Here is a 115,343-nt window from a genome sequence, read left to right on the forward strand (position 1 = left end):
TTCTGAAAAGTACATTTGAGATTCATTCTAAAATGCAGATCCATGAAGTTCAGCATGCTCCAAAATCGGCTGGTTCGGGATTATTGACCACTGTCATTATCCAGATTATCTTAGTGGATATGGTATTTTCTTTAGATTCTATTTTAACGGCTGTAGGATTGGTAGACAATGTGGTGCTTATGATTATTGCTGTTATTATTTCTATAGCGATTATGATGATGTTTGCCGGACCGATCTCCAGAATTATCAATAAACACCCTAGTCTGCAAATGCTGGCTTTGTCTTTCCTTGTGGTGATCGGAGTGATGTTGGTTGCAGAAGGAATTCATCAGCATATCAGTAAGAATATTATTTATTCGTGTTTGGCATTCAGTTTATTGGTTGAGTTATTGAATATCAACTTCAGAAACAAGCAGAAAAAAGCTTTAAAACTGAATCCTGATCTGAAGGACAATCTTGATATTGAAGAATAAGAATAATTATAAAAAAAGCCTTCTTAAAAGAAGGCTTTTTATTTTATAATGAAATTATATAATTAATAATTTCCAGGCTTCCTCAATCCTGTTTTCTAATAACAGTTTCTGAGCATTCTGATGGATATGTTCATCAGCATGGAAATTATTTCCAGGTAATTCTTCTACATTAGCTAACATTCCCAAATCATTTCCTGTGAATACTTTACTGTATTTAATAGCATCCGGAAGAAGATCAAATCCGATTCCTTTGGTAACCAACGGTTTTGGAACTTCAAAAAGATTATCTGCATTATTTCTCGAATACCAATTTCCGCCTAAACGGGCCACCATATCCAGTTTTTTCTGATCCGGAACTCCCTGCTCATTCAGATATTCTTCCCTGATATGGATCTTCTGAACTTCACAGATGATAAGGTTTCCGGCACCTCCCTGATCTCCCAAAGATTTTACCTCCAGAACTTTGCACTCAAAGTTGACGGGGCATTCGGCAATCAGTTTTGGTTTCACCAGATCAGCATCTTTCATCGTTAATCCGGATTTGATGAATTCATTCACTCCGGTTTCATATTCTGTAGAGGCTAAAGAAATCTGCTGTACAATAGGAAAATTAACGGTTCCTATCACTACTTCAGGAACTTCTAAAACATTTTCCAAGGTATGTTTCGTGGTATTATCCCGAACTCTTCTCGATGGTGAGAAGATCAAAACGGGCGGAACCGTACTGAACATATTGAAGAAACTGAATGGAGATAGATTACTATTTCCGTTTTTATCTATGGTAGAAGCTAAAGCAATAGGACGTGGCGCAATAGCGGTTTGCATGATCGTTTGCAGCTGTACCGGTGATATTTCAGATGGAATTACTGTTTTCATTAAATCGCAGGAATAATTTTGCCGGAAACTTCACCGAAACCAACTCTCACTCCATCTTTTTCAGCCCATGCTTTCATGGTCACTGTATCATTGTCATTGATGAACTTTCTTTCTTCTCCGTTGCTCAGTTGTAGAGGATGTTGTCCTCTCCAGGTCAACTCGAGCATAGAACCGAAAGATTTAGGGTCACTTCCTGAAATCGTACCACTTGCATACAGATCACCTACTTCTACGTTACAGCCGTTTACGGTGTGATGAGCCAATTGCTGGGTCATATTCCAGTACATGTGCTTATAATTGCTTTCGCAGATGAGGTTTTGTTCTCCGTTTTCCGGTTGAATATATACTTCAAGGTTGATATCGTAGTTTTTATCTCCTTCGAATTTTAAATAGTCCAATACTTCAGGATCCTGCACAGGAGAAGCCGTTCTGAATGGTTCTAATGCTTCAAGGGTAACAACCCAAGGGGAAATAGATGAACCGAAATTCTTCGCCAAGAAGGGACCAAGCGGAACATATTCCCAAGACTGGATATCTCTTGCAGACCAGTCATTGAAAACCACCATTCCGAAAATAGCATCTTCAGCGTCTTTTGTAGAAATGCTTTCGCCCATTTCAGTATTCTTATTGATGATGAAAGCCATTTCCAGCTCAAAATCCAGCTGTTTGCATGGCCCGAAAACAGGTTTGTCCGCATCAGCAGGTTTCATCTGGCCTTTCGGACGATTGATCTCTGTTCCTGAAACTACAATGGAAGAAGCTCTCCCGTGATATCCTACAGGTAAATGTTTCCAGTTCGGTAACAAAGCATTCGCAGGATCGCGGAACATTTTGCCCACATTGGTTGCATGTTCAATGCTGCTGTAAAAATCCGTATAATTCGGAATGTGAACTGGCATCATCATTTTTACCTTGTCAAGGTCATAGAATGCTTCTTCAATGGTCTTTTGATCTTTAGACAATATGGAGCCTTCTAAAAGCAATTGTTGTATTTTGGAACGTACTGCATTGGTCACCGGTTTACCCAGTTCAATAAATTCGTTCAAAGTGTAGGCTTCAAAAACATTATCGTCAAGCCCTTCAATATCTTCGAAATACCCAAGATCATACAACGTCGCAAGATCAATAACCTGATCTCCGATTCTAGTACAACACCCGATGTATTCTTTATTAAAAACTGCTACTCCAAAAGGAATATTATGTATAGAAAAATCCGATTGGGAGGAATACTCTACAAATGATTTCATATAATTTGAATTAAATGCGAATCAGAATATATTCTGAGTTCAAGGTTGATTATTTTTTTGAAAAAGAGGCCTCATCAATCCATCTTGCTTTGGTATTGACATCAATAAGATAAAGAATATTATCCTGTTTGGTCAACAATAAGGTTTTGGTAACCGGAATGGGAACTTTTTTATTTTCAAGCATATCTGCTCTTAAGGAAATAATGTTCTTTTTTCTGATAATATCGCCGGTGAAAACATTGGAACTGGTTTCTCCTGTCGCCTTATCATCAAAAACTTCCACATATGTAGCCTGCTTTCCTTTAATGATAATAAAATCCCTTTCTGTATGGTCTTCCGCATCTTTGATGTAAACAAACTTTTTGTTGTCAATGCTTACACTTTCAAGATGTTGATTGATTCCTTTTCTTTCTTCAAGTCGGGTAAGAACTGCATTAATTGAGCCGTATTGTGCCTTTATAGCCAATGTTGCTCCAAAAAATAAAATTCCAATGAAAATTTTTCTCATATGCATGTGTTTTATAAAAAAGTTTTGTCAAGACTTTTCATCCTGACAAAACTCACTACTAATATTTAAAATTAAAGATTTCCTCTTCTTTCCTGTTCTCTTTCCAATGCTTCGAACAATGCTTTGAAGTTACCTGCACCAAAGCTTTGTGCACCATGTCTTTCAATGATTTCAAAGAAAAGAGTAGGACGGTCTTCTACAGGCTTGGTAAAAATCTGTAATAAGTATCCTTCTTCATCATGATCAATAAGTATACCTAAGTCCTGAAGTTTTTTAAGATCTTCATCAATATGGCCCACTCTTTCAGGAACCATTTCGTAATAAGCCTCTGGTGGAGCGGATAAAAACTCTACACCACGTTTTTTAAGTTCAGTTACCGTATGGATGATATCTTTTGTTGCCACAGCAATATGCTGAACCCCTTCACCTTCATAGAAATCAAGGTATTCTTCTACCTGGGATTTCTTCTTACCTTCAGCAGGCTCGTTGATAGGGAATTTGGCATATCCGTTTCCATTAGACATTACTTTAGACATCAATGCAGAATATTCTGTGTTGATCTGCTTGTCATCAAAAGAAAGGATGTTAACGAATCCCATTACTTTTTCATACCACTCTACGGTTGGGATCATTCTGTTCCAGTCTACGTTTCCTACGCAGTGGTCTACATATAATAACCCTGTTTCTTCAGGATTATAATCGCTTTCCCATTTTTCATATCCAGGCATGAAAGGACCGGTGTAGTTTTTTCTTTCTACAAACATGTGAACAGTTTCACCGTAAGTATAGATTCCGGACATTCTTACTTCACCATTCTCGTCAGTTAACGTTACGGGCTCAAGGTAAGGTTTTCCGCCTCTTTTTGTAGTCTCTTCAAAAGCCTTATATGCGTCATCTACCCAAAGTGCCAAAATTTTTACTCCATCACCGTGTTTTTTTACGTGTTCGCTGATTGGTGAGTCTGATTTAAGACCTGTTGTAAGAACCAGTCTTATTTTTCCTTGTTGAAGAACATAAGATGCACGGTCTCTTACTCCTGTTTCAGGACCTGCATATGCTAAAGACTGAAAACCGAAAGCGGTTTTGTAAAAGTGGGCAGCCTGTTTAGCATTTCCTACATAAAACTCAATGTAATCTGTACCGTTGATTGGTAAAAAATTCTCTGCTTGAGCAATTTTTTCGGCAAATGTAAGTGTTGACATATTTTCTTTTTACTTTTATTTTATGGGTATGCAAATTACGAAAATATTGGCAATGGGAAAAACGGAAACAGGAATTAGTTAGAGATGCTTAACGGAAACTTAAAGAAAAGTTCATTTAAGTATGCTTAAGTTTATTGTATTGGAATGAAGACGTATAAATTTGTAATCACAAAAACAAATGAATAAAAAAATATTTCGAAACAAGAAAGCTGTAGTACCTTACTACAGCTTTCATTTTTTATGATTCAATCTTCCGGCATCAGGATTATAGTTATCCCATATTTTCCATACATTATCTATTTTCCGAATGAAGTAAATCTGGGTATTCAGTTGATTCACAAAATGTTCTTCACCAGTTTCTCCTACTTTAAACAGAAGATTCCAGAATTCCTGGGATTCTAATATTTTCTTTTCAGGCTCGTCTGTCACAATATGAATGTCGAATACTTCGTAATTGGAACGGTTGTTTTTCGTTACCAGTTTAAAATCTCTTTCGCAGAGCTCTTTGCTGAAATGGGTTGCTCTTTCCAGGAAAGGGGAATCTTTAAAAACAAGATCTTTGAAAATCTCAGGGTGATGTTCCGGAAACTGCTTATAAAATTCAAAAACAGTAGCACAATAATCGTATACGATTTTGGTTAAAAAAGCATGGTCGTCCTGCTCATTGTCCAGACGGTTTTCCTTATTGGATTGTATGTAAGCATTTAAGTCTTTATATCCTAAGAAAATACAGATTTTGTCAAGAGTTTTCAGGAATCTAAGATCATTGTGGGTTTTATCCTGGTAATCATTTTCAAAAAAGCGTTGCAGGGTGACATGCGAAATAGTATTTCCAATTTCAAATTTTTTTCCTCCCTTCAGTTCTTCGGCTTCGGATAATTCTTCTTTTATGATTTCGGAAAGAATAATGTAATGGCTTCTTTTCCATTCGCTAACATTTCCTAATACAGAATTTTTCACTTTAGGATGCCGCACGACTTCTTCCCTTATAGCATTATAAATGGTTTTCAATTTGTGAGTTTTTTAGATGGGTTTGAACAAATATATTGCCAAAACCTTAGCTTTTTATGTTTTTCTATATGTTTTATACAGTAATTTTTTTTTAATGGAAAAAATAATTTAATAAAACGGGCAAATTTAACGTAAATTTTTCAATGTTTAAATCTTTCATGTGCTGCCTTTTCCAACATTTCCCTATCGTCGGGATGTGCAATGCTGATCAGCTCCTGAGCTCTTTGACGCAGGCTTTTTCCATACAGGTAAGCGGTTCCGTATTCTGTAACCACGTAATGAATGTGTCCTCTTGTGGTAACCACCCCGGCTCCTTGTTTAAGGAACGGAACAATTCTGGAAACTCCTTTCTTCGTTCTTGCTGTAATGGCAATGATAGGCTTTCCTTCTTCGCTTAAAGCGGCTCCTCTCATAAAATCCATCTGCCCTCCGATTCCGCTGTATTGTAATGTTCCAATGGAATCTGCACAAACCTGTCCGGTAAGGTCAATTTCAATAGCTGAATTGATTGCCACCATTTTCTTATTCCGCATGATATTGATTGGGAAGTTAACATCACTTACATCTTTGAAAGCAAATACTGTGTTATCATCCACATAATCATACAATTTCCTGGTACCGAAACAGAAGCTTGTAATGGTTTTGTTATCATTGTAGCCTTTATACTTATTGTTGATCACATCATTCTGGATCAGATCAATTACTCCGTCACTCAACATTTCTGTGTGAACCCCCAGGTCTTTGTGATTGTTCAAACATTTCAGAACAGCATCCGGAATGGTTCCTATTCCCATCTGGAGTGTTGATCGGTCTTCGATGAGCTCTGCAACATTCTTCCCAACCAGCATTTCTTCCGGGCCTACTTTTGATCCGTAATCTACTGTTGGAAGTTCTTCTTCATGCCATACTAATTTGTGAATTCTGCTTACGTGGATCATTCCGTCACCATGAGTTCTCGGCATTCTCGGATTTACTATAGCAACAACTATTTTAGCAGTATCCACTGCAGCTCTGGCAACATCTACTGAAGTTCCCAATGTACAGAAACCATGTTTGTCTGGTGGCGAAACCGTAACCAGTGCCACATCCAGTGGTAAAATATTCTTTCTGAATAAAATCGGGATTTCGCTTAAAAATACAGGAACAAAATCTCCTCTTTCTGAATTGACGGCGTCACGAACAGGAGTAGAAACAAATAAGGAATTAATAAAAAAGCTGTCTTTATATTCCGGTTTTGCAATTTCTACATTTCCTTGCTGCGTGATGGATACCATTTCCACATTCTTGAGACGGTGAGACTGTCTTGCAAGCTCATCAATCAGGTAGTTCGGAGTACACGCGCTTCCATGAAAGAAAATGCGGTTTCCGCTTTTTACAGTATATATGGCTTCCTCTGCACTAATATAATCGTACATATTGAATATTTTTTTTTGAAATGGGATGATGTAATGAAATTATTCCTGCGAACGATCTTCCATTGTTTTATCGTTTTCTTCTAACCATGAAGTTTTATAGGATGGATCCTCCACTTTTAATGCCTCTTCCGTGATTTTTAAAGGACGGAAAGGGTCAACCATTACGGCATATTCCTCTGTGAATTTTTTACCGATACTTCTTTCCATTGCACCAGGATGAGGTCCATGAACAATTCCTCCGGGGTGTAGCGTGAAATCCATTAAATCGATATGATTACGGCTCATGAAATCTCCTTCCGTATAAAATAAAACTTCATCAGAATCAATATTCGAATGGTTGTAAGGAGCAGGGATAGCCATCGGGTGATAGTCATACATTCTTGCACAGAACGAGCACACCACGAAATTGTGTCCTTCAAAGTTCTGGTGAACCGGAGGCGGTTGGTGAATTCTTCCCGTGATCGGCTCAAAATTCTTGATATTGAATTTATAGGGGTAAAAATAACCGTCCCAGCCTACCACGTCAAATGGATGTGTTGCGTAGATGAAATCCGTGATCTGGTTTTCTTTTTTTACTTTAATTAAAAATTCTCCTTTTTCATCTTTCGGTTCTACAAAAGTAGGAGCCACGATATCTCTTTCGCAGAACGGAGAATGTTCCAATAACTGTCCGAATTCGTTTCTGTATCTTTTCGGAGTGTAGATCGGAGAGTGGCTTTCCAATACGAAAAATACAGTGTCATCAGATTTGAGTTCAACCTGATAAATGGTTCCTCTTGGAATGATCAGATAATCACCAACGAAAAATTCTAAGTCACCCACAAAAGTTTTCAAAACCCCGCTTCCCTGATGAACAAATAAAAGCTCATCACATTCCGCATTTTTATAGAAATAATCCATCGATTTTCTTGGCTTGGCCAATCCCATTTTCAGATCATTGTTCATCAAAAGGATTTTTCGGCTGTCCATGAAATCATCTTCAGGAGCAACATCCATTCCCTTGAACATTCTCGGTGTGATGTTTTTCTCAACAGCAATCTTTGGTGTAACATCTTTTGCAGGTCCGATGGATTTTATCTGGGTAGGACGGTGGATATGATACAGCAAAGAAGAAATACCATGAAAACCTTCCGTTCCGAAAAGCTGCTCATAGTAAAATTGATCTTCCGGAGACTTAAAAATCGTATGTCTTTTTTGTGGGATATTTCCCGATTGATGATATCTCATTTTACTTTTAATGTAGTTTCTCAAATTTAATAATTTTTCATGAATTCATTTTAACAACATTTGTCATGTTGTTTTGTAGTTCTAAAAATAATTGTTAGCTTTGTCTAACAATTTTAATTTCATGACACGAATATTATTTTCTATTGTCTTATTATCATCTTACTGCTTCTCACAGGAAGCAGACAGTTTGCAGCAGGATCATAACAAAAATGACTCTTTGATCCTTTCCAAAAAGGAAATGAAGGCTAAACTGATAGATGATGTAGTGATTACCGGAACCATAAAACCGATAAGCAAATCGAAAAGTCCGGTGGCAGTAGAAATTTATAGTCAGAAATTTTTTCAGAAAAATCCTACACCAAGCATTTTTGAAGCGATTGCGATGGTGAATGGGGTGAAACCTCAACTTAACTGTTCGGTTTGTAATACGGGAGATATTCACATTAATGGATTGGAAGGACCCTATACGATGATTTTAATTGATGGAATGCCGATTGTAAGTTCGCTTTCCACAGTCTATGGTTTAAGCGGAATTCCTAATAGTTTAATAGACAGGATTGAAGTGGTAAAAGGACCGGCTTCGTCTCTTTATGGTTCTGAAGCGATGGGAGGTGTGATTAATATAATCACCAAAAACGCTTTAACGGCTCCTCAATTAAGTGTTGATGTTATGACAAGTACCTGGAGTGAGAATAATGTGGATTTGTCAACAAAATTTAATCTTGGAAAAAATGTTGCATCACTATTAAGCTTGAATTATTTTAATTTCAGTAAAAGGTTTGATCAGAATAAAGATAATTTCACGGATGCAGCATTACAAAACAGGGTTTCTGTTTTTAATAAATGGAATTTTCAAAGAAAGGAAAACAGACAGGCTAGTTTTGCCTTACGATATTTATACGAAGACCGGTTTGGTGGAGAAATGCAGTGGAATAAATCTTATCGTGGAAGCAATGAAGTCTATGGTGAGAGTATTTATACGAACAGGGTAGAAGCTTTTGGGGTGTATCAGTGGCCCATCAAAGAACAGGTAATTACCCAGCTTTCTTATAATTATCACAATCAGGATTCTTTTTACGGATCCAATCCTTTTGATGCATTGCAGAAAGTGGCATTTGTGCAAACCTATTGGGACAAAAAGTTGGGTAATCATGATATGATCTTGGGATTGACTTTCAAAAAAACTTTTTATGATGATAACACTCCGGGAACCTTATCAGCAGACGGAATCACCAATCAGCCGATGAAATCTCCTATCTGGGGAGCTTTTATACAGGATCAGTGGGAAATTGATCCTAAAAACACACTATTGTTGGGATATAGATATGATTATGATAAAATCCATCATTCCGTACATTCACCGAGATTCGCATGGAAATTTTCTCCCGATCCTTATCATACTTTACGATTCAATTTCGGAACGGGATTCAGGGTGGTGAATTTATTTACCGAGGATCATGCGGCATTGACGGGTTCGCGTGAGGTGGTGATTAAATCCAATCTAAAACCAGAAAAATCCATCAACGGAAACCTGAATTATGTCTGGAAAATTCCTGCAGGAGACCGTCTGATCAACTTGGATGCTTCGGCATTTTATACCTATTTCAGTAATAAGATTGTAGGGGATTTTGATACCGAACCGGATAAAATTATTTATGATAATCTTCATGGATATGGAATTTCAAGGGGCGCTTCAGTGAATGTAGATTACAGTTTCGGCTTTCCTTTAAGTATTAATGTAGGAGTTACTTATCTTGATGTATATCAGAAACTGGATGGGGAGAATGAAAAATCCCAACAGTTGCATGCCCCGAAATGGAGTGGAACCTATAATCTGTCCTATAAGTTCCCAAGCAATGTAACTGTTGACTTTACAGGTCAGTTTTACGGACCGATGCGATTGCCTGTTTTACCGAATGATTACCGTCCGGAATATTCACCGTTTTATTCTCTGGCTAATATTCAGGTTTCGAAGAGTTTTAAGTCAGGTTTTGAAGTCTACTGCGGAATTAAGAACCTGTTCAACTTCACGCCTAAAGATCCTTTGATGCGACCGTTTGATCCATTTGATCAATATGTAGATGATCCGGTGAATAATCCGAACCATTATACTTTTGATACTACGTACGGGTATGCACCTATGCAGAAGATCAGAGGATTTCTCGGAATAAAATATATTTTAAAATGAAAGTGATTATCCATATAGTTTTAATGTTAGTGCCCTGTTTTTATCTTTCACAGGTAAAAACAGGTACTTTTTCTGAACTTGAAGCCCGGCAGAAAGAACATGCAAAGCCTGTTGTTATTCATCTTTATACGGATTGGTGTTCGGTTTGTAAAATTGAATCTTTTACCATGAATAAGGATGAAGAATTGGTGAGAATGATGAATGAAAATGTTTATTTCATCAACTTTGAAGCAGAAAAAACGAAAGAAAAAATCCATTTTCAGGGACAGGAGTTTGATTATATACCCAATGGGAATTCAGGAATTCATGAATTGGCTTTGGCATTATCCAAAAATAAAAACCAGCCTGTTTATCCTTTATGGATTTTCCTGGATAAAAACCAAAATCTGTTGTATTATCATGAAGGACTGCTTAAACCCGAAAAATTTAAGCAGAAACTTAGGGAAATAATTCGCTGAAAGTAAAAATTATTTCAATAGCACGGCAATAATTGCTAAAATGGCGGGTAATGCCTGGACGAAGAATATTTTCTTGGTAGCAGAAATAGCTCCATAAATTCCTGCCACTGCTACACAACCCAAGAAAAATAAGGCAATATTGGTTTGCCATTTCGGATCCTCAATAAAAAAGGACCAGATGAGGCCGGCTGCAAGAAACCCGTTGTACAATCCCTGATTGGCAGCTAATCCTTTTGTAGGTTTGAACATTTCCGGAGGCAGCGCTGATTTGAACACTTCTTTTCCTTTGGTTTCCCAGGCAAACATTTCCATCCAAAGAATATAAAGGTGTTCCAGTGCTACAACAGCGATCAGAATTTTGGCAACAATTTCCATGATTTATTGTTTTTTGTCATTGTAAAACTAAAAAAATAAAGTTAAGTTTGAGTACTTAATTACAAAAATGGATACATTCAAAGCACATTTAGACAAATTTATTACGGTAAATGATGAAGAATATGCTTCTATCCTTTCTTTTTTCCAGGTGCGGGAAGTCAAGAAGAAACAGAATCTGATGCTTGATGGTGATGTATGCAAGAATATGTATTTTGTGGTAAAAGGATGTCTCCGGAAATTTTTCACTAATGAAAAAGGAGTAGAGCGGACTACTGAATTTGCTATAGAGAACTGGTGGATCACCGATACTTTTGCATACGAAAGACAGATCAAATCAGATTTTTGCATTCAGGCTGTTGAAAAATCTTCTATCTTGGTGATTGATCTTCAGTCGCAGGAATTGCTGCTCAAGAAACATCCTGTGATGGAACGCTATTTCAGGATGATCTATCAAAGAGCGTATGCTTCTTCTGAGCGCAGGATCCGTTATTTGTATGAAATGTCACGAGAAGAGCTTTATGTACATTTCAGTACTCAATACCCTTGGTTTATTCAAAGAATTCCACAATATCTTATTGCTTCTTTTTTAGGTTTTACACCGGAATATCTCAGTGAAATCCGGGCAAAATTGCGTTCTTAAACCAGTTTAAGATTTTTGATGTTTTTAAATAGGAACTTTGTATCAGAATTTAAAAACAGTCATATTATGAGCGCAAGAGTAAATATCGCGACAACAGATTCAGCAGCTTACAAAGCAATGATGGGATTGGAAGGTTATCTTCAGAACATTTCTTTAAACCCTATTCAGAAAGAACTGATTAAGATCAGAGCATCACAGATCAACGGATGTGCTTTCTGTCTGGATATGCATACGAAAGATGCCATCAAATACGGTGAAACTCCACAAAGAATTTATCTTTTAAACGCTTGGAGAGAGGCAGCAGAGCTTTATACGGAAGAAGAGCAAACGCTTTTGGCGATGACGGAAGAAATTACTTTAATTAACCAAAAAGGGTTAACAGAAGAAACGTATTACAAAGCAAAACAGCTTTTTGATGAAAACATCATCGCACAGATTATCATGGCTATTGTGACCATCAATGCCTGGAACAGAATTGCGATCAGTACACATATGCCGATTATGAAGTAGTTTTTTCAGAATAAAGTTATTTAAAAAAGTCCTCCAATTTTTGAAGGACTTTTTATGTACTAGTGGTTTTTTCTTTTGAAAGGTCCTTGTGGAGCAATAATTTCAAGATTGGTTCCATCCGGATCACGGAAGTAGGTAACTGCCGTTCCGAAGCCGGATTGTAAGCCGTCTTCTTCCTGGAATGTTATAGGTTCGCCTTCCGGTTCAATACCGATTTCTTTTAATCTTTCCATAGCAGCATTGATATCATCCACTTCAAAACAAAGATGCATAGCACTGATCTGGTTGTTGCTGTAAGAAGCCTGTTCAGATTCAGGGATTACATATTCCAGGATATCTATATTGAGATTATCCAGATGAAGATTGGCATATTTAATCTTGGTATCGTTCAGACCTTGAGTTTTTGCCATTCTTGGTCCTCCTATTTCATCGATATTGGAAACTTTTGTTCCTGTTAAAGCCTCATAAAAGGCAATGGATTTTTCGAGGTTTTTAACGGTGATCCCTACGTGATTGGCACGCGTGAATCCTTTTATAGTGTTTTCCATTTTATGACTATTTTATTTTTATGGCTTGCAATTCAGCTGCAAAACATTTGCATTCAAAGGTTGCTCTATTTTCCGTTCCAGTTTTTTGTCGTTTAATATCACATAAACTTCCATAGAGCCTGTTCCGACATGTAAGGACAAGATATGCCCTCCGTAAGCATTAAACTTTTCATCGGTGGCAACTCCGTGAACATGAATGGACGGACCTTTTTTATTCCAGGCTATGGAACCTGTCAGGTTACCCATTTCCACCTTATTGAATGTTTTTGGATTGAACTTTTTAGCTGTAAAATCATAAAATCCAAAAGTAACTTCTTGGGCAAAGCCAATTCCTGTGAAACTGGCAGAAGGAATGTTTTCGGCTTTTGCAAGATTTTCAAGGTTTTCTATTACATCATCTCCCTGTCTGAGAACCATGAGATAACCCGTAGGAGTTTTTGTATAGCGGCAAATATCTTTTTTCTGTGCTGAAAAAGTATTCACATTTAAAACCACCAATAGAATACTGAAAATTTTTAATAAGTTCATGCCGGTATATTTTGTATGATGAATGAAAGTTTTGCACCAAAATCTGCAGCTATAATGATTTTTAGGTTAAATTTCCTGTAAAGCCGTATTGATGAAGCTTACTTCTTCCTGAGAAAGGTCAAAAGACATCGCCTTCGCATTTTCAATAGCTTGCTGTGCATTTCTGGCTCCCGCTAAAACTACTGTGATAGCCGGCTGTAATGTTGTCCATCGCAATACCAATTGTGATAAAGTAGCTCCTTTTTCCTGTGCAATTGGCTCTATTTTTTCTAAGAATTTCTGAACCTTGCTGAGATCGAACTGGGAAAAATACCCGTTTCGGTGATCGTTGTCCTTTAATTTGTTCTCTTTAAAATATTTACCTGTTAAAAGACCTCTTTCCATTGGGCTGTACACGATAATCCCTGAATTGTTTTCCAAAGAATAAGGAACAAGGTCATTTTCAATGGAACGGTTCAGCATACTGTAAGAAACCTGGTTGCTTGCTATTTTCAGGGTGGCATTGGCTTCTTTCATTTGTTCCACACTGTAATTGCTTACTCCGGCCGCACGGATTTTCCCTTGCTGGATCAATACTTCTAAAGCTTCCATTGTTTCACTGATCGGAGTTGTGCTGTCCGGCCAATGAAGTTGTAAAAGATCAATATAATCGGTTCCCAGTCTTTGCAGGCTGTCTTCCACTTCTTTGATTACGTTTTCTTTGGAAGCATATTTATACACCGGAAGTTTTTTGCCGTTATCTTCTGCATCGAAGAAAAATTCTCCTTTTCCGTTATTGCTTCCGTCCCAAACCAAACCGAATTTTGTTAATAACTGAATATTAGAGCGGTCTCTTCCTTTGATTGCTTCCCCGATCATTTCTTCACTAAGTCCAAAACCATAAAAAGGTGCTGTATCAATAGAAGTTACGCCGTTGTCCAAAGATGCATGGATTGAATCTATAGAATCCTGTCTTTCATTTCCACCCCACATATTTCCACCGATGGCGAACGCTCCGTGGGTTATCACTGAAAGTTCCAGATCGGTGTTTCCTAATTTTCTATATTCCATTTTTTGTATATATGATTTTTTTTGAGATTATTGATTAAGTTCTTTTGCAATAGCTTCACCCACGCTTTTTGCAGATTGAGGGTTCTGTCCTGTGATCACTCTTTGATCCGTAACTACATGATTCTGCCACAGTCCTGATTTTTCAAATTGGGCTCCTCTTTCCTTTAATTTGTCTTCCAAAAGGAATGGAACAACGTTGGTCAACTTCACTTCAGCTTCTTCCTCATTGGTAAAAGCATTGATCTTCTTGCCGTCTACCAAGTATTTTCCGTTGCTCAGTTTAATGTTTACCAATCCGGCAGGACCATGACAAACACCTGCTACAATTCCACCATTTTCATAAATTTTGGAAGCGATTCCTGCTAATTCAGTGTTGTCAGCGAAGTCCCACATTGCACCATGACCTCCTGCATAAAAAATAGCTGAATAATCGGAAGGATTTACCTGGGAAGGCTGTAAAGAATTGTCAATTTTGGTTTTGTACTCTTTATTCTCCCAGAATTCTTTGTTTACGGGATCATTTAAGTCAAATCCGTCAACAGGAGGAGTTCCGCCTTTCGGACTTACAAAATCAATTTCGTAGCCCGCTTTGTGAAGAACTTCCCAGGGATGAGAAACTTCTCCTAAATAATATCCTGTATCTTCTCCGGTATTTCCTTTTTTGTCATGACTGGTTACGACAAATAAAATTTTCTTTTTCATTGTAATAGATTTTTTGTTTTGTGACTGGAATAAGCCTATTGTCAATAAGCTCATGAATACAAACATTAATTTTTTCATATGGTTAGATAATATGAGTGGTATAAATCTGTGGTTTTTCCTGTAATTTTTCATCGATCAGAGCTCCGAAAGCCTGGATATAAGGTTGTTGGTTATGCAAAGCCAATCCGTCTTCACTTTTCCAGATTTCATAGAAAACAAACTGGTTTTTGTCTTCAATTCCCTGGTGAAGGCTGTATAGTTCACATGCTTCTTCTTTTCTGGTTTCTGTCACCATATTCTGAAGCGTTTCAAGTACTTCCGCTCTGTGCTCTTCTTTTGCTTTGATGATGGCCGTAAGATAAATTTTCATAGGTTAAATATATTGTTCAATAGATTGATGTTGAGGTTTCCAATTCAGTTCTGTTCTGGCTTTATCAGCGTTACATAAGCTGTTGGATGCAAATCCGAAGTATCCTCCTGCAGGACCGAATTTGTTAACAGCTTCCTGAACAGTTACGGACTGTGCAGGTAGAAGTTCATATCGTTCACTGATTCTTTCTGCTAAATTCTTTATTGTTGAAGAACCGTTTTCCGCATAATAGAGAGAACCTGCTTTTGCCTTCTCCAATGCAAGCACATAAAGATCTGCAAGATCTTCAATATGTACATTTGACCAAATATTTTCTCCTTTTCCGAAGTAGGCCCCAAATCCTTTTTCTTTTGAAAAATTGATCAAAGCAGGAACCTGAATACTGTCTTTTTTAATTCCCAAACCTTCTCCATACACCATCGTAGGAACAATAACGATGCTTCTTACATTTTTTCTGGCAGATTGAAGAATATGCTGATTGATCAATACTCTGGAAGCCATTTCCAACCTCGGTTGTAAAGGAATATCTTCCGTGAATACAAAATCATTTTTTTCTCCGTTTTCCTTACCTCCAAAGATGGCTGAGCCGGAAGTGAAAATAAATGTTTTCCCGCTTCCTTCCAATGCTTTAACGATACTGTCCGCAACATAAGCATCATCCGCGGAATCTGCATTATGGATAATAGCATCCGCATTGGAAATAGCAGATTGTAATACCTCTTCATCATGAATATTTCCTACAATCGTTTCAATTCCTGCAGCTTCGAGTTCTTTGGCTTGAACGTCGTTTCGGATCAACCCAATTACCGTATAATTTTTATCCAGTAATTTCTTAGCTACGGTTCCGCCGATGTATCCGGTGATTCCCGTAATCAATATCCTTTTCATCAGGTTACACCAATTGTGGTTTCAATTCTTTTTCGAAAATATTTTCAAGATGTTCTCTGTATAATTTCATATCACGTTCAACGTTGGCGTTCTTTTCCACATCATGAAAGTGGAAGCTTTCCATCTTTTCCAAAGAAACAAAAGCATTCATTCTATGGAATCCAAATAATGGTCCATTATCTACACTTGTTTCGTTAAAAAATTCTCCCGGAAGGGTAAAAGCGGTTGCAGGAGCATTCCAGCTCGTAGTTACCATATATTTTCTTCCACCAAGCATTCCTCCGGTTCCGTAATTGATCTGCGGGTTTTCAGGCTTTCTTCCGTCACTCATATAAATTCCTTTTGCATGTCCGGCTGTGAAAACTTCATCAATGTATTTTTTCAGACCATTCGGAAGCTGGAACCACCAGATCGGCGTGTGATAGATGATGTAATCTGCCCAAACGAATTTCTGAACCTCTTCATCTTTATCGTAATTTCCGTCCACATTGGTGATCTTTACCTCTACATTTTCAAACTTTTGTAAAACCTCTAATGTGTTTTCTGTAATTGTTTTGTTATATCTTCCTCCGGAATGTCCGAAATTTTGTCCACCGTTGATTATTAATACTTTTTTCATTGTTTTGATTTGTTTAAATTTTACAATGCAAAATTAGTTTCGATTTTTGTATAATAAAAATAATATAAATTATACCTTTGTATCAGAATTATAATAATTAGAGGTATGGTTAATTTAGAATGGTACCGAACTTTCAAAGCAATTTATAAAACAGGGACATTAACGGGGGCTGCAGATTCTTTGTTTATTTCGCAACCGGGTGTAAGCTTACATTTGAGTTCTTTGGAAGCGTATGTAGGGTATAAATTATTTGATAGGACTGGAAGGAAAATGATTCCGACCGAGAGAGGGAAAGTTTTATTCAATGCAGTTTCCGAACCGCTGACGAAGCTGGAAGAAGTGGAAAAGAATTTTCAGAAATCCACGGAAAAGCATACCCCGACGATCAGCGTGGGAATGTGCTTTGAGACATTTCAGACCACTTTGGAGCAATACGTATCTACATTGCCGTTTAATCTGATCATCTGTTTCGGAGAATATCCGGAAATGCTGGATCAATTGGATAAAGGTATACTGGACCTTATTATCACTCCTAAAAAAGGTATTTCTCCCAATATCAATCATGAAGCTTTTTCATCGGAGCAGATTATTTTGGTAGGAGGTAAAGATGTTGATGTGGACAGTTTCAATGAAACATTAAAAAACAAAGGCATCGAACATGCGGAAGAATGGCTGAAACAGGAAAAATGGTACGGAACAACCGGAGATATGGAACATCTTTTCCAGTTTTGGATCATGAATTTCGGGCATAAACCGAATTTCCGCCCGAATTATATTGTTCCGAATTTAAATTCCATCATCCGTTGTCTGAAAGGCGGAACCGGATTGGCTGTAGTTCCTGATTTTTTATGCCGAAATGAAATTGAAAGCGGAGAGATCAAGCTCATTTGGGAAGGAGAGAGAAAATTGGAAAATACCTTGTATTTCGGATGCAGGAAGAATACCAATTACCCTTCGGAGATCGACCATATCAAGGGATTATTCAGACAGGTGATGAGCTAGAACAATCATGTCCTTCATTTGTTTTCCGTTTTCATAGATAGGAGACGGATAGTTTTCTATAAAGAAATTTGTACGGACTGCTTTTTTAATGAAACCATTCCTTTCATAAAATCTGATCTGCTGAAACCCGGTGTCTGAAGTTCCTACTAATAAAGAGGAGTAGTGATTTTGTAAAGCAATTTCTTTGGCTTTATTGATTAAAATACTTCCGATTCCCTGGTTACGATAACTTTCAATCACAGCAATGTTTTTGATCTCCAGTTCTGTATCACTGTTTTTATGCAAAGCCATTACTGCAATGTCTTCCGTTCCATCCTTTACAATATGAATAGTACTATTGAGTATATATTTATTGATAGCTTCTACTGTTTCATCTGCCAGTAAAAGTAATTGATACGGAATTTCGGAATCAGAATTAAGCGTAGAGAAAGTAAATTTTTCCATTATAAACTCATGTGAATAAGAGGGTAATCTTTCCCGGAACCATCTTTTTCTGATCTTCCTATAGGCCTGAAACCTAGTTTTTCATAAAAGCCGATCGCCTGGGAATTTTGTTCATTTACATTTACTTTTGTCAGTCCCGTTTTATCTTTCATGAACTGATATAACTTTTTGCCGTATCCTTTTCCCCGTGAATCATTATGAATGAAAAGCATTTCCAGATTTCCTTCTGCAACGGAAGCAAAACCTTTTGCTTCGTCATTTTTGACAATCAAAAATACTTCCAGATGGGGTAAATAATCTTTAGGATCACTTTTTTAAAATAATTGAAGTCTTCTTCTTTCAGGAAATCATGGGTGGCTTTTACGGAAGATTCCCATATTTCCATGATTCTGGGATAATCTTTGGGCTGTGCTAATCTGATTTGGTGTGGCATTTTTTAGAATTTAATACAAAAATAAACTATTCTAAAATTTTACAGAGTCTATGGTTTTAGATATAAAATTTCAATTTTTTGTCGCAAATTTGTTTCACTTTATATTAAAAAATTAAAATAAGGAATTATGCAAAAGAAAACATACACGGGTCAGCCGGTGATAACATTAAATAACGGAGTGGATATTCCGGCACTGGGTTTTGGAGTTTGGCAGATGGAAGATATGAAGGAGTGTGAGAATGCAGTGATCAAAGCTATTCAGACGGGATACAGAATGATTGATACGGCTTCTATTTATCTTAACGAGACAGCGGTTGGAGAGGGAGTGAAAAATAGTGGAGTAAGCAGAGATGAGTTATTCATCACATCAAAACTATGGGTTCAGGATCATGGGTATGAAAAGGCGAAAAGTGCATTTCAGAGAACATTGGACAGACTACAGATGGATTATCTGGATATGTATCTTATTCACTGGCCTTTCGGGGATTTCTTAGGTGCCTGGAAAGCGTTGGAGGAGTTATATCATGAAGGAAAAATAAAAGCGATCGGGGTATGTAATTTTACAGTGGAAAAACTAGAAGAATTAAAAGCTAATTCCAGTGTCTTGCCTGTGATCAACCAGATTGAGCTGCATCCGGTTTTCCAGCAAAAAGAACTTCAGGTGTATGACAGAGAGAATAATATTGTCACCCAACCTTGGAGTCCGCTTGGAAACGGAAATGCAGAGCTTTTAAATAATTCAGAATTAAAGAAAATCGCTGAAAAATATCATAAAACAGTAGCTCAGGTCATTTTAAGATGGCATTTGCAGGAAGGATTCTGTGTAATTCCTAAGTCTGTTACGCCTTCCAGAATTGAAGAGAATTTCAATGTTTTTGATTTTGAGCTGACTGAAGATGAAATGAATGTAGTTCGTTCCCTGGATACGGGAAAAAGGTTGTTTTTTGATCCGAAAGATCCGGCTTGGGAAGAAAAAATGCTGAGATCTGTGGCAGATATTTAGTTATATTCTCTCGCAGATTAAGCTGATTTGGCGGATGATTGTTTTTTTAATTTTAAAAATATTCAAAATAATATGCGTGATCTGCTTAATCTGCAATACCAATTTATAAACAAAATATGACTGCAGAACAATTCATAGAAAAACTTTCCACCTTCATCAATGAAAAAGAATTCGATAAGGTGGAGAAATATTTTAAAGGAAACGATGGTGTTACAAAATCCTTCGGAGTGAAGTTTGGAGATGTTTTTAACACAGCTAAAGAATTTTCCGCCATGCCTTTGGATGAGGTCAATAAATTATTGGACAGTGATTTCTATGAAGTGAGAATGGGAGCGGTAAGTATCATGGATTTTCAGGCAGGAAATAAAAAGACTTCGGCAGAAAAGAAAAAAGAACTTTTCAATTTATATATTCTTCGTCATGACTGTCTGAATAACTGGGATTTTGTAGACAGGGCAGCAAGAAATATTGTCGGAGAATATTTAATCGATAAACCGAGAGATATTTTATATGAATTGGCAATATCTGAAAGTCCGTGGGAAAGAAGAACCGCCATTGTAAGTACCCATGCTTTTATCAGGAAAAATGATATAGAAGATACTTTCAAGATTGCTGAAATGCTGGTTCATGATTCTAATGAATTAGTGAATAAAGCTGTTGGAAGCTGGATAAGAGAAGCTGGGAAAAAAGATCAGAAAAGGTTGTTTGATTTTTTGGATCGCTATATGAAAACAATGCCTGCAACTACTTTTTCCTATGCTACAGAAAAACTGGATGCGGAGAAAAAGAAACATTATAAAGAACAGAGGAAGCGGTAATTGCTTCCTTTTTTTGTCAACTTTAAATAAGAAATTATATGTTTTGGCCGGATACGATTAGTAAAAGATTAGGAGTAAAATATCCCATCATTCAGGCTCCGATGTTTGGAGTAAGCACACCGCAAATGGCTTCTGCTGCTGCAAAAGCTGATGCTCTGGGTTCTTTGGCTTTGGCAGATCTTTCTGCAGATAAGTCAGTTGAGCTGATCAGAGAAATTAAAAAGCTTACGAATAAGCCATTTGCAGTTAATATCTTTGTTCATGACATTCCTGAAATCACAGATTCTTTACAGGAGAAATATATTCGCACAAAACTGTTCATAGAACGATTGGCAAAAGAAAATAGCATTGAGGTGAATCTTCCCAAATTGGAAGAGATAAAAGTAAACGGTTATCACGATCAAATTGATGCCATTATTGAGGAAAATTGTAAAATCGTGAGTTTTACTTTCGGAAATCTGGATGCTCAAACGATCCTGAAATTAAAAGAAAATGGAGTAGTGCTTATCGGGACCTGTACTTCTGTTGAAGAGGCTTTGATACTGGAAAAATCAGGAATCGATATGATCTGTGTGCAGGGAATTGAAGCAGGAGGACACCGAGGAGCTTTTAATGCAGAAAATATTCCTCAAATTGGAGGTTTGTCTTTGTTTTTTCAGGTTTATGACCATGTAAAAGTCCCATTGATTTATGCAGGCGGGATTTATAATTCCAAAACGTTGAAGGCTTCAAAAGATTTGGGAGCGCAGGGCTTTCAGGTAGGAAGTATGTTATTGGCTTCTCAGGAAAGTGCTTTACAGCCATATGAAAAGGAAAGACTAAAAAATGTGAGTGAAAATGATATTGTTTTGACGAGAAGTTTCTCGGGACGTTATGCAAGAGGAATTAAAAATAAATACATCGAAACTCTTGACAACTCAGATTATATTTTACCTTATCCTTATCAGAATAAACTGACGAATGAATTAAGAAGAGTTGCTAAAACTTTAAATAATACTGATTTTGTAGGCATTTGGGCGGGACAATCGATTCATGATTATAGCGAGCTTTCTACGGAGGACATTTTGAGAAAGCTTATTGAAGATTGTGAAATAGATAATCTTTGACGAAGAATTATTTAAATGCTAATGATCATAAGTTGGCAAAGATTTTAAATCTTTGCGTTTCATAAAAAGAAAAGCTGCCTCAATTTGAAACAGCTTTTTATTTGTCTTGAGATTCTTCACTCCACTTCGTTTCGTTCAGAATGACAACGCGTATAAGTTTTATTTTGTTAAGTCTAACCCTCCGAAGTTTCCGGAACTCATCATTAAATAAACTCCTTGAGTTTTATCTAAAGTATTCCAATATGCATGAAGTTCTTCTGCATTCGTGAAAACCCTCAGGTTATCATTTTTGAATTTTTCTTTAATCAGCTCAGGAGAGATAGGTTCCATCCTTTTGATCTTTAAAGCATCTTCCGAATAGAAAACAACGGCTTCATCCAATCCGTCCATTGCGTGATCATATTGCTCTAAGAAAACCGGGTTTAAGCTTGAATAAGTATGAAGCTCAAGGAAGCCATATTTCTTTTCATTGTTGAACTGTTCCTGAAAAGCTTTTACAGTAGCTTTTACCTTACTCGGAGCATGAGCAAAATCTTTGTAAAGAATCCCTTTGTCTTCTCTTTCTACTTTTTCAAGACGTTTGGAAGCTCCTTTAAAGCTCATGATCGCTTCGTAGAAATCCTCATCCATAATTCCCAATTGCTGGCAGATGTGTCTTGCTCCTTCCATGTTCAATAGATTGTGAGCCCCAAAAACAGAAAGCGGAACATCTCCCATTTCGGTTTTCAGATATACTTTTCCGTTATTGATTTCATATTCCGGAGTTTTGTAAGGGATTTTCCGGAAATAATTTTCCGCATCTTCCACTACTTTTACCACTTCCGGATCTTCCTCATTATATACTAAAACTCCTCCCGGAGTGATGCTCGCTACAAATCTTCTGAACTGCTCCAAATAGTCATCAAACGTTTTGAAGACATTGATGTGGTCCCATGCAATTCCGCTCATTAAAGCAATATTCGGCTGGTACAGCAAAAACTTGGAACGCAGGTCAATAGGAGAGGAAAGATATTCATCCCCTTCCAATACCATAAAGTCATTATCCTGAGTAAGCTTTACCATACAATCGAAGCCTTCCAGCTGTGCACCTACCATAAAATCCACATCCTTCTGATGAAAATTCAACACATGCAGGATCATGGAAGTAATAGTTGTTTTTCCGTGAGAACCGGCAATTACCACACGGGTTTTATTTTTCGATTGTTCGTAAAGAAATTCCGGATACGAATATATTTTCAAGCCCAGTTCTTTTGCTCTTGCCAGCTCAGGATTATCTTGATGGGCATGCATTCCAAGAATAACAGCGTCAATATCAGAAGTGATTTTTTCTGGGAACCAGCCCATTTCCTGGGGCAGAATTCCCTTATTTTCCAGTCTTGACCTGGAAGGTTCAAAGATAGCATCATCTGAACCGGTCACCTGATATCCTTTATCTTTTAATGCAATCGCAAGATTATGCATGGCGCTTCCGCCAATAGCAATGAAGTGGGTTTTCAACTTATTTACTGTTTTTTAACATTGTTATTAATGATCTCCTGGAAAGCATTCATAATATTGCTCCAGTTAGTTGTATAATTCGGCATGATCAAACTTGCATCTGTTTTACTGCCTTCGTTAGGACCTTTTTTAACATTAATAGAAGTTGTAATATTATCATACAATTTCTTTCGGTCTTCCTGTATACGTCTAAAATTGTTTTGAGAAAGTGTTTTATCAAGTTTTTTTAAGTCTTCGCTTGAAATCTTAAAATCCTGTTTAAACTTTTTTCCCTGTCCCTCAAAAGAATAGTGGGCATTGTTGTCTTTGATCAGCAAATTCTCATATATCGGAGCAAAGCCTCCGCTTCTGGAATAGCTTATATCAAAATCCGAATATACTTTTTGACTGTTACACGAAACTAATATTATGATTGCGAATAAGATCCCTATTATTCTTTTCATATTATCTTTACTTTAATTATCTGAATCCTTTTGTTCTAATTTTTTAGCTTTAAGTTCTTCATCATAATTGTGTAGTAGGTTGAAATCTTCAGTCTGCTCTATGGCAGTCATGATTTTCAATAAAATTTCATGTGCGTTTTCATTGTCATAATCTATCTCAAGAGGAGCTTTAAATTCCATGGTAGGTTTTACGCCTGTAACCTTCACACGAAGCCCTTTTTTGTCAAACGCTCTTCGGAATCCGTTGATTTTGATAGGAATTACGATAGGGCGCTGATTTTTGACCAATTTGGCAGTTCCTCTTCTTCCTTGCGCAAAAGCTGAAGTAGTACCTTGAGGGAAAGTTGCTACCCAGCCGTTGTCTAAGGCTTTCATAATATTATCTACCTCGCTCATATCCACCATTCTGTTGACGTTTTTACCTTCAGCTCTCCAGGTTCTTTTTACCGTTACGGCACCTGCAATTTTGAAGATTTTTGGAAGAATACCCTTATTCATGGTTTCTTCGGCGGCAACATAATAGAAATCTATTTTAGGATTAAGCAGATAGATCGGGTTTTTAATTGTATTTAAATATCCGTTATTGACAGCACAGAATGCATGATACATAGCTGCAACATCTGCAAAATAGGTTTGATGGTTGGAAACAAACAATACGTTTGAATCAGGAAGATCCACCAGGTGTTCTGTACCGGTTATTTTCAATTTATTAAAGCCGTTGAACCTTCTGTAAGATATAATTCCTAAAATAAAAATAACTAACCTTTTTAAAAAGTAAGGTGTTCCGAATGCATCGGTGAAAATATTTTTCTTCGCCATCTCTCAATTAAACACGGTACTGCAAAGTTACATATTTTTCAGCAACTGGCTGAATTCGCTCAATATCATTGCTGTGGCTCCCCAAATAATATACCCATTGAAATTAATGACAGGGACTTCATGTCCTCCTGCACTGGGTAAAGCCATGATTTCAGGCTTGTCGGGAAGGCTTAAAAAAGAAGTAACCGGGAACTCTATGGTTTCTACCGCTTCAGTTTGTTGCAAAACGAAAAGAGGGTTCTTTTTAGTATATGAAATATACGGGTATACATAAAAATTACTTGGAGGAATATAGATAGGAGACATTTCCCGGATAATTCGTACATAATGTTTATCTATTCCTATTTCCTCCGAGGTTTCCCGAATGGCGGTCTCAGCAAAATCCTGGTCCATTTCTTCACGTTTTCCACCGGGAAGAGATATCTGTCCGCTATGTCTGTCGTGCTCGTTTTCCGTCCTCTGGATCAAAGGGAAGTACCATTCATTGTTCTTTAAATACATTAAGATATTTACCGCTGCAAATTTTGGATTTCTTGCTAAAACTTCGTTATAAGTGAAGACAGGACGATATGGAGGAGAGAAGACCCCATGTGCGTTTTCTCCGGGTAATTCCGCACTTTTAATTTTTCTTAATAAATCTTTTCCAAAATTTTCCATACTTCAAATTTAGGAATATAAATTTAAGAAATGAACAGGGATTACTATTAATTAATCCTTACTGTGTTCCTGTATTTGAGTGATTCGTCTTTAGACTTGAGCTTTAACGGAAAACACTTAAACTGTACCTAAAAACCGTGATTTTTTAATTGTACCAGATTTATGTGTTTTCTCAAGTCTTTTAACAGCGTACCTTTACAAAAAAATTAATACCATGTTTATCTCGAAATGGAGTGTATATCCACTTTTATTTTTTACCCGCAAAATCACAGTCGATGATTTGGAGAATCAAGAGCGATAATAAGATGTTATTGTCTCAATACCCCGATAATCTTCTTTTCCAATTTTCTTCAAATCTGTAATGGTAGATCATGAGAGTGAAGTACAACATTTTCAAGAGAAATTGTTAAACGCAAATGATGAAAAAATTATTTAGAAAAACGCAAATGATGAAATTTTACTCCTTAAGCTTGTGTTATTTTTATCTTCTTGTCCGTTCTGCATTACGGACAGGAGGATAAAATATCAATGCTGAACAGGAGATTCCTAAAAAGGAAACGAATAATGAACAGCCCAGAATTAAATAATCAAATCAAAAATTCCAAACCGAAAGGCTTGGAATTTTTTAAATAAATAAGATATATATGTCAGTCAATGATATGATTTTCAATAGCATACTTTACTACTCCTACGGAATTTTTGACATTTAATTTTAAAAGAATGCGTTTGCGGTGTGTTTCCACGGTATTGATACTAATGAAAAGCTTTTCAGAAATATCCTTACTGCTGAGACCGTCACAGATAAGCTTCAATATTTCCATCTCCCGTTTGGTGAGAGGATCTTTGATGTGGACTTTGTGCTGATCCTGATCATTATGGATAAAATTAATCATTCTGTTCTTAGCATGGTCACAGATATAGATTTCGTTGAGCTGTAAAGCCTGTATGGATTTTAAAAATTCATCATAGCTGCTGTTTTTATCCAGATAGCTTTTGATTCCTTTGTTGAAAAGCCTTCTAATGTCTATGACATCATAATTATTTCCGATGATAATGATTTTTATGTTTTTATTTTTTTGTGTGATGTTTTCCACATATTTGCAAATATCAGTAAGAATCCACATGTTTGAGCTGATCATGAGAAATTCCGGCGGGTCTTCGCTCATAAGTATGGAGAGCGCCTGAGGACAATTGCAAATTTGAATACTGGAGAAAATTTCACTCTGTTCGAGAAGTTTTGATAAACCTTCTGTATACAACAGAGGCTCATCAAAAATAGTTAATCTTGGTTTCATCATGGTTTAGTTTTTTTTGCTTATATAAAAATATAAAAAAAACTTGATATTTGGATAATATATTTAAAAATATGTTACTTTCTTTATATATATCTTCATTGTTTGAAGTATTTTTTTTGATTATTTATTAAATAATTCTCTTATTGTGGATTTTTAATATGTCTTATTAGAGTTATTTATAATAATGTTCAGTGTATCAATGTATTTCTATTGATTGATGTATAATTAAATTGTTGCTGCAGTAGGGATGTGTTTTACAGGGAAATTGACTGAATTGGCAATGAAACAAAATTCGCTGGCTTTATGATGAAGCTCATTGGCTTTTTTAACCATTGATTCTTCAGTAACAATGACTATAGGATGTAGGGTGACTTCTTTAAAATAACCGCTTCCGTTTTCTTTCTCGGCCATAATCCCTGTTGCATGATCAATATATTCTGTAACGATGATGCCTTCTTCGGAGCAAAAATGGAGATACCATAGCATGTGGCAGGAGGAAAGTGAAGCCAAAAGCATTTCTTCAGGGTTATATTTTGTTTGATCACCACGGAATGCAGGGTCTGAAGAGCCTTCAATAATTGCTTTGTTTTCTATGGAAATAGTATGGCTTCTTTCATAATTGCGATAACCGCTGGTTCCTGTTCCTTTGTTGCCTGTCCATTGAATGGTTGCTTTGTAGTGATGTTCTTTCATTTTTAGCTGTTTTAATGATCCTGGATTTATGATGTTAATTTAAATAAAAAACCTCTGGAAAACCAGAGGTTGTATTTTGCTAATTAGAATATCCTATCAATTCTTCTTTTTTCGAATTATAGATCCTGTATTCTAAATATTTAAAAGAATCCCTTGGGATGATGGTTACCCACTTTTTGTATTTCATAAACCATTTCATCTGGATGCTTTTAATCCCCTTAGTAAGATAAGCTTCCACAAATGGATGCACATGCAGATATAATTTTCCTGTTTCTTTCTGCATGATGTTTCTGATGGTTTCTCCCATTCTTTCCACAATCACAATCGGAGCTACGATTTCTCCGTCTTTGTTCGGGTTTTCTTCTTTGGTTTCGATCTGTTTTTCCGGACGGTTTCTCTGTCTGGTAATCTGTATCAGTCCGAATTTGCTCGGAGGTAAAATCTTGTGGCGTGCTTTGTCACGCTTCATTTCTTCTTTCAGATGTTCATACAAATCTTTTCTGTGATCTGGGTTGGGCATATCAATAAAATCGATCACGATAATTCCTCCCATATCACGGAGACGCAATTGCCTTGCGATTTCTGTGGCTGCCATTTTGTTGACTTTTAAGGCGTGTTCCTTATTGGCAGTATTTCCGGTAGTAATATTATTCCCGGAATTGACGTCGACGACGTGGAGAGCTTCTGTATGTTCAATTACGAGGTAAGCTCCTTTTGAACTTGGAATGTTGACGTGTTTTCCAAAACTTTGTTTAAGCTGCTTTTCAACATTGTAATATTCCAGAAGTGGAATGTGTGAGTCGTAAAACTGGACAATATTTTTTCTTTCAGGGGCAATGATTTCCAGGTAATTTTTCATTTCCCGGACCATTTGCTCATCGTCGCAGATAATGCTTACAAAATCCTGGTTGAAATTGTCTCTTAAAATAGCGGAGGCTTTGTCTTCTTCGCTTAAAACTTTAGCCGGAACCTTATTTCTTTGAATGTTTTTGAAGGTGGTTTCCCATTTTTCGATCAGCTGGTTCATATCGTTATGAAGATCAGCTACCTTTTTTCCTTCGGCTACGGTTCTGATAATAACACCGAATCCTTCAGGTTTGATACTTTCAATAAGGGTTCTTAATCTTTCTTTTTCCTCAGAGCTTCTGATTTTTTTAGAAATGGAAACCTTATTATCAAAAGGGATGAGAACCAAAAAACGTCCTGTTAAGGAAAGCTGTGTGGAAATCCTCGGACCTTTGGTGGAAATAGGTTCTTTAGTGATTTGGAGCAGGACAAGATCATCTTTGGCGATTACCTTTTCTACTGTCCCGTTTTTGTCAATTTCAGGCTGTATTTCAAAGTTTTTTAAGCTTGAAGTGCTTTGCTTCTTAGAAATGGTATCTTTTAAAAACTTTTTGTAGGTAAGATATTGTGGGCCGAGATCCTGATAATGCAGAAAAGCATCTTTATCATAGCCAATATTTACGAAGGCGGCATTAAGATTAGGCGCCAGTTTTTTTACCCTTCCTATAAACAAATCTCCAACTATAAAATCACTTTTGTCTTCTTCCTCATGAAGTTCACATAGTCTTCCGTCTTCCAGCAATGCAATCTTTGTATATACATCTTCATGCGAAACTATTAGTTCTTTCTTCATTTTGTTATAAGATAAAATTGTTAAGATGGTAGGAAATAGACATAGGTTTTTCTCAAATGAATCAGTTTTCAATTTAAGGATTACTAAGGAAAACTGCAAATACTATATGGAAAAATAATGAAAAACCCTTTATTTCTATTATCTTAATAGTTGCAAAAACAAAAATATAGTCGGCGAACTTTAAAAAACTAAAATCACCAACTATATTATTATATTGTAGATCTCAAGAAAAAGAGATTATTTTTTCTTATGTCTGTTTGCTCTTCTTCTTTTCTTTCTTTTGTGAGTTGCAACCTTGTGTCTTTTTCTTTTCTTTCCGCTTGGCATAATTTTAATTTTTTAGTAACTAGTTAATATTCAGTTAATGTTGTTATTTTACTGCAACTTTGGTTTTTACTTTCTCAACAAAAGATTTTGAAGGTTTGAAAGCAGGAATATTGTGTGCAGGGATTTCAATTGCAGTGTTTTTAGAAATATTTCTTCCCGTTTTAGCAGCTCTTGTCTTAATAATGAAAGAACCAAAACCTCTTAGATAAACATTATCTCCATTGTACATAGAAGTTCTGATCTCCTGCATAAAAGCTTCTACAACTTTCTGTGTTTCATTCTTTTCGGTTCCCAACTTATTTGAGATGGTGTTTACCAATTCTGCCTTTGTCATTTCCTTTTTTAATTTTAAATTTTAGGTGTGCAAATTTACTTAAAAAAATTGAATACTAGCAAATTAGTGGCAAAATATTTTTTGGTAAATGATTGAAGTTTTTATGTTTACTCTATATGAACGGTGTCTTAAGTGACATTTACATGCTGGAATTATAGTAGCCGTTTTCTACACAAAAGCGGATGAGATGAAGCTTTGTTTTAAGACCAAGCTTTTCCGTAAGTCGGTTAATGTAAGTATCAATGGTCCTGGTGCTTAGGTTGAGTTTTTCCCCGATTTCCTTATTGCTGAAACCTTCATAACAGAATTTCATCAGCTGTATTTCGGTAGGGGATAATTCTTCCTGGCTTTTTTTCTGCCGCTCCATATATTCCTGAACAGCAAGGGGCTGTTGTTCCCATTCTTTGGTGTAAGATTCGTAGTCAAACGTATCGGAGGTTACCTTTCCTTTGATGATATCTTTAATAATATTGCTTTTTTTCTCGCAATAATATAAGTTCGGGATTTTAGCAAGAATTTCGGCCATATCTTCCTGATATGTTCCGGAATAGGTAATGATAGGTGTTTCGTTATTGTTTTTCCGGATATATTTTATGGCTTCTATTCCGCTTAATACTGGCATGAACAGTTCTACGACGAATACGTCTTCCTGCCTTCTGTAAATCCTGTTCACAAGCTCATGGCCGTTATTACAGTCATTAAGAAGCATATAGAACGGATTTTCCAGGAGCGTCTTGATCATGATTTTTTTAAAATAAAAATCACTGTCTGCGATGGAAAATCGTACAGTATTAGTTAAGAGTTTATTCATTTTAATATCGATTTGGTGGCTGATATTTAAAATTCAGAGGCCTAATTTATGAAAAACTTATGAAAGTGAAAATTAATCTTAAATTAATTAATCGTTTAAGGCTTTTATACTAAAAAAATATAATTTTTGTGCATAAATTTTTTTTTCATAATTTCACGGTCCAAACAAATCACAAAATATGTCTTCGAATAGGGAGAAAAAATTAAACCAATCAGACGTCAGGATAGGCATCTGGAAGTTTGCCTTATCCTTTATCGTTCTATCAGCAGTTTCTTTCTGCTGTGTTTTTTTCTTTTTCAAGAGCTATGATGCCCAAAGAGAGGGAATCAGCAGAGAAGCGGATGCTTATAAAGAACTGCTCACTCGCAGTGATCTTTTACGAACTCATGTAGATAGTATCTATTATAGAATGAACCAGCTTGATATCAACAAGGTGGATAATGAGATTATTCTCAGAAACTATATAATGGATAACGTTATAGATGCCAAAAATATTATGGGCAAAGACAGTGTAGATAATTTTAAACATTATGCTGTCCTGATGAAACAAATAGAGCCTATGCTTAACTTAAAGACACAGATCAATAAAGTAGCATATAGAAAACAGATGGTCCTTAGAGATCTGGAAGAATGTATGGGCAAAGTAGGAAGAGCGAACAGTGAATTGAGAGAAGATCCTACCAGAAAATTTTCAGGAGGAAGAAGACGAAGATAAAAACACAAAGTATGCAAGGACACATTACATTATCTAAAAAAGAAAAGCATTATCAGTTCTTTTACTTAATATTAATGCTTTTGGCAGCACTTATATTTTTAGGGATTATTTTTCTGAAAGGATATAAATCGCCGTTTTCCGATGAAGATATTGTTTCTATCCGTTATCTGGAACAGAAAGCTAAATTCGATCAACAGCAAAAATTTACCCGACGTTTGCAGGACAGTACATTTGCACAAATAGGAAAACTGACAGATGAAGTGCCACAACCATTTGTTGAAAACAATATTATGTACGGAATCAATGATATTGCCAACTACTATCAGAGTAATGAAGTTGTGGATATCAGAAAAGATGCCTATCCGCAGATTGCCAAATTTTATAAGATGTACTTCGAAGACAAGAAAATTATTTCAACGACAACGGAAGACATAAAAGAATTTGAAAAACAAGTGGAAGAATGCCGTATAGGATTCAAGGATAAGCAGAACCAGCTTTTCCAGCGGGAAACCGCCCTGAAAGCACGAAGCCAGTAAATACACACCCAACATCACCACAAAACACAAAACATACATCACAATTATTAACTATGAATTATTTTCAAAAAAACAAAAAGAACATTATCATTGGTGTCATAGCAACCTTGCTCATTGCAGCGCTTGTTGCATTGTGGCTTCAGAAAAAAGTGATCCATTCCGCAGATGATATTGTAGGCGTAGTTTATCCGTCTTCATTGGCTGTAAGAGATACTCTTTTATTTGAAGATAAGACACAATTTGCCAAAACCAAAAAATGGAACTTTGGAGACGGTACAACCTCTGATAAGAGCAGCGGGATCCATTTTTATGACAAGCCGGGATATTATCAGGTAACCCTGATTATTGATAATAAATATTCCAAATCCTTTCCTGTAATGGTCTCTGCAAGAGGACTTCCGAAACCTAAAGATACGGCTAAAATGAGAACAACCATTGATGCTCAGTCTCAGGGAATGCAGTTTGAGAACATTCAGTTCCGTGCTGTTTCGGACGCTAAACAATTCGCATGGAAATTCGGAGAAACAGGAAATACGGATTCTAAGGAAAAATTAGCCATTTATTCTTACAAACAACCGGGTGATTATATCGTTACCTTGTTTACGGATGAAAGTATGGAGCCTGTTACGCACCGTATCAAAATCCTTCCGGCCTATAATTCTTTGGAACAGGAAGAAGTGTCTGTAGAGGATGCTTATGAAAAGATTGACAACGATTTCAAATACCACCTGCAACAGATTGCTAATGGCAACAGTTTCAATACGCATTACAATTATTTATTGAGAACCTATTTATGTAACAACGAAAATACGGTTGTAAAAGTAAATGACAGTAAAGTGAACAATTTCTATATGTATTGTGCAGGACTTCAGTTTGATAAAAACAATGTCATCCAGACTGTAAAAGTAAATTTTGACGATACACAGAACTGTGTAACCAAAGTTGACATCAACCAGAGCAAATAATTAACAGCCTGGCTTCTTTCAGGCTCCACCACCAATCATAAAATATAAATAGGATGAAAAATAAACTTCCTTTAGCAGCATATTATATAGGCATTTCGGTTTTATTAACCAGTTGCCAGGTAAAATTACCTTCCAAAAAAACTCCGGAACCATCACAATACGGACAGGTTGACAATTCAACTGTGATCAATGGTTTTCCTAAAAAGTCAGTTCCATGGATTGTAATTTCAGACAGGTCCAGAAATACGGCCTATCTTGATAAAAGTGACGAAAAATCCTATAAAGAAGTGAAATTTTTAGAACCTTTAATGGTTTTAAAGCACAGAGACGGAATGGTAAAAGTGGCGGAATATGTACCCGATGCTTTAATGAAGAAAGTATCTTCCAAATCCATCAAAACCTACGGATGGATTTCGGAATCTGATCTTCTTCTCTGGAACAATTCTTTAAAAAATGAAAAAACGGGTTATCCTGTAAGAGTGGCTGTAGTACCCAGCAACAGCGATGTAATCAGGAATGCCGAAAGATATTATAAGAATGACTCCATTATGGTATTCAATTCTCCAAGCCTCATAGAAACCGCGAATGTAAAAATTCCAAATGGACAAATGGTGTATGTTTACAAACAAGCTGAAAACAATAAAAGGTTCCTTGTCGGTAAAAGGCCATCCATTGATCTGGATAGCATTGATACAGGTTTATACGGCTGGGTAAGCTCCAATGTGATTTCGGCATGGGGAGAGCGTTCCGCAGTGAAAATGAAAAATACGACGGGCGTTACGGAAACTGCATTAGGAATTCATGAGGGATCACCTGGTGGGACAGATGCAGAAGGAAGAACCGCGATACTTCTTACCGACGTTAATAAAAGAACTCCGCTTGAAAATATTTTCCCGGTTAATTTAGCATTAACGGACACTCCGACTCCGGATTCCAAGACAAAATATTTTACGAATATTTTAGACTATAGTAAAAACTATGTTTTCAATGTATTGGGTGAACCGATTTATTTTGACCGTTACAGAGAGATTACAGAGAAAAATAAGAAAATCAATATTGTTTTTGCCTTAGATATCAGTGCTCCAAATGCACCCTATGCTCCGATTGTAAAGTCGTTATTACAAGATCTACAGCTTAGGTTTGAAAAGCCATCTTATTTCAGTTCCGTGAAATATGGAGTGGTTTTATATAAAAATAATTCTTGTGGAGATAACGTTGCCGTTTCACCTTTAAGCAACGATTATAGTAAGATTACGACATTCATTGACCAGAAAACTAATGAAATGAACTGTCCAAGCAACAATGGCTATCAACCCGTGAATGAAGGGTTGATTGCAGCAGGAAATCTGCTTTCCAATTTCCCGGATGAAACCAATATTGTGGTGACAGTAGGAACTTCAGCCAATCAAAGCGGAAATATGTATGGGGTGATTAATTCCCTTACGCAGGCACAGGCAAGATTGATCATGTTCCAGACCAGTGCAAGATCATCGGACACTTACAATGATTTTGTATTGATGGCTGAAAATGTAGTGACCAATACCGCTAAAAATATTGCGGAGCTTAAAAAACAGAAAATCATTAATCAAAATGATGTTTTAACTAAAAATAATTTTAACCTGATTGAAGGAGATGAAGGTTTCTTCTCCCTGGACTATCCGAAACAGAGTATGTCTCAAGGTTTTGTTATTTTCCCTAAAAAAGGGGACATTGCAACTCCGGGATACCTTAAAAAATCGGTTGACAGTCTGATTGCCCAGGTAACGCTGGATAATGAAACCTTAGATAAATCTCTTAACGATTATTTCCATTCTTCTGTAGGAGCGGGAAGAACAGATGTAGATTTGAAATACAAATATTTATATCCTGGACTTACCAACCCGGTTCCGGCAGGAATTGCCGCTCAGCTGATCAACTATGGTAGTCCGTTTTTAGTAAAAGGATATATTCCGAAAGAATTGAAAGACTTCCAACCAGGTTTGGAAAAAGGAATTCTGATCTCGGAAGGAGAGTATGATAATCTTAAGGCTTTTTATACTGAAGTCTATGAAAAAACAGGAGCTGCAAGATCAGATTTCAGCCAGTCCAGAGCTATGAAAGAATATATCAGACTTCTGAAAAAATATAACCCGACTATAAAATTCCTGGACAAAGGAGAATTATATGAGCAGCCAATGTCTTATGCCGTTGGAATAAGTACTGGTTTTGACAATTCGGATGAAGAACTGATGTCCAAATACAAGCTTAAAGGTTGGAAAAAGTCTAAAATAGTAACCAATGAAACGGTGAGAAATTATTTCCGTCATTACAAAGACCTGTCAGATAGAATGCTTGCTCACAGAAATAATCCGGCAGTAAAAATACAGCAAAACGGACAGACCTTTTATTGGTTGAATGAATACTTTATGCCAACGATGTTACCTGTTGAAGAACCGGAATATACTAAACATTAAATAGTTATAAGATGTAAAAAGCAGAATTTTATTTCTGCTTTTTTATGTTGTATTGAAAATTTTTTATCTTTATATCACCCAAATCACAAAAATATGTCCAATCAATCATCACCTCATGATGGCAAGCATTTTGTCATCCAGAAGGGTAAAGCCCAATGCAATCAGGGTGATCAATTCCCGCAGTATAAAGTAACGACCCATCAGAAACACTTTTGGAATGATTCAGATGGAGAAGCAGATTATTTGGCAGTAACAGAAGATGATCTTCAGTTCAATCCTTCAGGACCCAGCTTTGGAAAATGCAAGCTGAGACCTTCTTCAGGCGGATATTTACCATGTGTGTATGCCCCGGCCGGAAAATGGCAGAAAACCTATGAAAAAACATTGGTCATGGGCAAAAAATGTGTGACGGAAGTTTCCGAGCTTCAATGTTCGGTGGGAGGACTTATTACCATCAAAGATCATGGACAAAGAGGGCAGATGACTAAGCAGAATGTAAAAAATGCAGACTCTAAAACTGTTCAGCACATCAATCCTCTTGTGAAAATGGATGACTTCAAAGAAACAGTGGAAGAAAATGAAATAGATGCTTATTAAACGTTAAATATCTGCAGCTATGTCAAAAAGAGGAGTTTCAAAAATATCCGGGAATCCAACTCCGAAAGTTGGAGAGAAGACCACCTATACCATTACAGACTGGTATTCCGGGACACCAAAGGAAAAACGTAATCCGGCATTGGTGACATGGGAATTGTTTAAAAAGCGACCTAATGGACGTTTTACAACCACCAATATTAAAAAAACAGGAGACGGCAGCTTTACTTTCGGGGAAGTTGCCCAAAAGCACACCTATCGCTTGGAAGCCTATTTATATGAGGCCGAAGGCAGAGGATCAAGTACCATAGAAATTAATCCACAACCGATGGAAGTTCCCAAAATCAATAAAGTGGAACTTTTCTATGTGGATGATACCAAAGGTTCTGTTTTCAGCTATATGGAAAAGCTGGTTGCGAAAGCACAATGTGTGAACCTTACAGGGCAGAAATTAACTTTCACTCTTTGGGAGGATGATGCTAATGGTGACAAGCATAATGCGAATAACCTGGTGATTGAAACCAAGCAGGGAACCGTAGGACGAAATGGAGAAGCCAGTGTAGAATTCCAGTTAACAAAAGCCTTAATGCAAAAAGCCATGAAAGGCGAAACCGATCAGAAAGAACTGGAGTTTTATGTTACGGTAGAATATTACAGAAATAAAAAACACGCCACTAACAATGTGGATGTTCAGAATCCTCTTGCTTTTGAGATTCCTAAAGATAAGCCAAAACCGAAACCGCAGCCTCAGCAGCAACAGTCCAAACCTGCTGCACCGCCAAAAGCACAAGGTTCTCCCGCAGCTCAAAAACCCGAATCAGAAAAAGAGAAAAAAGGGATTATAGATAAAGCCCTGGATCTATTGGACGAACTCTGGGATAATGGAGAAGCCAAAGGGACAATAAAGCCTCAGCAAAACCCGACGCCACCGGCTGCCGGAGGGAAAAGTACAACGACAGTGGAAGAGGTTAAAATAGAAGCACTATTGGATGCGTATTTTGCTAAGGAAGAATTTAAGAAAGAAACCTCAGAAGCTGCTGGACAGCATAAGTATACTTTCCAGAGTAATAATAACAATATTGATAAAGATAAAGTAGCGGGTATTATTAAAGGAAGAGTAGATGCGCAGGTGAAATCTGATAAAAAGTATGCTAAGCTCGACGATATTAAGGCCGCCCTTACCAATACTTCTTATAAAAAAGGAGAAAGTATATCCTTTACTCTATACAAGTTAGGCCCTGAATTGGTAAAAATTAATAATGCACCTTTAGAAGAAGAAGTTTTTGTTGTGGCAAAAACCGCTTTTTTGGATGGAAAAGAAGTCACTATTAAAATAAAAGAGAAAGATGCTGTTCTAGTTGGGAAAGATGCAGATCTGCCTGTTCTTGAAGCCAAAGAAAACGGTAATGAGATCACTGCATTAAAAGCTACTGCTCAAAACGGAATAGCTAAAGTTAAAATAAAACTTCGTCCGAAATCTCCTGAAGATCTTAAAACCTGGAAAGAAAAATTAAAAGGAATTAAGGATGGCACTCATACCTATTCTTTCGGAAAAGATGGGAATAATACGGCAACGCCCCAACAGAAAAAGAAGATTGCGGAAATCATTGCCAATAAAATAAAAAAAGAATTTGCCGAACAGAAAAAATTTGCAAAAATTGAAGATATTGAAAAAGTATTAACCCAAAATGTCTATAATAAAAATGACCAGATCACCTTTGATCTGTATAAAGAAATATCGGAGTATCTTTGGTTAAAAGCAGAATGCAACGGAAACGTGAAAAAGCATGAAGGAGAATTCCTGAAGAAAGACGGAGCCTATTTCATGATTGGTAAAAACTGTGAATGTGAGGCAAGGATAAGAGCATTTATGAGAATGTTGAGAGTAGGAGAAGGAACGGAAGGTGAAAAAGGATATACTACCCAATACAGCGGGACTCAATTTACCGATATGAGCAAACACCCGGAAAACGTTATTACGGCAGGTAATTATTCTTCTTCTGCAGCAGGAGCTTATCAGATTATGAGATATACGTGGTGGTGGTTAAAAGGAGAAAAACTGACGGATGACAACAAAAAAGCAGGAGTATATGAAGAATCCCATGATTATGTAAAAAAATATAACATTCCGGATTTTACTGCAGAATCACAGGATAAACTCTGTATCATTATTTTAAAGCATAAAAGAGAAGGAAGTTTAGAATTGATCACTAAAAACCAGATTAAAGAGTCTTTAGAGCAATATGGTAGCTACGAATGGGCAAGTTTACCTCCGGGAAGATATGGGCAACCTAATCAGACCATGGAGACCGCTTTGGCGAAATATGAAAAATATTTGAAAGAGGAGCTTGCCGGAAACACCGATCTGCATATTAAAAAAGGATTCATGAAAGAATTCGGAATCCAATGCAATTGCGGTAAGAGCGGAAGCAGTTCAGAGTGGCATCAGCCTTTGGACAGAATGGAGCTGAGAGGATGGTATTCAGAAACTCAATGGTCTCCTGGCAAAAGTGATTTTCATGGAAGAACAGGTGGTAAGCATGACGGTTTGGATCTATATGCACCTGTAGGAACCACTATTTATGCAAGTATTGATGGGGAAGTAACCTATTTAGAAGATCCGGGAGGTTATGGAAACAGAATTTTCCTTGAAGGAACATATAAAGGTCAGAAATATTTCTTGATGTATAGTCACCTTTCAGAATATAAAACAGGGCAGGTAAGTGCAGGAGATCCTATCGGAAAAACCGGACAGACTGGAAATGCTAATGGACAAGCTGCTAAAATGGCTCACTTACATTTTGAAGTCAGAAAAGAAAAAATGTCAAAACCTTCTTTTGATCCGCTCGTTGAAGTAACAGAATTAGGAAGCGCCGTGAACAAAGCACCAGATCAGAATACACAAACAGGACAATAAAGAATGAAATTCAAAACAATTTTTTGCCTGATAGCATTGGGCATATTAGAACTTTCCTGTAAGGAAAGTCAAGCTTCGCCTAAAACTATTGTAGAGACCAAGGCAACTGGACAAACTGATAAAGAAATGTATCCTATTCCTTCTGGACTAAAAATAGAAACCCAGGAAGAAGTTGATATTGATAATGATGAAGAAAAAGAAGTCATCATTACAGCTACAGATGCCAATGCCACCAATACCCATGAATTTTGGTTTAAAAAAGGCCGGCTCCTCCATGAGTTTGTTTTTCCTTGGGGAAGCATTAATAAGAAATGGCTGATCAATCTTGATGATGATGCGGAAAAAGAAATTGTCAGAATTCAGGGAGATGAAGATGGTGCAGATTATGTGATTTATGATATATCAGGTAAACAACAAAAACCCATCCTGTATTTCAATCCTGTTTTGCTGGACAACCGTTTTCCGGGGCAGTATATGTGGGCATATCCTAATGATATAAAAGGTGTAATCGTAAATCAGAAAAAAGAAATTCAGGTTTCTTTGAATAATAATTTTCCTAGAGACGACAACCATACTCAGCCGGAAAATCAAAAAGAATTACCATTTCTGTTTTTCAGCGGGCAAACCAGCCAGCCGGATATGAAGATTTCCAAAATGAATCCACCACAATTCATGATGTTGAAAACTGTAATCGGGAAAGTAGCGAAAAGTAACCAGAACTCATTTGCTGATCAGAAGGTAAATCAACAGTGGATCGGTTCTTATTCCTGCAGATTCTTAAGAATGAAAGAAGAGTCCGGTGATCCGCGGGGATGGGGTACCATTGTTATAACAATTGATAAAAACTCTGCTAAATATCAACTTGATAGTTATATAGAAAACCTCAAAAAAGAGTTAACTATCGTTCGTGTAACATCTGATGAAATAGTGCTTAATGAAAAAGATAATCCAAGCTCAGTCTTTACGATCAGCAAAAACAACAATAAGTATATGTTGAAAAGCACTTTTATGGATAAGATTTCAGGAGACAGCAACTCTTATGAATTAAAAAAACAATAAATATTTTAACCGGCAATAATGCTGTAGAATAAAAAACTATAAATGATAGTTCACTTTATCCTGCCCGGAGAAACTCTGCAAAGTATTTCCGATGAAATCAAATTAGAAAACCCAAAATACCTGAAAGAATACCATAATGAACATTGTGGGAGGAATGAACGCATAGGAAATGAATTGTCACCGGGAAAAAAACTGCTGATTCCGGATATTGTTAAGATCAAGGAATACAATAGCAGAAATGATGCTCCCTTCAAAAAACGTGAGCTTAATCCTGCATTGAATTTCAATCCGGAAGGATTGCAGCAAAAGTATCAGGTACGGATTATTGAAACCAATGCCACGGAAAATAGTCCTATAAAAAATAGCACAACTTCATTTGAAGTCGCTCTGCAATGGATACGCAAAGAGGATGATCAGCATATATTCCATCTATCCAAGGATAATATCCGTAGTGAAAACGGAGGGAAAATGGGAGACCTGGCTGCAGAATGTATCAAAGCGTTGAATCCCGTTGAGATCAGAACCAATGCAAAAGGCAAAGTTTTAAAAATAAGCTTGACCAAAGAAATCACAGAGCGTTTTCAGCAAATAAAAGAAAGATTATCTGATCTTTTTCCCGATCAGTATGCTGCCTTGTATATTGAAGAATTTGAATATGCCGTACAGAATGAAAAACTCTTCGATGAAAGAATGAAAGAAGATGCTTTCATCAGAATGTACTTTACTCCGATAAGAAATACTTTCAAAAACGGAGTATCTATATTTGATCATTTTATTACTTATGAAAGTATTCCCGTAACCATTGCCCAACGAGTAGAAGATATTCATTACACAGAAGAAATTACTTTGTTACAAAATCTTCACTATGCTCAGGTTCAAAATGATCTGGATTATACAGGGAAATTTACGCTTTATACAAAAACAGGGATTGTTAAAAATATAGAAATCAATTATAATATTTCTCAATACAGTGTCAAATACACAACGAATTTATCAGTTTATGAGATGCTTTAAAAGCTTATGAATGCAGTGTTTTTAACTGTTTTTTAAATCTATGATCGTAGAATTACGACATCAAATCGTAGAAATACGACAAAAAATAAAAATTGCATTTGAAAATTTTCAAAAAAAAAATAACGGTTTTATCTTTGTTACACAATCACCAAATCACAAAATATTATTAACGATTAAAATTTACAATCATGGCAAACAATTCAAGAGGAATCTTAAAATTCAACGGAGGTGAAGGTCAAAAATTATTAAAGCTTAATTACAGTGTATCAAGATCTACAGACGTATCAGGAAGAGTAGCTTCAGATCCGTCCAACGCCATCATCAAACTTACTGTAGAAGCTACGGATAAATCAGATATCCTGGAAAGCTTACTAAACGGGAAATACAAGCCAACCTCAGGAGAAATTACATTCAACAAATCTCACGAAGAAGGAACATTGATTACTTTGAACTGGGAGAACGGATATGTAATTCAGCATGAAGTGGACTTCGATGCCATTGACAGCAACAATATGCTGATCAGTTTCGTAGTGAGTGCAGAGAAGATCAATTACGGAAATGCCTCTTTCGATGGAATCTGGCCTGTTAACTAACAGAAAAACCAATTAACATTCATAAAAAAGACTGTCCAAAAGGCGGTCTTTTTTTACCATTGAAAGATGCGGCATATTGCCGTTGAATGCCGTTATATCACATTTTGAAGATATATTATTATATTATTAAAAAAAACCAATATCTTAGTATAGAATAAAAATTTCAATGATAATAGTTTTAGGCGTTAAAGAAATTTAACAAAAACATCATCAGAGAAATACACCAAAATCAGATATATTAATAAATTTTGAGAAAAATATTACAATGGGAGTCCTGGTAACCAACGAAACAGTAAAACAGCTTTTTCATATAGCTCAATCCATAGCAAGGGAAAACTACAATGCAACTTATGAAGGTCCGCATATTCTTCAGGCTTTAATGCATAAAGATATCGGCTTGAATGAATTTCTGAAAAGCATTGATAAAGATCCCGGCTATTTCTATGAATGGGCAGATGTACGCATTGAAGATGAACCCAAAACTACCCATCTTCCCGAAGAAATACAGGAAGGTGAAGCGGTGGATAACATTTTGGAAGAAGCTGATGATATCAGGCTGAAACTTGGACTGGATGAAATTACTCCGATTTGTATATTAACGGCTATTGTTAAGCCACAAGTTGCTTTTAGCTTACAGCAGCTTAAATCATTGCCACTTAGAGAACACGAAATATTCAATCTTTACAGAAAAGATACCCCGTTTGCAGCTTCAGAGAACGGAGAATTTCCTTCTCTGTTTTCCAATGGCTCAGACTTTTCAGATTCCTCATTCCCTTCCCTTAAAAACTATTGTGTAGACAGAACTTCACAAGCCAGAAAAGGAGAACTGGAAAACATCATCGGAAGAGACAAAGAGCTGAGAATGCTCGTAGAGATCCTTTGCAGAAGAAGCAAACCGAATGTGATCATCATTGGAGAGCCAGGAGTAGGAAAAACAGCTTTGGTAGAAGGATTTGCCATTGAAATTACCAAAGGCAATGTTCCTGAAATGCTTAAAAATGCCACTCTTCTGGAACTTGATACAGGAGCTTTACTGGCGGGAACATCGTACAAAGGCGAAATTGAAGACCGCTTGAAAAAAGTCATCAATGAATGCAAAAAAATAGAAAAAGCAATCCTGTTTATTGATGAAATCCATACTCTTTTAGATCCTAAAGGAAGTATCGGAAACGTTGCAAATCTCCTGAAGCCCGAATTGGCAAGAGGTGAAATTACCGTTATCGGTGCCACAACCCAGGAAGAATACAGAAAGATCATTGAACCTGAACAGGCTTTCAACCGTCGTTTTGAAGTTCTGACAGTCAATGAACCGGACGAGCAAACCTGCGTAAAAATGATTGATGTTCTTCTTGAGGGTTATAAAAAACACCACAACATCGAAGTTGAAAAAACAGCCCTTCCGGAATGTGTACGCTTGGCAAAACGATATGCGAAGGGAAAAAAACTGCCGGATGCTGCCATCGATCTTTTAGACAGAACAATGGCGGCCATTAAAATGCTCGATGAGCTTTCCGAAAAAGAGTTGGAAAGCTGGAAAGAAAGATACAATGCTATTTTACAGGAAGAATACCCTGACCCAAAAGACAAAGCAGACGAACTGATCTGGACCTATAACCTGTTAAGAGATAAAATCAGTCCGATTCTGTGGGGATCTCTAAGCGAACAGCCAACCATTGACAATTCAATGCCGGTGGAACAGATCCAGAAAATTATTGATGATACTTATTCAGAATTATTAGAACATGCCTCCAAAAAAAGAGAAAAGGTAGGGCGTTTGGAATTGGCGGCGGTAATGGCGGCAAAAACCAATATTCCGATCGGGAAAATCCAGGCGCAGGAAAAAGAGAAGCTCCTGAATATGGAATCTCTTTTACTGAAAAGAGTAGTAGGCCAGGATCATGCCCTGAAAATCCTTTCGGATGCCATTGTTGAAAACCGAAGCGGCTTAAATAAACCAGGACAGCCAATCGGTTCATTCTTCTTACTGGGACCTACCGGAACCGGGAAAACAGAATTGGCAAAATCTATGGCAGAATTGCTCTTCAACGACGAAAAAGCAATGGTACGTTTCGATATGTCTGAATTTAAAGAAGAACATTCCGCAGCACTTTTATACGGAGCACCTCCGGGATATGTAGGCTACGAAGAAGGAGGAATGTTGGTTAACAAAATCAGACAGCAACCTTATACTGTAGTTTTATTTGATGAAATAGAAAAAGCGCATCACTCCGTTTTTGATGTGTTTTTACAGATCATGGATGAAGGAAAAGTTCATGATAAGCTTGGCAAAGAAGGTGACTTCAGCAATGCTTTGATCTTATTTACGTCCAACATCGGAAGTGAAGAGATTGTGAAACAGTTTGAAGAAGGAAAAATCCCAGAATCATCTTCATTGATGCAGATTATGTCCAATTCAGGAAGATTCAGACCGGAATTTTTAGCCAGGATTACGGAAATTATTCCTTTTGCACCGATCACGGAATCTATTGCGGAAAGAATCTTCAATATCCAGTTGAAATCCTTACATGCTTCATTAACGAGATTAGGAATGGCTCTTACAATCAGTGATGAAGCTGTCAAAAACCTGGCATTGGGCGGATTCAGCAGTAAGTATGGGGCTAGACAGATTTCAGGAGTGATCCGTGCCCAGCTGGCAAGGCCGATTTCCAAAATGATCGTAAGAGAAGAAGTGAAATCGGGACAGACCATTCATGTAGACTGGAACAAGGACGAAGAAAAATTAACTTGGAAAGTAGAGTAATAAGCAAAGAAACCAGGATGAAAACAAAGAAAAAATACCACACCATGGTGCATAATCTTCTTCATCTTTCCTGCTTTCTTCGCTAAAATAATAATATGAAACTCAAAAACACCCTTTTAGCAATACTATTGATAAGCTTTTCACAGGTTGTGAAAGGGCAGTTTCTTTCTGCATCCGATACTTCGGAAAGCAGTGTGAAACGGTATAAAAGCATTATTAATTCCAATAAAGAGATTGTTGAATTTATTGAGTATTCCCTGGTTCAAAAAGGGTTGCCGAAACATTTGAGAAATTTGGCACTCATAGAATCCCATTTCGACAGAACCATCACTTCTCATGCAGGAGCAGTGGGAGTATGGCAGTTTATGACGTCACATGCGAATCAGTATGGCCTTTCGGAACAAAACCGTACAGATCTTTATAAAAGTACAAAAACGGCTGTTATTTCCTTAGCAAGCCTTTATAAAAAATATAATAACTGGATCACTGTTGTGGCAGCTTATAACTGTGGGGAAGGAAATATTGCTAAAGCGATGTCCGCAGCAGGATCATCACAATATCACATCTTTTATAAATACCTTCCTGAAGAAACCATTAATCACGTGAAAAAATATCTGAATGCATGCTATGCAACAGGTGAGCTTCAAAGTGTACTGGCCAATTACAACAATTCACGGATGAATACTGTCTTTTTTGCAGAAGGGGGAAGCAGAAAAAATAACGCTTCATTATCCGAAACAGAAATTAATGCAGGATTCAACCTGGATGTTATTGCAGACGAGCTTAAAATAAACGTTGATGAAATACTCGCATGGAATCCCGGAATTATGGAGGAGCTTCAAAACAAAGGAGAAAGCCTTTTCTATCTTCCTATGGATTTAATGCCGGATTTTCTTTTGAAAAAGAATAAAATACTGTCCCGGTCCATCAAACAGGGAAGTAAATAAAATATAAACACTAAGCGATACTATTAATCTACCAAACACAGATCATATGAAAGCAGAATCACAAAATATGTTGAAAAATCCTTCGTTTAAGCCGTCTCAGAATGCAGACAGAGTTTCGGAGAACCATCATACCGGTATCAACCGTTTGGTGAAATTATCTTTGGTCATAGAAGGCAAGGTGATTAAATATTACAAACATTTCAGACTGAAGCAGAGTGCACAGAGACATCATGAATTCACACTTACTCTGGCTCATGATACATTAGGAAGCCGCCAAACGCATACACTGGAAGAAGCCAATAAATTTTTAGGAAAACGCTTAACTGCTGTTATCTCTTATAAAGACATTGATAATAGTCCGGAAAGAACATTCGTGGGAGTGATTACCGGAGTGGGCTTCAGCCAGGAAAAAATGAGTCTTGGGAATATTGTCTTATCCGGCTATAGCCCGACTATTTTATTGGATGGAGCACCTCATATTCAGAGTTTTGGAGGAGATCAGCCTGTCAATATGGGTATTATTGCTGAAGAGATCATCAAGCAGGGAATCGATAAAAGCCGTTTTGACGTAAGAGTGGATGCCAATGATTATTCCCAGATCATCTACAGCTGCCAGTACGATGAGACCCATTATAATTATCTGGCAAGAATGGCGGAGGCGTATGGAGAACAATTCTATTATGATGGGGAAGTGCTTCATTTCGGAAAGCTTCCTCCTCAGAATAAACCCATCAAATTACTTTACGGAAGCAATGCCAATGATATAAAAGTAGAATTAAAAGCAGTACATACCAAGCCGCAGTTTTATGGCTACAACAGCAGTAAAAATGAAAAACTGACATCCGGAGCCACTCCTATACAACATGTAGGGGATCTGGCCAAAACTGCTTATGAACATAATGATAAAATTTATAAAACACCCGCTTTACAGGTAGCTCCCATCAAAGCATCAACTCATCTTGATGTGGAGTATTCACAGAAAAGTATATCAGGAAGTCAGGCTGTCAATGTATTCTCATTATCAGGAAGTACAACGGTTCCTTTCTTACACCCGGGTTGTATTGCAGATGTGCAGATGCGCAAACCGGATTCCAATGAAACATCTTATTTCACCAGAATAATGGTTACAGAAGCGGTTCATGAAATTGATACAATAGGACATTATAAAGGCAGCTTTGAAGCCATTGCAGCCGATACAGGCTTCCTTCCGAAGCCGGACTTCACTATTCCCAAAGCAGAGCCTCAGATTGCTACGGTGATTTCCAATGCGGATCCGGAAAGCCAGGGAAGAGTACAGGTGAAATTCGACTGGCAAAATAGTGAAGGGACCCATTTTGTACGCGTCATGAGCCCGGATGCAGGAGGTACGGATCGTGTTACGGAAAACAGAGGATACGTGGCCGTTCCGGAAGTAGGCGATCAGGTGATGATCAATTTTGTACATAGTCATCCTGACAGACCTTTCGTAATGGGAGGAATGTTCCATGGTGGAGTTGGATTGGGAGGTGGTGTAGATAACAGGGTGAAATCCATTCAAACCAGAAGTGGGCACAGGATCGTATTTACCGAAGATGAAAGTATCATTATCACAGATAAATCCGGCAATAAAATCCATCTGGATACAACAGGAAGTAATATCACCATTACTGCTCCCGAAACCATGACATTGAACTGTAAAAATATGAACATCAATGTTACTGAAAATATGACTACTACAGTGGGAATGAATAAAAGCAATTCCGTAGGAATGAATATTATGGAAACCGCAGGAGCCAATATCTGGCAGAATGCAACATTAGATTATAGCCTGAACGCTACCAATATCCTTAAAGTAGCTTCTGAAAACTATAGTTATGAGGCCAATGATATTCACAAAAATGCTATGGAAGGAATAGAAGTGGCCGCCACAAAAGATTATATACAGAACAGCGAACAAACCATCCATAATCTTTCAGGCGAGAAAGGACATAATGCGTAAACAGTTTGCATATGGGAACTGAACAGCAAAAAAAAGGACAGATACAGATATTCGCCAAGAATATAAGAGGAGTCGCTCAGGGTCAGATCCTTGAGGAAAGCAGGTATACCAAAAATACGGCGGGGGGAAGACATGTTCAGAACGGATCAGGAGGAGGTGTGAACAATGATGCCAACAGAGGAAGACAAATTCCGAAAACAACAGAAGTGTTGGAAATAGAAAGGCTGACTGATTTAGACGATGGTTCAGCTAATGACGGAACGGGTACCAATACTAAAAAAGGACTCATTTTTGGAAAGACCTATACCTTCAAGGTTAAAAAATATACAAACGGAGCCCCGCCCAACTTAAAAAGTATCAGGTGGGCTTTATCTTATACCGACCCGGATACGGGAGTTTATTATGAGAATAACCTGCAGGGTGATGTAAGAGGAGAGACAATCAAGATTGCCTTCACGGGAAATACAAATACCTGTGGGTGCAATGTTGAAATTAAAGCCTATATCTCCAATATTAAAAAAGGAGGTGTCCTTAAAATCTGGAAACACAACCGCTTTAGATGGTTTGATGGGAAAAGGGTAGAGGATGAGTTAAAAGAAAGAGTGGATAATAAAAAACCGTGGAGTATCAATCAAAGCGGAACCTCTCTTTGCGGAATGGCCTGTCTGTTCTATCTTTTTGCCAAAGAGCAGCCTCAAGCCTATAAAACATTTGCCAAACGTTTATTCAGAACAGGTGAAGCCACCTTTAATCAGTATACCGTAAAACCTGCTGAAGAATTATTGGAAAAGAAAGTCAATACAAAAGGATATCCTATGAATACGGGAAGCATGCCTTTAATCGATTATGTAACTCTTGCGGGAACAAGGAATACAGATAACCCAAAATATAAAGGAGGAGACGAAGAATTCCGGGCGATTAACTGGCCATGGGTGGTTACTAATTTGTCTGAAAAATTACTGGGTTATAAGGAAGTTTCCTCAAATGGAGTATATGATCCCACCAAAAAGCCAAGACATTATAATAAAAGGATTGTATGGAAAATGATCGAAGACATTAATGAGCAGATCTCTCAAGGTTACAGATTAATGTTAATGATTGATTCCGATCTTATCGATGAAACTGAAGATAAATTATCCAATCTTTTTGCATTGGAATATCACTGGGTCGTATTGGAAACCCCTATTGCCACTTTACAAAATTTAAACGGGAAAGGAGAAATCTTTTATACACTCAATTTCAAGGTGTATTCATGGGGAGGAAATACTGTATATTTAAAGGCACCTATTACAATGGATCATTTTATACACAATTATTATGGGTATGTTAAAGTTAAATAGAATTATATATTTCATCATTATTTTTCTTAGTATTTCATGTACTTCATGTCAGAAGACGAATGCGGTGTCCGAAGAAAAAAAAGAAAACCAATGTGGTAATGATAATGTTATCAATTTAAGACAAGGGCAGGAACAGTTATTCTTATCTTTTGCAGGGCAGTATGAAAAGAAAATATTGACTGGAGCAAAAATCGAACAGATAAGAAGTGGCAAAGTAATTTCAGAACTACCTTATAATTTTGAGAATGGTACAGCTTCTAACGTTATTAAGTTAAATGATAAGCTATCACTACATACTACGGATAGTCTCAAGATCACATTCAATGATAAAAAAGAAGTAATTCTTTATGATTTTAAAAATACCCCGGATTATGGAGGGAAAAGATTTTTAGGATGTTCATTCGGTTCTTATAAAGTCGGACAGAAATCGATGGAGACCAAAAATGCATACCTCTATATCTATTAAATAGTTTTAATATGGCATCCCAGGATCAGAAAAAAGGCCAGATCACCATTATGGCCAATAACATCAGAGGCGTTTCTCATGGGCAGATATTGGAGGAAAGTAAATGGACCAAGAATACTGCCGGAGGAAAACACGTCCAAAACGGATCCGGTGGCGGGGTAAGCCATAATGCAAACAAAGAAAGAAAACCCACTCTCGAACTGAGGGTTTTAAAAGTAGATGGTCCGTTTGATCCTGAGACAGGAAAAAAAGTGGATGTTATAGAAAAAGGAAAACGGTATTATTTTAAAGTGATTCAATACAATCGTCTGCCTGAAAAAGAAGAGCTTAAAAATCTAAAATGGGGATTTCAGCATAATGATGGTACTGTGAAATCTGCCCCACAGGTAAATGGGCTGGAAATGATTTCGGATTATGTTGCAAAAGAGGAAAATGTTGATAAACTGAGGGTATATGCCTTTTTCAAAGCACCTAATAAGAATGCGAGTGTAGAAGTTAATGTCAGAAATGAATTCTACAGATTCAACCCTCAATCCTATAAAGCCGGCCAATATTCTAAAAAGCTTGATAATTCATATCATCCACGGGAAAATTGGGGTGCAAAACCTCCTATACTTGATAATCGTTCATTTGAACCTTACACACTGGTGGCCAAATACGTTGATAAAAATACTAAAGATCAGCAAGCGCTTCCCACTCTGGAAGATACCTATTTTGGAATAGCCATTCACCATTCCGGTAATTCAGGGATAAAAACAATGACCGAAGTGCAGGATGAACATGTAAACGGTAAAAATAAATTCGCTGATGTAGGATACCATTTCGGGATAGACTTATCCGGAAAAGTGTATGAAGGAAGATATATTGGGGTTAAAGGCTCTCATTTAACGAAATATAATACGGGCGTTATTGGAATCGTTTTCTTAGCGGATTTCGATCATGATTATTTCTGGGATTATAACGGAGATGATAATATGTCTCCCGCTTCGCTCACGTCTGCAATTTTACTGATCAATGGACTTAAAGAACAATTCCCGAAAATTACTACCTTAGGCGGACATAATGAATGGAAAAATAACGTAGGAGAACGCAGATGCCCCGGAGATTATGGGATGGAATATGTTAAAGCATTACGTAAACAATTGGGATTAAAATCTCCAAAAGAAACAGGACATGGCTAAAAAGAAAAAAACAGGAGCATACATTATTCTATTGCTGGTACTATTATTCGTAGGAAGGTTTTTTAGTGGCGTTTATGAAGATGACGAATTCAGTGAAAAATATTTTTTTATTAAAAGTTCACCGACCTGGAAATGGCATTTTTATTCCCCGAGAGGAATGTCTGATCAGAAATTGGAAGAAATGTCACCCGACCAGCAAAAAGAACAGATCATGTTTGAAAAATATATTCCGAACAGACTGTTCAGCTTCCCTATTTGATGGATCTTATGAAAAAAGCGGTAAAATATGCAGGCATTCTAGTACTTATTTGGTTTTCAATTCATATTCTATATACAATTATTGACGGGATGCTTGATAAAAACGGAAAAGCAGATCTTGCCGTAGTTTTTGGAAATAAGGTAAACGTTGATGGATCCTTATCCAATAGATTAAAGGCAAGATTGGATCAGGGAATCACATTATATAATAAAGGAAGGGTTCAAAAGCTATTGGTAAGTGGAGGATTGGGAAAAGAAGGATTCTGGGAAGGAAGTGAGATGAAGAAATACCTGATGAAAAATAAAATACCTGGAAAAAATATTATAGTGGATAATTATGGTGACGACACGGAAAAAACAGTGCTTAACTCAATCCGGATTGCAGATAGTTTACATTATAATACCATGATCTCAGTATCTCAATATTATCACCAAAGCCGGATAAAAAGACTCTATAAACGCAATTCTTTTGAAAACATACAAAGCTCAAGTCCTGAATACTTTGAATTAAGAGATTTTTACTCCATTTTTAGAGAGTTTATTGCTTTCTATTTTGATTAATTCATTGTCACTTCTCCCAATTAAATATTTTCGTCAAAGCCGAAAGGCTCAATTCATTACTTTCTTTACAAAACTTAACAATTTTTACATCTTGAAAATGATTTTCTGATGTTAAATTTTTCTTAATATTTCCCAATTTTGTGTAAAAACATGCTGATTTTAAGTTGTATTTAATGATTGTAATTATTTGATTTTTAAATATTTGTGTATTAATTTATTTCCAGTGTCGTAGAATTACGACATCAAATCGTAGAAATACTACAAAAAACAAGATTAAAGTTTAAAAACTTTTCAGAACCAAATAGGAGGTCTATCTTTGGGATACCAAACAACACCAAATCACGAAATATTAACGATTAAAATTTACAAATCATGGCAAATTCAAGAGGAATCTTAAAATTCAACGGAGGCGAAGATCAAAAATTATTAAAGCTTAATTATAGCGTATCAAGATCTACAGACGTATCAGGAAGAGTAGCTTCAGATCCGTCCAACGCCATCATCAAACTTACCGTAGAAGCTACGGATAAATCAGATATCCTGGAAAGCTTACTAAACGGGAAATACAAGCCAACCTCAGGAGAAATTACATTCAACAAATCTCACGAAGAAGGAACATTGATTACTTTGAACTGGGAGAACGGATATGTAATTCAGCATGAAGTGGACTTCGATGCCATTGACAGCAACAATATGCTGATTAGCTTTATAGTGAGTGCAGAGAAGATCAATTACGGAAATGCTGCTTTTGAAGGATTATGGCCTGGAGCAGGATCCGGTAACTAAAAATCCACATCATCTTAGTAAAATAAAATTGGTACAGAATAGTGCACTCAACCCGGGTATACTATTCTGTTTTTCTGTTTCTGCCATAATATTGAATGAGACTCATCAATATGGTTACCATTGAACATATTCGGTAGTCACCAAACTACTGAATATTACAGCCCCAATCATAATTTAATTAAAAACAAAAGATGCCATGTTTCAAGATGATCAATCGCCAAAAGGACCTGCACCCAAAGCCGGAAAGCCATCCGTTAACAAACAGATGGGAGAAATGGCAAAAACGCAGGCAATAAATAAAACAGCCGGGAAAATTCAGGAAAAAACAAGCGGGAAAATTCAGAAGACAAGTCAAAAGTTGGCTCAGGCTCAAACATATACAGGAGCAGCTCAAAATACTGCCAATATGTTTATGAATCAAAAAATGCAGTCTACAGCACCCACATTGGTAGAAGATAAAGTGTGGTCCAAACAGCCCACTTCCAAAATACATAATGCTAAAGCCATTCCCGAAAGCCAGGTTTTAGGAATTAATCGTGTCGTAAAGCTTGACATAGTAGTGGAAGGACAAGTGATTAAACATTTCAAACATTTCAAACTAAAACAAAGTGCAACCAGACATCATGAATTTGATCTAATGCTTGCTCACGACGCCCTAGGCAGTGCTGAAAATCATAATTTAGAAAATGCCCAGAACTTTTTAGGAAAAAGAATCACGGTCGTTTTCAAATATAAAGATGTTGAGGACGGTCCCGAAAGAAGCTTTGTAGGAGTCATCACAGAAGTTGGGTTTAGCCAGGAAAAAGGAAGTTTGGGAAACATTGTACTTACAGGATATAGCCCGACAATACTTTTGGATGCGGCCCCTCATATTCAGAGCTTTGGCGGAAGCCAGGAAATAAGCTTAAACAGCATTGCAGATCAGGTTATAAGAGAAGGCTTAGGACAAAATAAATTTGATTTCCGGGTAGATGCCCAACATGGAAATGTTTCTTATAGCTCACAGTACGAAGAAACCCATTACAATTATCTCGCACGTATGGCAGAAGCCTATGGAGAACAGTTTTATTATGATGGTGAAGTGCTGCATTTCGGAAAACTTCCCCCTCAGGAAAAGCCCGTTAAGCTTACCTATGGAAGCAGTGTGAATGATGTGAAGATCAGAATGAAAGCACAGCATGTAAGTCCGAGTTTTTATGGTTATAACAGTAGCAAAAATGAAAGACTGATTGCCGGAAGCTCAAAAATAACACATACTTCGGATATTGCTAAAAGAGCTTATGAAATATCAGAAAAGACTTTTACGACACCATCCTTAAGAGTGGCTCCGATAAAAGCTGTATCATTCATGGATATTGATGCCTCTCAAAAAGGCACGGCAGGAAGCAATGCTTCGGATGTTTTTGTGACTTCAGGAACTACCACTGTTCCTTTTCTCTATCCCGGATGTACCGCAGATATTGAAATGCGTAAATCAGGAAGCAATAAAACCTCATATTTTACCAAATTAATGATCATTGAAATGCATCATGAAGTAGATGCAAGAGGATATTATACCGGAACATTTGATGCTATCGCTTCAGATACAGGATTCATTCCGCGTCCTGAATTCCAGACTCCAAAAGCTGAGGCTCAGTTCGCAAAAGTGATTTCGAATACAGATCCAATGAATCAGGGACGTGTACAGGTGCAATTTGACTGGCAAAACGGGTCCACAACTACTGAGTTTATCCGTGTGATGACTCCGGATGCGGGAAGCAGCGACAAAGTGAGCAAAAATAGAGGCTTTATGGCTGTTCCGGAAGTCGGAGACCAGGTGATTGTGAATTTTGTACATCAGCATCCTGACAGACCTTTTGTCATGGGAGGAATGTTCCATGGAGGAATCGGAGCAGGAGGGGGAGCCGGAAATAATGTGAAAAGCTTAAGCAGCAGAAGTGGTAATAAACTGGAATTGGATGACGGAGCCGGCTCAGTATTTCTGACAGATCAGGGCGGAGCCAATATGAAATTTGACGGAGCAGGAAATGCCGTTCTTAATGCCAATACCAATCATACTGCTAATACAGGTCAAAATCATACAGTAAATGCTGGTAGTATGAATGTTATTAATGTAGGAGGTAAAAATGGCGGGGGTGCTAACTCTATGTTAAAAATGGATAGTGGCGGGAATATAACATTAGAATGCGATACAAATATTACAATAAAAACTGGAAATAGTTCCCTTACTCTTATGTCCGATGGTAAAATTATTCTCAGTGGAAAAATTATAGGAATCGGTGGTGATGGAATTGGAATAGCGGCTTCCGAAGGTATTGAGATTTCTTCTCCATCAAATCACATTGGTGGTGGACAAACCAAAATAGATGGTGGAGATGCATTTATTAATTAAGCATTCTGTTTGTTTTCACTATAGAATTTACACATTTAAAAACCATGGAACAAAAAAGAATAGGACTATTTCAAAAGTTTTCTGAACAATATACTATGTTTATTGATACGGATTTATACGGTGTCAATATGACCATGAAAACGAAAATGAAGCTTCGGTGGGATTTTACCGTTTTAGATATCAGGGAAGCAGATGTTGAAGTAAAACTTTTATTGCTGGATCACCATCTTATTTTTACGGATAATCCTATGGTAAAAGAAACAGCAGCACTCACAAAAGTTTTTTCGAGGCTTTATAATGAACTGCATTTAGTGATAGATCATACAGGTACAGTAAAAAAGATACTTAATCTGCTAATTATCTTAGCAAAATGGCAGGATGTTAAAAAAGAAATGCTTGAAATATCAGAAAAAAATCCGGATATTAAAAATGCAGTACAACTACATGACAGTATCTTTAATGATGAGACAAAATTGATCCAGGGAATTCAATATGGTGAATTTTTTATGATTTACTTTAATAAGTTTTTTGGAAAAGCGCTTCCGCGTACAGAGCAATTGGTACTTCCGAATTTTTTTAAAACAGCTAATGTCAACTGGAGATATACTTATGAAATTTCTAAAGATTATAGCTTTCAAAATACAAACTCCATTATTGTAATTAATGGGCAGCCTTCTTCCTTGGGAGTCGGATTTTACCAAAGAGCATATGGGCAGTTTTCAAATATTAAGGATATAAGCAAATTGAATACAGCTATGGAAGAATCAGGAAAATATGAGATTGAAGAGCAGACAGGAAGGCTGATTCAAGCAAAAGTATCAAGAAATGAAATCGCCGATGAGGATCTCTATATGAAGATGACCTATATTTTAGTAAATGATGCTGTTTTAAAGGAAAAGCTGAAGAGGGATAAGGATTTTGAAATCTCTGAAAAAGATGAACAGCTGATATAATGTTTTCTTGATCGAACAACCAAAAGCGTATCCTATGGAAAAAAATATTGTTATCAATTCTCTTTTAAAGGGCAGCTATAAAAAAAATACTTTTAGACTCGGGAAATATAGCATAAGTTTCTTTTTGTGTCGGAAACCTTCAATCCTGAAGAAACAATTTTTTGCTGTGGAATTTGAAAAAAAATATGATCAAAAGCGCGTTATCGTATCTCACTTTTGGGAACTACGAAAGCAAGATGATAGAACCAGAATGATACACTTTAAAAGAAATCAAATTTTATTAAAGCAAAATGGGCAAAATAATCACTGAAAAAGATTTTTGGATGTGTACTGAAGGTGCAATGCCTGCCCCAATCCAGGGAACAAGAGTCAGTAATAAAAAAGAAGGTGGTGATGAAGCTTATATTACTGTAGCAGATACGGCAACATTAAGTACAATTGATTTTGGCTGCACCAAATTTATGTTATGGAGTGCTATCATTACAGCCATTGTTGCAGTAGTTGCTGCTGTTGTTATTTCTGCTATAATAGTTGCAACCGGAGGCGCAGCACTTGGTTTACTTGCCATAGTAGCTATTGGTGCAGGAGGAGGCTTAGTCGGAGGGGTGATAGGTATGGTAAAAGGTAATATGAAATGTGGGCAAAAGAATGCACAGGTAAGGCATTGGTCAGACAGTAAAGGAAATCTTCTTTTTACCAATACACCAGCCATTACCAGCGATCATGTAATGACTTGCGATATAGGCGGAGTTGTAATGTACGCTCCCAATATAAAAACCTGGAATGATGCTTACAAACAGGCTGCCTTATCTTACACCACAACATTTCTGGAGTGTGGATTGGCAGGAGCTGGTATCGGGTTGTTAGGAGGATTAGGGGCAACTGCATTTACCGGCCTTACCGGGGTAGCTACTTTATCTCAATCGGTTACTTTGGCACTTCCTACTCTGAGCAGTGTAGGTGTTAATTTAGGTATTATGGGAGCTATTAAAGGAGCAAGCGGCTATAATCAGTACGAGCGCGGAGAGGCTTGGGGGATGAGTGAAGATCAGAAATGGGATATGGCGATACCTGAGCGGGAAGCCATAAATAGGATTCGGGAAAATGGTTATCAAAGCATCACAGGAGGTGATATTTTGCTGTTTGGGTCTGATATTATAGGCCCTTTCATTAATATAAAAACAGCACCTTCTGTAGCGGCGGCAGAAGCCAGAGCATCAATTCAGGCAAAAAACAGTCCTCCTGTAAAACAAAATCCGGAAAATGTAAGTTCTGTTAAAGAACCGGTAAAGCCACAAGGTGAGGAGGCTGCAGCCAAAGTAGAAGATGCTGTTGCCAAACCAACTACCGATACACCTGGAGCAGCTGCAGCAGAAAAACCTGCTAATGTAAAAGGAGATGCTTTTGAAAGTCCTCCTAAAACAAGAGCCCAGAAAGTCGCAGATTCCCGCGCGGCTTATCAAAAAGCATCCTCATCCTATGATAGATTGCCTAAAAGTAAAAGTGAAAAAACGGTTGCCAGTGATGGAGATAAATCTGTAAGTGGGCATAGTTCAAACCGTATCAGTAATAAGTTCAGGAAAAATGAAGGAGTGAAAGATGTTTCCCCGGATGAAGTTCTGGATTATGGTGAAAATAAGCTTGGGCACGACTTTAATAAAAATTCAAGTATAGATAATGGTGTTGAAGGGCAGGCAAGCGCCAGTCATGCAGAAAAGCAGTTGATGACGAGTAAGCCTAAAGATCCAATAGGAGTGTCAAGGTGTATGTGTTCAAATTGTAAAAGCATGGCACAAAAGCATGCCAACTATATCAAAGAAGATTATGTTGTTACAGACCCGGATGGAACATATATTTTTGAACCTGGCGGAAACGAACCAATTTTTATACCGTGGTAATTACTATATTTAATATAAATTTACAGAGATGTTATCAGAAATAATTCAGAAAGAAAAAGAAAACCTTAATTCTTATCCTAATGGGCATTTGCCTTTATCACAAAGAGTTTTAATTGCAAAAGAAATCAAAGATCCGATAATTGTTAATAAAATTTTCCTTACATGCTGCAAGTTTGTATATAACACATTCAACCTTGATGATAGTGTGCTTTCAGGAATTATGAATAAAGCAGAGAATACATTGTATAACAATGAAGTGAATGATTTCACAATGCTTTATGATACCCATAAGAATTATTTGGAAGAAATTGATCAGAAGCCTTACTCAAGTATAGCATTGGCATGTCTCACATTATGTAATAGTATTGCTAATAATGCTGAAATTATATTAAATATTGAAGATTATCAGGGTGAAGATGATAATATGTTTGATTGGGAAGATTGGAATCCTGATTTTTATGCATCAAATGCGTTCTCCGGGGGAAATCCGTTTTTAAATGAAGGCAGCATAAGTAAAAGAAAGGATTTTTGGAATTGGTACCTTGATACAGTTATAAAAATTGTTAGCTCGCCCAAAACTATTTTCGAGGGCATTGCGGAAACAAAGAAAACAGATGAGACTGAAATTTTTAAACGCGAAAAGAATTATAATACAGATTTTATTAAATCAAAGCTTGCTATTGTAATTGATCTTATTATTAAAGACCTGAATGAATCCAATGCACAGGCAGATTGGAGTCAAATAGAGGTTGAAGGTCAGAATATTGGAGGGATAGGAATGAAAGCCTTTTATGTTGAAAATGATGGACAAAAGAAAAGATTTGAGCTAACATACTACTTATACAGTGGGGATGAATCCACTGTAAAACTGATGCAACAGATAAAAGAAGCTATATATGAACAAAGCCCTGAAGAAGGGACATGGTTTAGTTATAAAATGATTATTTTCCCTGATAAAACATATAAGATTGTATACAATTTTGACCAATGCCGGATTTATGAAGATAAAGAACCGAATCTTGGGGATTTTGCCCAAGAGTTTATCAAATATCCGAGAGCCAGGAATTTCACCCCTGAGTGGTGGCAGGAAATTGTTCAGAAAAACAAATTAAGTTATTTATAGAAATACATTCAATATAAATAATCAAAAAGGATTCTCATTTTTGGAATCCTTTTTATTTGGTACTAAGCACAAAAACGTAGAACATAAATATTCCTATTTTCTTATATTTGTTCATTATCAGAAAATATGGACGCAACACAAGATAAAAGGCTGTTTCTCATCGATGCTTATGCGATGATTTTCAGGGGATATTACGCATTGATCAGAAATCCGAGATTAACCAGCAAAGGATTGGACACTTCCGCCATTTTTGGCTTTACCAATTCTTTGATCGAGTTGATCAGGAGAGAAAGGCCAACCCATTTGGCTGTGGTTTTTGATGTAGGGCAGGCCAGCGTAAGAACTGAAGATTTTTCAGACTATAAAGCCAACAGAAGTGAAACTCCCGAAGCCATACAAATTGCAATACCATATATTCACAGGATACTTGAAGCCATGCATATTCCGATTCTGGGTGTAGAAGGATATGAAGCGGATGACGTGATCGGAACTATTGCCTGCAAAGCAGAAAAAGAAGGCTACACCACGTATATGGTGACGCCGGATAAGGATTTTGCCCAATTAGTAACCGACAAAATCAAAATCTATAAACCGGGTTTAAAAGGCGGAGATATAGAAATTCTGGGTGTTGAAGAAGTAAAAGCCAAGTACGAAATCGAAGATCCAAAGCAAGTGATTGATTTTCTTGCCATGATGGGAGATGCAGTAGATAACATTCCCGGATTGGAAGGAGTGGGCGAGAAAACAGCTATGAAATTCCTTAAAGAATTCGGCAGCATTGAAAACCTCTTAGCTAATACTGATAAGTTAAAAGGGAAACTTAAGGAAAAAGTGGAGGCTTCCGCAGAACGGGGCATTTTATCAAAAAAATTGGCTACCATTATTTGTGATGCACCTATAGAATTCCATCAGGAACAATATGACCTTGAAACTCCTGATTTTGAAAAAGTAAAAGAAGTTTTTGAAGAAATAGAATTCAGAAGGCTATATGAAAACCTTTACCGTGCATTTGCTCCTACCGAAACACTGGTGGTAAGCCAGGTTGAGGTAACGCAGACTTCTGCCGGAACTCAGGTAAAAGGCCAGGTAACGCAGCTTGATCTGTTTGCCAATTTTGAAGAGCTGGATCAGGCTACTTCCACAAAATCCACCATTGCGGAAAATGATCATTTGTACCAGTTCGTCAATAATCCAAAAGCACAAAAGATTTTAGTTGACAATCTTTTACAACAAAGAGTAGTATGTTTCGATACCGAAACCACCTCTCTTAATGAAATGGAAGCTGAATTAGTGGGGATGAGCTTTTCCTACAAAAAAGGACTGGCTTATTATATTCCTCTCTCTGAAGATCAGGGAGAAGTATTACAAACCTTAGAAATTTTCAGACCTTTCTTTGAAAAAGAAGATATCCTGAAGATTGCTCATAATCTGAAGTTCGATTATAAAATCCTTAAGAGATATGGAATAACAGTAAAAGGAGCAATGTTTGATACAATGATCGCCCACTACCTTTTGAATCCGGATGGAAGACACGGGATGGATTACCTTTCAGAAATGTATCTGAATTATAAACCTGTTTCTATAGAAACCATTATTGGAAAAAAAGGAAAAAATCAAGGGAATTTCAGAGATGCAGATTTAAGAACACAGACAGATTATGCAGCGGAAGATGCAGATGTTACCTTCCAACTGTATGAATTGTTTGCGCCTCAATTGAAAAAAGAAGGATTAGAAGACTTATTCTTTAAAATAGAAATGCCATTGATGCAAGTTCTGGCCAAAATGGAATTGGCAGGAATTTATTTAGATGAGAAATGGCTGGCTCAGGAAAGCCTAGACCTGGAAAGTGATTTAAAGCAATTGGAATCAAAAATATTTGAACTTTCCGGAGAAGAATTCAACATGAATTCCCCAAGACAGCTTGGAGAAGTTTTATTTGAAAAGCTACAGCTTGATCCGAAGGCGAAAAAAACAAAAACAGGGCAATACGCTACTTCGGAAGATGTATTGCAGAAACTGGCTTCCAAACATGAAATTATCCAGCATATCCTGGAATACAGAACCTATCAGAAGTTGAAGTCTACCTATGTGGATGCATTGCCTTCACAGATTGATAAAGGTGATAACCGTGTTCATACCAATTTCTCACAAACTACGGCTGCAACCGGACGTTTGGCGAGTGTGAACCCGAATTTACAGAATATTCCAATCAGAACATTGAGAGGACAGCAGATCCGTGGGGCTTTCGTTTCAGGAGAAGGAAAAAAGATCATATCTGCCGATTATTCTCAGATCGAGCTTCGTTTGATCGCTGAAATTTCCGGAGAGGAGAATATGATCAGAGCTTTCCAGAATGGAGAAGATATTCACGCATCTACCGCAGCAAAATTATTTAAAATTCCGTTGGAAGAAGTTTCCAAGACCCAGAGAAGCCAGGCAAAAACCGTCAACTTCGGAATTATTTATGGTCAGGGAGCTTTCGGATTGGCAGAACAGACGGGACTTTCCAGAACCGAAGCCAAACAAATGATCGACGCCTATTTTGCCACTTATCCGAAGTTGAAGGAATATATGGCGGAACAGGTAAACAAAGCCCGTCAATTAGGCTATGTAGAAACTCTGTTAGGAAGAAAGCGTCATTTAAAAGACATCAATTCCGGGAATTTTGTCGTAAAAGGACATGCTGAACGAAACGCGATCAATGCTCCCATCCAGGGAAGTGCTGCAGACATTATCAAGATTGCGATGATTAAGATCGATCATGAATTACAGTCTCAAAATCTGGAAACCCAAATGCTTCTTCAGGTTCATGACGAATTGGTATTTGAATCCCCTATCGATGAGGTAGAAACTGCTTCCAAGCTGATTAAAACCGAAATGGAAAATGCCGTGGAAACACAGGTTCCATTGCTGGTTGAAGTAGGAGTGGGGAATAACTGGCTTGAGGCGCATTAGAATATGCAAAAGATAAAAGACTCAGCGACGCCAAAGACGTCGCTGAGTCTTTTATAAAGAGAATCATTATTTTCCGTTTTGTAAGGATTTAAGAAATTGTAATGATATGCTAAATGCCACTTTTCCGCTTTCATCAAAAGTAAATTGATATTCATGTTGCAAAGCTGGTTGATGACTTTTAGGATAAAATAAAGTGACTACAGGAACATTCAGTGCTTTAAGATTTTTGGCAAGCAATTCAGATTGAGGTAATAGGGGATCTTTATTTCCTGCTGATATGAATGACGGCGGAAATGAACTTGTAAGAAAATCTGTTACTGAAGCTGTTTTTGCATATTGATTTCCGGAAATATCCTTTTTCCCAAAATAGGCCCATTGGACGGTTTGTAAGAAAGAACCAAAATCTCCATCAGTTTTTAAATCACGGAGATCATAAATACCACAATACAGAAGCAAACCTTTCAATTGCTCAGGATGAATGCCTGGTTTCACTTTAGTTATTTCAGCATAATGAGGATTGGTAATTACATTGGCAGCGGCAGCTGAAATCATAGAGCCTCCAGAATCACCAGCCAGAATAATAGTTGAAGAATCTGCATTGAGCTGGTTTGCATTTTTAGAAATATATGCTAATGCTTTATTGAGCTGTTGAATAGGAACTGGATATTTTGCTTTTGGGGCAACCGTATAATCTATGGAGAATACCAAATATCCTTGGGAAGCCAATAATCGGCAATAATTCCCCAGATGATCTTTACTCCCTGAAATCAGTCCACCTCCGTGTGTCCATACAATCACGGGCATTTTCTTTTTGAGTTTTACAGAATCTCTGTGGAAATAAGCATCCATGTAAGCATCACTGTCGTGATCATCATATCTCAGATTAAGTGTGGATTCTATGTTGTTTGGAACAAATTTTTCCAGTTTTTTATTAGCTTTCACTGCTTCTTTATTGAAAACGTATCTTATGATCCATACAGATGGATAGGGAGACAGTTTAAAAGCAAGAAATACAAATCCTGCTGTGATCGCTAGGATGAGAAATGTGCGCTTCAGAAAAGTTTTCATCGGTTGATGGTTTTTAGTGTTCGGAAATTTCGAATCTTAAAATTAATTAAAAATAATCTGACAATTGCCTTACCATAAATATCATCAACATTCTATCTTAAACCTTCTCCACAATCTTCTTCGGCAAAATTTTCATCAGCTGAGGTTTCTGATTTTTTTCCAATAAAATAAGCTTCCAGTTCTTGTTATCCGCTGAAATAGCACAGGCTTTCATTTTGGTATTGATGATGTAATAATCCCCTTTTTGAACATGCTGTACATTTCCATCGCCAAATTGCTTGATAATAGACTGCCGGATTTGCTGTTTCATTTCTTCGGCTACCGGAAGCTGAGCCCAATCGATTTTCAGATTCATTCTGATTGAATAATCGGTGACAGAGAAATATTCATTACCAATTTTTTCCGGGTTTTCAACACGATGAATAATAAACTTTGTAACATCCGTTTTTAAATAAGGATTGTCATAAGTGAAATTGAGCATCTGCTGCATCTTATCCTTTGAAGTAATCGTAAAATACTTAGGATGAATGAGCTCAACGGTAGTATTAATATTTTTTGTCTGTAAACTCCTTGCAAATGAAGCCAATGTTTTTTTGATCCCGGCAACGGAAGTGTTATCTTTTGTCTGGCTATAAGAAAATAGAGAGAATAAAGATAGTAGAATGATAAATACTTTTGTTTTCATAGGTGTTGTTTGTTATTGTAAACGTTTTTGCAATTCACTTTCACGGATCGCTTTTTCAAGTCTTGACAGTCTGGTTTTTTCCTGTTTGGCACTCATAATCCAATGAGTAATGACTTTTTTATAAGACGGGGCTTGATTAATGAAAAATTCCCAGGCTTTTTTATTTGCTTTGAATTGTTTTTCATAATCAGCATTCAGATCAACGGTTTCTTTTTCATGAGAATATATCCTTGATTTTTCTTCTTTTCTTAATTCAAAAGCTTTTTGTCCGGCAGAAGTCATCAAACCGACTTTGGTAAGTTCTTCTACTTTTTTGATATTGATGGCGCTCCAAATGCTTGTCGGTTTCCTTGGGGTAAAACGGATAGAGTAGCTTTGTTCATCAATAGACTTTCTTACCCCGTCGATCCAGCCAAAACAAAGCGCCTGATCCACCGATTCAGACCAGCTCATGGAAGGCTTTCCGCTTCCTACTTTATAGAAACCGACTAAAAGTTCCTTTTCTTGCTGATGGTTTTCTTCAAGCCATTTCCTAAAATCCTCCTGGTTGGGGAAAAAAGTTGCTGACATGTTGTATTGCGTTTGGTGATTTACTTAATGTGTCATTATAAATGGTAATCCGTTACAAAAGCTTCGGGCTGAAATGAAATTTCAGCCCGAAGCTATAATATAGAATAGTTTGCTTTCAAGGACTCTGTCTCTGAATTCATAATTTGTTTTTAAAAGAACACTGAATTACAATACATATAAATTATGTAAGGAGTTTTAAGGAGAAGATAGAGCTTAATGAATCTTACTTTTAGTATGTAAAATATTTTCCAATACAGAAAACTGCTCATCGGTAAGATTTTTTAAATATATTTTGCGTTGTCCGCCAATAAGATAATGCGGATAGTAAATTAATTCAATATTATTTTTGTTGATTTTAAATTCTCTCAATAGAGCAGGTCTTTTAGTATTGACTTTATTAGAATTGGAAAATACTAAATTAATTATCCGGTCTGGAAGGATATGGAAGTTTTTTGAAAATAGGAAGATTGAATTTGAGTTAATAAGTATATCAAAGCTGCACCACTGAATACTTTTTCGCAAAAATCCATTTCTTGTAATGATAGTGCCACTGATATTCTTTAGTTCTTTAGAATCGAATTGCCTGTAATTTGAAAGAATATTCTTTTTTTGAATTAAAAAATACATACTGTAAATGATAATCCATAGAATAACAATTGAAATAAATGGAAAAGGAAACTTAAATAAACTCTCAAACATGTATTAAATAACTTTTACATTGGATAACGGTAATTTAAAATAAAAAGTACTGCCCTGATTCAAGGAACTATTCACTCCAATCTCACCATACTGTTTTTCAATAAAATTCTTGGAAATGGCCAAACCTAAACCTGTTCCGTTCTGCTGTTCTCCGGGAACCTGGAAATAACGGTCAAAAATTTGACGGTGGTATTTTTCATCAATTCCATTTCCGGAATCTGCAACACTGAATCTAATCATTGAATCCGATTTTGCCACAGTGACCTTAATCGTTTCATCCTGGAAGGAGTGTTTAATGGCATTGCTTAGAAAATTATTCATTACCCAAACCGTTTTATCAAAATCTGCCGAAATAAAATCCTGATCATCCAAAAGATACTCAGGACTGATAGAGATATGCTTTTGTTCAGCCAGTTTTTCAACATTTTTAATGGAAGCCTGAACAATCTCTTTTGGAGAACATTGTTCAATATTTAATCGGATGTTACCGCTTTCCACCTGGGATAAATTCAGAAGTTCTCCGGTAATGTCCAGTAATCTTTGTCCATCTTCATTAATGCTTTTCAAAAGCTCTTGCTGCTGTTCGTTCAGCTCCCCGAATTTCTGATTGTTCAAAAGCTGAACACCCATTTTGATAGCAGAAATAGGCGTTTTCAATTCATGAGAAATAGTGGCAATGAAGTTGGTTTTCGCGAAATCAAGTTCTTTAAAAGGTGTGATGTTTCTTAAAAGAATCACTTTTCCGATATATTTTTTCTCTTTTTCACCGGTTTTCACAATATTGATCGGGATAATATCCTGCTCAAAATAATTTTCCTTATTATCAGTAACAATTTTAATGGGTTCTTTAATCGGGTGGTCAATATTTTTAAGAAGTTCTCTGATCAGATCATTATTCACGGCCACTTCATGAGCGGTTTTCCCGATGATTTCATCTTTCCTCAGATTGGTAATCTTTAAGGCTTCATCATTGATCATGTAGATAAAATGATTTTCATCCAGTCCGATCACTGCATCATGCATATTATTGACCAGCGTTTCGATACGTTTTTTATCCATCAATTGCTTGGAAAGCGTGCTGCTTTCATATTCCTGAAGCTTTTCAGCCATCACATTAAAGGAATTGGCAAGATCATTAAATTCTTCACTCCCCTTAAAGTGTACCCTTTCATTATAATTCTTATTCGCAATCTGCTTGATACTGAAATTGAGCTGATTGATAGGTTCCGCAATGGTTTGAGGTAAATTGAAAAGAAGGATAAAGGCAATCAGAAAACATACGGTACCCAGACTTACAATCCAGAAAGTGGCATTTTCAGCAGTAATGATCGCGATGTCACTCTTTCTTTCAATACCTTTCATGTTCAGGGACATGATCTTCATCAAATCTTCGCGGATCAGTTTCTCTTTTTCGTAATTCGGTTGTTTCAGGTATTCATCAAAATGAAGGCTCAAATTTTGAGTGGCTTCCTTTTCTCCAAATTCTGTCAGGTTTTTTTCCTGTAAAGCATTGTATTTCTGAAAATCCTTAATGGCAACCGCACTGTCTGTACGTATCTTATCCAGTGCCAATAACATATTTTTAGAAAACTCAATACTGTTATAATTTGCCGTAAGGATCTTTTCTGTATCCGATTTCAGTTTATTGATGTACACCGATGCGATCACTGAAAGTAAAACAATCAGTAGAAATAAAAGACCAACACCAAGTGTGAGTTTCGTTTTAAGTTTCATCACTTCTAAGATAAAATAATAATATCGATCTGCTTCTCATTCAGCCTGTTCATCAGCGTATAGATCCAGCTGTATCCTGAAATTCTCTGCCAGAATTTTGCATGAGGTTTTCCAATACAAACTGTGGTGATATTGTGCTGAAGTACATAATCCAGGATTCCTTTTTGCACACTGTCTTCTTTTACCCGGATTACTTTAGCGCCCAATTCCTGTGCTAAGTTAAAGTTATTAATCAAAAACCGTTGCTTATTGAGCGCTATTTTTTCGAAACTCTCGGAAGGTTTCTGAACATACAGAACAGTCCACGGACTGTTATAATAACTGGCTAAACGGGCTGTTTTGCGGATAATATTTTTAGAAACCGTTTCATTGCTGCTGATGCAGGCAAGGAATTTTATAGGCTTGAAATTCTCTGTTTTGATTTCAGTTTCCACCTTCCTTTCCACATGAGTAGCAACCTCTTTTAAGGCCAGCTCCCGGAGCTGTAAAATATGGCCACTTTGGAAAAAATTGGTTAAAGCTGTCTGTATTTTCTCTTTTTTATAAATTTTTCCCTCTTTCAAACGAGTTAAAAGTTCATCCGCAGTCAAATCTATATTCACCACTTCATCGGCAAGAGCCAGGATTTTATCGGGAACGCGTTCCGAAACCTCAATTCCGGTGATGGTTTTCACTTCTTCATTTAGGCTTTCAATATGCTGGATATTCATCGCGCTGATCACATTGATTCCGCTATTGAGAATCTCCAGAACATCCTGCCACCTTTTTTTGTTTTTGGAACCCTCTACATTGGTATGGGCTAATTCGTCCACTAAAACCACTTCCGGGTGTTCATTGATGATCGCCTGAAGATCCATTTCTTCAAGACTTTTTCCTTTATAGAAAACAGATTTTCTGGCAATTTCAGGGATTCCCTCTGCCAGAGCTACCGTTTCTTCTCTTCCGTGGGTTTCTATATACCCGATTTTCACGTCAATACCATTCCGCATCAGAGAGTGAGCTTCCTGAAGCATACGAAAGGTCTTTCCGACACCGGCACTCATCCCGATGTAGATCTTGAATTTCCCTTTTCTGGATTTCTGAATAAGCTCTAAAAAATCTTTGGCTGATGACATTGATCTTATCTTTTTTAATTTGAATTTCTGAAACATAGATATTGTTGGAAGCATGAAGCTGGAGGCTGGAAGTTAATCAACCAACTGTTTTATTTCCATTCTCCAACATCCAGCTTAACGGCTCATTAAAACCAGGCTGCAAGACTCGTTGTAATGAAGAAACTTCCTTTTTGATATTCGTCCTTTTTCATAAAAATGGCATCTTTTGAAGTGAATCCTCTTGCTTCTGTACGGAAAACCACATTTTTCAGAATGGCATAATCTACATTCAAAGAATATCCGAAAGTCTGAAAACCATTTGGCGTTTCTGTACTAATGATGACCCCGTTTTTATCGTTGTAATATTCTGCTCTTCCGGCTAAAGCCCATTTCTCATTAAACTGATATTTCATTAATATGTTGGGACTGTACCAAAGGTTATAACTTTCGCTGCCTTTAAATTGTTGTTCTGCTCCTATATCAAAACCAAATAATGCGGAAAACTTGTCCGTCAATTGGAAATTTCCATACAGATCATGGAAGTACCGCATCTTTTTTTCTTGTTTAGGCTTGTCGTTTCCAATAAAAGAACTGCTGTTCAATGTTATTTTATCATTCGGTTTATAAGTCACCTGGTGTCCGAAAGAAATACTTTGGTTACCCTCTGCTTTGGCTATTCTTTGCCATCCGTTTAAAACCAGTCCGCTTACGAACCATTTTCCATTGTCGGAAGTATAAGAAATTTTGGCTCCTGTTTCAAAATAAGGCGAATTTTCAGCAGCAAAACTCCTGGTCAGATTCACATTATCTTTTCCTATCGCACCTTCCCAACCAATATGAGAAGGCATGATTCCCGCATCGATCCAAATGTTTTTATTTTTTGAAATTTTCACCCCTACATTGGCTTCGTTGACATATCGTAAAGCATCCTGTTCAGCCATTAAATTGTCTTGCGCATATGTTCCTGCCATCAAAGCAATATTCGCTCGTAATTTTTCACTCTGATAAGCCGCTTTTACAAATCCCAGGTTCAAATTAACTTCATTATGTCTGTTATACGAATAAAGAAAGTTTTGACGCATATGATTGGCCGGTTCATTGAAATCATACGTATAAAATAATTCAGCATACGCAGAAAATGTAACCTGATGATTGGCTTTCAATGAATCTGAAGTTTGCGCTTTTGATGACAATGTTCCCAATAAAAGGGTGGTAATGATATATTTTTTCATGTGGGTCACTACATTATTTTAATTCGTCCAATGCGATGTTAAGTTGTAAAACATTCACTTTTGAAGGACCGAAAAGGTCTAAAAATGGAGCTTCTGTATGATTTTTCACTAGGCTTTCAACAGTCTTTGCTGAGAGATTTCTTTCTTTGGCTATCCTTTTCACCTGATATAAAGCTCCTTCTTCTGAAATATCAGGATCAAGCCCACTTCCGCTTGCCGTAACCAGTTCAACGGGAACTTTTGCATTTCCCATTTCCGGATTTTGCATTTTCAATGTATCGATTCTTTTCTGTACCGTTTGAAGATATTCTTCATTGCTTGGCCCCTTGTTGCTCCCTGCACTTCCGGCTGCGTTATAATCAACCGCAGAAGGACGGCCGTGAAAATATCTTGGAGATTTGAATTCCTGCCCGATATTGGTATAAAACTTCTGTCCTTTATAATGAATGGTTTCTGCATTACCCTGAGTAGGCAATACTTTTGAACCTGCATATACAACAGCCAGATAGATCCCTGTAATAATCAACATCACAACAGTCAGTTTCAATGCTGATATCATATAATTTTTCATATTTTAAATTTAAAAGAATAAGCTGATCAACAGATCAATAATTTTGATTCCGATAAATGGTGCGATAATTCCTCCCAAACCATAGATCAAAAGGTTTCTTCTCAACAAAGCACTTGCCCCGATGGGCTTATAAGCAACTCCCTTCAAAGCCAATGGAATAAGAATCGGAATAATGATCGCATTGAAAATAATGGCTGATAAAATGGCAGATTCAGGACTGTGAAGATTCATGATATTCAGTTTTTGAAGAGCCGGGATAAAAGTGATGAAAAGAGCCGGAATGATGGCAAAATATTTAGCCACATCATTCGCAATACTGAATGTGGTTAAAGTTCCTCTTGTCATCAGCAATTGTTTCCCGATTTCTACAATTTCAATCAGTTTGGTAGGATCATTATCAAGGTCAACCATATTCCCTGCTTCTTTGGCGGCCTGTGTTCCACTGTTCATGGCTACTCCTACATCGGCTTGAGCCAGAGCAGGAGCATCATTGGTTCCGTCTCCCATCATAGCCACCAGTTTCCCTTCCTGCTGCTCTTTTTTAATGTAGTTCATCTTATCTTCCGGCTTCGCTTCTGCAATGAAGTCATCTACTCCTGCTTTTTCTGCGATATATTTGGCCGTTAAAGGATTATCTCCCGTTACCATCACTGTTTTCACTCCCATCTTTCTTAGTCGCTGGAAACGCTCCTGAATTCCTGTTTTGATAATATCCTGAAGCTCAATAACACCCCATACTTTTTCATTCACGGAAACCACCAAAGGGGTACCACCGTTTTCAGCAATTTTAGTAACGGCATTCTGAGTTTCCTGTGGGAAATTGTTCCCTGCTTTTTCAGTCAGTTTTTTTATCGTGTCATAAGCACCTTTTCTGATTCTCGTATTTTCAAAATCTATTCCTGATGTTCTGGTTTCGGCGGTAAAATCAATATAAGTTGGATTGGAAATAATTAAATCTTCCGTGTTTAGCTGGCTTAATTCAATAATTGATTTACCTTCCGGAGTTTCATCTGCAACAGAGCTTAATGCAGAAGCTTTAATAAATTCTTCAAGCTGAATATTGCTTGCCGGATGAAATTGAGTGGCTTTACGGTTTCCGATGGTAATAGTTCCGGTTTTGTCAAGCAAAAGAACATCGATATCTCCCGCAGTTTCTACCGCTTTACCACTTTTTGTGATCACATTGGCTCTTAAAGCTCTGTCCATTCCGGCAATACCGATTGCAGAAAGCAGGCCTCCAATCGTTGTCGGGATCAAACAAACGAAAAGTGAAATAAAAGCGGCAATAGTGATCGGAGTCTGCGCATAATCTGCAAAGGGCTTAAGAGTCACTGTCACAATAATAAATGTAAGAGTGAATCCCGCTAAAAGTATGGTTAATGCAATTTCGTTAGGTGTTTTCTGTCTTGAAGCCCCTTCTACAAGAGCGATCATTTTATCAAGGAAAGATTCTCCGGGCTTTGTGGTAACTTTTACTTTGATTCTGTCTGAAAGTACTTTGGTACCTCCGGTCACAGAACTTTTGTCACCTCCGGCTTCTCGAATTACCGGTGCACTTTCTCCTGTGATGGCCGACTCGTCAATGGTAGCAAGACCTTCGATGATCTCACCATCCATCGGAATCTGGTCTCCTGCTTCACAAAAGAAAATATCTCCCAGCTTCATTTCGGCAGACTTTTTCAAAATAGTTTCTACCTGAAATCCAGGTTGGTTATCAATAACCAGTTTTGCCGGGGTTTCTTCACGGGTTTTTCGTAAAGTATCTGCCTGGGCTTTTCCTCTAGCTTCTGCAATAGCTTCTGCAAAATTGGCAAAAAGAACCGTGAAGAATAAAATAATGAATACTAAAAAATTATAGAAGAAGCTGCCTTGTGTTTTGTCTCCCGTTAAGCTGAATACACTTACGATGAGCATCACAATTGTTCCAATTTCTACCAGGAACATAACAGGGTTTTTAAACATGATTTTAGGATTCAGCTTAACGAAAGACTGTTGAATGGCCTCGTTCACCAAATCTTTTTGAAACAATGTCTGTGATTGATTTTTCATTGCTTTGAATGGTTTACATCTATTTTTATATTATTTAGAAAAGTATTGAAGCTGTTCCGCAATAGGGCCTAAAGTAAGAGCAGGGAAGAAGGACAATGCTGCGATCAGAAGGATCACGGCTAAAGTCATGAACCCAAATGTAGCGGTATCCGTTTTCAATGTTCCTGCACTTTCAGGAATGTATTTTTTCTGTGCTAAAAGCCCTGCAATGGCAATAGGACCGATAATTGGGATGAATCTGGATAAAAGCAGTACAATTCCGGTTGAAATATTCCACCATGGCGTATTGTCACCCAATCCTTCAAATCCGGAACCGTTATTCGCGGAAGATGAGGTAAATTCGTACAGCATTTCACTGAACCCGTGAAACCCGGGATTATTGAGTGTTTTGGCTCCGAATTCCGGGAAATAAGCCGTTAAAGCGGTTCCTGCCAGAATTAAAAAGGGATGGAATAAAGCAACGATCATCGCAATTTTCATTTCTTTAGCTTCAATTTTTTTACCTAAAAACTCAGGTGTTCTTCCTACCATCAGGCCACTGATGAATACAGCGAGAATGATAAAGATGAAATAATTCAGGATTCCGACACCACAACCTCCGTAGAAGCAATTGATCATCATCGCAAGAAGCTGGTTCATTCCTGAAAGTGGCATTGTACTGTCATGCATGGCATTTACAGACCCCGTTGAAATCACGGTGGTAGCAATACTCCAATAGGCTGAAGCCGCACTTCCGAAACGGATTTCTTTGCCTTCCATAGCTCCTAAATGGTTGTCTGCACCCATTTGGGTGATCAGCGGATTTCCATGGGTCTCATTAATGATATTAGGAATAGTGAGTGCCAGAAAGCCAATAGTCATTACAGTGAAAATCGTCCAGGAAAGCTTTCTTTTATTCAGGTAAAACCCTAAAGCAAATACTAATGCGAATGGAATGATCATCTGCGTTACCATTTCCGTCATATTGGTCAGATAATTAGGATTTTCCAACGGATGTGCTGAATTGGCTCCAAAGAAACCACCACCATTGGTTCCTAAATGCTTAATAGCGATAAATGCCGCGGCAGGGCCTCTGGAAACATCCATTTTCTGACCTTCCAGAGTTGTGATATGATCTTTCCCTTCAAATGTCATCGGGCTTCCGTTTGCAGAAAGGATCAATGCAACCACAATACTTATAGGAACCAGTATTCTGATGATAGATTTAGTGAAAAAATCATAGAAATTACCTAGTTCTGTCGTTGTTTTATCTTTAAAAGCTTTGAAAAGGACTGCCATTGCTGCCATTCCCGTTGCAGCTGTTACAAATTGAAGAAACATCAGATACATCTGGCTTAAATAACTTACCCCAGTTTCTCCCGAATAATGCTGTAGATTACAGTTAACCAGGAAAGATATGGCTGTATTAAAAGCAAGATCAGGAGACATGTCAGGGTTCCCGTCAGGATTAAGTGGCAGCCACGATTGATTGAGCAAAATGAAAAATCCGATAATGAACCACAACAGATTAATGGTTAACATCGCATACATATTTTGCTTCCAGGTCATCTGTTTATGAGGATTGATTCCTGAAACTTTATAAATCAATTTTTCTATCGGAGCAAAAACCGGATCTAAGAATGTTTTCTTATAACCATATACATTGGCAATATATTTTCCCAGGAAAATACCCATAACCAAGGTAATGACAAACATGGCAATAATGCCCAAAATTTCTGTATTCATGATTAAAATTCTTCAGGTTTCATTAAGACATAGCAGATGTACATAAAGGCTAAGATTGAAAGGAAAAATAAACTCCACATATTTTATATTTTATCAAAGAATTCAACAGATTTATACAATAGCCAGAACATAACGATACAAAGGAGTATCAAAACAGTTAACATCATGACAGTTTTACAATTAGGGTTAATACAATAAGTACGGCATACCATGCCATTAAAAATCTAAAACCGGATATCCCGGTTTTCCGAGGTTTTTTTACAATCGTCATTTTTTAATATTTATCTGAGCACTATATGCCAAAAGAAATTCCAATTCGAAGTTTTTTATTGTAAGTAGTTTTAAATGAATTATTTATCACTGTTTTGTTCCAGTGGGAAAAATAGAAAAGCCTATCAAAATGATAGGCTCGTTATTAAAATGATAAGATGTATTATAGTTATTTATACAGACTCATGGCTCATAATTTATAACTCAAAACTATTTATCTCAATCCGTATTCTTCCAGCTTGCGATAAAGGGTTGCAATCCCGATTTCCAATAGTCTGGCCGCTTCCGCTTTATTACCTTTCGTGTATTGCAGGACTTTCTGGATGTGATCTTTTTCTAAAGATTTTATGCTTAATGAATCATTATCAGAAGTGCTTTTATCCGCATAATGAGGAAGGCTTTCTGCATCCAGCACATTATCATTCATCAGAATAAGGCTTCTCTCAATGGTATTTCTCAATTCACGGATGTTTCCCTTCCAGTCGTTTTTTTCCAGGGTTTTATAATATTCCGGGTTAACCTGAACGGATGAAATATGAAGTTTATTTGAAAAAACATCGATGAAGTTCTTAGCCAGCGCTTTTAAATCTTCTTTACGTTCCCGAAGCGGAGGAAGGCTGATTTCAAATACATTCAATCTGAAATACAGGTCTTCCCTGAAATTTCCCTGTTTGATTTCATCCTCCAGGTTTCTGTTGGTAGCAGCGATCAATCTGAAATCAGACCTGGAAACTTTCGTTTCACCCATTTTGATGAATTCTTTGGTTTCCAATACCCGAAGTAATTTCGCCTGAAGCTCGATCGGCATTTCCCCGATCTCATCCAGAAATAAAGTTCCGCCATTCGCTTCTTCCACCAATCCCTTTTTATCTTTTGTGGCTCCTGTAAAAGCGCCTTGCTTATGTCCGAAGAGTTCACTTTCCAGAATTTCCTTACTGAATGCGGAGCAGTTGATCGCTACAAAATTATTTTTCTTTCGTTCACTTCCTTCATGAATGGCATTGGCAAAAACTTCTTTTCCGGTTCCTGTTTCTCCGGTTAAAAGTACTGTAGCATCAGTCAGTGCCACTTTCTCCGCCAGTTTTTTAGCTTGGAGAATAGCCGGAGAGTTTCCTATGATCTGGTTGAACCCTTTTTGAGACGTATTTTTCTGAACAATTTTAGACCGGTTGTCTTTTCCTTTTTCCAATGCCTTATATACCAAAGGAATGATCTTCTCATTATCATCCCCTTTGACAAGATAATCATAGGCCCCATTTTTCATTGCCTGAACGGCATCCGTGATATTTCCGAATGCGGTCATTAAAATAATTTCCAGGTGAGGATATTTGGATTTGATGGATTTTATTAGGTCGATTCCAAAGGCGTCCGGAAGACGGACGTCACTTAAGACGACATCAAAATCATATTGTTCAAGCATAGTAAGAGCTGAACGGGCTGTGGAAGCTTCTTTTACATTGAAATTTTCCTGAGAAAGGATCATTCCTAAAAGTTTCAGGAGTTTAAGCTCATCATCGATGATCAGAATGTTTCCGGACATGGTGCGAATTTTTGGAAAACTAGTGCAAACTTAAGTAAACTTATATAAACAAAATGAATGTTGTTGAGTTTTTATTGAAAAGGATCCCGATCTCATTTTTTTTAATTAACTTAGTTCTCCTGAAAAAGCATCGGCTTAGTGCCATTTTAACCGCATTTTCGATCTTAAAACACACACTCCGCCCATACTTTTCCATTTCATGTTTCATACTTGATAATGCAGCAGTTTGAACATTCTTCAATGAACGAATTCTAGATAAACTAGAGTAGACTGGAATTTTGATTTCCGGATTAAACAGGTGAAAATTTTAAATCGAAATAAAATGGAACCACAATTAGAAGAAATACGCGAACAGCAAAAGGCTGCATGGAACAAATTCTCCTCCGGTTGGAAAAAATGGGATGATTTGACCATGGATTTTTTGAAACCAATGGGCAATGAAATCATTCGCCTGCTTACCTTGAAAGATACGGATGTGGTACTGGATATCGCGTCCGGAACAGGAGAACCGGGTCTGACGATTGCTTCTGCTGTACACAACGGAAAAGTGATTATGACCGACCTGGCAGAAGATATGCTTGAAATTGCCAGGGAAAATGCTGCACGAAGAAATATCAAAAATATTGAAACCATCGTCTGCGATGTCTGTGAGCTTCCATTTGCAGACAATACATTTGATGCAATCAGCTGTCGGTTTGGCTTCATGTTTTTCCCGGATATGTTGATAGCTGCCAACGAAATGGTTCGGGTTCTCAAACCCGGAGGGAAGTTGGCCACTTCAGTCTGGAATGTACCTGAAAAAAATTTCTGGGTTACCGTTACGATGGGGGCAATCAATAGAAATATTGATCTGCCTGTTCCGCCAGCCGGGTCACCAGGGATGTTCCGTTGTGCCAAGGATGGATTGATCTCTGACTTGTTTTTACTGGCAGGTCTGAAAAATATTTCTCAAAAAGAGGTGGCAAGCCAGCTGAATTCAAAAACTGCAGATACCTATTGGAGCATGATGACAGAGGTGGCAGCTCCGGTTGCTGCCGGGCTTGGTAAAGCGGATGAGATAACAAGAGAAAAAATTAAAAGAGAAGTGTATCAGGCATTAGATCAACAATATCCTGACGGAAACATTGTAATTGATGCAAGTGCTCTTGTTATTTCCGGTGAGAAATAATTTATCCAATCGGATGAACAAGTGGAGACCAGAGACCACTTATAAATAACGGGGCGGAACCGAAAAGCCATACGAGTAGGAACTAAAACCTCAAGTCATGCCAAAATATGTAATTGAGAGGGAAATTCCCGGAGCAGGAAAATTAACTGCAGATCAATTAAAGTCTATTTCGCAAACCTCTTGTGGAGTGTTAAGTAAAATGGGAACTCAAATCCAATGGCTTCAAAGTTATGTGACCGGCGATAAAATTTATTGTGTTTACATAGCACCTAATGAAGAAATAGTTCGTGAACACGCAAAACAGGGTGGATTTCCAGCCAATTCAGTCAATGAAGTGGCTGCCATTATTGATCCGACCACTGCTGAATAAGATAATTGCAGTTATTAACTACTATACTAATGGACAAAATATTGCCCATCATAAGGATATTTGGGTTACCAGATTGCAGTTTGGAAATCTTTCTGCGATCAGTACTTTATCACATCAAATGCTTGAAAAAATTATCAACTTTCACTTCTGATAGCTGGACAGATGTTGTTGGTACTCCGTAAGGAATCAGGCGGTCAATCAGATTTTCAAGGTGTGAGCTGTCAGACAAAATACATTCTGCAACCAGGCAGTATTCACCCGTTATGCGTTTACAGCTTAGAATTTCAGGGAATTTTGATAAATTATCGAGGAATGTTTTAAACTCATCATTCCTGAATTTTAAACTCATGACAACCTGTAATCCATACCCCAGTTTTGAAAAATCTATTTCTACACCGAACTGTTTGATGACTCCATTTTCAACCAGATTCAATACGCGTTCTTTGGTAGCTGATTGCGACAAAGAAATTTTTCTTCCGATTTCAGCATAGCTCAGCCTGGAATTTTCATTCAGAATATGAAGGATTTTGTAATCATATTGATCTAAAGTTATTTTCATTGCGATTGTATATTAAATAAATTAAATTGGGTAAATTTAATCATTTTTACCGTGAATTCCGTTTTGATGAAAATTTAATAAAAACGAACTTTGAGTGAGTATAAAATCAAAAAAATGACAAGAATAACATTCTCTGAAAACGGAAATACTGCATTTGAAAAACTGATTGGCCACAATGTGGCTATCCTTCATAACTGGGATCAGCTGGAAGAGGCTTTTTGGCAAAATACCTCATTAGACAAAGATCTGCTGGAACAGGTCCGCAGAACAATGGCGTTTGAAAATGGCTGTGAATACTGTATGGTAAAAGGCGGAAAACCTGATTTTGATTCCTCTGAAATGAAAATTTCTATAGCTGCAACGTTTGCAGAATTGTTTTGCAAAGACCACCATTCCATTGTAAGCGGCCATTTTGATTTGTTGAAAGAATATTTTACGGATCAACAGATTTCAGAATTATGCACTTTTATCTCTTTTATCAATGCTTCTCAGAAATTGGGTAAAATTTTTAATCTGACAGAAGATTTTCAAGCCCATGCGGTTGTACAGCTAAAGGATCTTAAGTAATTCACTTTTTCAAATATCATTATAGATACAAGAGTAAATAAAAATACATAGCATCTCTTTCTATTCCTTACATTTGTATAGCATTCAGGATAAAAAGAATGATATGGATTTATATATGACAGATAAAAGGCACAGGGAAACATTCCATACTGATAAAAACAATTACGAATATACTACAGTAACCCACGACGAAAATAAAGTAAGGATTTATACGCTGAAAAACGGACTGAAAGTTTTTCTTGCACAGAATTTTGATGCACCAAGAATTCAGACCTTCATTCCCGTAAGAACCGGAAGTAATAATGACCCAGCTGATAATACAGGTTTGGCGCATTATCTAGAGCACATGATGTTCAAAGGAACTTCAAAAATCGGAACCCGTGATTGGGAGAAAGAAAAAATTCTGTTGGATCAGATTTCTGAGCTATACGAACAGCATAAAGCAGAACCCGATCCTGAAAAAAAGAAAGAGATCTACAAAAAGATAGATGAAATTTCACAGGAAGCAAGCCAATACGCTATTGCAAATGAATATGATAAAATCATTTCTTCGTTAGGAGCCAGCGGAACCAATGCGCATACCTGGTTTGATGAAACAGTGTATAAAAACAATATTCCGAACAATGAACTGGAAAAATGGCTGAAAGTTGAAAAAGAAAGATTTTCTGAAATTGTTTTACGCCTTTTTCATACAGAGCTGGAATCCGTTTATGAAGAGTTTAACAGAGCTCAAGATAACGATACAAGATTGGTAAGCTATGAGCTAATGAGTGCTCTTTTTCCAACCCATCCCAACGGACAACAAACAACACTGGGAAGACCGGAACACTTGAAGAATCCTTCCATGAAGGCCATTCATAAGTATTTTGATGAATATTATGTTCCTAATAACTATGCGATGGTTTTAGTTGGGGACCTGGATTTTGAAGAAACCATCCAACTTGTTGATGAATATTTCGGAGCTATTCCTTACAAAGAATTGCCAAAGAAAACCCCAATTATTGAAAAGCCATTAACTGAAATTGTAAAAAGGACGGTTAAAAGCCCAACTACACCAAGAGTTCAATTAGCCTGGAGAACAGATAGCTATGGAACAAGAGAAGCCATGATGGCGGATATTATGGTGAATATTTTAAGTAACAGAGGTGAAGCCGGATTACTGGATCTCAATATTAATCAAACACAAAAAATGCTTTGGGCACAGGCTTTTTCTGTGGGCTTAAAGCAATATGGATATTTTTCTATTGTTGCTGTTCCAAAGGAAACACAAACTTTGGATGAAGCCAAAGATATGGTTCTCGAGCAACTTGAGTTGGTGAAGAAAGGAGAATTTCCTGATTGGATGCTTCCTGCCATCATCAATGATTTTAAGCTTCAAAGAATGAAAGGATTGGAAACGGCAGAAGGTTTAGCCACCAATCTTTATGATACCTACATCAGAAACAGAACCTGGGAACAGGAACTGAACGAAATGGATGAATATGAGGCTTTTACCAAAGAAGATATCATTAAGTTTGCCAACGAATTTTTTAAAGATAATTACGTTGTTGTTAATAAAGAGAAAGGTGTTAATGACAAGCTGGTAAGAGTTGAAAACCCGGGAATCACTCCTGTGAAGATCAACCGTTATGCTCAATCTGATTTTTTACAGCAGATATTGTCTGAAAAAACGGAAGACATTCAACCTGAATTTATAGATTATCAAAAAGAAATTACTACTGACAAGATCAAAGATAAGAAACTGAGCTTTGTTAAAAATAAATACAATGATGTTGCGCAGGTTCATTTTATTTTCCCTTTTGGAAGTGATCATGACAGAGATCTGGGAGTTTCCACTCAGATTCTACAATACTTAGGAACAGAGAAGTTTTCTCCTGAAGATCTCAAGAAAGAATTTTTCAAGATCGGGGTAAGCAATGATTTTAAAACGACTCCGGATCAGCTTCTGATCTCATTAAGCGGGTTGGAGGAAAATATTGAAAAGGGAATTGATTTGCTTCAGCATTGGATGTATGAAGTAAAACCTGATCAGGAAATTTACAAGCAGTTTGTCGATACCGTTTTAGAAAACCGCGAAGCGGTGAAAAAGGATAAGAACCGGATCATGACTGCATTAACCAATTATACAAAACTGGGTGCATTTTCACGTTTTACGGATATTATTTCCAAAGAAGAATTACAAAACAGCAGGGTAGAGATTTTTGCAGACAGAATGAAAAAGCTGTTCAAATTTCCTTATGAAATTTTCTTCTATGGAAAAGATCTTGAAAGTTTCAAAGGGTATATTGAGAAATATGTTGAAAATGAAAGCTTTAGTATCCCTGAACCTAAAAAATATCCTGAACCGGAAACCTCCGGAAATGTTTATTTTACTGGCTATGACATGGTACAAATGGAAATGAGTAAAATAGGAAGAGGTAATAACGTTAATACAGCTGATTTCGGAAAAATCAATGTTTTTAATGAATATTTCGGAAGAGGTTTATCATCTATTGTATTCCAGGAAATCCGTGAAAGTAAAAGCTTAGCTTATTCGGCTTATGTTTCTTATGCTGCCAATGCAGAGCTCGGACATCCGGATTATGTGACGACTTACATTGGAACGCAGCCGGATAAACTTCAGATTGCAGTGGACACTATGAATGATCTGATGAATGAGCTTCCGGAAGTTCCGATCCAGTTTGAAAACGCAAGAAACGCAGCACTGAAGCAGATTGCATCCACCAGAATTACAAGAACCAATATCTTTTTCAATACGCTGAAATTAAAAAAACTGGGAATTTCTTATGATTTCAGAAAAGATATTTATCAACAGATTCAAGGGATGAAGTTTGAAGATATTAAGCAGTTTTATCAGACTTCTATCAAACCTTTACATTTCAATACAGCGATTATCGGTAAAAAAGAGAATCTGAATATGGAGGCCGTCCATCAAATGGGAACCTTTAGAGAGGTGACTTTGGAAGAAATTTTCGGATATTGATAATAAAAAAGAGGCTTTTAAAAGCCTCTTTTTTATTTAAACAGTTTCGGCGGCGCAAAGCGCCGCCGAAACTGTTATTAAGTATTACTTCACAATTTTCATTTCATCGATCAGCCATTTTGAATCGGCATATTTATCAATGATGAAAAGTATATATTTGGTATCTACCATGATGTTTCGGCTGAAACGAGGGTCATAATTGATATCACTCATCGTTCCTTCCCATTGTCTGTCGAAATTCAGACCTACTAAATTTCCATAAGCATCCAAAGCTGGGCTTCCTGAGTTTCCTCCTGTTGTGTGATTGGTTGCCGTGAATCCTACAGGGACATCACCTGTTTTGTCTTTGTAAATTCCGAAATCTTTTTTGTTATAAAGATCGATCAGCTTTTTAGGAACATCGAATTCATAATCTCCCGGAACATATTTTTCCATAACACCGGCTAAATGCGTCTGGTAATTGTATGAAACCGCATCCCTCGGAGCAGATCCCTTCACTTTTCCATATGTTACACGAAGGGTGGAATTAGCATCCGGGAAGAACTTTCTGTCTTTATCCGTTGCCATTTGCTGAGCCATGAATTTCTTCTGCAAAGCATCAATCTTTGTCTGAAGGGAAGTATATTGTGGATCAGCAGTTTTCATATACGTTTCCTTTAAATTGGCAAACAGCATGTAAACAGGATCTTTTTTCAATGTTTTGATTAATTTATCCTGATTGGAAAACGCTTTATCAATATCCTGTGCTAAAGAAGCTCCGTTGACTTCTGATCTTCCTGTGATGATAGAATTTTTGGAGATTTCTTCTATAGACTGGATATTTTGGGCTTCATTCTTATATTTGTCAAATCCTGTAGGTAAGAATTGAGGTGCTGTTTTATTTGCATATAAAGCCAACAATTTAGCAGTTACCTTGGCGTCCAGTTCGGCACTGTAATCTTTATAGAAAGAAGAAAGCTTGTTTTTGAAAGAAGCTAAGCTTTTTTCATCCATTCTTCCTGCTTCAACAGCTGTAATATAATTGGAGTAAAGATTGGCAAGCGTTAATGTTTCTGCATTTCTGACCACTTCAGAATAATATGCGTTATTCAAAGCATAAGGAGCCTGATCATTATATAGCTTGTTTAGCTGGTCCAGAGTTGTTTTTACTTCAGGATTTTTAGCAACCAGAGAACCTTCATACATCACCTTTTTTTCCACTGCATTGGATTTTTTCAATCCTTCCACTTCCCCGATCCATTTTTTCCAGTAGTTGGCTACTGAAGCATATTTTGAAGCATATTTGATACGTGTTGCATTGTCCACACGCATTTTCTCGTCTAATGTTTTCAAAGCCACATCACGCACGGCAATTCTTGCGGGATCAATTTCATTCATGATCTTTTCCACTGCAATTGCCGGAAGGTATTCCGTAGTTCTTCCCGGGAATCCGAATACGAACGTGAAATCATTTTCGTTTTTATCTTTGATGGAAACCGGAAGATAGTGTTTCGGAACATAAGGGACGTTATCTTTGGAGTATTCAACAGGTTTGTTATTCTTATCCGCATAGATTCTGAACATGGAGAAATCCCCGGTATGTCTCGGCCACACCCAGTTATCCGTATCACTTCCGAATTTCCCGATGCTTTGAGGTGGTGCACCTACCAAACGAACGTCTTTAAACGTTTCAATGGTATAAGCATAATATTTGTTTCCGTAATACATAGACTTTACAGAAATAGACTGGTAAGGCTCAATTTTCTGAGAGTTTTTGTACACTTCAATATTGTTCGCTATTTTCTTCGAAAGCTCAGGTTCCGTAAGGTTATCTGTTCCTTCTAAAATTTGATTAGTTACTTCCTTGATATCTACAATGAAATCAACCGTTACACCAGGATTGGGAAGTTCTGTACCCATATTTTTAGCCCAGAAACCATTCGTTAAAAGGTCATTTTCAACTGTAGAATGAGCCTGGATTTGTCCGTAACCACAGTGGTGATTGGTTAATAATAACCCCTTTGGGGAAATGATTTCTGCAGTACAGCCTCCGTTGAATTGAACAACAGCATCTTTTATACTCGGTTTTTGAGGGTTAAAGATGTCCTTTGCAGAGATTTTCATTCCTAAATCTTTCATTTCCTTTTCATTAAGCTCTGTAGGAATCCACATTCCACCATATTGTTGAGCAAAAGCCATTGCAGCCGGCAAAAGAAATACAGATAAAAGTATCTTTTTTGTCATAATCAAAATTTTGCCCTAATTTACAAAGAAAATTAAAATTAAAGGGTATAAAATCATAAGTGACGATAAACACCGTTATATAAGAATGCACATTAAAAATATTATTATGAAAAACCAGATTTTCTTATCAGGAATGATAGCGATTATTGTATTAGCTTCATGTTCTAAACAGAAACCGAAAGAAGTAGATCCTATTTCTTCGGCCGACTCCACAACTACGGTTCAAACACCTGCGGATACTACTTCTTCGGCAAGTACAACGGCAACAGGTGATAACTCTCAAAATGCTCTTGACTGGTCCGGAACGTATGAAGCTACAGTTCCTTGTGCTGATTGTCCAGGGATAAAAACTTCTTTAACCCTGAATAAGGATAAAACTTTCAGCATTACAGAAGAGTATATCAACAGAAAATCAAAGAACGAAGACAAAGGTACTTTTGAATGGGATGCTGCGGGAAGTGTAATTACTTTAAACGGAAAAACGGCAAAGTATAAATATAAGGTCGGAGAAAATAAGCTGATCCAGCTTGATCTTTCTGGAAAACCAATTGACGGACCGAATAAAGATCTATATATATTCAAGAAAAAATAAAAATAAAGGCTCAAAGCCTTTATTTTTTTATCCTAAAACTGATAAGCAATAATTTTGCTGTCACTTCTCAAAGCTCTTATAAGAGATTCATGATTTACTTTTTTACCCGTTAAAATCCAGGTTGTAGTAAGGTTTCCCTGAGAATATTGTTGTTTTGAAGCTTTAAATTTCAGGTGGTATTTTTTGAAGAGTTCTTCACAATGAGGCACATCATCAGCATTGAGAATTCCTATTTTGTACTCTATGATCTTATGATTTTTATCGATAACATTTTCCAGATATGTAAGGGCACTTAAAACCAATAATACCAAGACGGTTCCCAAAAGAGAAAGATAAACATATCCTGAACCTACCGCCATTCCTATGGATGCCGTTGCCCAAATGGTAGTTGCCGTAGTGATTCCATCAATTTTATTATCCCCTTTAAAAATTACCCCGGCTCCTAAAAAACCGATTCCCGTAATGATATTCGCCGCCAGCCGATCCGGGTTTTCAACTCCGATTTTAATGGAAAGAATAGTGAATAAGCAGGAACCAAAACACACCAGAATAAAAGTGCGTAAACCGGCAGACTTATTCCTGTACTCCCGCTCTGCACCAATAAGCAGACCTAAAAGTACTGAAATAAAGGTTAGCAATAATTCATTTTGAATAGAGTGATCCTGTAAAAATTCCATTATTCACTTATTAAACTTATTAAGAATAAATTTACGATAAAATATTTTAACGACACGTGGGGGTGATTGCGATTGTTCTGACAAAAATTGAGTAATTTGGAACCGTTATGAAAAATGAGCAAAATTTAGAACAGAGACTAATAGAAATCTGTGAAAGATTCAAGCTTAAAGAAAAAGCATTGAATTCTTTAGAAGAAATTATTACAGACGGATTGAGGAGAGATGAATATTTTTTGAATGGTTACACAAGATCTGAGGTCCATACTGTTTTTGAAGAGTACAGATTTACAATTCTGAAAAAGTATTTGGAGGCTACTATTGATACAAGAATCGGACTATATATTGATAATGATATGTATGTAGATAATTCCGAACCTATTGGGTATTATACGCTGGAAGTTGATTTTAACGGAAAAATAGTTGATGATGTTTTTGTGTTGGAAAAAGAAAAATATAATAAATAAAAAAGGCAGAAAATTTTTCTGCCTTTTTTATTTGAAATTTCATTTACTGCTTTTCAATTAAATCCAAAAACTGCTGTTCATCCAGGATTTCAATAGTTCCAATATCCTGGGCTTTTTTCAGCTTGCTTCCGGCTTTTTCCCCTACAACAAGATAATTCAGGTTTTTGGATACTGCGGAAATATTTTTTCCATTATGCTTTTCCACCATTTCTTCTGCCTGTTCCCTTGTGAATAAGGATAATTTTCCTGTGAAAAGGAAGGTTTTTCCTTCCAGTACATTGGATAGGACTTCATTGGTGCTTTCACCTTTTTCAAGCTGTACTCCGGACGATTTCAAGCGTTCAATCATCAGAACGTTTTCCGGATTATTGAAGAATTCTACAATGCTGATGGCGATCTTAGTTCCGATATCTTCCACCTGGCAAAGTTCTTCAACAGTAGCGTTTTTCAGGTCTTCAATAGTTGGGAAATTTTTCACCAGTTTTTTGGCAACGGTTTCTCCCACATGTTTGATTCCGATTCCGTACAATACTTTTTCAAAAGGGATTTCTTTTGACTTTTCGATCCCTGAAATGATATTCTGAGCAGATTTTTCCGCCATTCTTTCCAGGGGAAGAAGCTGTTCTTTTGTTAATGTATAAAAATCCGCAGGGTTTTCGATCAGTTTTTCCCTGTAAAGCTGTTCGATGGTTTCACTACCAAGATTTTCAATATTCAAGGCTTTTCTGGAAACGTAATGAATCATTCTTCCTACTACCTGAGGTGGACAATGTAATTCATTAGGACAGAAATGGATGGCCTGATCTTCAATTTTCACCAGTTCTGTTCCGCATTCCGGGCAATATTTGATATATTCGATCTCTTTGCTTTCCGCATTTCTTTTTTCGGTATTCACGCCAACGATTTTGGGAATGATCTCACCGCCTTTTTCCACATACACAAAGTCATGTTCATGAAGATCCAGTTTCTTGATGATATCTTCATTGTGAAGGGAGGCTCTTTTCACAATGGTTCCTGCCAATAAAACAGGCCTAAGATTGGCAACCGGAGTAATAGCTCCCGTTCTTCCTACCTGGTAAGAAACGCTTAGTAATTCAGTTTCCACCTTTTCCGCTTTGAATTTATAAGCCATTGCCCAGCGTGGAGATTTGGCAGTGTAGCCAAGCTGTCTTTGATGTTTCAGGGAATTGACTTTTAAAACAATTCCATCGATTTCAAAAGGTAAATTATGACGTTCCGTATCCCAATAACTGATGAATTCTTTGACCTCTTCTAATGTTTTGCATAGCTGGGCCTGTTGTGAAGTCTTGAAACCCCATGATTTTGCCTTTTCCAGCAGCTCCCAATGGGTTTCTGCAGGAACTTCATCTGAAATAAACTGATAAAGGACTGAAGACAGCCCACGTTTTCTTACTTCCGCACTGTCCTGCATCTTCAGGCTCCCACTTGCTGTATTTCTGGGATTCATGAAAGGATCTAAGCCTTCTTCCTCTCTTTGTTTATTGATCTTATCGAAATTCTTTCTCGTCAGATAAATTTCACCACGCATAAAGAAATGATCCGGAAAATCACCTTTTAAAGTGAGTGGAACATCTGAAATTGTCCGTACATTTCCTGTGATCTCATCCCCCTGGAATCCGTCTCCACGGGTGACAGCCTGAACCAGTTTGCCTTTTTCATACAGAATGGAAATAGAAGCTCCGTCGTATTTTAATTCTGCAACGAATTCTACCGGATCATCAATCGTCTTAATAATTCTTTTCTCCCAATCCTCAAGGTCATCAAAATCATAAGAATTATCAAGAGAATACATCCTGAATTTATGCTGAACGGTTGGAAATACTTTTGTAATGCCTCCACCAACACGCATGGTAGGGGAATTTTCATCATAAAACTCAGGGTATTTGGCTTCCAGGTCCTGAAGCTCTTCTAAAAGTTGGTCAAACTCATAATCCGTGATGGTAGGAGTGTCCAGTAGGTAATAATTCTCATTATGCTGATGAAGCTCTTTGCGAAGCTGTTCTATTTTCTGTTGAATGTTTTCGGGCATTGCGATTCACTTTTAAGCAAAAATAATTAAAGTAATCCCATTTAAAAAATAAGTGAATTAAATATTGTGAGAAAATTAAAATCATGTAACATGTTCCAATGAGCTGATTTTGTTCAGTATAAAGTTCCTGTTTACAGTGAGTTAACACAATGTTTCAATATAATTGAAGAAACCTTAAGATTCCCTTAAACAGCTGAGTATGAAAGTCAAAATACCTTTGCACCAGCTAAATTAAAGGATAATGAAAAAAGTAAAGATTGTATTGGGTATGTTGTTTTTGAGCCTTGGGACGATGGCCTATGCGCAAACAACTCAGGCTTCCATTCTGGGAAAGGTAACCGGAACCGGAAATGCGCCTCAGGAAAAGGTAAAAGTGACGATCATTAATGAATCCACAGGTTTCAGAACAGAAACGGAAACGAATTCAAAAGGAGAATACATCTTCAAAGAAATTCCTCTTGGAGGACCTTATACGGTAATCGTGAATGATGAGAAAAAAGAAGGTTACAGTGTGAACTTCGGAGATCAGGTTACCGTGAATATGAGCTTAGGTAACGGAGAAAATCAGATTGAAGAAGTAGTGGTGAATGGAAACCTGAAGAATAAAATTGGAAACCTGGGAGCAGCTACGGCTATTTCTGCTAAAAATATCGGGCTTTTACCGGTGAACGGAAGAAACTTTACCAGCCTTACAGACTTATCTCCTTTGAGTGGAAGAGGGGGAAATTTATCAGGACAATTAGGCTCTTCCACCAATTTCACGATTGACGGGATGACGGCTAAAAATCCAACTTCTGCCGGATCTACTACAAGCCGAAGCGGTGCGCCGTATTCTATTTCCATCGAAGCAGTACGTGAATTTAAAATTACAACCAACCAGTACGATGTTACTTTAGGAAGAAGCGGTGGAGGTACGGTAAGTGCTGTTACTAAATCCGGAACAAATAAATTTTCAGGAAGTGCATTTGAATATTTAAGAACAGGCTGGTTATCCAGTAAATATGATATCAGAGGGAACGAAAGAAAGAATGATTTCTCAACCTCTCAGTTCGGGGTTACGTTGGGAGGACCGATCATTAAGAATAAATTACACTTTTTTGCAGCGTGGGATCACCAATTGGATTCTAGGCCATTGATCATTGCGGACGTTCAGACGAAAGAAGATGCGTTGAGATTTAATGTAACCAATGAAACACTTAACCAGGTTTTGAATATTGCCAGAGCAAAATATGGAGTGGGGAATACACCACAGTTTGGCAGTTTTGATAAAGTGAGAAATTCGGATGCCGGATTTTTACGTTTAGACTGGCAGATCAATCCGAAACATTTATTGACGTTGAGAAATAACTTTACGTATGATATGAATAAGAACGGTTTGGCGGATAATACGGCTATCAACTTCTTCGAATCCTACGGAAATGATAAAAACCTTGACAACAGTTTATTATTAACATTAAGATCCAATCTTAAACCTAATTTAACCAACGAATTAAAAGCACAGTACTTATACACTTTCCAGGACAGTTATCAGAATGATGAATTAGGACATCCTGTTCCAAGAGCGATCGTAGAGCGTGTTCCATCTACGATTGAAGGAAGTAATCTAACAACAAACATCCAGATCGGTGGACACCGTTTTGCGCAGGAAAGCTTCAGAAATAATGTATTCCAGGTGGTAGATAACGTGTATTATAACACCGATAAAGTGAAGTATACTTTCGGGGCGGATATCATGTATACCAGAGCAAAATCGATCTATGGAAGTGAGGTGAACGGAAGATTTCAGTTTTTAGGAATTGATAATTTCAATAACCTTACTCCTTACAGATTTTACAGGGAGGTTCCTTTGATGGAGGACAATTCAGTAAATTCTAATATCTGGAATGTAGGACTTTACTGGCAGATTCAGACTAAAATTGCAAAAGGACTTGATTTTACAGGAGGTTTGAGAGTAGATTACGGAGGATATCCGAAAGCAAAACTCAACCAGAAATTATTTGATGAGATGGGAATCAGAACGGATAACCAGATTCAGTCATTCATCATCCAGCCTAGATTTCAGTTCGATTGGAACATCAATGAAGAAAACAAGGATTTCCTGAAATTCGGAGCAGGAGTCTTCTCTTCGGATATCAATAACTATATGATCATCAATAACCTTGTTTTCGATGGAAAACATCTGGCAACAGTAGATGTAAATCCTACGACGATTGGATTAACGCCGGATTTTGCGAGTTACAGAAATGATTACGGGACGGTTCCAACTCTAGCACAATACCAGCTTCCAACCATTAATTATACAGGAAAAGATGCTAAAGTTCCGGTAGTGTATAAAGCGAACATTTCTTATACCCATTTCTTTAACGAAAGATTCAGAGCCGGAATTGCAGGATATATGGCGCTAGGTAGAAACAATTATTTCTATTATGACAGAAACATGGTCGCAAATCCTTATTTTACTTTAGATAATGAAGGCGGAAGAGGGGTATTTGTTCCTATCACTTCTGTAAATGCAAATGGAACGATGAATTGGAAAGATGGAAGAATCAATTCTAATTTCGGAAGAGTGTTAGAGTTGGTGAGTGATGGAAAAGTGAACCAGTTCTCATTTGTATTAGATACAAGTTACCGTTATTACAAAGACGGAGAAATCACTGCGAGTTATACATGGTCAGATATCAAGGACAATACTTCTTACAACGGAAACGTAGCCAATTCTGCAACGTTATCTACGATGATTCAAAGCGACCCGAGAAATCTAAGAATGACCTATTCCGATAACCAGTTCCGTAACAAAGTGGTTCTATATGGAAATTCACCTACCTTCTATGGATTTACGGTAGGAATCAGATATTCAGGAATTGGTGGAACACGCTTCTCAGTAACAGCAGGAGGAAATGTGAACGGTGATTTCGTGGATTCCAATGACCTGGCTTATATCTTCCCGAACCTGACCCAACCTTTATTAGACAACCCAGAAGTAGGAAAAGCTCTAAAAGATTACATTACAGATTATAATAACAAAATTGCTGAGCGTAATGGAGGGAAGAACGGATTCTATGGTGTTTGGGATGTACGTGTAGCGAAAAAAATTAAGTTTGAGAAAATCGGAGGATTTGAGCTTTCACTGGATATCTTTAATGTGGCCAATTTACTAAACAAAGAGTGGGGAGTGAACAAATCTTACGGAAATATGTCTCTGTACAGAATCACAGGATTTGATGCTGCGACGAAGCAGCTTAAATACAGCTTGAATACCAGTGGTCTGGAACCATTATCAGGAAACCCTTACCAAATTCAGCTGGGAGCGAAATATACTTTCTAAAAATTAATATTACCTTTATATTATGAAAAATTTTATCTTAGGGTTAGCAGTTTTAAGTACGGTACTCATGAAGGCACAAACCCAAATTATAGCACACAGAGGATATTGGCAGAGCCAGCCTCCTACTACGGAAAATTCTCTTACATCATTGGAGAATGCTCAGAAGCTGAAGATCTACGGATCGGAATTTGATGTGAGAATGACGAAAGACGGAGTGTTGGTGGTGAACCACGATGAACATCACGGGAAAATGGAAATTTCAGAAACAAACTTCAAACAACTGGAAGAACTGAAATTATCAAACGGAGAAAAATTCCCTACTTTAAAAGATTATCTGAAACAGGGAAAGAAAGATAAATCTTTAAAGCTTATTGTGGAAATAAAACCTGCTAAAACAAAAGAACTGGAAAACGAATTAGTAGCGAAAACCATCAAATTAATCAAAGAATTGAAGCTGGAGTCTCAAAGCGAATACATTTCTTTCAGCCTGAATATCTGTAAAGAGATCAAAAGAGTAGAGCCTACCTTTAAAGTGCAGTATCTGAATGGAGAATTGTCGCCGGAACAGATCAAAAAAGAAGGATTGGACGGAATGGATTATCATTACAGTGTCTTCGCGAAAAATCCAACCTGGATCTCCGAAGCAAAAGCTCTGGGATTAATTACCAATTCATGGACGGTAAATGATATTGCAGTATATGAACAACTGAAAAACCAGGGAATAGGTTTTATCACGACGAATATTCCGGATCAGTTAAAAAATAAGTAACGCTTGTTAATCATAAAAGTGAAGCCCATCTCCTTGGAGATGGGCTTTGTTTTGTGTACGAATACAAAAAACAAGATTCTAAAAGCATTGTCTCAAAAAGAGATAACGTCAAAGATAGATGAATATTATTAATCAATCATATTAAAAAAGCTTAATTATTTTAATGTGTTATAAATCAAATCATTACTTCTTTTAATTCATGATTTTTTAACATTTCGTTTAATAAATATTTAATAATTGTTAAAACCGTGTTAAAGCCTTCCTCGCCGGGTCGTTCTAATTTTGCGCAAACAAAAAGGATATGCGAAAAGAGACTCAAAAGTTGCTTGTTTTGTCGCTGTTAGGATTGGTCAGCGTCAATATGGCAGCTCAGCAAAAAGCAAAGAAAGACACTATTAATGACATTAATGAAGTAGTGGTAACTGCTTTAGGTATTAAAAGGCAAGACAAGTCTTTAGGTTACTCTACGGAAACCATTAAATCTGAAGAAATTCTGAAAACCCAGAACAACAACTGGGCACAGGCATTGGAAGGAAAAGTGGCAGGATTGAAGATCCAGACCGCAGGAGCAGGACCTTTGGGAAGTTCAGTGATCAAATTACGTGGAGATATCTCCATGAATATGGATCAGAACAACGCATTGATCGTTGTAGACGGAGTTCCTTTGAACAACACAACCACGGGTACCGGATTCTCAGCGTATGGAGCAGGTTCCAAGGCAGATTTACCGATTGATTACGGAAACGGGATCAATTCTATCAATCCGGATGATATCGAGTCTATTTCAGTATTGAAAGGTTCCACGGCCGCCGCGTTATATGGCTCACGAGGAGCAGGAGGGGCGATCATGATTACAACGAAATCAGGAAAGTCCAAAAAAGGAAAGCTACAGGTTACCTTAAACTCCTACTCAAGCTATGATACCGTTTTGAAATGGCCGGATTATCAGTATGAATACGGGCAGGGAACAATGCAGAAAGATACCAAAGGAAACTATTATTATTCTTATGGAGCCTCTGCAGACGGAGTGAATACAGGTTCTACCAGTAGTGCTTTCGGACCGAAATTCGCAGGACAGTATTATTTCCAGTACGATCCAACCGTAGAAGGACAAAGTGCCACAAGACAACTTTGGAGACCCTACAAAGACAATATCAAAGGTTTCTGGCAAACGGGGACTACTTTCTCCAACAACATTGCTTTAGAAACCTCTAACGAAAATACATCATTCAGAACCTCTTTAACGTATCTTAAAAATGAATGGATGATGCCTAATACAGGTTTTGACAGATTCAATGCCGCTTTATCATTTGACCATAAGATCAATGAAAAGCTGAAAGTAGGATTGAAATTCAATTACAACAAAACCAAAAGTGATAATTTACCGGCAACAGGATACAGCAATCAGTCGATTTCCTATTTCATGATCTTCCAGAATCCGAACATAGACCTGGCTTGGTATGAACCAATCTGGAAAAAAGATAAATACCAGATCGATCAGATCCACCCCTTCAGTTCATTCATCGATAATCCATATATGATCGCTTATGAAATGCTTAATGGTGTTGACAAAAACTTCATTACCGGAAATATCAATCTTAATTATAAGCTGGCTAAAAATTTCGAGGTAATGTTGAGATCAGGAATGGAGTTAACCAATGAAGAACGTACTCAAAAAAGACCTTGGAGTTCTGCCAATTACCTGCAGGGAATGTACAGGGAACAGCACATCAAATTGATGGATTTGAATAACGATATTTTATTCACGTACAAAAATACCTTCAATGATTTCGATTTCAGTGCATCTGCAGGAGGAAGCATCCGTTATTCCGAATACACCATGTATGATTATATGGCAGACGGACTTCTTAGACCGGGAGTATATACGTTACCTAACGGAATCGGGAATATTACAAAATTCGCGACACCTAGTGATAAACAGGTAAACAGTACTTACGGATTGGTAACATTAGCATATCAGAATAAGATTTTCTTAGACCTTACCGCGAGAAATGACTGGAGCAGTACGCTTCCGAAGGATAACCGTTCTTATTTCTACCCTTCAGCAGGTCTTTCCTTCATCCTTTCCGATATCTTGAAGATGAATTCCAAACAATTCAATTATTGGAAATTAAGAGCATCGTGGTCGAAAGTAGGAAATGATACAAGTCCTTATAAGCTGATCAAATATTACAACAACAGTGTATTCTCCGGTTCAGTAGAAGCACCTTCATTATACCCGAATCCTAATCTGAGACCGGAAATGTTGACGAATATTGAAGCTGGGATGGATTTCAGCTTCCTGAAAAACAGAGTGAATTATAACTTCACAGTCTATCAGAACAACTCAAAAGATCAGATCGTAGATATCCCGGCTTTGCTTGAAACAGGATACAGCAAAAGAACCATCAACGCCGGTGAGATCAGAAATAGAGGAATTGAAATGACTTTGAATACATTCCCTGTGAAAAACAAAAACTTCTCATGGAGTGTAAACGCCAACTGGTCGATGAACAGAAATAAAATCTTGTCATTGCCGGAAGAATTCCACGGAGAACCTTATACAATGGGAAGTGTAGGTGGAGTAGTATACTATAATGCAGTAGTAGGCGGATCTCTCGGAGATATGTACGGATACGGATTAATGTACTCTCCGGACGGGCAGGTTGTTTTCGGAAGTGATGGATTAACAGCAAAACCGACGCAGATGAAAAAAATCGGAAATGCATATCCGAAATGGAGAGCCGGAATTCAAAACGAATTCAGATATAAGAACTTTACAGTAAGCTTCTCATTTGATGGTCAGTACAAAGGAATGGCTTATTCGCAGTCTCACCATAAAATGACCGAGCAGGGGAAATTAGGACATACCTTGATAGGAAGAGATAACCCGGATGGATTGATCATAGGACAGGGAGTCGTACAAAATGCAGACGGAACCTATTCTCCCAATACAAAAGGAGTATTGGTATCAGCCTATTATGCCGATTACTACAGAAGAGCGAACGTAGAAACCAACTCGTTTGATACTTCCTTTGTCAAGTTAAGAGATGCGAGAATTTCTTATTCTTTCCCGAAAAGCGTAACAGAACAATTGAAGTTGACAGATCTTACGTTAGCCCTATTCGGAAGAAATCTTTGGATGTGGACGAAGTTCCCGCTGTTTGATCCGGAAGCCGCCACTCTTAATGATAATTTGATTACTCCGGGAGTGGAAATGGGACAATTGCCGACAGCCAGAACTGTAGGTATTCAGCTTAATGTTAAATTTTAAAATTTAGATCATGAAAAAATTATTGTTAAATATATTATTGATTTCAAGTATCGGAATGATACCCGTTTCATGCAGCAGAAGCCTTGATGAGGTGAATATTGATGAAAGCAGAATCAGCGACCCCGTTTCCGCTAAATTACTGGTCCCTATCCAATACAATATGGCAGCAGTGAACTATATGAGAGCCAATGATTTCACATTTGATATCATGCAGGTTTCCTTAGACTTTCCTAATGAAGGAAACTCTTTAAGCCGTTACTATTTAACCGAAAACACAGGAACCGGTTACTGGAATAACAGCTATAAATGGCTAAAGCAGGTGAAAGACCTGAAAGAAGCAGCCATTCTGGAAAACGACAAAAATTACCAGGCTATTGCCATGGTTTTAAATGCATGGATTTATTCGAATTTAACGGATACATATGGAGATATTCCTTTTTCAGAAGCTTCAAGATTGGATGAAGGGATCTCTCAACCGAAATTCGACAGGCAAAAAGATATTTATGTGAAATTACTGGATGATCTTAAAACGGCCAATTCATTATTCATCACCACTAAAACACTCACTGGAAACGATCTTTTTTACAAAGCGGAATCTGATGTGAACGGAATTACCAATTGGAAAAAATTCTGTAACTCCCTTTCATTGAGATTACTGACAAGAATTTTAAAGAAAAACGGAGAAGTCAACGTAAACGAGAGAATCCAGGAAATTATCAGCAATCCAACAGTGTACCCGATTTTCCAGAATAATAACGAATCTGCAAAGCTGAATATTACCGGAGTATCTCCATTACTTCCGCCTATCGCAAGACCTCAGGATTTTACAACCGGAAGAGCTGCTTCAGCATTCTTTGTGGAAACTTTAAAAGCAAATAATGATCCACGTTTAACCATGTTCTTCTCTCAGGCAAAAGATATTGCAACCAACCAGAATATAGGATACAAAGGTGCTCCGTCTGGCTATCCCTATGGAACAGTATTTACTTACCAGCCGTCCAACATGAACCAGAACTTGTCTAAAGCACCTTTGAATATTCTCATCTATCCATATGCGGAATTGCAGTTTACATTATCCGAATTGGCCTTTAAAGGAATCATTCCCGGAAGTGCCCAAACGTATTATGAAAACGGGGTGAAGGCAGCTATTGAACAATGGGGCTCCACCATGCCTGCTAATTACTTTACCAATGCGAACGTAGCGTATAACGGAACTTTGGAAAGAATCATGCTTCAGAAATATGTGGCTTTATTTTTTGTAGACCAACAACAGTGGTTTGAAAAAAGAAGAACGGGATTCCCTGTGCTTCCCAACAACGGCGGGCTTTTGAATAACGGAAACCTTCCTCAGAGACTGATGTATCCTCCTAATCCAAAAGTGTTGAATACAACTAATTATCAAGCGGCAGTTCAGCAAATGGGAGGAGATGACATCAACATCAAAATGTGGTGGAATCAATAATGACCAGTAATAACAAATCAATACTAAAATGAATATAAAATTTTTAATGCCATGCCTGTTCGTTTCTGCTATGGCGTTTGCCCAGACTTCTGTTTCAGGATATGTGTATGAAGACAGCAACAAAAATCAGAAGAAAGAAAACCGTGAAAAAGGAATTGAAGGAGTTGCCGTTTCAAACGGGGTTCAGGTAGTTGTAACGGATAAAAACGGAAGATACAGCTTACCGATCCAGGAAAACCAGACTGTTTTTGTCATCAAACCCTCAGGGTATATGACCCCGGTGAATAATAATAATCTACCTCAGTATTATTATCAGTATAAACCGAAAGGTTCACCGGCATACTTTAAGTATAAAGGAACTGCACCTACAGGAGAACTTCCGAAAGAAATAAACTTTGCTTTAAATAAACAAAACGAAAGCAAAAACTTTGATATCCTGGTTTTCGGAGACCCACAGCCATATACAGAGAAGGAATTGGATTATTTCAGAAGAGGAATCGTAAATGAAGTGAAGAATACCAAGAAAAATGCAGTGTTGGGAATAAGTTTGGGAGACTTGGTGGGAGATAATTTAAGCCTGCAAAAACCTTATGCAGATGTAATGAAAGAAATAGGCCTACCTTGGTATAATGTCATGGGGAATCATGATATGAATTATGATGCTAAAGAAGACCTGTTTTCAGACGAAACATTTGAGTTCAACTTTGGACCGGCCAATTACTCATTCAACTACGGAAATGTACACTTTATCATCCTTGATGATATCTTGTACCCGGACCCAAGAGATGGAAAAGGGTATTGGGGCGGTTTCCGTGAAGATCAGCTAACATTTGTTGAAAATGATCTGAAACAGGTTGATAAAAATAAATTGGTAGTAGTTTCTTTCCATATTCCATTAGATCATAAAAATGAGGATAACTTCAGAGATGCAGACCGTCAGAAATTATTTGATTTCCTGACACCTTTCCAAAACGTCTTGATTTTATCTGCCCATACTCACATCCAACAGCAAATCTTCTATGGAAAACAAGCTGGCTGGAACGGATCAAAAGATTTACACGAATATAACGTAGGAACAACTTGTGGAGACTGGTATTCAGGAACACCGGATGAAGCAGGATTACCAACTTCAACCATGAGAGACGGTACTTCAAAAGGATATTCTTTTATCAGCTTTACGGATAATCAGTATAAAGTGAGATACAAAACGGCAGGAAAGCCGGAAGATTACCAGATCAAATTATACGTTCCGGATGTAATTCCTTTCCTGTCAAAAACATCGGCAAAAATTCTGGCTAACTTCTTTATGGGAAGCAAAAAAGACAAGGTAGAATACAGAATCGATAACGGAGGATGGGAAGCAATGGAATATGATGAAACCATAGACCCGAACTTTGCATTGTCAGTGTTCAAATGGGATACTACCCAAACGTTGTTCCCGGGAAGAAGACCTTCCAATCCTGAAATGTCAAAACACATCTGGACAGCAGGATTTCCAAAGAAACTGGCACTTGGAAAACATAAAGTTGAGGTAAGAGCCACAGATATGTACGGAAACCCATTCTCAGCATCAGAAGAATTTGAGGTGAAAGAACCGATTATTATTCCCTAGCTTTTCATTTTTTACTATACTTACTTTCAATGTCAAAACCGGTTTTTTTTAAGCCGGTTTTGTTTTATAGAAAATGTAAATGATAAAGGCTTTGAAAATCTCTTTGTTTTCAGGGCCTTTCCGAAAGCTGTTTCGTAAATTTGCTGTCGAAAAATTTTATAATATGAATATAAAAGGAAAGAATGCCATTGTAACAGGCGGTGGAAGAGGTCTTGGAAAAGCCGTTGCATTAGCTTTAGCAAATGAAGGAGTAAATGTTGCGATTACAGGCAGAAATGAAGAGAACCTTAAAATGACGGTTGAAGAGATCAAAAAGCTGGGAGTGAACTCCACATATGCGGTTTTTTCTGTAGACAATGAAATCCAGGTAAAAGCTGGAATAGAATCCCTGGCAGAACAATTGGGAGGTATTGATATCCTGATCAACAATGCTGGAATCGGTGATTTCGGAACTATCGAAGAAATGCCTTCTGAAACTTGGGAACAGGTTATTAAGACCAATCTTTTCGGCGTGTATTATGCGGCAAAAGCAGCTTATCCCTTCTTGAAAGCAAAAGGAGAAGGAGATGTGGTGAATGTGGCTTCAACTGCCGGTTTGAAAGGAGGAGGAAATATGTCCGCTTATGCCGCATCCAAAGCTGCAGTGATCTCGTTGTCTCAATCAATGATGGCAGAATGGAGAAAACATAATATCCGTGTGATCACGTTAACACCAAGTACCATTGCTTCAGATATGAGCATTCAGGGAGGATTAACGGATGGAAACCCGGAAAAAGTGCTTCAGCCCGAAGATTTTGCAGAGTGGGTAAGAGATATTCTGAAAATGAACAGAAGAGCTTTGATCGCTAACGGCTCTATTTTCTCTACCAATCCGTAAACAATAATCATTGTTGCACAATATCAACAAGCGGGCTTTAGTCCGCTTTTTTTATAGTGGTGATTGGTTCTTTATCCAAAACTTTACCTTAAAAAAACATGAAATCGGAAAACAAGCTTTATTTTTGTACCAAATTTATCACATGCAAAATTATTTAGAATTCAATTTCAAAATTTCCCCGCTTCAGCCGTGGAATGAAATCCTGATGGCTGAGCTTATTCAAATAGGTTTCGACAGCTTCACGGAAGAAAATGACAGAATTTTAGGGTATATCCAGAAAGATATATTCCATGAAAATGAGCTTAAGGCGTTACCGATTTTTGAAAATGAAAATGTGACGATTGAATACTCTTTCCAGGAAATGCCCAATATCAATTGGAACGAAGAGTGGGAAAAGAATTTCTCCCCGATCAATATAGACGATAAAGTGCTTATCCGGGCAGAATTCCATGAATCTGTGCCGGGAATGCACGAGATCATTATTCAGCCCAAAATGTCTTTCGGAACTGGGCATCACCCGACAACGCATTTAATGATCCAGCAGATGATGGATTTTGATTTCCATGGCAAAAAAGTTCTGGATATGGGATGCGGAACTTCCGTATTGGCTATTTATGCCAAACAACAGGGAGCCGGTGAAGTAAAAGCGATAGATATTGATGAATGGTCCGTTGAAAATTCAAAAGAAAATGCAGCAAGAAATGGCGTAGAGCTTGATATTGAATTGGGAACAGCTGAAAATTTGGGGAATGAGAAATATGATATTATTTTGGCCAACATCAACCGAAATATTCTGATCTCAGATATTCCGACCTACGTTTCTGTATTGAATGAAGGCGGGAAATTATTGCTTTCAGGATTATGCTTCTTTGATGTAGACGATATTATGGAAGTATGCAAAGAAAACGGGCTTGAACTGAAAAAGCAGCTTCAGCGTGAAGAATGGGTGAGTTTACTCCTTGAAAAATAAGATACCAATTATTAATATGAAATCTGTACTAGCGGTCTTACTCTTATTCTCCCTACAGCTTCTTTCTGCTCAGGAAGAAGTATATGCCAATGGAATTTTCGGGTTTGAAGAAAATAAGACTCAAAAAATTTTCACCAATTGGACAAGAATAAGACTGGAACCTGATGTCAATGCAGAAATTTTGGATTCTTTACCAACCAATCAACAGATTACAGTTCTTAAAAAAGAGGATAAGGTTCTGCAATTGGGAGAAAGAGCGTCCCATTGGTATAAAATCTCATATCAGAAAGGAGACAGAGCTTCAGAAGGGTATGTTTGGGGAGGAAACCTATGTGTAGGATATAGAAATAAGAACGGATACGATTTTCTTTTCGGGCTTACTAAAACAGAGAATCGAAAAGACAAACAAAATGGAGAAAATTTCAGACAAAATATAGCAAGCATCAAAGTTCTTGAAGAGAATGCTTTAGTAGATGAGGTTTTCTTTGATACGGGTTCCGGGGAAAGCTTAAGTTATGCCACCTTTAATATTGAAAGCAATCATCAGCTCAAAGGGGTAGAACTCACTTTAAAAGCCATGGTTTCCGGAGAAGCCTGCGGAATCGCAAGCTATGACCAGTATGTGCTTTTCAGGAACAAAAAGCTGGTTGCTTTACCTCAATTGATGAATGTAGGAGATGCAGATGTATATTATCACAGCGAAAATTTTGTGTTTCCCAATGATAAAGGAGGAATTCCCAATGCATTTATATGGAAGATGGAGGAAATGGAAAAAGACGAAAATAACAAGGAAAAAATAAAACACTTCTCTACAACTTATCTCTGGAACGGAGATTACTTCAGACAGAAATGATAATAGGAATCTATGTTAATTTTCTTTAAATAATTTTTTTATAGCAAAATTTATTATTAATAAACTACCTTTATCCTTAGAAATAAAATTTATAAGAAAACACAAGCTCTTTTATTTACAATTATTTATACTTTATATTTCTATTATTCCCATTAGCATGGGGATTCCATTAAGTCAGATAACTGATAATAGCAATGTTTTTATAAACGGACATTTAAGTTAGAACAAGTTATATGTTCATTGGCCTCTTGTTAACAGCAAGAGGTTTTGCTTACGAATAAGTTGAAAAATAAGACGATTTTCAACTTGATAAAATTAAAGAACAGACAAATAGTATTTAGATGACAAGCAAAATTATAGGGGTTGGCAACTGTATTCCTTCAGAAACAATCACCAATTTATTTTTTGACAAACATATTTTTCTCGATGAGCAGGGCATTGCATTGCAGGGTAACAATTCTTCCATTACTGAAAAATTAAAAAAAATTACGGGTATTGAGGAAAGAAGATATGCCAACAACCAGCAGGTAACATCTGATCTGGGGCTCATAGCGGCCCAAGCTGCAATAGAAGACTCCGGGATAGACCCGGAAACATTGGATTACATTATATTTGCCCATAATTTTGGTGATGTGCGTTTTGGTACTGTTCAGTCTGATATGGTTCCTAGCCTTGCAGCCAGAGTTAAACATGAATTAAAGATCAAAAATAACTTTTGCGTAGCTTATGATATTTTATTTGGTTGCCCGGGATGGATTGAGGGGATGATACAAGCTAACGCGTTTATTAAGTCCGGTATTGCCAAACGCTGCTTAGTGATAGGGGCGGAAACGCTTTCGCGGGTAGTAGATATTCATGACAGAGACAGCATGATTTATGCAGACGGTGCCGGCGCAGTAGTGGTGGAAGCCAACAGTAGTGATGATTCCGGAATAAAATCCCACCTATCAGCATCTTATACATTGGAAGAAAAAGACTATCTGTATTTTGGGAAATCCTATAATAATGAAAGCTGTCCGGACATTAAATACATTAAAATGGACGGAAGAAAAATATACGAATTTGCCCTTTCACATGTCCCTGATGCAATGAAGAAGTGTCTCGACAATAGTGGATACACCATCGATCAGCTAAATAAGATTATCATCCACCAGGCCAATGAAAAGATGGATGAGGCCATTGTAAACAGGTTCTATCAGTTATATGGCGTTCAGACTCCCGTAAATATTATGCCTATGGTCATCAATAAATTAGGAAACAGCAGTGTGGCAACTATCCCGTCTTTGCTTACCATGATTCTGAAAGAGGAGCTTGAATTACACAGAATAGAAAAGAATGATATTGTACTCTTTGCATCAGTAGGTGCAGGAATGAATATCAATGCATTTGTATATAAATTCTAGATACGATAGAAAGTGAATTAATTATTCTGATCATGGTCAAGTTTTAATTCTCTTTCTATTTCATCCACTTCCTGCAGGGGAAGGTGATAGCTTTCTTCAACATATTTCAAAATACTTTCATCCGTTGTTTTGCCTACTTTTCTGATAAAAAGATGATTGCTGGATTTCAGATAAGCTATAAAAATATCGGTGTTTTGCTTTTTATTAAATAGGGGTTTCTCTATTACCGCTCTTTTATCATCATTCACAATAACCTCATTGAAGGAAGTATTCATAAGAACAGTCTGGAAAAATGACTCCGCGGGTAAAAAGGTATGAAGATAATAGTCTTCAAAATCCATCACCCTTTTATTATGAGTAAGGAAAGCACAGGTTTCTCTGGTGAAAATTACCCATTTCCCTCCTATATAAGGAATTACATCTTTCATAAATTCCCTTTTGTAAATAAAAGATGAAATTTTAAGGGACAGTTCTGTAAAATGATTCTGTATTCGTTTAAGTGTATCCGGGCGATGAAATTTTTGATCATAATAGAACAGATAATTCCTGCCATTGTTGATCGTCAGAAACTGACGAATGATATTTTGGGATTTAAGAGGGTAGTCTTCTCCGCTTAAATTGATAAAATAATCCCAATCATCACTCACATTAAGCAGGAATTCCATTGCGTTTAGCTCAGCCTGAATCATACTGAAGCCTCCGGAAACAATATTCATACTTTCCAGAATATATACATTAGGAAACTGCACCAGATACAATTGGATTTCATCAGTGATCTCTTCACCTGCTTTCCTGTCGATATGCACCAGGTAAAACTGATCCCTTGTATAGATCTTCGCAAACATTGCTTTAAATCTTTCGGGTTTATGATGTACCATGATGAAATAAGCGATCCTGATGTGACGGGCAGTATCGGTCTTTAAAGGTTGGGGCTGGGTTTGGTATATGGGAGAAAAAGTTGACATAACGGTTGAATTAAAATCATCCGCTGATGCAAACAATTCGGTTAACTTGTGAAAGTTATGAATATATTTTTGATAATCAATTATTTAAACTGGGGATTATTCCGTTATTTTATCGTATATTTGCAGAGCATATAAAAACAGGCCTCTGCCTTCGCTATTCTGTAATAGTTTAAAATCATCATTTTTTCTTTCAGTTTTGCTTTTTCAGCTGCCCATTCAAACATTAATTTTTACAAGATGAATATCTATACCGGCAACCTGAACCTAAGAGTAAGAAAAGCAACGACCAAGTCTGTTACATATAACAATAAATCTCTTATAGCATAAGAGAAGATTATACTTCATTTGAGCATTGATGACAGGCTTTAATGATACGATATACATTGCAAACTCATTACTATATTCTTCCGAATATTTTCGTAGGTAAAGCAAAGCAAAAAAGATGACTGGATAATACTTGCTCATCCTATACAATACACCAATTCGAACCTTAACGGGTTTGGTTACATAATCCCGGATATCCGGCCATTACAATGAGTTTTAAGAATTTAAATTTAATCAATCCTATTATCCGTGCTGTCACGGAGGCGGGATACTCAAAACCCACAGAAATACAAGATGCGGCCATTCCTCCTATTTTAAAAGGAAGAGATATGATCGGGTGTTCACCATTGGGAACGGGGAAAACAGCTGCCTTTGTGTTGCCTGTTTTACAGCTCCTTAAAAGAAGTACACCGGAGCATAAGGAAGTCCGTACCCTGATATTGGCTTCTACACGAGAGTTGGTATTGGAAATTGAAGAACATTTTATACTGTACAGTAAATATCTTCCGATATCTCAACTTTCCATTTTTGATGGAGTTTTGGCGGGAAGTCAGTTGGCGGCTTTAAGAGCAAGAGTGGATATTCTTATAGCGACCCCGGGAAGATTATTGGATCTGATGAATCAAAGGTCTATTGATCTCTCTAAAATCGAAATATTGGTTTTGGATAAGGCTGATCAATTGCTTGACAAGGAATTTGTGGATGATGTGAAGAAGATCCTGAGAGTAGTTTCTCAGAAAAGGCAGACGTTATTCTTTGCTGAAACAATGAAAAGAGATATCAGGAAACTGGCAAATACTTTATCACATAACCCGATAGAGATTACCATCGTTCCACCATCAACACAAACTATTCAAACAGAAAATAACACGATAGAAGAAACACCTGCTTCATTTTGCGATGAAGAAGATTCAGGCTTGAATACTATTCAAAAGCTCACGGGCTTTGCAATGCCTGTTGCTCAAAATAAAACATTTCAATACACTAATTAAAACCAAGTAATTTATGGGGGATTCTTTCTCTAAAAAAGAAAATTTCAAGAAAAAAGTTCAAAAACAAAAAGAAAAAGCGCAGCGAAGGGAAGAGCGCAAAGCAAATAATAACAAAGGTAAAGATCTGGATGATATGCTGGTTTATGTAGATGAATATGGCAGATTAACCTCTACACCTCCCGAAAAGCGCGCTGAGGTAAACCTCAAGGAAATTCAACTGGGTGCAGCGCCAATTGCTGAAGAAGACATCAGGAAAACAGGAATTGTTACCTTCTTCAGTGAGAAAGGCTACGGTTTTATCACGGAAAACAATACAAAAGAAAATGTATTTTTCCACACCAATAACTGTGCTGAACCTATCAAAAAAGGAAACAAAGTATCATTTGAAAAGGAAAAGTCTGCCAAAGGCTTTGCCGCTGTCAATATACAATTGATCAAATAATTTTAACAATAATTTTTTAATATAATTACAATGCAACAAGGCACCGTAAAATTTTTCAATGAAGCAAAAGGCTTCGGGTTTATTTCTCCTTCAGATGGGAGTAAAGATATTTTTGTACACTCTTCAGGATTAAGCACAAGAGCAATCCGCGAGAACGATAAAGTTATTTTTGAAGTACAAAAAGGAGACAGAGGCTTAAATGCTGTCAACGTTAGATTGGCATAATTTGAATTCTGTCATTAGTGAAAGATACGTTGAAACACATTGTGATTTCAGCTATCCGGATATGCTAAATAAGCATTACAATAAATAACAAATCACTTTTTATTTTTTATATTGCATGGCCTCTCACTATTGGTGAGGGGTTTTTCTATTGAATAAAGAATGTAGCAACAGAAAATGAAATGAATTTCACAAGATTTGCAGTTATCATTCTAAAAATCCCGTTTTAGTTATTACCATATTACTGCATATGATAAGCCTATGTGTTTTTTCTAGGGATGTAGAATTGTAATTTTGCCGCTTATCTGGAATATCTGATTCTGAGAAACATCGATGGAAAAATTGTATATAAAGAGCACTTTACCAATGCGTAGAGAGCTCTTTATTTTTTTAATTAATAGTTTATTTTATTGATACGTAAATATGATCAGTATAAAAATATTATTAAAAAATAGATTGTTTTTGTATTATATGAATGAATATTTGGAATTTTTAGAATATAATTGTACTCTAAAATCTAATATCTGAAGCGATAAATGATTATTGAAGTAATGTGGTAATGAATTATCATTTATCATTTTCACGAAAATGATAAATACTTCTTTTAATTAACGATTACGGATGATCTATTTTTACAGGTCTTAGTCTAATCGCTCTATGTGAAAAACTAATAAACAAATGAAAAAAATCTATTTCGTCTTTTTTTTATCACTTTTTATATCAATAAGTGCCCAAGATCCTCATGCATATAATAAAATATATACAAAAACGTATCTGGAAACAGCACAGAAAGATTTTAATAAAGCCATTCAAATAGCGGATTCCTTATTCACTATTTCTGAAACTCCCTATTACAAAGCCAAAAGTCTTATGCTTACGGCTAGTTTATATCAACAATCGGGAGATATTGAAAAATCTGTGAACTATGCTCTTAGATCGGAACAAATTGTTGAAGGAACCGAGGATGATGTGTGGAAAGCTAAAATTTATGGCTTTCTAGCCACCCAATACAGGTTTTTAAAATTGTATAAGCAATCCAAAAGTTATTCGTTCAAAACATTACACATCACGAAAGAAATAGAAAATCCTGAACTTCGAAATAATATCCTGGGTTTAGTGATGCAGGAAATGGCCTATTGTGAAATGGAACAACAACGATTTCAAAAATCCATTCATTATATTCAAAAATCTCAGAAATACTTCAATGCAACGAAACAAGATTTGAATTTTTTTTCCTCCAATAATGAGCAGTTATTGGGATTAAATTATTACCATCTTAAAGACTTTGATAAGGCCCTTTCTCATTATAATAAAGCAATCGGTTTTTGTAAAAATATTCCGGAAAATCATGTTACGGGATTAATTTATAATGGATTTGCACAGGTTTACATTGAGAAGGGGGATTGGTCTAAAGCTAAAAAATATATTGATTCGGCTCAAAGTATTAGTGATAAATCAGAATACCTTCAATTAAAAAACGAAGTATATTCAACCGTTAAAAAATACTACACTGCAAAAGAGGATATGAAAAACTTGACCAGAGTTCAGCAAAAACAGGATTCTGTGGTGAGCAAGATTCAAAAAAAGTCAAGTGACTTTATTAATAAATCTTATGATCAACTGGAGGAAAAGAATACAGAGATTTCCGAGAGAAGTTCTATTAAAGATATTATCATCGTGGTTTGTTCTATGATGATGGCGGGTGGAGTGGTTGGTTTTGTTATATATACAAAAAATAGACAAAAGAAAACGATCAGAAGGTTCAGAGAAATTATTGCCCAAATAAATACTCAAAAAATAACCAATAAAGCTGAGCCTTTACAAGAAGAAAATAGAGAGGAAGAACAGGAGAAGGCTATTGATTCTGAGTTTTCGATGGTCATGACTACTGCCACAGAGCTAAAAATACTCCAGCAGCTGGAAGAGTTCGAAAAATCATATTTATTCACCAATAATAATATTTCACTCTCTTCCTTGTCATCTTCCTTCGGAACAAATACCAAATATCTTTCTCATGTTATTAATACACATAAAAAGAAAGATTTTAATAATTATATTAATGATTTACGAGTGTATTATGTGGTAAAAAAACTAAAAGATAACTACCAGTACAGGAAATATAAAATTGCTGTACTCGCCGAAGAAGCAGGATTCTCTTCCCAAAATAAATTTGCTACCGTATTTAAGAAAACCACCTCTATGTCCCCTTCCTTATTTATTAAACACCTGCAGACAGAGCTTTCTGAAAAGGTTTAAGTGTTATCATTTTACCGAAAGTGATAAGTATAAATGTTTTATCGCTGGTCATGCTGCTGTACTTTTGCAGAGTCAGAACGAACTAGGTTCACCTAATAAGATCTTAAGAATATTCACAATATACCTTAAGGCAATTAGTAGTTAAAATGATGAATGCAAAAACACAATTTCGAAAAAGAGTAACCAATAATGCTCTTTTAGAAAACAGAATCCGATTAATTTTTTTTATTCATTTCTGTTTATTTATTTCGATCAACGTATACAGCCGGAAGGCCATCAAAAGTATTGATGGTAAAAATGTGGTTTTTAGGGACCATAATATGGCTATATGTACTCATTTCTTCGATTCTGAAGATTCATTTAGTTCTAAAAATGTATTTGATAATGTAAGCAAAACTGAAATCATTGCTATTTCTCTTCTTAGTTTCTCTCACATTAAAACTACATACAATAAGATTTTTTTCTCAGACTTTCTTGTCAGCTTAATTTCCGATAATCAGATTAATAAAAATATTTCGAAACACTTTATCTCTCATAGTTATGCAGTAAGACCACCACCTTACCATATATAAGCGATTATTATAATGTGATTTTCAATGCTTCATTCTTTTGAAGCACAGGATACCTTTTGCTAAAAAACTAAATAAACACAATAAAATTATTTTAATGAATCAAAAATTACAACATCTGATAACTCATCTGCAACTGCGTTTAACAGTTGTTTTAGTATGCCTGCTATGTAGCGGATCTCTTTTGGCAGATGGATCCAAAGATCTTTATCCTTCAGGAGTATCTGGCTACCGTGCATTCATGAGATCAAGTACATCTTCTACATCAAGCTGGCCCTTTGCTAATGAAGGAATTCATTATGTATATGCCAAAGTTGGAGAAAGAATTACTTTAGCATCCAGTGCTCAAAACGGAGGAAACGGAAGGATTAGGTTGTTTGCTCCTGACGGAACACAGGTTATTAATAATACCGGTTCGGGCCAGATAACCAATCGTACGGCTGAATTGGCCGGGCCTCAACTATTTGGGCAGACAGGAGGAAACCGATATACTCCAATTTACTATTCTGTAGCTACAGAAGGGATTTACCGCGTAGAATTTGTTGGAAGATCTACAGGAGATCCTACAACAACTATTGCTGCCAATAATAACTGGACACAGGATACCAGTGCCGGAATATCGGCTTGGGATGTATCTGTAATAGATACTTCAAATACAGGCTTTATAAATGGGCGTGTCTATACCAATATCCTGAACTTGTCAAATGGGACTACCGGTCCCAATACCAATGGGTTTTATGGATTAGTATATGTGCTTACGAAAGACGGATATACATACAGGGTAAATAATAATGGAAACAATGGCTTGTATTTTACTTTTTTTGTAAACAATAACGGGTTTGTAGACGCTGCTACTCAGGAACCGATCTATAAAAGCCTTGATCAGTCTTCAACGGCGTTCTTAACGGGAAAAGTACATAATCCCAATAATGCAGATACATCTAAGCATATTACGTATAAATTATTCTACAGATTGCCTGCTAATGATCTTCCTGCTCAGTCTACCGGAGCAATGCCGGGAGGAACAACCTGGCTAAAAAGCCCTGTAGTGGTGCCGGATGTGACTGGTGTACAGCTGATTGGTGTCGATGGAACAATAGGGCAGGTCAGTAATAAAGGAGGATATGTAAAATTCAATTCCGGTGCACAAGGACAGTACACTGTTGTCATTCAAAGTGCCAGTACTCCTGCAGCTTTTGTAACACGGACTCTAACAGGGGCTTCCGTTTCGGGAGTAAACAATATTTTCTGGGATGGAAAAGATGGGGCAGGTAATACATTACCTGTAGGAACGGTTCCTGTTACGGTAACCGTACAGCTTCGGGGAGCAGAAGTTCATTTCCCTTTCTTTGATATGGAATACAATCAAAATGGGACAGTTATCCAACTATTAGATCATACCAACTTAAATAATGTAGTATCAGATATTGTCTATTGGAATGATGTAGATGTACCCAACGGTTCTAATGGGAATAATTCGCCGGGAGGGGCTTATTCAAACCCTAAAAATAACAGTCACCTGCCACCAACAAACAGTACCGGAATTAACAGTAGTGTAAACGGCCATATTTGGGGAGTAGGAAGTACAGGAACCTCAGGACAGTTTGGTGATAACAGATCAATTGATACATGGACATTTATAACGGGTAATGCAACAGTCCTTACAACGAATGTAGATGTAAAAATCGCTGATTTGAAAATTACACAAATAGTTCCTGATAAAACAGCAGTTACAACAGGTGAGCAAATTAACTTTACCGTGAAAGTAAAAAATGATGGTCCAAGTGATGTAACAGGAGCTCCCTTTACTTTTACGCTTCCATCCGGATTCAGTCCTCAGTCATTTACCTTCACGGCTAATGGTTGTGGTTCTGAAGCGGTGACATTAAGTTATAATGCAGTAACTCATACGTATTCCTCGTCATTGAATTTACCAAGCGGCTGCGAGATTACATATAATTTTTCGACTGAGATCACCTATTTGGCTGCTTCAGGAAATCAAGCTGTCAAAGCTACAATTTTACGTCCTAATGATGTTACCGATCCTGATGCTACCAATACCGATGTTACCGTTCCACCAACAAATGCTGAATATGAATGTGCCAATAATGGTGCGGGAGGTAGCTGTAATAATATTTTGAATAACACTAGTATTGTATTTTCACCTGCAGCAATATGTACTGAAGATGTGCAGGGAAATAGTTTTAGTACCAGTAATGGAACACCGGTTACCTTTAGCCAGCCAGCTACAGATTATGGGTTTGTATTTGATATTTATACTTTAGATAATTCTTTTAACCTGAATATAAATGGTGTTCAGCTGGCAACACAGGAAATTCAGTTTCAATCTTCCGGAACTTCCGGAATAAATATTCGCTTTGCCGATGGAGATCAATATGAGTTGAATACTCCGGATGTATGGTCAATGACAGGAACTGCTTCTGCTCCCTTAATCAGAGTAGTTATCGGGCCAGCAGGAAATGTAACCATGTTTGGAAGTAAGGTTTCTGGAGGACCATTATTCCCTTTAGTTTTATTTAATGGGAATAGTTTCAACACGATAACCTGGAATACTGCTGCGGCAAATATGGTAACAGCAACACAATCGGTAGTTGGTGTTACTACAATGACCGGGTATGGTTCAGGTAAAAAAATTGTTCCTTGTCACTGTATAAAACCGGGAGCAACAGGGACACCAGATAGTTTTTCCAAGATGGGGATTCTTACCAAAGCAAGTCTGACAGTAGCTAATTGGCCGCAGAGCGTTCCAAACGGACATATTGTTTTAGACAGTAATGATAAAGGTATGGTTATAACCCATATGACTACAGCTCAAAGAGATGCCTTAATTGCTGTTGAAGGAATGATTATTTACAATACAGATTTGAATTGTGTGCAGCTATACAGAGGAACTGCACCTGGAGTTGATAATTCCCGTACTGGGTGGAACTGTATCAAGAGAGGGTGTAATGAATAAATAAATGATAATCATTGTGGTGCTTGAGTCTGCCGGTTATTTATTTATAAGTGCTGGCAGCTCTTTTACTCCATATAAATTTAAAAAATTAAAAAAATGAATAGAAAATTAGTGATCTTACTATTTTTTGTCAATCTTATTTTTACAGGAACAGTCCAGAGTCAGGTAGCTTTTGGTAAAAATAATATCGTGAATCAAAGTGCCCTTGTAGAGTTTGGGACAGGTAATAAGGGAATCATATTACCTTCAGTAAGTGCGGCTCCGGGATCGGTGGGAGGAACGTTTGTTTTCAACACATCCAGGAAAGCGGTAGAAGTATATGAAGGAATAAATAACAATAATAATGGAGGATGGACTTCTCTCACCGATGAGAATCAGGGGATTGTTCATTCCTTTTCAAATGCAGGTCCTGATGTTACAGGAACTAAAGGTGTAATTATAGGAGCGAACTCTACAATTAAACCAGGGATAATGGTTTTAGAATCTACCACAAAGGCAATGGTATTACCCTTAGTTGCCAATCCTCACACCAGCATTAAAGGAGCAATTGCCGGCACAATGGTGTATGATACTGCATCGGATATGTTGGCCGTATATGACGGGCAAAATTGGAGTTACTGGAAGTAAACATTATGCAGACTAATGAAAACAGCCAATAAGTTTGATTTTAAAGATATCCATATCGGTGAACTGATTTGCAAAAGAGTAGAGGAATGTGATATTGATTTGTCCAGGATTAGTAATTTTTTTAAATGTACTGATGAAGAAATCCAGCAAATGTTTAGAGATCGTGATATGAAGGCAGAGACAATTATGAAATGGAGTAAACTATTGGGTTACGATTTTTTCAGGATATACTCCCAACATCTCATTTTATATGCTCCGCAAGCAAATACAAGGCTTTCTGCCGCTAATGAAAAGGAAACCCAGCTCCCAAAATTCAGAAAGAATATTTATACAATAGGAATAATAAATTTTTTGATAGAACTTATCGAGACTGGTGAAAAAACAAAGCTTCAAGTGGTTAATGAATACAATATTCCTAAAACGACCTTGTATAAATGGCTGGACAAGTATGGTAAGAATAAGGGAATTTGAACATACAATGTATGTGGAAAAGCTGATCGGAAGATCCTTGGAGGAGGCAGAACTGTTTTTGAACAAGAAAACCGTACGGATCTACAATTGTGAATATGCGGTTATAATGAAAAGTTACTTTTTTGGCTTTATTAAAAAAAGACTTCATCTATCCGTCAAAAAAGGGATTATATACGATTGCTTTATCAGAATTGATCTGTAAATATTATTGAATAAAATGAAATGCTGTCGGAACATCAAATAAAAAATTCAGATTATCTCATTGGTTGTTCAAAAAAAGAGATTATCCGCCTGCTTGGAGACGGGTTCAATTTTTATCATGATGAAGTCTGGACGTATGAATTATACAGAACTTGGTGGGGAAAGAAAACTATTTTAGTTGTATTCTTTCAAAACGATACGGTCTATAAAAAAAGCATCATTAAAAAATATGGAAAGGGGTATTAAACCAAATTATCATAAAATTTATAAAGACTTAATCGAAAAAAAATATCCAGAGAAAGAAAAAAAATGCATAAGAATTCTTTCAAAAAAAGAATTATCTGCAATTGATGTTATTGAATTAAGCCAGATCATCTTTAATACTGAAAAGAAAGAAGAAATAAGGAGAAATCAGAAACATCGTTCCTATGATAGATCAGCGATACTTCAAATGCTCAATTATCAAAAAGAAAATGGTCTTAATAATACTGAGCTTGCCAAACATTTTTCACTAAGCAGGAATTCCGTAGCAAAATGGAAAAAGATTTTCTATAGATCCGTTGATAATTAGATGTCAGAACATACAATCTGCACTTTTAAGTTACGTTTTTTTTCTTTTGATATATTGACGTATAAGAATGATAAAAATCTCTTTCTATGAAAGAAGCTTATCCATTTAGGGAGATTTTCTTCTTGTGAATGAATACTTTTTAGCCTCAACGCTGCACAATGACCTGACTACGCTACACTCCGATTATGGCTACCTATCAAGAAGTTTTCATATTCAATCTATTAAATTATGTGCTTTTGAACTGAACTTTGCAGCAATATGAAAATGACCTTTTAGCCAACATTCAGCTACCTGGATTTAGTGAGCTTTGTAATAGTATTTTAAACTTAATTACATAAAAATGAGCAAAACAATTTTAATTACAGGAGCGGCAAGCGGATTTGGGAAAATCGCAGCATTTGATCTTGCTAAAAAAGGACATAAGGTAATTGCAACAGCACAGGTATATCCTCAGATGAGTGATTTGATAAGGGAAGCAAAAGAACAGGGTGTAGAACTTACAGTTGATAAGCTGGATGTTACAAATCCTCGTGACCTGGCCTACATTCATCAAAAATATGATATCGATATTTTGGTGAGCAATGCTGGAATTATGGAAGGCGGTCCCATCGCCGAACAGCCGATAGACTTAATTCGCTCTATGTTTGATGTTAATGTTTTCGGCGGGCTGGAATTGGCGCAAGGTTTTATTAAAAAATTTATCAACCAGAAGAAGCCGGGGAAAATTGTATTCACAACTTCCATGGGAGAATTATGGACCGTTCCTTATGTTGCAGCTTACTGTGCATCTAAGCACGCAATGGGGGCTATTGCTGAAGGGCTAAAAACGGAATTGGCACCATTCAATATCAAAATTGCAACATGCAATCCAGGTGTCTTTGGGACAGGATTTAATGACCGTGGTGTTGATACGATTTTCCGATGGTATAACCCTGAAAATAATTTTACTCCTCTTTCGGCATTTGACGGTGCGGCAGAGTCACTTGCCCATCAGCTGGACCCACAATCTATGGCGGAATGTATTGTAAATGTAGTACTGGATGATAATTCCAACTTCAGAAATGTATATCCGAAAGAAACCGAAGACTTTGTAAAACAGCTTCAGGCAGAAGCATGGACAGCAAAAAGTTGATATTAACGGATAGTACAGATAAAACTTGTGCTTTTATTTTCTAAAATTTAACATCAAAATGAGTATAACTTATAACGAAGCGGCAAAAGCTCTGAGTGCCGCAATAGAAAAAGCAAAAAGATTAAATATCCCTGTAAGTATTGCCGTAGTGGATGGAGGAGGTCATCTGGTGGCATTTGCAAGGCTGGATAGTGTTTATGGGGTAATCGACTTTGCTGTAAAAAAAGCGAAAACTGCTGTAATGTTTGGAATAGATAGTGATATAATGGGAACCATAATTACGGGAGCTGATGTGCACGGGTACGGTATGATTAATTCCAATGGCGGCTTGCTTACTATTGCAGGAGGAGTAACGATAATAGACAAAAATGAAAATATAATAGGAGCTATAGCCTCATCCGGCGGTACCCCGGAACAGGATAAGGAAATTGCCGGAGCAGGTGCGGCTGCAATAATTCATTAGAATTTAAGAAATTTGCCATATGGAAACAAAGCAAGAAATAGTTTTTGACAGATTAGTGTATTCCTGTGCATTTGAAAAGCACAGAGGATATGAAGAATTTATTCCTGAACATTTTCTTGGATTCCAGCTGTCCGGGGAAACACATGCTTTCTATGCAGGTGCTAAGACAATTATTCGTGAAAATACAATTGTACTGGTCAGAAAAAATCAGCTTATACGGACTACTAAATATCCTTCAAAATCGGGGAGTTATAAATTTGTTTCTATCACTTTAGATAAGGAAGTTTTACAGCAATATGCCCTTGAGAATAAATTTGATTTTGAAAACCGGTATATGGGAACACAAAAGTTATTTTTTGAGCCGGATGATTTTTTGCATAGCTATTTTCTTTCACTGACGCCTTATATAGATAAGACAAAAGAAGTCTCACCACGGTTGGCAGATTTAAAAATCAGGGAAGCAATAGAATTACTTCTGCGTTGCAATCCTGATTTTAAACAGATTTTATTTGATTTTTCTGAACCGTACAAAATAGACCTGGAACAATTCGTGAATCAGAATTATATGTTTAATGTTCCGATTGATTCATTTGCTAAACTCACAGGCCGAAGTACTTCAGCTTTTAAACGGGATTTTAAAAAAGTGTTTAACTGTTCTCCAGGACAATGGTTGCTGAACAAACGTTTGGAAGAAGCTCACTATTTGATCAAATATAAAAAACAAAAACCGGTTGATTTTTATCTGGATCTGGGTTTTGAAAACCTCTCTCACTTTTATTATGCTTTTAAGCAACGATTTGGGATGACCTCCTCTCAGATAAAATAGATATAAAGATCTGAAGATTTACAATGAAATAATAAAAAACACATGATGTACATATAAACAAAAACTCACAAATTATTGTGAGTTTTTTTGTGAACTTGACGGGACAATTTTCGAACCGTTTTATGGTTGATTTGAGAAAATTTATTGGTAAAAATGATGACTATTAATGAATATTGTAGTTAAATATTAAAAAGCGACGCATTTAAATATACCATTACCTTTTTCAAATATTTAGTTGAAAAAAAATATTAAACCAGAAGAGCAGCAACGTACATTGAAGTTAAAATCTATTTATCTTTGAAGAGCGAAACAAAAGCTTGTATTTATAACGTGAGCCTTCTATTGTAAAAATTTTCAAAGATGGTAACAACCTCCCAAATTAAAACGTATCATTTTCTGCCGCATAAGTATGGGGCTGAACTATTGTTGGATCTTGGACGTATTGAAACATTAAAAAATTATGTACTGGACCGCACTGTACATCAGCTCAGTTTTTACGAAATTGTTTTCATTGAAGAGGGATCGGGAACATTTTCATTGAATGGAACGATAATGTCTATAACTCCGGGAACTATCATTTTTACCAGTCCTGGGCAGGTTCGCCGCTGGGAAATTAAAGAAAAGATAAGAGGTTACACGCTGTTCTTTGAAAAAGATTTTCTTCACCTCTTCTTTTCAGATGAGTTGTTTCTCTACCGATTTCAATACTTTCATCAGTATTCTCATCCCGCTGACATGAAGCTCGATGAAGGATCATTCGGTAAATGCCTTGAGCTTTTACGGGAAATAGAACGGGAGTTCGAACAAATTCAGAATGATAGCAATCATTTGATCCGGTCAGTACTTTATCAGTTGCTTATCGTTCTCAACCGCTATTATGCAGGGATCTATAACGTTCAGAGGGACACTTACGTCCATGCAGATTTCTACAAATTCCGCTCTTTATTGGAACAGAGATTTTTAGAAGAGCAAACCGTTGAAGGCTACACTAAAATGCTGAATATAAGTCCTGGATTCCTTAATAAAATCTGTAGGCAATTCAGCGGATTATCAGCGCAGCAAATGATTCATCACAAACTCATTTCAGAGATAAAGAAAGAGTTGCACCAGAATAAATCTGCAAAAGAGATCTGCTATGACTTCGGATTTTCCGATCCTTCCAACTTTAACCGTTTTTTCAAAAAATTTACCCATAGCACACCCCAGCAATACCGAAAGAATATATGAATTGACAATTCTGAAGATAAAATGACCATTTTGTAAGATACGAATGTTCCTAATTTTACCAAAAAAAGGAAAATGATAAAATCTGTAACATTTGGTATTCTATTTTTTCTAATGAACCTGTTTTGCGTAAAAGCGGAACAATTATATGTTAATCCCATAACCGGCAATGACATGAATTCAGGGGTAAAGGCACAGCCTTTAAGATCCCTTTCAGAAGCCGCCAGACGCATTAATTTAAATAAAGATCAGGGAGAAACAACGGTTATTCTTTCAGAAGGTGTGCATCTGATCACCAAAACGGTACTGTTTACCAATGATAAATATACTTTTACCGACCGTCTAACCATCCGTGCTGAAGTGATGCCCGATGATGCCGACTGGACACCGAAAAAAATGCCGGTCGTGATGACCGTTGTACCTACTGAACCCGGTGTGGGGGGAGAAGAAGCAAAAGGGATTCAACCCGAGGTAAGCCACGTTACCATTGCAGGTATTCGGTTTACGGGCAGCCCTGATTATACGTATCTCGATGCCAATAATTTGCGACGTTCATATCCCATCTGGCGTGACGGAAAAAAACTAGACGATCTGCTTGTAACACAATGTCTGTTCGCCGGGAATGCAGATGTACTGCCATTACATGTAGGAGTTATCGCCAATGGCTATGGCTTAGTTATTGACCATTGTGTTTTCTTCAACTGTAAAATACCTGTTGTCTTCTGGAAAAATGAAGGAAAGAACGGTAGTCGCAGTGCCATGCAACATTCGTTGGTCTATGGTGGCTATTTCTGTGGGGTCTGGACTACACAAGGTACCAACGGTAATGATTTTGATTTTCATCATAACATTATTGCCAACACCAGCACAGTGTGGATTAGGGAAAAAGGAAGCACACGCCGGTATAAAGCTTCTGACTGTATTTTTGTGAATTATAATAAACTGGCAGGATACGGAAGCGGGCCATTGAGTGACAGTACTGCTACTCCTACAGATTTTCTGGAAATGAAAAACATACAGACCACCGGAACCGTGATCATTGAAA

Annotated in this window: 103 protein-coding genes (2 of these 103 running past the window's edge); 61 read left to right on the forward strand and 42 right to left on the reverse strand. The window is 37.0% G+C overall.

The genetic code is table 11. The features are described from left to right. A protein-coding gene (locus EGI05_RS09470; protein WP_123262823.1) for a TerC family protein crosses the window boundary here: on the forward strand, nt 1–473 show its 3' portion. Its footprint begins 343 nt before the window's first position; the window shows 473 of its 816 coding nt (coding positions 344–816); the start codon falls outside the window, past its left edge; the stop codon is at nt 471–473. 54 nt (nt 474–527) lie between these two features. On the opposite strand, the gene EGI05_RS09475 is transcribed toward EGI05_RS09470, so the two are convergent. The 7 genes from EGI05_RS09475 to EGI05_RS09505 all read right to left on the reverse strand — a co-directional run bounded on the left by EGI05_RS09475 (nt 528) and on the right by EGI05_RS09505 (nt 7,959). Beyond that, nucleotides 528–1,349, reverse strand: a complete 822-nt coding sequence (locus tag EGI05_RS09475; RefSeq protein WP_123262824.1) for a flavin reductase family protein — start codon at nt 1,347–1,349, stop codon at nt 528–530. Further along, nucleotides 1,349–2,596, reverse strand: a complete 1,248-nt coding sequence (gene fahA / locus EGI05_RS09480; protein WP_123262825.1) for a fumarylacetoacetase — start codon at nt 2,594–2,596, stop codon at nt 1,349–1,351. The genes EGI05_RS09475 and fahA overlap by 1 nt, the downstream gene beginning before the upstream one ends. Before the next feature lie 49 nt (nt 2,597–2,645). Then, nucleotides 2,646–3,104, reverse strand: a complete 459-nt coding sequence (locus EGI05_RS09485) for a hypothetical protein (RefSeq protein ID WP_123262826.1) — start codon at nt 3,102–3,104, stop codon at nt 2,646–2,648. Between the two features lie 71 nt (nt 3,105–3,175). Next, a complete protein-coding gene (gene hppD / locus EGI05_RS09490; protein ID WP_123262827.1) occupies nt 3,176–4,306 on the reverse strand; it encodes a 4-hydroxyphenylpyruvate dioxygenase in 1,131 nt (376 codons plus the stop codon). 231 nt (nt 4,307–4,537) lie between these two features. After that, complete coding sequence (locus tag EGI05_RS09495) at nt 4,538–5,317, reverse strand: hypothetical protein (protein WP_123262828.1); 780 nt, start codon at nt 5,315–5,317, stop codon at nt 4,538–4,540. 140 nt (nt 5,318–5,457) lie between these two features. Then, entirely contained in the window at nt 5,458–6,732 is a 1,275-nt protein-coding gene (locus EGI05_RS09500) for an acetyl-CoA hydrolase/transferase family protein (protein ID WP_123262829.1), read from the reverse strand. Nucleotides 6,733–6,771: 39 nt separating this feature from the next. Next, complete coding sequence (locus EGI05_RS09505; RefSeq protein WP_123262830.1) at nt 6,772–7,959, reverse strand: homogentisate 1,2-dioxygenase; 1,188 nt, start codon at nt 7,957–7,959, stop codon at nt 6,772–6,774. A 121-nt stretch (nt 7,960–8,080) separates the two neighbouring features. Between EGI05_RS09505 and EGI05_RS09510 the strand changes: the two genes are divergently transcribed. After that, entirely contained in the window at nt 8,081–10,147 is a 2,067-nt protein-coding gene (locus tag EGI05_RS09510; RefSeq protein ID WP_123262831.1) for a TonB-dependent receptor plug domain-containing protein, read from the forward strand. After that, nucleotides 10,144–10,605, forward strand: coding sequence for a thioredoxin family protein (locus EGI05_RS09515; RefSeq protein WP_123262832.1), 462 nt, complete (start codon nt 10,144–10,146; stop codon nt 10,603–10,605). Before EGI05_RS09510 ends, EGI05_RS09515 begins: the two co-directional genes overlap by 4 nt. A gap of 9 nt (nt 10,606–10,614) precedes the next feature. Here the strand turns inward: EGI05_RS09515 and EGI05_RS09520 are convergent, their stop codons facing one another. Then, entirely contained in the window at nt 10,615–10,980 is a 366-nt protein-coding gene (locus EGI05_RS09520) for a DUF1304 domain-containing protein (protein ID WP_123262833.1), read from the reverse strand. A 67-nt stretch (nt 10,981–11,047) separates the two neighbouring features. Between EGI05_RS09520 and EGI05_RS09525 the strand changes: the two genes are divergently transcribed. After that, nucleotides 11,048–11,620 (forward strand): Crp/Fnr family transcriptional regulator, encoded by a 573-nt coding sequence (locus tag EGI05_RS09525; protein ID WP_123262834.1) that lies wholly within the window; start codon nt 11,048–11,050, stop codon nt 11,618–11,620. A 66-nt stretch (nt 11,621–11,686) separates the two neighbouring features. Next, nucleotides 11,687–12,130 carry a carboxymuconolactone decarboxylase family protein gene (locus EGI05_RS09530; RefSeq protein WP_123262835.1) on the forward strand — a complete coding sequence of 148 codons (444 nt, stop codon included), beginning with the start codon at nt 11,687–11,689 and terminating at the stop codon, nt 12,128–12,130. 59 nt (nt 12,131–12,189) lie between these two features. Here the strand turns inward: EGI05_RS09530 and EGI05_RS09535 are convergent, their stop codons facing one another. From EGI05_RS09535 to EGI05_RS09565, 7 genes are all read right to left on the reverse strand, one after another. Continuing rightward, nucleotides 12,190–12,678: a VOC family protein gene (locus EGI05_RS09535; RefSeq protein WP_123262836.1), complete on the reverse strand. Its 489-nt coding sequence runs from the start codon at nt 12,676–12,678 to the stop codon at nt 12,190–12,192. A gap of 18 nt (nt 12,679–12,696) precedes the next feature. Next, nucleotides 12,697–13,206 carry a PPC domain-containing DNA-binding protein gene (locus EGI05_RS09540; RefSeq protein WP_123262837.1) on the reverse strand — a complete coding sequence of 170 codons (510 nt, stop codon included), beginning with the start codon at nt 13,204–13,206 and terminating at the stop codon, nt 12,697–12,699. A 66-nt stretch (nt 13,207–13,272) separates the two neighbouring features. Further along, on the reverse strand, nt 13,273–14,256 hold the full coding sequence (locus EGI05_RS09545) for an aldo/keto reductase (protein WP_123262838.1): 984 nt from the start codon (nt 14,254–14,256) through the stop codon (nt 13,273–13,275). 27 nt (nt 14,257–14,283) lie between these two features. Beyond that, nucleotides 14,284–14,958, reverse strand: a complete 675-nt coding sequence (locus EGI05_RS09550) for a type 1 glutamine amidotransferase domain-containing protein (protein ID WP_123263366.1) — start codon at nt 14,956–14,958, stop codon at nt 14,284–14,286. 82 nt (nt 14,959–15,040) lie between these two features. Then, nucleotides 15,041–15,328 (reverse strand): putative quinol monooxygenase, encoded by a 288-nt coding sequence (locus EGI05_RS09555; protein WP_123262839.1) that lies wholly within the window; start codon nt 15,326–15,328, stop codon nt 15,041–15,043. A gap of 3 nt (nt 15,329–15,331) precedes the next feature. Then, nucleotides 15,332–16,216 (reverse strand): NAD-dependent epimerase/dehydratase family protein, encoded by an 885-nt coding sequence (locus EGI05_RS09560; RefSeq protein WP_123262840.1) that lies wholly within the window; start codon nt 16,214–16,216, stop codon nt 15,332–15,334. A gap of 4 nt (nt 16,217–16,220) precedes the next feature. Continuing rightward, entirely contained in the window at nt 16,221–16,835 is a 615-nt protein-coding gene (locus EGI05_RS09565; protein ID WP_123262841.1) for an NAD(P)H-dependent oxidoreductase, read from the reverse strand. Between the two features lie 105 nt (nt 16,836–16,940). Between EGI05_RS09565 and EGI05_RS09570 the strand changes: the two genes are divergently transcribed. Next, nucleotides 16,941–17,837, forward strand: coding sequence for a LysR family transcriptional regulator (locus EGI05_RS09570; protein ID WP_123262842.1), 897 nt, complete (start codon nt 16,941–16,943; stop codon nt 17,835–17,837). Here EGI05_RS09570 and EGI05_RS09575 read toward each other — a convergent pair. Genes EGI05_RS09575 through EGI05_RS18165 form a run of 3 tightly spaced genes read right to left on the reverse strand, consistent with a single transcriptional unit; the run spans nt 17,814 to nt 18,714 of the window. Next, entirely contained in the window at nt 17,814–18,281 is a 468-nt protein-coding gene (locus tag EGI05_RS09575) for a GNAT family N-acetyltransferase (protein WP_123262843.1), read from the reverse strand. The two genes, EGI05_RS09570 and EGI05_RS09575, sit on opposite strands and share 24 nt — an antisense overlap. Then, nucleotides 18,281–18,553: a GNAT family N-acetyltransferase gene (locus EGI05_RS18160; protein WP_262694259.1), complete on the reverse strand. Its 273-nt coding sequence runs from the start codon at nt 18,551–18,553 to the stop codon at nt 18,281–18,283. Before EGI05_RS18160 ends, EGI05_RS09575 begins: the two co-directional genes overlap by 1 nt. Continuing rightward, the gene (locus tag EGI05_RS18165) at nt 18,550–18,714 is read right to left on the reverse strand and encodes a GNAT family protein (protein WP_262694261.1); all 165 of its coding nucleotides are present in this window, start codon (nt 18,712–18,714) and stop codon (nt 18,550–18,552) included. Before EGI05_RS18165 ends, EGI05_RS18160 begins: the two co-directional genes overlap by 4 nt. Nucleotides 18,715–18,841: 127 nt before the next feature. Between EGI05_RS18165 and EGI05_RS09585 the strand changes: the two genes are divergently transcribed. The 3 genes from EGI05_RS09585 (at nt 18,842) to EGI05_RS09595 (ending at nt 21,641) form a co-directional block, all read left to right on the forward strand. After that, complete coding sequence (locus EGI05_RS09585; protein ID WP_123262844.1) at nt 18,842–19,717, forward strand: aldo/keto reductase; 876 nt, start codon at nt 18,842–18,844, stop codon at nt 19,715–19,717. A 116-nt stretch (nt 19,718–19,833) separates the two neighbouring features. After that, a complete protein-coding gene (locus tag EGI05_RS09590) occupies nt 19,834–20,535 on the forward strand; it encodes a DNA alkylation repair protein (protein ID WP_123262845.1) in 702 nt (233 codons plus the stop codon). Nucleotides 20,536–20,573: 38 nt separating this feature from the next. Beyond that, on the forward strand, nt 20,574–21,641 hold the full coding sequence (locus tag EGI05_RS09595) for an NAD(P)H-dependent flavin oxidoreductase (protein WP_123262846.1): 1,068 nt from the start codon (nt 20,574–20,576) through the stop codon (nt 21,639–21,641). A gap of 159 nt (nt 21,642–21,800) precedes the next feature. Here EGI05_RS09595 and EGI05_RS09600 read toward each other — a convergent pair whose 3' ends face one another. The 9 genes from EGI05_RS09600 to EGI05_RS09640 all read right to left on the reverse strand — a co-directional run bounded on the left by EGI05_RS09600 (nt 21,801) and on the right by EGI05_RS09640 (nt 30,156). Beyond that, nucleotides 21,801–23,138 carry a UDP-N-acetylmuramate--L-alanine ligase gene (locus EGI05_RS09600; RefSeq protein WP_123262847.1) on the reverse strand — a complete coding sequence of 446 codons (1,338 nt, stop codon included), beginning with the start codon at nt 23,136–23,138 and terminating at the stop codon, nt 21,801–21,803. Nucleotides 23,139–23,143: 5 nt separating this feature from the next. After that, nucleotides 23,144–23,581, reverse strand: a complete 438-nt coding sequence (locus tag EGI05_RS09605; protein WP_123262848.1) for a hypothetical protein — start codon at nt 23,579–23,581, stop codon at nt 23,144–23,146. Between the two features lie 12 nt (nt 23,582–23,593). Next, nucleotides 23,594–24,400, reverse strand: coding sequence for a lysophospholipid acyltransferase family protein (locus tag EGI05_RS09610; protein WP_123262849.1), 807 nt, complete (start codon nt 24,398–24,400; stop codon nt 23,594–23,596). A 27-nt stretch (nt 24,401–24,427) separates the two neighbouring features. Beyond that, entirely contained in the window at nt 24,428–25,057 is a 630-nt protein-coding gene (locus EGI05_RS09615; protein WP_123262850.1) for an NUDIX hydrolase, read from the reverse strand. Nucleotides 25,058–25,704: 647 nt separating this feature from the next. Beyond that, nucleotides 25,705–26,355 carry a response regulator transcription factor gene (locus EGI05_RS09620; RefSeq protein WP_228428581.1) on the reverse strand — a complete coding sequence of 217 codons (651 nt, stop codon included), beginning with the start codon at nt 26,353–26,355 and terminating at the stop codon, nt 25,705–25,707. A 222-nt stretch (nt 26,356–26,577) separates the two neighbouring features. After that, nucleotides 26,578–27,045, reverse strand: coding sequence for an OsmC family protein (locus tag EGI05_RS09625; protein ID WP_123262851.1), 468 nt, complete (start codon nt 27,043–27,045; stop codon nt 26,578–26,580). Between the two features lie 79 nt (nt 27,046–27,124). Then, nucleotides 27,125–28,684, reverse strand: coding sequence for an Rne/Rng family ribonuclease (locus EGI05_RS09630; protein ID WP_123263368.1), 1,560 nt, complete (start codon nt 28,682–28,684; stop codon nt 27,125–27,127). A gap of 370 nt (nt 28,685–29,054) precedes the next feature. Then, entirely contained in the window at nt 29,055–29,345 is a 291-nt protein-coding gene (locus EGI05_RS09635) for an HU family DNA-binding protein (RefSeq protein ID WP_002984212.1), read from the reverse strand. Between the two features lie 139 nt (nt 29,346–29,484). Further along, complete coding sequence (locus EGI05_RS09640; protein ID WP_123262852.1) at nt 29,485–30,156, reverse strand: response regulator transcription factor; 672 nt, start codon at nt 30,154–30,156, stop codon at nt 29,485–29,487. Between the two features lie 178 nt (nt 30,157–30,334). On the opposite strand from EGI05_RS09640, the gene tssO reads away from it, so the two are divergent. From tssO to polA, 23 genes are all read left to right on the forward strand, one after another. Then, nucleotides 30,335–30,871 carry a type VI secretion system TssO gene (gene tssO / locus EGI05_RS09645; RefSeq protein ID WP_123262853.1) on the forward strand — a complete coding sequence of 179 codons (537 nt, stop codon included), beginning with the start codon at nt 30,335–30,337 and terminating at the stop codon, nt 30,869–30,871. A gap of 11 nt (nt 30,872–30,882) precedes the next feature. Next, complete coding sequence (locus tag EGI05_RS09650; protein WP_123262854.1) at nt 30,883–31,407, forward strand: type VI secretion system transmembrane protein TssO; 525 nt, start codon at nt 30,883–30,885, stop codon at nt 31,405–31,407. A gap of 53 nt (nt 31,408–31,460) precedes the next feature. Continuing rightward, nucleotides 31,461–32,372, forward strand: coding sequence for a PKD domain-containing protein (locus tag EGI05_RS09655; RefSeq protein ID WP_123262855.1), 912 nt, complete (start codon nt 31,461–31,463; stop codon nt 32,370–32,372). A 53-nt stretch (nt 32,373–32,425) separates the two neighbouring features. After that, complete coding sequence (tssR, locus tag EGI05_RS09660) at nt 32,426–34,825, forward strand: type VI secretion system protein TssR domain-containing protein (RefSeq protein ID WP_123262856.1); 2,400 nt, start codon at nt 32,426–32,428, stop codon at nt 34,823–34,825. Between the two features lie 93 nt (nt 34,826–34,918). Beyond that, nucleotides 34,919–35,422: a DUF4280 domain-containing protein gene (locus EGI05_RS09665; protein WP_123262857.1), complete on the forward strand. Its 504-nt coding sequence runs from the start codon at nt 34,919–34,921 to the stop codon at nt 35,420–35,422. 19 nt (nt 35,423–35,441) lie between these two features. Continuing rightward, nucleotides 35,442–38,336: a peptidoglycan DD-metalloendopeptidase family protein gene (locus EGI05_RS09670; protein WP_123262858.1), complete on the forward strand. Its 2,895-nt coding sequence runs from the start codon at nt 35,442–35,444 to the stop codon at nt 38,334–38,336. A gap of 3 nt (nt 38,337–38,339) precedes the next feature. Then, nucleotides 38,340–39,395 (forward strand): hypothetical protein, encoded by a 1,056-nt coding sequence (locus EGI05_RS09675; RefSeq protein ID WP_123262859.1) that lies wholly within the window; start codon nt 38,340–38,342, stop codon nt 39,393–39,395. Between the two features lie 42 nt (nt 39,396–39,437). After that, entirely contained in the window at nt 39,438–40,409 is a 972-nt protein-coding gene (locus tag EGI05_RS09680) for a hypothetical protein (protein ID WP_123262860.1), read from the forward strand. Between the two features lie 188 nt (nt 40,410–40,597). Beyond that, nucleotides 40,598–41,002 (forward strand): type VI secretion system tube protein TssD, encoded by a 405-nt coding sequence (gene tssD, locus EGI05_RS09685; RefSeq protein WP_185144968.1) that lies wholly within the window; start codon nt 40,598–40,600, stop codon nt 41,000–41,002. Nucleotides 41,003–41,267: 265 nt separating this feature from the next. Then, nucleotides 41,268–43,763, forward strand: coding sequence for an ATP-dependent Clp protease ATP-binding subunit (locus EGI05_RS09690; RefSeq protein WP_123262862.1), 2,496 nt, complete (start codon nt 41,268–41,270; stop codon nt 43,761–43,763). Nucleotides 43,764–43,858: 95 nt separating this feature from the next. Beyond that, entirely contained in the window at nt 43,859–44,710 is an 852-nt protein-coding gene (locus EGI05_RS09695) for a lytic transglycosylase domain-containing protein (protein WP_123262863.1), read from the forward strand. A 46-nt stretch (nt 44,711–44,756) separates the two neighbouring features. Then, a complete protein-coding gene (locus tag EGI05_RS09700) occupies nt 44,757–46,688 on the forward strand; it encodes a type VI secretion system Vgr family protein (RefSeq protein ID WP_123262864.1) in 1,932 nt (643 codons plus the stop codon). 11 nt (nt 46,689–46,699) lie between these two features. Continuing rightward, on the forward strand, nt 46,700–48,028 hold the full coding sequence (locus EGI05_RS09705) for a hypothetical protein (RefSeq protein WP_123262865.1): 1,329 nt from the start codon (nt 46,700–46,702) through the stop codon (nt 48,026–48,028). After that, nucleotides 48,012–48,494 carry a hypothetical protein gene (locus EGI05_RS09710; protein ID WP_123262866.1) on the forward strand — a complete coding sequence of 161 codons (483 nt, stop codon included), beginning with the start codon at nt 48,012–48,014 and terminating at the stop codon, nt 48,492–48,494. Before EGI05_RS09705 ends, EGI05_RS09710 begins: the two co-directional genes overlap by 17 nt. A gap of 11 nt (nt 48,495–48,505) precedes the next feature. Next, nucleotides 48,506–49,675 carry a peptidoglycan recognition protein family protein gene (locus EGI05_RS09715; protein WP_123262867.1) on the forward strand — a complete coding sequence of 390 codons (1,170 nt, stop codon included), beginning with the start codon at nt 48,506–48,508 and terminating at the stop codon, nt 49,673–49,675. After that, nucleotides 49,668–49,934 (forward strand): hypothetical protein, encoded by a 267-nt coding sequence (locus EGI05_RS09720; RefSeq protein ID WP_123262868.1) that lies wholly within the window; start codon nt 49,668–49,670, stop codon nt 49,932–49,934. Before EGI05_RS09715 ends, EGI05_RS09720 begins: the two co-directional genes overlap by 8 nt. An 8-nt stretch (nt 49,935–49,942) precedes the next feature. Then, nucleotides 49,943–50,494: a YdcF family protein gene (locus EGI05_RS09725; protein ID WP_228428582.1), complete on the forward strand. Its 552-nt coding sequence runs from the start codon at nt 49,943–49,945 to the stop codon at nt 50,492–50,494. Nucleotides 50,495–50,866: 372 nt separating this feature from the next. Continuing rightward, nucleotides 50,867–51,280 (forward strand): type VI secretion system tube protein TssD, encoded by a 414-nt coding sequence (tssD, locus tag EGI05_RS09730; RefSeq protein ID WP_123262870.1) that lies wholly within the window; start codon nt 50,867–50,869, stop codon nt 51,278–51,280. A 196-nt stretch (nt 51,281–51,476) separates the two neighbouring features. Next, complete coding sequence (locus EGI05_RS09735; protein ID WP_123262871.1) at nt 51,477–53,672, forward strand: type VI secretion system Vgr family protein; 2,196 nt, start codon at nt 51,477–51,479, stop codon at nt 53,670–53,672. A gap of 44 nt (nt 53,673–53,716) precedes the next feature. Next, nucleotides 53,717–54,625: a hypothetical protein gene (locus EGI05_RS09740; protein WP_123262872.1), complete on the forward strand. Its 909-nt coding sequence runs from the start codon at nt 53,717–53,719 to the stop codon at nt 54,623–54,625. Nucleotides 54,626–54,915: 290 nt separating this feature from the next. Beyond that, the gene (locus EGI05_RS09750; RefSeq protein ID WP_123262874.1) at nt 54,916–56,523 is read left to right on the forward strand and encodes a hypothetical protein; all 1,608 of its coding nucleotides are present in this window, start codon (nt 54,916–54,918) and stop codon (nt 56,521–56,523) included. Between the two features lie 28 nt (nt 56,524–56,551). After that, nucleotides 56,552–57,646: an Imm5 family immunity protein gene (locus tag EGI05_RS09755; protein ID WP_123262875.1), complete on the forward strand. Its 1,095-nt coding sequence runs from the start codon at nt 56,552–56,554 to the stop codon at nt 57,644–57,646. A gap of 126 nt (nt 57,647–57,772) precedes the next feature. Then, nucleotides 57,773–60,601: a DNA polymerase I gene (gene polA / locus EGI05_RS09760; RefSeq protein ID WP_123262876.1), complete on the forward strand. Its 2,829-nt coding sequence runs from the start codon at nt 57,773–57,775 to the stop codon at nt 60,599–60,601. Nucleotides 60,602–60,667: 66 nt separating this feature from the next. On the opposite strand, the gene EGI05_RS09765 is transcribed toward polA, so the two are convergent. From EGI05_RS09765 to EGI05_RS09820, 10 genes are all read right to left on the reverse strand, one after another. Then, the gene (locus EGI05_RS09765; protein ID WP_123262877.1) at nt 60,668–61,669 is read right to left on the reverse strand and encodes an alpha/beta hydrolase; all 1,002 of its coding nucleotides are present in this window, start codon (nt 61,667–61,669) and stop codon (nt 60,668–60,670) included. 97 nt (nt 61,670–61,766) lie between these two features. Continuing rightward, nucleotides 61,767–62,354: a hypothetical protein gene (locus tag EGI05_RS09770; protein WP_123262878.1), complete on the reverse strand. Its 588-nt coding sequence runs from the start codon at nt 62,352–62,354 to the stop codon at nt 61,767–61,769. A gap of 12 nt (nt 62,355–62,366) precedes the next feature. Beyond that, on the reverse strand, nt 62,367–62,924 hold the full coding sequence (locus EGI05_RS09775; protein WP_123262879.1) for a YdeI/OmpD-associated family protein: 558 nt from the start codon (nt 62,922–62,924) through the stop codon (nt 62,367–62,369). A 702-nt stretch (nt 62,925–63,626) separates the two neighbouring features. After that, nucleotides 63,627–65,357: a HAMP domain-containing sensor histidine kinase gene (locus EGI05_RS09785; RefSeq protein ID WP_123262881.1), complete on the reverse strand. Its 1,731-nt coding sequence runs from the start codon at nt 65,355–65,357 to the stop codon at nt 63,627–63,629. Between the two features lie 5 nt (nt 65,358–65,362). After that, nucleotides 65,363–66,472: a sensor protein KdpD gene (locus EGI05_RS09790; RefSeq protein ID WP_123263369.1), complete on the reverse strand. Its 1,110-nt coding sequence runs from the start codon at nt 66,470–66,472 to the stop codon at nt 65,363–65,365. 125 nt (nt 66,473–66,597) lie between these two features. Next, complete coding sequence (locus EGI05_RS09795; RefSeq protein ID WP_185144969.1) at nt 66,598–67,683, reverse strand: porin; 1,086 nt, start codon at nt 67,681–67,683, stop codon at nt 66,598–66,600. A gap of 13 nt (nt 67,684–67,696) precedes the next feature. Further along, nucleotides 67,697–68,254, reverse strand: coding sequence for a potassium-transporting ATPase subunit KdpC (gene kdpC / locus EGI05_RS09800; protein WP_123262882.1), 558 nt, complete (start codon nt 68,252–68,254; stop codon nt 67,697–67,699). 9 nt (nt 68,255–68,263) lie between these two features. Continuing rightward, a complete protein-coding gene (gene kdpB / locus EGI05_RS09805; protein ID WP_123262883.1) occupies nt 68,264–70,303 on the reverse strand; it encodes a potassium-transporting ATPase subunit KdpB in 2,040 nt (679 codons plus the stop codon). A gap of 30 nt (nt 70,304–70,333) precedes the next feature. Then, entirely contained in the window at nt 70,334–72,028 is a 1,695-nt protein-coding gene (gene kdpA / locus EGI05_RS09810; protein ID WP_123262884.1) for a potassium-transporting ATPase subunit KdpA, read from the reverse strand. Between the two features lie 484 nt (nt 72,029–72,512). Continuing rightward, a complete protein-coding gene (locus EGI05_RS09820; RefSeq protein ID WP_123262885.1) occupies nt 72,513–73,838 on the reverse strand; it encodes a sigma-54-dependent transcriptional regulator in 1,326 nt (441 codons plus the stop codon). Between the two features lie 322 nt (nt 73,839–74,160). Between EGI05_RS09820 and EGI05_RS09825 the strand changes: the two genes are divergently transcribed. Then, nucleotides 74,161–75,006, forward strand: coding sequence for a class I SAM-dependent methyltransferase (locus EGI05_RS09825; protein ID WP_123262886.1), 846 nt, complete (start codon nt 74,161–74,163; stop codon nt 75,004–75,006). Between the two features lie 97 nt (nt 75,007–75,103). Further along, nucleotides 75,104–75,376, forward strand: coding sequence for a DUF4242 domain-containing protein (locus EGI05_RS09830; protein WP_123262887.1), 273 nt, complete (start codon nt 75,104–75,106; stop codon nt 75,374–75,376). 109 nt (nt 75,377–75,485) lie between these two features. Here EGI05_RS09830 and EGI05_RS09835 read toward each other — a convergent pair whose 3' ends face one another. Continuing rightward, nucleotides 75,486–75,935, reverse strand: a complete 450-nt coding sequence (locus EGI05_RS09835) for an Lrp/AsnC family transcriptional regulator (protein ID WP_123262888.1) — start codon at nt 75,933–75,935, stop codon at nt 75,486–75,488. A gap of 114 nt (nt 75,936–76,049) precedes the next feature. On the opposite strand from EGI05_RS09835, the gene EGI05_RS09840 reads away from it, so the two are divergent. Both EGI05_RS09840 and EGI05_RS09845 read left to right on the forward strand, forming a co-directional pair. Next, nucleotides 76,050–76,502, forward strand: a complete 453-nt coding sequence (locus tag EGI05_RS09840) for a carboxymuconolactone decarboxylase family protein (RefSeq protein ID WP_123262889.1) — start codon at nt 76,050–76,052, stop codon at nt 76,500–76,502. A 103-nt stretch (nt 76,503–76,605) separates the two neighbouring features. Next, nucleotides 76,606–79,485 (forward strand): M16 family metallopeptidase, encoded by a 2,880-nt coding sequence (locus EGI05_RS09845; RefSeq protein WP_394337979.1) that lies wholly within the window; start codon nt 76,606–76,608, stop codon nt 79,483–79,485. Nucleotides 79,486–79,569: 84 nt separating this feature from the next. Here EGI05_RS09845 and EGI05_RS09850 read toward each other — a convergent pair whose 3' ends face one another. Continuing rightward, nucleotides 79,570–81,708, reverse strand: coding sequence for a S46 family peptidase (locus EGI05_RS09850; RefSeq protein WP_123262890.1), 2,139 nt, complete (start codon nt 81,706–81,708; stop codon nt 79,570–79,572). 106 nt (nt 81,709–81,814) lie between these two features. On the opposite strand from EGI05_RS09850, the gene EGI05_RS09855 reads away from it, so the two are divergent. Then, nucleotides 81,815–82,300 carry a copper resistance protein NlpE gene (locus EGI05_RS09855; RefSeq protein WP_123263373.1) on the forward strand — a complete coding sequence of 162 codons (486 nt, stop codon included), beginning with the start codon at nt 81,815–81,817 and terminating at the stop codon, nt 82,298–82,300. A gap of 32 nt (nt 82,301–82,332) precedes the next feature. Here EGI05_RS09855 and EGI05_RS09860 read toward each other — a convergent pair whose 3' ends face one another. Beyond that, nucleotides 82,333–82,977, reverse strand: a complete 645-nt coding sequence (locus EGI05_RS09860) for an MgtC/SapB family protein (RefSeq protein ID WP_123262891.1) — start codon at nt 82,975–82,977, stop codon at nt 82,333–82,335. A gap of 107 nt (nt 82,978–83,084) precedes the next feature. Here EGI05_RS09860 and EGI05_RS09865 point away from each other — a divergent pair, with 107 nt between their 5' ends. Next, on the forward strand, nt 83,085–83,441 hold the full coding sequence (locus tag EGI05_RS09865; protein WP_123262892.1) for a hypothetical protein: 357 nt from the start codon (nt 83,085–83,087) through the stop codon (nt 83,439–83,441). A 43-nt stretch (nt 83,442–83,484) separates the two neighbouring features. Here EGI05_RS09865 and ligA read toward each other — a convergent pair whose 3' ends face one another. Beyond that, on the reverse strand, nt 83,485–85,491 hold the full coding sequence (gene ligA / locus EGI05_RS09870; RefSeq protein WP_123262893.1) for an NAD-dependent DNA ligase LigA: 2,007 nt from the start codon (nt 85,489–85,491) through the stop codon (nt 83,485–83,487). Nucleotides 85,492–85,732: 241 nt separating this feature from the next. On the opposite strand from ligA, the gene EGI05_RS09875 reads away from it, so the two are divergent. The 9 genes from EGI05_RS09875 to EGI05_RS09915 all read left to right on the forward strand — a co-directional run bounded on the left by EGI05_RS09875 (nt 85,733) and on the right by EGI05_RS09915 (nt 100,036). Beyond that, nucleotides 85,733–88,816, forward strand: a complete 3,084-nt coding sequence (locus EGI05_RS09875) for a TonB-dependent receptor (RefSeq protein WP_123262894.1) — start codon at nt 85,733–85,735, stop codon at nt 88,814–88,816. Between the two features lie 22 nt (nt 88,817–88,838). Beyond that, nucleotides 88,839–89,585 carry a glycerophosphodiester phosphodiesterase family protein gene (locus tag EGI05_RS09880; RefSeq protein ID WP_123262895.1) on the forward strand — a complete coding sequence of 249 codons (747 nt, stop codon included), beginning with the start codon at nt 88,839–88,841 and terminating at the stop codon, nt 89,583–89,585. A 301-nt stretch (nt 89,586–89,886) separates the two neighbouring features. Further along, nucleotides 89,887–92,859 (forward strand): SusC/RagA family TonB-linked outer membrane protein, encoded by a 2,973-nt coding sequence (locus EGI05_RS09885; protein WP_123262896.1) that lies wholly within the window; start codon nt 89,887–89,889, stop codon nt 92,857–92,859. 10 nt (nt 92,860–92,869) lie between these two features. Further along, nucleotides 92,870–94,321: a SusD/RagB family nutrient-binding outer membrane lipoprotein gene (locus EGI05_RS09890; RefSeq protein WP_123262897.1), complete on the forward strand. Its 1,452-nt coding sequence runs from the start codon at nt 92,870–92,872 to the stop codon at nt 94,319–94,321. Between the two features lie 28 nt (nt 94,322–94,349). After that, nucleotides 94,350–95,933, forward strand: a complete 1,584-nt coding sequence (locus EGI05_RS09895; protein ID WP_123262898.1) for a calcineurin-like phosphoesterase C-terminal domain-containing protein — start codon at nt 94,350–94,352, stop codon at nt 95,931–95,933. 163 nt (nt 95,934–96,096) lie between these two features. Continuing rightward, entirely contained in the window at nt 96,097–96,810 is a 714-nt protein-coding gene (locus EGI05_RS09900; RefSeq protein WP_123263374.1) for a 3-ketoacyl-ACP reductase, read from the forward strand. A 142-nt stretch (nt 96,811–96,952) separates the two neighbouring features. Continuing rightward, complete coding sequence (gene prmA, locus EGI05_RS09905; protein WP_123262899.1) at nt 96,953–97,780, forward strand: 50S ribosomal protein L11 methyltransferase; 828 nt, start codon at nt 96,953–96,955, stop codon at nt 97,778–97,780. A gap of 16 nt (nt 97,781–97,796) precedes the next feature. After that, complete coding sequence (locus EGI05_RS09910; RefSeq protein ID WP_123262900.1) at nt 97,797–98,633, forward strand: SH3 domain-containing protein; 837 nt, start codon at nt 97,797–97,799, stop codon at nt 98,631–98,633. Between the two features lie 341 nt (nt 98,634–98,974). After that, nucleotides 98,975–100,036 carry a 3-oxoacyl-ACP synthase III family protein gene (locus EGI05_RS09915; RefSeq protein WP_123262901.1) on the forward strand — a complete coding sequence of 354 codons (1,062 nt, stop codon included), beginning with the start codon at nt 98,975–98,977 and terminating at the stop codon, nt 100,034–100,036. Nucleotides 100,037–100,053: 17 nt separating this feature from the next. Here EGI05_RS09915 and EGI05_RS09920 read toward each other — a convergent pair whose 3' ends face one another. After that, nucleotides 100,054–101,001 carry a beta-1,6-N-acetylglucosaminyltransferase gene (locus EGI05_RS09920; RefSeq protein WP_123262902.1) on the reverse strand — a complete coding sequence of 316 codons (948 nt, stop codon included), beginning with the start codon at nt 100,999–101,001 and terminating at the stop codon, nt 100,054–100,056. A 533-nt stretch (nt 101,002–101,534) separates the two neighbouring features. On the opposite strand from EGI05_RS09920, the gene EGI05_RS09925 reads away from it, so the two are divergent. From EGI05_RS09925 to EGI05_RS10000, 14 genes are all read left to right on the forward strand, one after another. After that, complete coding sequence (locus EGI05_RS09925; protein ID WP_123262903.1) at nt 101,535–102,317, forward strand: DEAD/DEAH box helicase; 783 nt, start codon at nt 101,535–101,537, stop codon at nt 102,315–102,317. A gap of 13 nt (nt 102,318–102,330) precedes the next feature. After that, nucleotides 102,331–102,759 carry a cold shock domain-containing protein gene (locus EGI05_RS09930; RefSeq protein ID WP_123262904.1) on the forward strand — a complete coding sequence of 143 codons (429 nt, stop codon included), beginning with the start codon at nt 102,331–102,333 and terminating at the stop codon, nt 102,757–102,759. Nucleotides 102,760–102,789: 30 nt separating this feature from the next. After that, a complete protein-coding gene (locus tag EGI05_RS09935; RefSeq protein ID WP_123262905.1) occupies nt 102,790–102,984 on the forward strand; it encodes a cold-shock protein in 195 nt (64 codons plus the stop codon). Nucleotides 102,985–103,659: 675 nt separating this feature from the next. Next, on the forward strand, nt 103,660–105,237 hold the full coding sequence (locus EGI05_RS09940) for an AraC family transcriptional regulator (RefSeq protein ID WP_123262906.1): 1,578 nt from the start codon (nt 103,660–103,662) through the stop codon (nt 105,235–105,237). A 666-nt stretch (nt 105,238–105,903) separates the two neighbouring features. Beyond that, the gene (locus EGI05_RS09950) at nt 105,904–108,783 is read left to right on the forward strand and encodes a DUF11 domain-containing protein (protein WP_123262908.1); all 2,880 of its coding nucleotides are present in this window, start codon (nt 105,904–105,906) and stop codon (nt 108,781–108,783) included. A 96-nt stretch (nt 108,784–108,879) separates the two neighbouring features. Then, nucleotides 108,880–109,410: a hypothetical protein gene (locus tag EGI05_RS09955; protein WP_123262909.1), complete on the forward strand. Its 531-nt coding sequence runs from the start codon at nt 108,880–108,882 to the stop codon at nt 109,408–109,410. A gap of 15 nt (nt 109,411–109,425) precedes the next feature. Beyond that, nucleotides 109,426–109,881: a transposase gene (locus EGI05_RS09960; protein ID WP_123262910.1), complete on the forward strand. Its 456-nt coding sequence runs from the start codon at nt 109,426–109,428 to the stop codon at nt 109,879–109,881. 222 nt (nt 109,882–110,103) lie between these two features. Continuing rightward, nucleotides 110,104–110,328 carry a hypothetical protein gene (locus tag EGI05_RS09970; protein WP_123262912.1) on the forward strand — a complete coding sequence of 75 codons (225 nt, stop codon included), beginning with the start codon at nt 110,104–110,106 and terminating at the stop codon, nt 110,326–110,328. After that, the gene (locus tag EGI05_RS09975; RefSeq protein ID WP_123262913.1) at nt 110,312–110,653 is read left to right on the forward strand and encodes a helix-turn-helix domain-containing protein; all 342 of its coding nucleotides are present in this window, start codon (nt 110,312–110,314) and stop codon (nt 110,651–110,653) included. Before EGI05_RS09970 ends, EGI05_RS09975 begins: the two co-directional genes overlap by 17 nt. 340 nt (nt 110,654–110,993) lie before the next feature. Next, on the forward strand, nt 110,994–111,785 hold the full coding sequence (locus tag EGI05_RS09980; protein WP_123262914.1) for an SDR family oxidoreductase: 792 nt from the start codon (nt 110,994–110,996) through the stop codon (nt 111,783–111,785). Nucleotides 111,786–111,843: 58 nt separating this feature from the next. Next, the gene (locus EGI05_RS09985; protein WP_123262915.1) at nt 111,844–112,248 is read left to right on the forward strand and encodes a GlcG/HbpS family heme-binding protein; all 405 of its coding nucleotides are present in this window, start codon (nt 111,844–111,846) and stop codon (nt 112,246–112,248) included. A 19-nt stretch (nt 112,249–112,267) separates the two neighbouring features. Next, nucleotides 112,268–113,074, forward strand: a complete 807-nt coding sequence (locus EGI05_RS09990) for a helix-turn-helix domain-containing protein (protein WP_123262916.1) — start codon at nt 112,268–112,270, stop codon at nt 113,072–113,074. Nucleotides 113,075–113,434: 360 nt separating this feature from the next. Further along, nucleotides 113,435–114,301: an AraC family transcriptional regulator gene (locus EGI05_RS09995; RefSeq protein ID WP_123262917.1), complete on the forward strand. Its 867-nt coding sequence runs from the start codon at nt 113,435–113,437 to the stop codon at nt 114,299–114,301. 72 nt (nt 114,302–114,373) lie between these two features. Further along, nucleotides 114,374–115,343, forward strand: partial view of a hypothetical protein gene (locus tag EGI05_RS10000; protein WP_123262918.1) — the 5' portion only. Its footprint extends 83 nt past the window's final position; the window shows 970 of its 1,053 coding nt (coding positions 1–970); its start codon is at nt 114,374–114,376; the stop codon falls past the right edge of the window.

Source organism: Chryseobacterium daecheongense (assembly GCF_003729955.1).
Classification (GTDB): Bacteria; Bacteroidota; Bacteroidia; order Flavobacteriales; family Weeksellaceae; genus Chryseobacterium; species Chryseobacterium daecheongense.

Coding starts and splice junctions, on each gene's coding strand:
- EGI05_RS09475 (WP_123262824.1), bottom strand. CDS start 1,349: ATGAAAACAGTAATTCCATCTGAAATATCACCGGTACAGCTGCAAACG.
- fahA (WP_123262825.1), bottom strand. CDS start 2,596: ATGAAATCATTTGTAGAGTATTCCTCCCAATCGGATTTTTCTATACAT.
- EGI05_RS09485 (WP_123262826.1), bottom strand. CDS start 3,104: ATGAGAAAAATTTTCATTGGAATTTTATTTTTTGGAGCAACATTGGCT.
- hppD (WP_123262827.1), bottom strand. CDS start 4,306: ATGTCAACACTTACATTTGCCGAAAAAATTGCTCAAGCAGAGAATTTT.
- EGI05_RS09500 (WP_123262829.1), bottom strand. CDS start 6,732: ATGTACGATTATATTAGTGCAGAGGAAGCCATATATACTGTAAAAAGC.
- EGI05_RS09505 (WP_123262830.1), bottom strand. CDS start 7,959: ATGAGATATCATCAATCGGGAAATATCCCACAAAAAAGACATACGATT.
- EGI05_RS09510 (WP_123262831.1), top strand. CDS start 8,081: ATGACACGAATATTATTTTCTATTGTCTTATTATCATCTTACTGCTTC.
- EGI05_RS09515 (WP_123262832.1), top strand. CDS start 10,144: ATGAAAGTGATTATCCATATAGTTTTAATGTTAGTGCCCTGTTTTTAT.
- EGI05_RS09520 (WP_123262833.1), bottom strand. CDS start 10,980: ATGGAAATTGTTGCCAAAATTCTGATCGCTGTTGTAGCACTGGAACAC.
- EGI05_RS09525 (WP_123262834.1), top strand. CDS start 11,048: ATGGATACATTCAAAGCACATTTAGACAAATTTATTACGGTAAATGAT.
- EGI05_RS09530 (WP_123262835.1), top strand. CDS start 11,687: ATGAGCGCAAGAGTAAATATCGCGACAACAGATTCAGCAGCTTACAAA.
- EGI05_RS09535 (WP_123262836.1), bottom strand. CDS start 12,678: ATGGAAAACACTATAAAAGGATTCACGCGTGCCAATCACGTAGGGATC.
- EGI05_RS09540 (WP_123262837.1), bottom strand. CDS start 13,206: ATGAACTTATTAAAAATTTTCAGTATTCTATTGGTGGTTTTAAATGTG.
- EGI05_RS09545 (WP_123262838.1), bottom strand. CDS start 14,256: ATGGAATATAGAAAATTAGGAAACACCGATCTGGAACTTTCAGTGATA.
- EGI05_RS09550 (WP_123263366.1), bottom strand. CDS start 14,958: ATGAAAAAGAAAATTTTATTTGTCGTAACCAGTCATGACAAAAAAGGA.
- EGI05_RS09555 (WP_123262839.1), bottom strand. CDS start 15,328: ATGAAAATTTATCTTACGGCCATCATCAAAGCAAAAGAAGAGCACAGA.
- EGI05_RS09560 (WP_123262840.1), bottom strand. CDS start 16,216: ATGAAAAGGATATTGATTACGGGAATCACCGGATACATCGGCGGAACC.
- EGI05_RS09565 (WP_123262841.1), bottom strand. CDS start 16,835: ATGAAAAAAGTATTAATAATCAACGGTGGACAAAATTTCGGACATTCC.
- EGI05_RS09570 (WP_123262842.1), top strand. CDS start 16,941: ATGGTTAATTTAGAATGGTACCGAACTTTCAAAGCAATTTATAAAACA.
- EGI05_RS09575 (WP_123262843.1), bottom strand. CDS start 18,281: ATGGAAAAATTTACTTTCTCTACGCTTAATTCTGATTCCGAAATTCCG.
- EGI05_RS18165 (WP_262694261.1), bottom strand. CDS start 18,714: ATGCCACACCAAATCAGATTAGCACAGCCCAAAGATTATCCCAGAATC.
- EGI05_RS09585 (WP_123262844.1), top strand. CDS start 18,842: ATGCAAAAGAAAACATACACGGGTCAGCCGGTGATAACATTAAATAAC.
- EGI05_RS09590 (WP_123262845.1), top strand. CDS start 19,834: ATGACTGCAGAACAATTCATAGAAAAACTTTCCACCTTCATCAATGAA.
- EGI05_RS09595 (WP_123262846.1), top strand. CDS start 20,574: ATGTTTTGGCCGGATACGATTAGTAAAAGATTAGGAGTAAAATATCCC.
- EGI05_RS09605 (WP_123262848.1), bottom strand. CDS start 23,581: ATGAAAAGAATAATAGGGATCTTATTCGCAATCATAATATTAGTTTCG.
- EGI05_RS09610 (WP_123262849.1), bottom strand. CDS start 24,400: ATGGCGAAGAAAAATATTTTCACCGATGCATTCGGAACACCTTACTTT.
- EGI05_RS09615 (WP_123262850.1), bottom strand. CDS start 25,057: ATGGAAAATTTTGGAAAAGATTTATTAAGAAAAATTAAAAGTGCGGAA.
- EGI05_RS09620 (WP_228428581.1), bottom strand. CDS start 26,355: ATGATGAAACCAAGATTAACTATTTTTGATGAGCCTCTGTTGTATACA.
- EGI05_RS09625 (WP_123262851.1), bottom strand. CDS start 27,045: ATGAAAGAACATCACTACAAAGCAACCATTCAATGGACAGGCAACAAA.
- EGI05_RS09630 (WP_123263368.1), bottom strand. CDS start 28,684: ATGAAGAAAGAACTAATAGTTTCGCATGAAGATGTATATACAAAGATT.
- EGI05_RS09635 (WP_002984212.1), bottom strand. CDS start 29,345: ATGACAAAGGCAGAATTGGTAAACACCATCTCAAATAAGTTGGGAACC.
- EGI05_RS09640 (WP_123262852.1), bottom strand. CDS start 30,156: ATGAATAAACTCTTAACTAATACTGTACGATTTTCCATCGCAGACAGT.
- tssO (WP_123262853.1), top strand. CDS start 30,335: ATGTCTTCGAATAGGGAGAAAAAATTAAACCAATCAGACGTCAGGATA.
- EGI05_RS09650 (WP_123262854.1), top strand. CDS start 30,883: ATGCAAGGACACATTACATTATCTAAAAAAGAAAAGCATTATCAGTTC.
- EGI05_RS09655 (WP_123262855.1), top strand. CDS start 31,461: ATGAATTATTTTCAAAAAAACAAAAAGAACATTATCATTGGTGTCATA.
- tssR (WP_123262856.1), top strand. CDS start 32,426: ATGAAAAATAAACTTCCTTTAGCAGCATATTATATAGGCATTTCGGTT.
- EGI05_RS09665 (WP_123262857.1), top strand. CDS start 34,919: ATGTCCAATCAATCATCACCTCATGATGGCAAGCATTTTGTCATCCAG.
- EGI05_RS09670 (WP_123262858.1), top strand. CDS start 35,442: ATGTCAAAAAGAGGAGTTTCAAAAATATCCGGGAATCCAACTCCGAAA.
- EGI05_RS09675 (WP_123262859.1), top strand. CDS start 38,340: ATGAAATTCAAAACAATTTTTTGCCTGATAGCATTGGGCATATTAGAA.
- EGI05_RS09680 (WP_123262860.1), top strand. CDS start 39,438: ATGATAGTTCACTTTATCCTGCCCGGAGAAACTCTGCAAAGTATTTCC.
- tssD (WP_185144968.1), top strand. CDS start 40,598: ATGGCAAACAATTCAAGAGGAATCTTAAAATTCAACGGAGGTGAAGGT.
- EGI05_RS09690 (WP_123262862.1), top strand. CDS start 41,268: ATGGGAGTCCTGGTAACCAACGAAACAGTAAAACAGCTTTTTCATATA.
- EGI05_RS09695 (WP_123262863.1), top strand. CDS start 43,859: ATGAAACTCAAAAACACCCTTTTAGCAATACTATTGATAAGCTTTTCA.
- EGI05_RS09700 (WP_123262864.1), top strand. CDS start 44,757: ATGAAAGCAGAATCACAAAATATGTTGAAAAATCCTTCGTTTAAGCCG.
- EGI05_RS09705 (WP_123262865.1), top strand. CDS start 46,700: ATGGGAACTGAACAGCAAAAAAAAGGACAGATACAGATATTCGCCAAG.
- EGI05_RS09710 (WP_123262866.1), top strand. CDS start 48,012: ATGTTAAAGTTAAATAGAATTATATATTTCATCATTATTTTTCTTAGT.
- EGI05_RS09715 (WP_123262867.1), top strand. CDS start 48,506: ATGGCATCCCAGGATCAGAAAAAAGGCCAGATCACCATTATGGCCAAT.
- EGI05_RS09720 (WP_123262868.1), top strand. CDS start 49,668: ATGGCTAAAAAGAAAAAAACAGGAGCATACATTATTCTATTGCTGGTA.
- EGI05_RS09725 (WP_228428582.1), top strand. CDS start 49,943: ATGAAAAAAGCGGTAAAATATGCAGGCATTCTAGTACTTATTTGGTTT.
- tssD (WP_123262870.1), top strand. CDS start 50,867: ATGGCAAATTCAAGAGGAATCTTAAAATTCAACGGAGGCGAAGATCAA.
- EGI05_RS09735 (WP_123262871.1), top strand. CDS start 51,477: ATGTTTCAAGATGATCAATCGCCAAAAGGACCTGCACCCAAAGCCGGA.
- EGI05_RS09740 (WP_123262872.1), top strand. CDS start 53,717: ATGGAACAAAAAAGAATAGGACTATTTCAAAAGTTTTCTGAACAATAT.
- EGI05_RS09750 (WP_123262874.1), top strand. CDS start 54,916: ATGGGCAAAATAATCACTGAAAAAGATTTTTGGATGTGTACTGAAGGT.
- EGI05_RS09755 (WP_123262875.1), top strand. CDS start 56,552: ATGTTATCAGAAATAATTCAGAAAGAAAAAGAAAACCTTAATTCTTAT.
- polA (WP_123262876.1), top strand. CDS start 57,773: ATGGACGCAACACAAGATAAAAGGCTGTTTCTCATCGATGCTTATGCG.
- EGI05_RS09765 (WP_123262877.1), bottom strand. CDS start 61,669: ATGAAAACTTTTCTGAAGCGCACATTTCTCATCCTAGCGATCACAGCA.
- EGI05_RS09770 (WP_123262878.1), bottom strand. CDS start 62,354: ATGAAAACAAAAGTATTTATCATTCTACTATCTTTATTCTCTCTATTT.
- EGI05_RS09775 (WP_123262879.1), bottom strand. CDS start 62,924: ATGTCAGCAACTTTTTTCCCCAACCAGGAGGATTTTAGGAAATGGCTT.
- EGI05_RS09785 (WP_123262881.1), bottom strand. CDS start 65,357: ATGAAACTTAAAACGAAACTCACACTTGGTGTTGGTCTTTTATTTCTA.
- EGI05_RS09790 (WP_123263369.1), bottom strand. CDS start 66,472: ATGTCATCAGCCAAAGATTTTTTAGAGCTTATTCAGAAATCCAGAAAA.
- EGI05_RS09795 (WP_185144969.1), bottom strand. CDS start 67,683: ATGAAAAAATATATCATTACCACCCTTTTATTGGGAACATTGTCATCA.
- kdpC (WP_123262882.1), bottom strand. CDS start 68,254: ATGAAAAATTATATGATATCAGCATTGAAACTGACTGTTGTGATGTTG.
- kdpB (WP_123262883.1), bottom strand. CDS start 70,303: ATGAAAAATCAATCACAGACATTGTTTCAAAAAGATTTGGTGAACGAG.
- kdpA (WP_123262884.1), bottom strand. CDS start 72,028: ATGAATACAGAAATTTTGGGCATTATTGCCATGTTTGTCATTACCTTG.
- EGI05_RS09820 (WP_123262885.1), bottom strand. CDS start 73,838: ATGTCCGGAAACATTCTGATCATCGATGATGAGCTTAAACTCCTGAAA.
- EGI05_RS09825 (WP_123262886.1), top strand. CDS start 74,161: ATGGAACCACAATTAGAAGAAATACGCGAACAGCAAAAGGCTGCATGG.
- EGI05_RS09830 (WP_123262887.1), top strand. CDS start 75,104: ATGCCAAAATATGTAATTGAGAGGGAAATTCCCGGAGCAGGAAAATTA.
- EGI05_RS09835 (WP_123262888.1), bottom strand. CDS start 75,935: ATGAAAATAACTTTAGATCAATATGATTACAAAATCCTTCATATTCTG.
- EGI05_RS09840 (WP_123262889.1), top strand. CDS start 76,050: ATGACAAGAATAACATTCTCTGAAAACGGAAATACTGCATTTGAAAAA.
- EGI05_RS09845 (WP_394337979.1), top strand. CDS start 76,606: ATGGATTTATATATGACAGATAAAAGGCACAGGGAAACATTCCATACT.
- EGI05_RS09850 (WP_123262890.1), bottom strand. CDS start 81,708: ATGACAAAAAAGATACTTTTATCTGTATTTCTTTTGCCGGCTGCAATG.
- EGI05_RS09855 (WP_123263373.1), top strand. CDS start 81,815: ATGAAAAACCAGATTTTCTTATCAGGAATGATAGCGATTATTGTATTA.
- EGI05_RS09860 (WP_123262891.1), bottom strand. CDS start 82,977: ATGGAATTTTTACAGGATCACTCTATTCAAAATGAATTATTGCTAACC.
- EGI05_RS09865 (WP_123262892.1), top strand. CDS start 83,085: ATGAAAAATGAGCAAAATTTAGAACAGAGACTAATAGAAATCTGTGAA.
- ligA (WP_123262893.1), bottom strand. CDS start 85,491: ATGCCCGAAAACATTCAACAGAAAATAGAACAGCTTCGCAAAGAGCTT.
- EGI05_RS09875 (WP_123262894.1), top strand. CDS start 85,733: ATGAAAAAAGTAAAGATTGTATTGGGTATGTTGTTTTTGAGCCTTGGG.
- EGI05_RS09880 (WP_123262895.1), top strand. CDS start 88,839: ATGAAAAATTTTATCTTAGGGTTAGCAGTTTTAAGTACGGTACTCATG.
- EGI05_RS09885 (WP_123262896.1), top strand. CDS start 89,887: ATGCGAAAAGAGACTCAAAAGTTGCTTGTTTTGTCGCTGTTAGGATTG.
- EGI05_RS09890 (WP_123262897.1), top strand. CDS start 92,870: ATGAAAAAATTATTGTTAAATATATTATTGATTTCAAGTATCGGAATG.
- EGI05_RS09895 (WP_123262898.1), top strand. CDS start 94,350: ATGAATATAAAATTTTTAATGCCATGCCTGTTCGTTTCTGCTATGGCG.
- EGI05_RS09900 (WP_123263374.1), top strand. CDS start 96,097: ATGAATATAAAAGGAAAGAATGCCATTGTAACAGGCGGTGGAAGAGGT.
- prmA (WP_123262899.1), top strand. CDS start 96,953: ATGCAAAATTATTTAGAATTCAATTTCAAAATTTCCCCGCTTCAGCCG.
- EGI05_RS09910 (WP_123262900.1), top strand. CDS start 97,797: ATGAAATCTGTACTAGCGGTCTTACTCTTATTCTCCCTACAGCTTCTT.
- EGI05_RS09915 (WP_123262901.1), top strand. CDS start 98,975: ATGACAAGCAAAATTATAGGGGTTGGCAACTGTATTCCTTCAGAAACA.
- EGI05_RS09920 (WP_123262902.1), bottom strand. CDS start 101,001: ATGTCAACTTTTTCTCCCATATACCAAACCCAGCCCCAACCTTTAAAG.
- EGI05_RS09925 (WP_123262903.1), top strand. CDS start 101,535: ATGAGTTTTAAGAATTTAAATTTAATCAATCCTATTATCCGTGCTGTC.
- EGI05_RS09930 (WP_123262904.1), top strand. CDS start 102,331: ATGGGGGATTCTTTCTCTAAAAAAGAAAATTTCAAGAAAAAAGTTCAA.
- EGI05_RS09935 (WP_123262905.1), top strand. CDS start 102,790: ATGCAACAAGGCACCGTAAAATTTTTCAATGAAGCAAAAGGCTTCGGG.
- EGI05_RS09940 (WP_123262906.1), top strand. CDS start 103,660: ATGAAAAAAATCTATTTCGTCTTTTTTTTATCACTTTTTATATCAATA.
- EGI05_RS09950 (WP_123262908.1), top strand. CDS start 105,904: ATGAATCAAAAATTACAACATCTGATAACTCATCTGCAACTGCGTTTA.
- EGI05_RS09955 (WP_123262909.1), top strand. CDS start 108,880: ATGAATAGAAAATTAGTGATCTTACTATTTTTTGTCAATCTTATTTTT.
- EGI05_RS09960 (WP_123262910.1), top strand. CDS start 109,426: ATGAAAACAGCCAATAAGTTTGATTTTAAAGATATCCATATCGGTGAA.
- EGI05_RS09970 (WP_123262912.1), top strand. CDS start 110,104: ATGCTGTCGGAACATCAAATAAAAAATTCAGATTATCTCATTGGTTGT.
- EGI05_RS09975 (WP_123262913.1), top strand. CDS start 110,312: ATGGAAAGGGGTATTAAACCAAATTATCATAAAATTTATAAAGACTTA.
- EGI05_RS09980 (WP_123262914.1), top strand. CDS start 110,994: ATGAGCAAAACAATTTTAATTACAGGAGCGGCAAGCGGATTTGGGAAA.
- EGI05_RS09985 (WP_123262915.1), top strand. CDS start 111,844: ATGAGTATAACTTATAACGAAGCGGCAAAAGCTCTGAGTGCCGCAATA.
- EGI05_RS09990 (WP_123262916.1), top strand. CDS start 112,268: ATGGAAACAAAGCAAGAAATAGTTTTTGACAGATTAGTGTATTCCTGT.
- EGI05_RS09995 (WP_123262917.1), top strand. CDS start 113,435: ATGGTAACAACCTCCCAAATTAAAACGTATCATTTTCTGCCGCATAAG.